The organism is Rhizobium sp. 3T7, assembly GCF_020166565.1.
Lineage (GTDB): Bacteria > Pseudomonadota > Alphaproteobacteria > Rhizobiales > Rhizobiaceae > Rhizobium.
In genome coordinates, this window is record NZ_JAIQXS010000005.1 from 1 (window position 1) to 112,655 (window position 112,655).

Annotated in this window: 109 protein-coding genes, 5 tRNA genes and 2 pseudogenes (1 of these 116 running past the window's edge); 76 read left to right on the forward strand and 40 right to left on the reverse strand. The window is 59.1% G+C overall.

The genetic code is table 11. The features are described from left to right. Positions 1–671: 671 nt before the first annotated feature. The 5 genes from K9B32_RS09110 to K9B32_RS09130 all read left to right on the forward strand — a co-directional run bounded on the left by K9B32_RS09110 (position 672) and on the right by K9B32_RS09130 (position 3,828). On the forward strand, positions 672–1,370 hold the full coding sequence (locus tag K9B32_RS09110; RefSeq protein WP_224561627.1) for a glycosyltransferase: 699 nt from the start codon (positions 672–674) through the stop codon (positions 1,368–1,370). Positions 1,371–1,664: 294 nt separating this feature from the next. Next, positions 1,665–2,504, forward strand: coding sequence for a 3-deoxy-manno-octulosonate cytidylyltransferase (locus K9B32_RS09115; RefSeq protein WP_224561628.1), 840 nt, complete (start codon positions 1,665–1,667; stop codon positions 2,502–2,504). Between the two features lie 401 nt (positions 2,505–2,905). Beyond that, positions 2,906–2,982: transfer RNA gene (locus K9B32_RS09120), tRNA-Pro, on the forward strand. A 239-nt stretch (positions 2,983–3,221) separates the two neighbouring features. Beyond that, positions 3,222–3,437, forward strand: coding sequence for a hypothetical protein (locus K9B32_RS09125; RefSeq protein ID WP_224561629.1), 216 nt, complete (start codon positions 3,222–3,224; stop codon positions 3,435–3,437). 178 nt (positions 3,438–3,615) lie between these two features. Continuing rightward, positions 3,616–3,828: a hypothetical protein gene (locus K9B32_RS09130; RefSeq protein WP_224561630.1), complete on the forward strand. Its 213-nt coding sequence runs from the start codon at positions 3,616–3,618 to the stop codon at positions 3,826–3,828. A gap of 27 nt (positions 3,829–3,855) precedes the next feature. On the opposite strand, the gene K9B32_RS09135 is transcribed toward K9B32_RS09130, so the two are convergent. Genes K9B32_RS09135 through K9B32_RS09155 form a run of 5 tightly spaced genes read right to left on the reverse strand, consistent with a single transcriptional unit; the run spans position 3,856 to position 8,786 of the window. Next, on the reverse strand, positions 3,856–4,149 hold the full coding sequence (locus K9B32_RS09135; RefSeq protein WP_224561631.1) for a helix-turn-helix transcriptional regulator: 294 nt from the start codon (positions 4,147–4,149) through the stop codon (positions 3,856–3,858). A gap of 10 nt (positions 4,150–4,159) precedes the next feature. Beyond that, a complete protein-coding gene (locus tag K9B32_RS09140) occupies positions 4,160–5,422 on the reverse strand; it encodes an O-antigen ligase family protein (RefSeq protein ID WP_224561632.1) in 1,263 nt (420 codons plus the stop codon). Then, positions 5,419–6,978, reverse strand: a complete 1,560-nt coding sequence (locus K9B32_RS09145; protein WP_224561633.1) for an undecaprenyl-phosphate glucose phosphotransferase — start codon at positions 6,976–6,978, stop codon at positions 5,419–5,421. The genes K9B32_RS09140 and K9B32_RS09145 overlap by 4 nt, the downstream gene beginning before the upstream one ends. 56 nt (positions 6,979–7,034) lie before the next feature. Further along, positions 7,035–8,204 carry a glycosyltransferase family 4 protein gene (locus K9B32_RS09150; protein ID WP_224561634.1) on the reverse strand — a complete coding sequence of 390 codons (1,170 nt, stop codon included), beginning with the start codon at positions 8,202–8,204 and terminating at the stop codon, positions 7,035–7,037. Positions 8,205–8,210: 6 nt separating this feature from the next. Further along, complete coding sequence (locus tag K9B32_RS09155; protein WP_224561635.1) at positions 8,211–8,786, reverse strand: polysaccharide biosynthesis/export family protein; 576 nt, start codon at positions 8,784–8,786, stop codon at positions 8,211–8,213. Between the two features lie 191 nt (positions 8,787–8,977). On the opposite strand from K9B32_RS09155, the gene K9B32_RS09160 reads away from it, so the two are divergent. Beyond that, the gene (locus tag K9B32_RS09160; RefSeq protein ID WP_224561636.1) at positions 8,978–11,128 is read left to right on the forward strand and encodes a GumC family protein; all 2,151 of its coding nucleotides are present in this window, start codon (positions 8,978–8,980) and stop codon (positions 11,126–11,128) included. Here K9B32_RS09160 and K9B32_RS09165 read toward each other — a convergent pair whose 3' ends face one another. Further along, positions 11,129–12,370, reverse strand: a complete 1,242-nt coding sequence (locus tag K9B32_RS09165) for a GNAT family N-acetyltransferase (RefSeq protein ID WP_224561637.1) — start codon at positions 12,368–12,370, stop codon at positions 11,129–11,131. Between the two features lie 118 nt (positions 12,371–12,488). Continuing rightward, positions 12,489–12,698: a DUF2842 domain-containing protein gene (locus K9B32_RS09170; RefSeq protein ID WP_007801121.1), complete on the reverse strand. Its 210-nt coding sequence runs from the start codon at positions 12,696–12,698 to the stop codon at positions 12,489–12,491. 112 nt (positions 12,699–12,810) lie between these two features. Here K9B32_RS09170 and K9B32_RS09175 point away from each other — a divergent pair, with 112 nt between their 5' ends. After that, positions 12,811–13,914: a COX15/CtaA family protein gene (locus K9B32_RS09175; protein ID WP_224561638.1), complete on the forward strand. Its 1,104-nt coding sequence runs from the start codon at positions 12,811–12,813 to the stop codon at positions 13,912–13,914. A gap of 26 nt (positions 13,915–13,940) precedes the next feature. On the opposite strand, the gene K9B32_RS09180 is transcribed toward K9B32_RS09175, so the two are convergent. Both K9B32_RS09180 and K9B32_RS09185 read right to left on the reverse strand, forming a co-directional pair. Next, a complete protein-coding gene (locus K9B32_RS09180) occupies positions 13,941–14,339 on the reverse strand; it encodes a cupin domain-containing protein (protein ID WP_224561639.1) in 399 nt (132 codons plus the stop codon). 349 nt (positions 14,340–14,688) lie between these two features. Then, positions 14,689–17,514 carry a ribonuclease E/G gene (locus K9B32_RS09185; protein ID WP_224561640.1) on the reverse strand — a complete coding sequence of 942 codons (2,826 nt, stop codon included), beginning with the start codon at positions 17,512–17,514 and terminating at the stop codon, positions 14,689–14,691. A 719-nt stretch (positions 17,515–18,233) separates the two neighbouring features. Here K9B32_RS09185 and K9B32_RS09190 point away from each other — a divergent pair. The 3 genes from K9B32_RS09190 to prfB all read left to right on the forward strand — a co-directional run bounded on the left by K9B32_RS09190 (position 18,234) and on the right by prfB (position 23,335). Further along, the gene (locus tag K9B32_RS09190; protein WP_224561641.1) at positions 18,234–19,412 is read left to right on the forward strand and encodes an N-acetylmuramoyl-L-alanine amidase; all 1,179 of its coding nucleotides are present in this window, start codon (positions 18,234–18,236) and stop codon (positions 19,410–19,412) included. Positions 19,413–19,655: 243 nt separating this feature from the next. Then, positions 19,656–22,103: a penicillin-binding protein 1A gene (locus tag K9B32_RS09195; protein ID WP_224561642.1), complete on the forward strand. Its 2,448-nt coding sequence runs from the start codon at positions 19,656–19,658 to the stop codon at positions 22,101–22,103. A gap of 100 nt (positions 22,104–22,203) precedes the next feature. Beyond that, a protein-coding gene (gene prfB, locus K9B32_RS09200; protein WP_132592252.1) for a peptide chain release factor 2 occupies positions 22,204–23,335 on the forward strand; the annotation gives its coding sequence in 2 pieces (ribosomal slippage) (positions 22,204–22,272 and positions 22,274–23,335; 1,131 coding nt in all). Positions 23,336–23,443: 108 nt separating this feature from the next. On the opposite strand, the gene K9B32_RS09205 is transcribed toward prfB, so the two are convergent. Next, positions 23,444–23,959, reverse strand: a complete 516-nt coding sequence (locus K9B32_RS09205) for a hypothetical protein (protein WP_224561643.1) — start codon at positions 23,957–23,959, stop codon at positions 23,444–23,446. Between the two features lie 3 nt (positions 23,960–23,962). Continuing rightward, positions 23,963–24,736 carry an NAD kinase gene (locus K9B32_RS09210; RefSeq protein ID WP_224561644.1) on the reverse strand — a complete coding sequence of 258 codons (774 nt, stop codon included), beginning with the start codon at positions 24,734–24,736 and terminating at the stop codon, positions 23,963–23,965. A 619-nt stretch (positions 24,737–25,355) separates the two neighbouring features. On the opposite strand from K9B32_RS09210, the gene K9B32_RS09215 reads away from it, so the two are divergent. The 3 genes from K9B32_RS09215 (at position 25,356) to K9B32_RS09225 (ending at position 28,303) form a co-directional block, all read left to right on the forward strand. After that, positions 25,356–27,062: an arylsulfatase gene (locus K9B32_RS09215; RefSeq protein ID WP_224561645.1), complete on the forward strand. Its 1,707-nt coding sequence runs from the start codon at positions 25,356–25,358 to the stop codon at positions 27,060–27,062. A gap of 98 nt (positions 27,063–27,160) precedes the next feature. Next, positions 27,161–27,820, forward strand: a complete 660-nt coding sequence (locus K9B32_RS09220; RefSeq protein WP_224561646.1) for a hypothetical protein — start codon at positions 27,161–27,163, stop codon at positions 27,818–27,820. Between the two features lie 51 nt (positions 27,821–27,871). After that, entirely contained in the window at positions 27,872–28,303 is a 432-nt protein-coding gene (locus tag K9B32_RS09225; protein WP_224561647.1) for a DUF2721 domain-containing protein, read from the forward strand. Between the two features lie 32 nt (positions 28,304–28,335). Here the strand turns inward: K9B32_RS09225 and K9B32_RS09230 are convergent, their stop codons facing one another. From K9B32_RS09230 to K9B32_RS09245, 4 genes are all read right to left on the reverse strand, one after another. Further along, positions 28,336–29,124, reverse strand: a complete 789-nt coding sequence (locus tag K9B32_RS09230; RefSeq protein ID WP_224561648.1) for a porin family protein — start codon at positions 29,122–29,124, stop codon at positions 28,336–28,338. Positions 29,125–29,209: 85 nt separating this feature from the next. After that, on the reverse strand, positions 29,210–31,486 hold the full coding sequence (locus K9B32_RS09235) for a tetratricopeptide repeat protein (RefSeq protein WP_224561649.1): 2,277 nt from the start codon (positions 31,484–31,486) through the stop codon (positions 29,210–29,212). Positions 31,487–31,558: 72 nt separating this feature from the next. Next, positions 31,559–32,401 (reverse strand): hypothetical protein, encoded by an 843-nt coding sequence (locus K9B32_RS09240; protein ID WP_224561650.1) that lies wholly within the window; start codon positions 32,399–32,401, stop codon positions 31,559–31,561. Between the two features lie 106 nt (positions 32,402–32,507). Continuing rightward, positions 32,508–33,476, reverse strand: a complete 969-nt coding sequence (locus tag K9B32_RS09245; protein WP_411969697.1) for an HAD family hydrolase — start codon at positions 33,474–33,476, stop codon at positions 32,508–32,510. A gap of 236 nt (positions 33,477–33,712) precedes the next feature. On the opposite strand from K9B32_RS09245, the gene K9B32_RS09250 reads away from it, so the two are divergent. From K9B32_RS09250 to K9B32_RS09265, 4 genes are all read left to right on the forward strand, one after another. Next, positions 33,713–35,608 (forward strand): sensor histidine kinase, encoded by a 1,896-nt coding sequence (locus K9B32_RS09250; RefSeq protein ID WP_224561652.1) that lies wholly within the window; start codon positions 33,713–33,715, stop codon positions 35,606–35,608. Beyond that, positions 35,605–36,234 (forward strand): response regulator transcription factor, encoded by a 630-nt coding sequence (locus K9B32_RS09255; protein WP_224561653.1) that lies wholly within the window; start codon positions 35,605–35,607, stop codon positions 36,232–36,234. Before K9B32_RS09250 ends, K9B32_RS09255 begins: the two co-directional genes overlap by 4 nt. 100 nt (positions 36,235–36,334) lie before the next feature. Further along, the gene (locus K9B32_RS09260) at positions 36,335–36,706 is read left to right on the forward strand and encodes a response regulator transcription factor (RefSeq protein ID WP_224561857.1); all 372 of its coding nucleotides are present in this window, start codon (positions 36,335–36,337) and stop codon (positions 36,704–36,706) included. A gap of 80 nt (positions 36,707–36,786) precedes the next feature. Then, positions 36,787–38,295 carry an arylsulfatase gene (locus K9B32_RS09265; RefSeq protein ID WP_224561654.1) on the forward strand — a complete coding sequence of 503 codons (1,509 nt, stop codon included), beginning with the start codon at positions 36,787–36,789 and terminating at the stop codon, positions 38,293–38,295. Positions 38,296–39,048: 753 nt separating this feature from the next. Here the strand turns inward: K9B32_RS09265 and K9B32_RS09270 are convergent. The 4 genes from K9B32_RS09270 to rlmB all read right to left on the reverse strand — a co-directional run bounded on the left by K9B32_RS09270 (position 39,049) and on the right by rlmB (position 41,662). Then, complete coding sequence (locus tag K9B32_RS09270; protein WP_224561655.1) at positions 39,049–39,339, reverse strand: hypothetical protein; 291 nt, start codon at positions 39,337–39,339, stop codon at positions 39,049–39,051. A gap of 536 nt (positions 39,340–39,875) precedes the next feature. Further along, positions 39,876–39,951: transfer RNA gene (locus K9B32_RS09275), tRNA-Thr, on the reverse strand. Between the two features lie 334 nt (positions 39,952–40,285). Then, positions 40,286–40,441: a hypothetical protein gene (locus K9B32_RS09280; protein WP_193385386.1), complete on the reverse strand. Its 156-nt coding sequence runs from the start codon at positions 40,439–40,441 to the stop codon at positions 40,286–40,288. Between the two features lie 330 nt (positions 40,442–40,771). Next, positions 40,772–41,662 (reverse strand): 23S rRNA (guanosine(2251)-2'-O)-methyltransferase RlmB, encoded by an 891-nt coding sequence (gene rlmB, locus K9B32_RS09285; protein ID WP_224561656.1) that lies wholly within the window; start codon positions 41,660–41,662, stop codon positions 40,772–40,774. Between the two features lie 205 nt (positions 41,663–41,867). Here rlmB and K9B32_RS09290 point away from each other — a divergent pair. Both K9B32_RS09290 and K9B32_RS09295 read left to right on the forward strand, forming a co-directional pair. Next, positions 41,868–41,952 (forward strand) — tRNA-Tyr (locus K9B32_RS09290). Positions 41,953–41,978: 26 nt separating this feature from the next. Next, positions 41,979–42,052: transfer RNA gene (locus tag K9B32_RS09295), tRNA-Gly, on the forward strand. Between the two features lie 514 nt (positions 42,053–42,566). On the opposite strand, the gene K9B32_RS09300 is transcribed toward K9B32_RS09295, so the two are convergent. Then, a complete protein-coding gene (locus tag K9B32_RS09300; protein ID WP_224561657.1) occupies positions 42,567–43,076 on the reverse strand; it encodes a hypothetical protein in 510 nt (169 codons plus the stop codon). 268 nt (positions 43,077–43,344) lie between these two features. On the opposite strand from K9B32_RS09300, the gene tuf (K9B32_RS09305) reads away from it, so the two are divergent. From tuf (K9B32_RS09305) to rpoC, 11 genes are all read left to right on the forward strand, one after another. Beyond that, positions 43,345–44,520, forward strand: a complete 1,176-nt coding sequence (gene tuf, locus K9B32_RS09305; RefSeq protein ID WP_018857113.1) for an elongation factor Tu — start codon at positions 43,345–43,347, stop codon at positions 44,518–44,520. 172 nt (positions 44,521–44,692) lie between these two features. After that, on the forward strand, positions 44,693–45,586 hold the full coding sequence (locus K9B32_RS09310) for an NAD-dependent epimerase/dehydratase family protein (RefSeq protein WP_007791986.1): 894 nt from the start codon (positions 44,693–44,695) through the stop codon (positions 45,584–45,586). A 140-nt stretch (positions 45,587–45,726) separates the two neighbouring features. Continuing rightward, a tRNA-Trp gene (locus K9B32_RS09315) sits at positions 45,727–45,802 on the forward strand. A gap of 189 nt (positions 45,803–45,991) precedes the next feature. Then, positions 45,992–46,192 carry a preprotein translocase subunit SecE gene (gene secE, locus K9B32_RS09320; protein ID WP_007531587.1) on the forward strand — a complete coding sequence of 67 codons (201 nt, stop codon included), beginning with the start codon at positions 45,992–45,994 and terminating at the stop codon, positions 46,190–46,192. A 17-nt stretch (positions 46,193–46,209) separates the two neighbouring features. After that, positions 46,210–46,740 carry a transcription termination/antitermination protein NusG gene (nusG, locus tag K9B32_RS09325; protein WP_007791989.1) on the forward strand — a complete coding sequence of 177 codons (531 nt, stop codon included), beginning with the start codon at positions 46,210–46,212 and terminating at the stop codon, positions 46,738–46,740. A 170-nt stretch (positions 46,741–46,910) separates the two neighbouring features. Beyond that, positions 46,911–47,342 carry a 50S ribosomal protein L11 gene (gene rplK, locus K9B32_RS09330; RefSeq protein WP_007791992.1) on the forward strand — a complete coding sequence of 144 codons (432 nt, stop codon included), beginning with the start codon at positions 46,911–46,913 and terminating at the stop codon, positions 47,340–47,342. Between the two features lie 4 nt (positions 47,343–47,346). Continuing rightward, complete coding sequence (gene rplA / locus K9B32_RS09335; protein ID WP_224561658.1) at positions 47,347–48,045, forward strand: 50S ribosomal protein L1; 699 nt, start codon at positions 47,347–47,349, stop codon at positions 48,043–48,045. A gap of 330 nt (positions 48,046–48,375) precedes the next feature. Continuing rightward, a complete protein-coding gene (gene rplJ / locus K9B32_RS09340; RefSeq protein ID WP_007791997.1) occupies positions 48,376–48,894 on the forward strand; it encodes a 50S ribosomal protein L10 in 519 nt (172 codons plus the stop codon). A 58-nt stretch (positions 48,895–48,952) separates the two neighbouring features. Beyond that, on the forward strand, positions 48,953–49,333 hold the full coding sequence (gene rplL, locus K9B32_RS09345) for a 50S ribosomal protein L7/L12 (RefSeq protein WP_007792000.1): 381 nt from the start codon (positions 48,953–48,955) through the stop codon (positions 49,331–49,333). A 257-nt stretch (positions 49,334–49,590) separates the two neighbouring features. Continuing rightward, positions 49,591–53,730 (forward strand): DNA-directed RNA polymerase subunit beta, encoded by a 4,140-nt coding sequence (gene rpoB, locus K9B32_RS09350; RefSeq protein WP_224561659.1) that lies wholly within the window; start codon positions 49,591–49,593, stop codon positions 53,728–53,730. A gap of 186 nt (positions 53,731–53,916) precedes the next feature. Further along, entirely contained in the window at positions 53,917–58,128 is a 4,212-nt protein-coding gene (gene rpoC / locus K9B32_RS09355; protein WP_224561660.1) for a DNA-directed RNA polymerase subunit beta', read from the forward strand. 96 nt (positions 58,129–58,224) lie between these two features. Here rpoC and K9B32_RS09360 read toward each other — a convergent pair whose 3' ends face one another. Further along, on the reverse strand, positions 58,225–58,653 hold the full coding sequence (locus tag K9B32_RS09360; protein WP_224561661.1) for an NUDIX hydrolase: 429 nt from the start codon (positions 58,651–58,653) through the stop codon (positions 58,225–58,227). 7 nt (positions 58,654–58,660) lie between these two features. Further along, on the reverse strand, positions 58,661–58,954 hold the full coding sequence (locus tag K9B32_RS09365) for a hypothetical protein (protein ID WP_007792012.1): 294 nt from the start codon (positions 58,952–58,954) through the stop codon (positions 58,661–58,663). Between the two features lie 485 nt (positions 58,955–59,439). On the opposite strand from K9B32_RS09365, the gene rpsL reads away from it, so the two are divergent. The 31 genes from rpsL to rplQ all read left to right on the forward strand — a co-directional run bounded on the left by rpsL (position 59,440) and on the right by rplQ (position 78,655). Then, on the forward strand, positions 59,440–59,811 hold the full coding sequence (rpsL, locus tag K9B32_RS09370; protein WP_003547537.1) for a 30S ribosomal protein S12: 372 nt from the start codon (positions 59,440–59,442) through the stop codon (positions 59,809–59,811). Between the two features lie 76 nt (positions 59,812–59,887). After that, on the forward strand, positions 59,888–60,358 hold the full coding sequence (gene rpsG / locus K9B32_RS09375; protein ID WP_007531641.1) for a 30S ribosomal protein S7: 471 nt from the start codon (positions 59,888–59,890) through the stop codon (positions 60,356–60,358). A gap of 29 nt (positions 60,359–60,387) precedes the next feature. Beyond that, on the forward strand, positions 60,388–62,487 hold the full coding sequence (gene fusA, locus K9B32_RS09380; protein ID WP_007792018.1) for an elongation factor G: 2,100 nt from the start codon (positions 60,388–60,390) through the stop codon (positions 62,485–62,487). A gap of 69 nt (positions 62,488–62,556) precedes the next feature. Then, positions 62,557–63,732, forward strand: a complete 1,176-nt coding sequence (tuf, locus tag K9B32_RS09385; RefSeq protein WP_018857113.1) for an elongation factor Tu — start codon at positions 62,557–62,559, stop codon at positions 63,730–63,732. Between the two features lie 311 nt (positions 63,733–64,043). Beyond that, positions 64,044–64,352, forward strand: a complete 309-nt coding sequence (gene rpsJ, locus K9B32_RS09390) for a 30S ribosomal protein S10 (RefSeq protein WP_003547547.1) — start codon at positions 64,044–64,046, stop codon at positions 64,350–64,352. 34 nt (positions 64,353–64,386) lie between these two features. Then, entirely contained in the window at positions 64,387–65,028 is a 642-nt protein-coding gene (rplC, locus tag K9B32_RS09395; protein ID WP_007787744.1) for a 50S ribosomal protein L3, read from the forward strand. 13 nt (positions 65,029–65,041) lie between these two features. Continuing rightward, entirely contained in the window at positions 65,042–65,662 is a 621-nt protein-coding gene (gene rplD / locus K9B32_RS09400) for a 50S ribosomal protein L4 (protein ID WP_224561662.1), read from the forward strand. Next, on the forward strand, positions 65,659–65,952 hold the full coding sequence (locus K9B32_RS09405) for a 50S ribosomal protein L23 (RefSeq protein ID WP_007787742.1): 294 nt from the start codon (positions 65,659–65,661) through the stop codon (positions 65,950–65,952). Before rplD ends, K9B32_RS09405 begins: the two co-directional genes overlap by 4 nt. 11 nt (positions 65,953–65,963) lie before the next feature. Then, positions 65,964–66,800: a 50S ribosomal protein L2 gene (gene rplB / locus K9B32_RS09410; protein WP_007787741.1), complete on the forward strand. Its 837-nt coding sequence runs from the start codon at positions 65,964–65,966 to the stop codon at positions 66,798–66,800. Positions 66,801–66,815: 15 nt separating this feature from the next. Then, the gene (gene rpsS, locus K9B32_RS09415) at positions 66,816–67,094 is read left to right on the forward strand and encodes a 30S ribosomal protein S19 (protein ID WP_007531666.1); all 279 of its coding nucleotides are present in this window, start codon (positions 66,816–66,818) and stop codon (positions 67,092–67,094) included. Positions 67,095–67,096: 2 nt separating this feature from the next. Then, positions 67,097–67,486, forward strand: coding sequence for a 50S ribosomal protein L22 (rplV, locus tag K9B32_RS09420; RefSeq protein ID WP_007787740.1), 390 nt, complete (start codon positions 67,097–67,099; stop codon positions 67,484–67,486). After that, on the forward strand, positions 67,486–68,205 hold the full coding sequence (gene rpsC, locus K9B32_RS09425; RefSeq protein ID WP_007531669.1) for a 30S ribosomal protein S3: 720 nt from the start codon (positions 67,486–67,488) through the stop codon (positions 68,203–68,205). Before rplV ends, rpsC begins: the two co-directional genes overlap by 1 nt. Before the next feature lie 36 nt (positions 68,206–68,241). Next, positions 68,242–68,655, forward strand: a complete 414-nt coding sequence (gene rplP, locus K9B32_RS09430) for a 50S ribosomal protein L16 (RefSeq protein WP_003573792.1) — start codon at positions 68,242–68,244, stop codon at positions 68,653–68,655. Between the two features lie 12 nt (positions 68,656–68,667). Beyond that, positions 68,668–68,868 carry a 50S ribosomal protein L29 gene (rpmC, locus tag K9B32_RS09435; RefSeq protein ID WP_007531673.1) on the forward strand — a complete coding sequence of 67 codons (201 nt, stop codon included), beginning with the start codon at positions 68,668–68,670 and terminating at the stop codon, positions 68,866–68,868. An 11-nt stretch (positions 68,869–68,879) separates the two neighbouring features. After that, positions 68,880–69,119, forward strand: coding sequence for a 30S ribosomal protein S17 (gene rpsQ, locus K9B32_RS09440; protein WP_007787739.1), 240 nt, complete (start codon positions 68,880–68,882; stop codon positions 69,117–69,119). Between the two features lie 260 nt (positions 69,120–69,379). Then, positions 69,380–69,748: a 50S ribosomal protein L14 gene (rplN, locus tag K9B32_RS09445; RefSeq protein ID WP_007787738.1), complete on the forward strand. Its 369-nt coding sequence runs from the start codon at positions 69,380–69,382 to the stop codon at positions 69,746–69,748. Between the two features lie 12 nt (positions 69,749–69,760). Continuing rightward, positions 69,761–70,063: a 50S ribosomal protein L24 gene (gene rplX, locus K9B32_RS09450; protein ID WP_224561663.1), complete on the forward strand. Its 303-nt coding sequence runs from the start codon at positions 69,761–69,763 to the stop codon at positions 70,061–70,063. Next, complete coding sequence (gene rplE / locus K9B32_RS09455; protein ID WP_007787736.1) at positions 70,063–70,620, forward strand: 50S ribosomal protein L5; 558 nt, start codon at positions 70,063–70,065, stop codon at positions 70,618–70,620. Before rplX ends, rplE begins: the two co-directional genes overlap by 1 nt. A gap of 32 nt (positions 70,621–70,652) precedes the next feature. Beyond that, positions 70,653–70,958, forward strand: a complete 306-nt coding sequence (rpsN, locus tag K9B32_RS09460; protein ID WP_003573787.1) for a 30S ribosomal protein S14 — start codon at positions 70,653–70,655, stop codon at positions 70,956–70,958. 12 nt (positions 70,959–70,970) lie between these two features. After that, on the forward strand, positions 70,971–71,369 hold the full coding sequence (gene rpsH / locus K9B32_RS09465; RefSeq protein WP_004674934.1) for a 30S ribosomal protein S8: 399 nt from the start codon (positions 70,971–70,973) through the stop codon (positions 71,367–71,369). Between the two features lie 42 nt (positions 71,370–71,411). Beyond that, positions 71,412–71,945, forward strand: a complete 534-nt coding sequence (gene rplF / locus K9B32_RS09470; protein ID WP_224561664.1) for a 50S ribosomal protein L6 — start codon at positions 71,412–71,414, stop codon at positions 71,943–71,945. Positions 71,946–71,957: 12 nt separating this feature from the next. Beyond that, positions 71,958–72,320 carry a 50S ribosomal protein L18 gene (gene rplR, locus K9B32_RS09475; RefSeq protein ID WP_007531679.1) on the forward strand — a complete coding sequence of 121 codons (363 nt, stop codon included), beginning with the start codon at positions 71,958–71,960 and terminating at the stop codon, positions 72,318–72,320. Positions 72,321–72,451: 131 nt separating this feature from the next. Beyond that, positions 72,452–73,021, forward strand: coding sequence for a 30S ribosomal protein S5 (gene rpsE, locus K9B32_RS09480; RefSeq protein ID WP_007531680.1), 570 nt, complete (start codon positions 72,452–72,454; stop codon positions 73,019–73,021). 14 nt (positions 73,022–73,035) lie between these two features. Continuing rightward, positions 73,036–73,245: a 50S ribosomal protein L30 gene (gene rpmD / locus K9B32_RS09485; protein ID WP_007531681.1), complete on the forward strand. Its 210-nt coding sequence runs from the start codon at positions 73,036–73,038 to the stop codon at positions 73,243–73,245. 15 nt (positions 73,246–73,260) lie between these two features. Then, a complete protein-coding gene (gene rplO, locus K9B32_RS09490) occupies positions 73,261–73,734 on the forward strand; it encodes a 50S ribosomal protein L15 (RefSeq protein ID WP_224561665.1) in 474 nt (157 codons plus the stop codon). A gap of 239 nt (positions 73,735–73,973) precedes the next feature. Then, positions 73,974–75,314 (forward strand): preprotein translocase subunit SecY, encoded by a 1,341-nt coding sequence (gene secY, locus K9B32_RS09495; RefSeq protein WP_224561666.1) that lies wholly within the window; start codon positions 73,974–73,976, stop codon positions 75,312–75,314. Then, positions 75,311–75,961 (forward strand): adenylate kinase, encoded by a 651-nt coding sequence (locus K9B32_RS09500; protein WP_007787731.1) that lies wholly within the window; start codon positions 75,311–75,313, stop codon positions 75,959–75,961. The genes secY and K9B32_RS09500 overlap by 4 nt, the downstream gene beginning before the upstream one ends. 220 nt (positions 75,962–76,181) lie before the next feature. Further along, positions 76,182–76,550, forward strand: a complete 369-nt coding sequence (gene rpsM / locus K9B32_RS09505; RefSeq protein WP_024314765.1) for a 30S ribosomal protein S13 — start codon at positions 76,182–76,184, stop codon at positions 76,548–76,550. Positions 76,551–76,684: 134 nt separating this feature from the next. Further along, positions 76,685–77,074, forward strand: coding sequence for a 30S ribosomal protein S11 (gene rpsK, locus K9B32_RS09510; protein WP_003547577.1), 390 nt, complete (start codon positions 76,685–76,687; stop codon positions 77,072–77,074). A 100-nt stretch (positions 77,075–77,174) separates the two neighbouring features. Then, positions 77,175–78,185, forward strand: coding sequence for a DNA-directed RNA polymerase subunit alpha (locus K9B32_RS09515; RefSeq protein WP_007787729.1), 1,011 nt, complete (start codon positions 77,175–77,177; stop codon positions 78,183–78,185). A gap of 44 nt (positions 78,186–78,229) precedes the next feature. After that, entirely contained in the window at positions 78,230–78,655 is a 426-nt protein-coding gene (gene rplQ / locus K9B32_RS09520) for a 50S ribosomal protein L17 (RefSeq protein ID WP_007531696.1), read from the forward strand. 450 nt (positions 78,656–79,105) lie between these two features. On the opposite strand, the gene msrQ is transcribed toward rplQ, so the two are convergent. Together msrQ and msrP are read right to left on the reverse strand one after the other, a co-directional pair. Next, positions 79,106–79,777, reverse strand: a complete 672-nt coding sequence (msrQ, locus tag K9B32_RS09525; protein WP_224561667.1) for a protein-methionine-sulfoxide reductase heme-binding subunit MsrQ — start codon at positions 79,775–79,777, stop codon at positions 79,106–79,108. Then, on the reverse strand, positions 79,777–80,724 hold the full coding sequence (msrP, locus tag K9B32_RS09530) for a protein-methionine-sulfoxide reductase catalytic subunit MsrP (protein ID WP_224561668.1): 948 nt from the start codon (positions 80,722–80,724) through the stop codon (positions 79,777–79,779). The genes msrQ and msrP overlap by 1 nt, the downstream gene beginning before the upstream one ends. Positions 80,725–81,047: 323 nt before the next feature. Between msrP and ilvD the strand changes: the two genes are divergently transcribed. Further along, a complete protein-coding gene (ilvD, locus tag K9B32_RS09535; protein WP_224561669.1) occupies positions 81,048–82,886 on the forward strand; it encodes a dihydroxy-acid dehydratase in 1,839 nt (612 codons plus the stop codon). Between the two features lie 38 nt (positions 82,887–82,924). On the opposite strand, the gene K9B32_RS09540 is transcribed toward ilvD, so the two are convergent. Continuing rightward, the gene (locus K9B32_RS09540) at positions 82,925–83,281 is read right to left on the reverse strand and encodes a lysozyme inhibitor LprI family protein (protein ID WP_224561858.1); all 357 of its coding nucleotides are present in this window, start codon (positions 83,279–83,281) and stop codon (positions 82,925–82,927) included. 312 nt (positions 83,282–83,593) lie between these two features. Here K9B32_RS09540 and K9B32_RS09545 point away from each other — a divergent pair, with 312 nt between their 5' ends. After that, positions 83,594–84,997: a DegQ family serine endoprotease gene (locus tag K9B32_RS09545; protein WP_224561670.1), complete on the forward strand. Its 1,404-nt coding sequence runs from the start codon at positions 83,594–83,596 to the stop codon at positions 84,995–84,997. Beyond that, positions 84,994–86,310: a replication-associated recombination protein A gene (locus tag K9B32_RS09550; RefSeq protein ID WP_224561671.1), complete on the forward strand. Its 1,317-nt coding sequence runs from the start codon at positions 84,994–84,996 to the stop codon at positions 86,308–86,310. The genes K9B32_RS09545 and K9B32_RS09550 overlap by 4 nt, the downstream gene beginning before the upstream one ends. Here K9B32_RS09550 and K9B32_RS09555 read toward each other — a convergent pair whose 3' ends face one another. Then, on the reverse strand, positions 86,311–86,613 hold the full coding sequence (locus K9B32_RS09555; RefSeq protein WP_224561672.1) for a DUF1883 domain-containing protein: 303 nt from the start codon (positions 86,611–86,613) through the stop codon (positions 86,311–86,313). It lies immediately after the preceding gene. A gap of 95 nt (positions 86,614–86,708) precedes the next feature. On the opposite strand from K9B32_RS09555, the gene K9B32_RS29095 reads away from it, so the two are divergent. Continuing rightward, the gene (locus K9B32_RS29095) at positions 86,709–86,933 is read left to right on the forward strand and encodes a hypothetical protein (RefSeq protein WP_411969696.1); all 225 of its coding nucleotides are present in this window, start codon (positions 86,709–86,711) and stop codon (positions 86,931–86,933) included. Positions 86,934–87,110: 177 nt separating this feature from the next. Here the strand turns inward: K9B32_RS29095 and K9B32_RS09565 are convergent, their stop codons facing one another. Further along, positions 87,111–87,956: a dihydrodipicolinate synthase family protein gene (locus K9B32_RS09565; RefSeq protein ID WP_224561674.1), complete on the reverse strand. Its 846-nt coding sequence runs from the start codon at positions 87,954–87,956 to the stop codon at positions 87,111–87,113. Between the two features lie 443 nt (positions 87,957–88,399). Here K9B32_RS09565 and K9B32_RS09570 point away from each other — a divergent pair, with 443 nt between their 5' ends. Both K9B32_RS09570 and K9B32_RS09575 read left to right on the forward strand, forming a co-directional pair. Continuing rightward, positions 88,400–89,290, forward strand: a complete 891-nt coding sequence (locus K9B32_RS09570) for an aminoglycoside phosphotransferase family protein (protein ID WP_224561675.1) — start codon at positions 88,400–88,402, stop codon at positions 89,288–89,290. Between the two features lie 164 nt (positions 89,291–89,454). Beyond that, positions 89,455–89,862, forward strand: coding sequence for a DoxX family protein (locus K9B32_RS09575; RefSeq protein ID WP_224561676.1), 408 nt, complete (start codon positions 89,455–89,457; stop codon positions 89,860–89,862). Positions 89,863–89,928: 66 nt separating this feature from the next. Here the strand turns inward: K9B32_RS09575 and K9B32_RS09580 are convergent. The 7 genes and pseudogenes from K9B32_RS09580 to K9B32_RS09610 all read right to left on the reverse strand — a co-directional run bounded on the left by K9B32_RS09580 (position 89,929) and on the right by K9B32_RS09610 (position 94,812). After that, positions 89,929–90,719 (reverse strand): annotated as a pseudogene (locus K9B32_RS09580) (sulfite exporter TauE/SafE family protein). 15 nt (positions 90,720–90,734) lie between these two features. Continuing rightward, positions 90,735–91,667, reverse strand: a complete 933-nt coding sequence (gene argC / locus K9B32_RS09585; protein ID WP_224561677.1) for an N-acetyl-gamma-glutamyl-phosphate reductase — start codon at positions 91,665–91,667, stop codon at positions 90,735–90,737. 63 nt (positions 91,668–91,730) lie between these two features. Next, complete coding sequence (gene speB / locus K9B32_RS09590; RefSeq protein ID WP_224561678.1) at positions 91,731–92,690, reverse strand: agmatinase; 960 nt, start codon at positions 92,688–92,690, stop codon at positions 91,731–91,733. A 92-nt stretch (positions 92,691–92,782) separates the two neighbouring features. Continuing rightward, complete coding sequence (locus tag K9B32_RS09595) at positions 92,783–93,085, reverse strand: putative quinol monooxygenase (protein ID WP_224561679.1); 303 nt, start codon at positions 93,083–93,085, stop codon at positions 92,783–92,785. A gap of 135 nt (positions 93,086–93,220) precedes the next feature. Then, complete coding sequence (gene rpsI / locus K9B32_RS09600) at positions 93,221–93,688, reverse strand: 30S ribosomal protein S9 (protein WP_007531723.1); 468 nt, start codon at positions 93,686–93,688, stop codon at positions 93,221–93,223. 2 nt (positions 93,689–93,690) lie between these two features. Beyond that, a complete protein-coding gene (rplM, locus tag K9B32_RS09605) occupies positions 93,691–94,155 on the reverse strand; it encodes a 50S ribosomal protein L13 (RefSeq protein ID WP_007531725.1) in 465 nt (154 codons plus the stop codon). 225 nt (positions 94,156–94,380) lie between these two features. After that, complete coding sequence (locus tag K9B32_RS09610) at positions 94,381–94,812, reverse strand: PaaI family thioesterase (protein ID WP_224561680.1); 432 nt, start codon at positions 94,810–94,812, stop codon at positions 94,381–94,383. Positions 94,813–94,885: 73 nt separating this feature from the next. Here K9B32_RS09610 and K9B32_RS09615 point away from each other — a divergent pair, with 73 nt between their 5' ends. Beyond that, positions 94,886–95,719 (forward strand): enoyl-CoA hydratase, encoded by an 834-nt coding sequence (locus tag K9B32_RS09615; RefSeq protein WP_224561681.1) that lies wholly within the window; start codon positions 94,886–94,888, stop codon positions 95,717–95,719. Here the strand turns inward: K9B32_RS09615 and K9B32_RS09620 are convergent, their stop codons facing one another. After that, positions 95,720–96,556 carry an EamA family transporter gene (locus K9B32_RS09620; RefSeq protein WP_224561682.1) on the reverse strand — a complete coding sequence of 279 codons (837 nt, stop codon included), beginning with the start codon at positions 96,554–96,556 and terminating at the stop codon, positions 95,720–95,722. Between the two features lie 411 nt (positions 96,557–96,967). Next, positions 96,968–97,297: a hypothetical protein gene (locus K9B32_RS09625; RefSeq protein WP_224561683.1), complete on the reverse strand. Its 330-nt coding sequence runs from the start codon at positions 97,295–97,297 to the stop codon at positions 96,968–96,970. Between the two features lie 104 nt (positions 97,298–97,401). Here K9B32_RS09625 and K9B32_RS09630 point away from each other — a divergent pair, with 104 nt between their 5' ends. The 5 genes and pseudogenes from K9B32_RS09630 to K9B32_RS09655 all read left to right on the forward strand — a co-directional run bounded on the left by K9B32_RS09630 (position 97,402) and on the right by K9B32_RS09655 (position 103,454). Continuing rightward, positions 97,402–97,830 (forward strand): CoA-binding protein, encoded by a 429-nt coding sequence (locus K9B32_RS09630; RefSeq protein ID WP_007792168.1) that lies wholly within the window; start codon positions 97,402–97,404, stop codon positions 97,828–97,830. 108 nt (positions 97,831–97,938) lie between these two features. Continuing rightward, positions 97,939–99,222, forward strand: a complete 1,284-nt coding sequence (locus tag K9B32_RS09635) for an O-acetylhomoserine aminocarboxypropyltransferase (protein ID WP_224561684.1) — start codon at positions 97,939–97,941, stop codon at positions 99,220–99,222. A 37-nt stretch (positions 99,223–99,259) separates the two neighbouring features. Then, positions 99,260–99,417, forward strand: a pseudogene (locus tag K9B32_RS09640) (IS21 family transposase); the annotation flags it as partial. A gap of 3,069 nt (positions 99,418–102,486) precedes the next feature. After that, complete coding sequence (locus tag K9B32_RS09650) at positions 102,487–102,933, forward strand: hypothetical protein (protein ID WP_224561685.1); 447 nt, start codon at positions 102,487–102,489, stop codon at positions 102,931–102,933. Positions 102,934–103,109: 176 nt separating this feature from the next. After that, positions 103,110–103,454: a cupin domain-containing protein gene (locus tag K9B32_RS09655; protein ID WP_224561686.1), complete on the forward strand. Its 345-nt coding sequence runs from the start codon at positions 103,110–103,112 to the stop codon at positions 103,452–103,454. 83 nt (positions 103,455–103,537) lie between these two features. On the opposite strand, the gene K9B32_RS09660 is transcribed toward K9B32_RS09655, so the two are convergent. After that, positions 103,538–104,902 carry a sigma-54-dependent transcriptional regulator gene (locus K9B32_RS09660; protein WP_224561687.1) on the reverse strand — a complete coding sequence of 455 codons (1,365 nt, stop codon included), beginning with the start codon at positions 104,900–104,902 and terminating at the stop codon, positions 103,538–103,540. Further along, complete coding sequence (locus K9B32_RS09665) at positions 104,899–106,761, reverse strand: ATP-binding protein (RefSeq protein WP_224561688.1); 1,863 nt, start codon at positions 106,759–106,761, stop codon at positions 104,899–104,901. Before K9B32_RS09665 ends, K9B32_RS09660 begins: the two co-directional genes overlap by 4 nt. 241 nt (positions 106,762–107,002) lie before the next feature. Here K9B32_RS09665 and K9B32_RS09670 point away from each other — a divergent pair, with 241 nt between their 5' ends. Continuing rightward, complete coding sequence (locus K9B32_RS09670) at positions 107,003–108,337, forward strand: dicarboxylate/amino acid:cation symporter (RefSeq protein WP_224561689.1); 1,335 nt, start codon at positions 107,003–107,005, stop codon at positions 108,335–108,337. Positions 108,338–108,463: 126 nt separating this feature from the next. Here the strand turns inward: K9B32_RS09670 and K9B32_RS09675 are convergent, their stop codons facing one another. Then, positions 108,464–109,708 (reverse strand): cytochrome P450, encoded by a 1,245-nt coding sequence (locus K9B32_RS09675; RefSeq protein WP_224561690.1) that lies wholly within the window; start codon positions 109,706–109,708, stop codon positions 108,464–108,466. A 43-nt stretch (positions 109,709–109,751) separates the two neighbouring features. Beyond that, complete coding sequence (locus K9B32_RS09680; protein ID WP_263490662.1) at positions 109,752–110,957, reverse strand: GGDEF domain-containing protein; 1,206 nt, start codon at positions 110,955–110,957, stop codon at positions 109,752–109,754. Between the two features lie 425 nt (positions 110,958–111,382). On the opposite strand from K9B32_RS09680, the gene clpP reads away from it, so the two are divergent. Then, complete coding sequence (clpP, locus tag K9B32_RS09685; protein WP_224561692.1) at positions 111,383–112,012, forward strand: ATP-dependent Clp endopeptidase proteolytic subunit ClpP; 630 nt, start codon at positions 111,383–111,385, stop codon at positions 112,010–112,012. Positions 112,013–112,305: 293 nt separating this feature from the next. Next, a protein-coding gene (gene clpX / locus K9B32_RS09690) for an ATP-dependent Clp protease ATP-binding subunit ClpX (protein ID WP_007792128.1) crosses the window boundary here: on the forward strand, positions 112,306–112,655 show its 5' end (the start). 928 nt of this gene lie beyond the right edge of the window; only the first 350 of its 1,278 coding nucleotides appear in the window; its start codon is at positions 112,306–112,308; its stop codon lies off the right edge, out of view.

Genomic DNA, 112,655 nt, shown 5'->3' on the forward strand with positions numbered 1-112,655 from the left:
TAATCAGCCTGCCTGCAGTCGCACGCTGATATCCCCTCCGGCCCTTGCCGGAAAGCACGGCCATCAGGCGCGAGCTACACCACCCATCGGGACACCATCTCGGATTTCCCCATCTTGGCAACGATTAGCCTTTGGCTGGTCTGCCATGGAACAGACACAAGGCAAGCGGTCTTGGCAACCGAGGTACATATCGCGCGAAGGGAGTTGGCCCGGCTGTCCTTTTCCGCAGAGGGCGCCGAGCGCTTGAGATTCCATAGGTTTCGGTAAAAAGTCGAGCCACATTGGGTTGTTCCAGGTCTGTTCGCCGTGGCGTTCGTGAAAGGTGCCAAGCGTCGTTTGCAACAATCCGGGGAAACACTAGGAAACTAGGTCACAAACGGGTCCTCCGTGGGATCGGTCCATGACCGGCGGATTCTACCGTCGATCCCTCGAAGTTGCTGATATGCCAATATCAATCGCGCGTCCGGTCGCGAAGTGTCCACATCTTTCGTTGTTTAAGGTGAGTTTTGCTGTTTACATTTGTTGTTCACATTTGCTCAAATCAGATTTGAGCTTTGAGAAGCCCTTCTCATGCTCGCGTTACGATGCGCGAGCTAGCAATGATCGGCGCTGATAAGAACAGCGCCGAGTGTTCCATCGGCTTCTGATTACTGAAGAAAAGGGGAGTGTGCATGGCAGACTTATCAGTCTACATCGGTTGGGATTCACGCGAAGATATCGCCTATGAAGTTGCGAAGGAATCGCTGCTCGAACATGCCTCGATCGAGGTCGATGTACACCCAATCAAGCTGCAGGATCTAATCGACCGTGGTGTCTACACCCGCGCGGTCGATCCGCTGGCATCAACGGAATTTACCTATTCCCGATTCTTCACGCCATGGCTTGCCGATTACAAGGGCTGGGCTTTGTTTTGCGATTGCGATTTCCTGTTCTTTGGCGACGTCGCTGACTTGCTGCAGTATCGCAATGAAGACCATGCCGTTGCCTGCGTCCATCATGATTACACGCCGAAGGAAGGCGTAAAGATGGATGGGAAGATCCAGACAACGTATCCGCGGAAGAACTGGTCGTCGTTCATGCTCTTCAATTGCGGCCATCCCTCCACCCGCAACCTGACGCCGGAACGCATCAACGCCGAAACTGGCGCGTTTCTTCATCGTCTCCAATGGGCCGATGACAGCGAGATCGGAGAAATTCCGGAAGAGTGGAACTGGCTGGAAGGCTGGAGCTCAAAGCCGTCCGCTGGCTATCCGAAGGGCGTTCACTACACCAACGGAGGCCCTTGGTTCAAGAACTGGCAGGATGTCGAGTATGCCCAAAAGTGGCTCGACAAGGCGCTCGCGATCGATCCGCAGTTCGCCCCGGTGTGACGCCTGAAATTCGGCGTTTGCGTCGAGCTTCGTTTATTGGATCGGCGCGGGAGCCGGGGTGCTTGTGGGCTTCCGTATCGCCCGAGGCGCCATAGAGGGACGAACAGTGTGGTGAAAGGATAACGGTGCCTTTTGGCGTCTATGCGGGAGCGCCGGAGCGCCTGGTGAAAACTGGGGCAGGCGAAGTAGTGAAACGGAGAACGGCGATCGCACAACTGCCTCCACGCGTTCCTTTAGCACGACAACACAAACATGGTTTGAACGATGAGCAGATCTGGCGCTAGCGATCTTGAAATGATGAACGCGACTCCTCCAGTGGAAATCAACTCGGAGGACTGGAGGTCGTTTTTTCTCGGCTACAGCGATATCGTCTTAGTGGCAAACAGCGACGAGGTCGACATCGACGAGCTTGCGTCGCGCTTTCCTGAGGCGACGCTCTTCATCTTCTTCAACAAGGTCTACAAGGTCCTGAGCAAACCGTTTACGCGCAATGCCCTTTTGGTGTCGCGAAGCGGAGCTCTGGGAGCCAACCTTGTCAAAAGCGGCAAAGTATCCAAGGTTCTCCAGTACTTTGATAAAAGCAGCTTCCTTGGGATCATCAATCTGACCATCGGTGACAGCGAAAAGTTCAGCCCAGCTTCCGCATTTGGTGATGTGAAAGTCAGGCATCTGGATCTGACGGATGTGTTCGCTCCGTTTTATCCACCTGCAAGTCTGCCAACCACGGGATTTGCATTGTGCTTTTGGCTCGCCAATCTCCAACTGGGAGTAACGGTCACTCTGGCCGGCTTCTCGTCCAAGAGAAGCGAGCGCTATCAGGTTCTTGACGTTCATGACTGGACGTTCGAACAAGTGGTCTTGCGACTAATGTATCGGCGCGGGAAGATCGACATTATTGGCCGCGAGCGAACCAATTCCTATGCAGAGCTTTCCGCACGCTTTCCAGAATACTCTCCTGCCGAGATCGCTTTCACGGCAAACGAGGTGCTGGCGGAGCGTCTCGTGAATTTGAGCTCATTCGTTGACAAGCTGATGCATGTAACGAGGTTCCTTCGTTTCGTTGAAAGAACCTATAAGCGGCTAAAGCCAAAGACGCGCAAGGAACGGCTATGGGAGGCGATGGAACAAAAATAGGATCCATCGCGTCTGACCGGAATTGGGCTCGCTGCACTACGGCATATCAACCATCGACGGCGCCACGGAAGCCGTTCACAAGTGAAACGAATCCATCAAGGGATCTCAACTGGGAACACTGGCAGCCCTTATCTCCGTCTGCACATTCGGTTGATTGGCTGGCTTTGTGAAAACCACCAGGTGGTGCGCCGCTGAGCGCCTTCCATGTTGCGAACGGCATCTCCAATTGGCCCAGTCGGCGTCGTTGACTTCGGATGAGAATGGAAGCGAGCCGCCCGTCGGATTCCCCCTGGGATTTTCTGTGTTGAAGCGCGCTTCATTCCTTTTTATTCACCGGTGGCGATTTTCCTCTTGCGTGTGGAATCCCAAAAGACTAACAGGATCAGGCCGTTTTGGCAGGTCGGGGCGTAGCGCAGCCCGGTAGCGCACTTGACTGGGGGTCAAGGGGTCGCTGGTTCGAGTCCAGTCGCCCCGACCATTTACAATCAACCTTCGGCACCCCCAGAAGCCCGAAGGCCATCTCGCCTCCTTGATGGTACTTGTCGAAGAATCAATTGTGCGGCGCCGACGCAATCGCGTTGTTCCGGCAGTATTTCCGATGCTGACGGCTACCTGTTGAGGCTCAACGGAAATACCGCTGTCAGAAATTTGTCGTGGTAACTCGAATAATTATTAGTTTTCTGTAATATATGTCCCACAAATGCTGGTGGATGACGCATGGCAGACGGCGAGACGAGCAAAACATGCCGGGAAGCGCTATCGGAGCCCTTTGGGGCTCTGGTCGAGAAGGCCGTGTCGTCGGGTTGGCCGGAGCACGAAGTCGCGCTGGCGCTGACCGAACTGGCCGAGACCTATGTCGTCAAGGTCAGCGCAAGGATCATCATTGAGGGCTCGCTCCAGTCGCAGCTTGCCTCGGAGCAGCTGAAGAACTGAGGCAGCACTCGCCTATCAGCAGGCTTGGCCTACGCCATTCACATAAATGTTTCCGCGAGAAATGTTTGGTTGATAAATCGCCGGCTCGCGCGCATAGTGACCGCATCGTCGGCTATGGATGGGCCGTCGATGACAATGTTGCTGGTATTGATAGCCCTCTGACGGGACCTGTGGCGTCATGCTCAAATCCCCAGTTCTTCCACGTGACCTGCCGCTTTTCTCGGACGATCTCGATCTTTTGTCCGGGGTGCTTGACGATGTCTGTAAGGACAGGGGGCTCGAGCGGAACACCTCGGCCGCCGAGACTATCGGCGCGCTTCTGATACAGCTCTATCGACAGGGCGTCAGAGACCAGGTCAAGCTTTCGGCTCTCGCAAAGGCCTATTTGTAATCTCGGGTCTCCAAGAAGGATATTGGATTAATCGTCGTTCGCAGCGTTGAGGTTTTCCGGGCGGATGCCTTCATCGACCCCTGTGCGCGCCCGTAATCTCACCCCCGGTCCGCCTTCGTCGTGATTGCCGCTGGCAATAAAGATAATGCCCGCCGCTTCAAGTGCTTGCCTGACGGCGAGCAATGCGTGTGGCTCCCCGTCCCGCTCGTCGCGTTCCATTGTTTCGATGGTGGCAGCGGGCAACCCGGATGCGGCTGCCAGTTGCTCGATGCTCATTCCGGTCATGGCGCGGGCGCCGCGCATTTGTGTGGCTGTAATCATAAATCAAAGACTAGCGCGCCGGCGTTCGTTCGCAAGACCGACGTGTTGTAAGACGCCGTTTATGGCGCTGTTCGAGCGCAGCGCAGCCCCAGACGACGCCGAAAAGCAGGTAGACATGTCGCCAGTGGTCGACGTCGATGACGTTGCCGACTGCTGCATGCCCTAACACCCCGATCCATGCGATCATCAGATAGGGCTGCCACGGGCGATCCTTGAGGAGATTCCTGAACCCGAGATAGATCGTCCAGCAAAGCATTGTGACATAGCTGAGAAAGCCGAGCCAACCGTAGCTCGTTAGTGATTTCAGCCAGACATTGTGCTCGTCTTCCGGAAACATTGTGCCGAAGACCAGCGGACCGATTCCGAGCGGCCGTTCCATCATCATCGTGAAGCCAATGCGGTGGCGATCGAAGCGACCGAGGTGCTCGCCGTCATACTGTTGCACGAGCTGGGCGCGTGCCGAAAAGAGCGCGCTGACCTTCGGAAATTGCAATGCAACGACCAGCGATCCGATTAGCAGCATGATCGCGGCAAGCGACAGGATTAGGATCCGCAGGCGAAACGCGCCGCTGCGTTCCTTGAGCAACATGCAGAAGATCAGAAGGACAATGCCGAGAAGAAAAAGACCCCAGGCCGCACGCGAGAATGACAAAAACACGCCAAGTGCCAGGATCAACAGTGCAAGGGCCTTGATCGGCGACGTCCTCAAGTTGCCGACGAGAATGCCGTGGACGAGGTAGAGGGACGGTGGGACCAGGAATGGGCCGAATACGTTAGGGTCCTGGAAGGCGCCCTTGGCACGATCATAGAGCGTGAAGACCTCTGCGCCGGGGAAGGCGTGAAAATAGCCAAGAATCCCGAGCAGCGAGGTGAAAACGGCGGCGAATGCCCAGGCATTGAAAATGAGCGGCAGGCGCCGATGGCTATCCTCGATAATCGCTGCATAGAAGATCGCTGTGAGCGCGAGGAAGGTCGAAACGGCGACATACATCGGTCCGGTCCCGAGATCTTTCATTTGCGTCAGCGAAAGCATGCCACCAATGTTGAAGGCAAGCAGCAGTGCCAGAAGCGGCGCGGTGAAGCGCGAAATCCTAAGCCCCAGAATGAACCAGATGCAGAGAAGCGCGGCCATCCAGAGCTCATAAGGCGCCGGCTCGTCGATAACGAAGCCGGAGAGAAAGACGCCAAGGGCGACCATCGCCGAACCAAGCAGCCGCAACGTTGCTCGTTGCGGCTGGGGAACGCGCCGAGGTGTCGCCTCGACCGCGCTCAATAGGCGTTTTCCGTATTGAACAACCGGAAGGGCGTGAGGAGCAGGATCTTCAGATCGAACCAGAGCGACCAGTTCTCGATGTAGTAGAGGTCGTAGGCCGTCCGGAACTTGATCTTGTCGTCGTGATCGACCTCTCCGCGCCAACCGTTGATCTGCGCCCAGCCGGTCACCCCGGGCTTCACGCGATGGCGAGCGAAATAGCCTTCCACGACGTCACCGAAAGCACGATCCTTCGCCTGCGCAAGAATGGCGTGCGGGCGCGGGCCGACCAGCGAAAGGTCGCCCGTCAGCACGTTGAAAAGCTGCGGCAGTTCATCGATCGAGCTCTTGCGGATAAAGCGTCCGACAGGGGTTACGCGAGGATCACCTTTGGTGACGGCGGCGCGACCGGTCGGATCGCCCTTGTCGGCATACATCGAACGAAACTTGAAGATGTTGATGATCTCGTTGTTGAAACCGTGACGCTTCTGCCTGAAGAAGACCGGTCCCTTCGAGGTCAGCTTGATGGCGACCGCCGTGGCCAGCATGATCGGCCAGAAAAGCGCCAGAGCGAGCAACGTAAAGAAGATGTCGAAACAGCGCTTGGCGACGGAATCCCAGTCCCGGATCGGCTTGTTGAAAATATCGAGCATCGGGACCGAGCCGATGCGCGAGTAGGCGCGCGGACGAAAGCGCAGACGATTTGCATGAGCGGCGAGGCGGATATCGACGGGCAGGACCCAAAGCTTCTTCAACAGCTGCAGAATGCGTGCCTCGGCGCTCAGCGGAAGCGAAATAATCAGCATGTCAATGCGCGTGATACGGACGAACTCGACCAGTTCGGCGACCGTTCCGAGCTTCGGATAACCTGCGACCATGATCGGCGACCGTTTCTCGCCGCGATCATCGAAGATGCCGCAAATCCGGATGTCATTGTCGGGCTGCTGCTCGAGGACCCGGATCAGCTCTTTGGCCGGTGCTCCACCGCCCACGATCACAGCGCGGCGCTCCATGATGCCGTTGCGCGACCAGTTGCGGATGCCGTAGGCGAACAGGAAGCGAGCGGCGAGGAGGAAGATTGCGCCAGCAACGAACCAGGCAAGGTAGGCCGGCACCACGGTCGAGCTGACGTTGCCGGCGAATGCGCTTGCGCTAGCGACGATCAAGAAGACCGATCCCCACACGGCAAAAACGCGTGGCAGCAGGCGCAAACGCATGCGCAAGGCGGGGACGGAGTAAGTGTCGGCCGTCTGTAGCCCGCAGACGAGGAGGGCCGCAACAATTACGGCAGTGATGGTGCGTCCGAAGAGGGTCTCCGCCTCATTCCCCGGCCAGAGAAGGAATACGAGCAGCCCGATCAGAAATTGCGAAGCAAATTCGAACAGGCGAAACTGGCCGATGATGATAGCCGGCGAGCGGTTTCCGGCACTGAATTGCTCGGCGATCCGACGGGCATAGCTGTTGATCGGCTCCGGCTGGGCCTTTTTATCCGCGTCTTCGCTGTGCCGATTGATGTCTGAAACCTGTTTGCGTAGCGCTTCGAGGTCAAATTGATCGCTTTTCTCTGCCTTGTTCATGAGGCTACCGCCGCTGGTTATCGGAACGGCAATAGCAGAAAGCCCCTAAGAAACTTTTACGAAGCAACCGCAAGAGCTTGCCCGGATTGGAGCTCCAGGAGGTCGTGGTACAATTTCAGGACATCATTGGCCATCACCGAGGCGGAGAAAACCGACTTCACCTGCTCCATCGGCGGCATCACGGCGTCATGCCAATCGGGGATGCGGATCGCATCCGCCATGGCGCGCGCAAGATCGTCGGAATCGTCAGGGTTGACAAGGGCCGGGCTATCTCTGCCCAATGCCTCGGGAATTCCGCCAACACGCGTTGCGATGATGGTCTTGCCGGCGCCGAGACCCTCGAGCACGATGTAAGGCATGGCCTCGGCGCGTGACGGCACGACGAGATTCTGAGACATTGCGAAGGCTTGCTGGACGCGCATTGCCGGCAGCATGCTGATCCGCTTGCCCAGGCCGCGTTCGATCATCATGTCCCGGTATCTGTCGCGGTCTGGTCCGTCGCCGACCATCACGGCCGAAAGCGGACGTCCGAGAATACGCTCCGCTTTCGCGAAGGCCTCCACAAAGAGATCGGGACCCTTAAGGTCCCGCAGCATGCCGACATAGATGTAGTGGACTGCATCTGAGCGGGTTGGGATGAGCTCGAAATCACGCTCACCGATCCCGTTGTAGATCAGCCGCGTTTCCGTCCGTGGTCGACCGACCTTCTTCGTATACGCTTCGCGCTCGTACTCGCAGATAAAGACGAGGGCGTCGGTGAAGTATTCCTGCAGACGCTCCATGCGGAGCACGAATTGCCCCATGAGCGATCTGCGGGAATAATGCAGGCTTCCGCCGTGCGCTGTATAGAGGCGGGCTACGCGATACCTGTTCACCCGCAGGGCTGAGCCGGCAAGTCGCGCGAGCACACCGCCTTTGGCGCCGTGACCGTGCAGCACATCCGGCCGCAAACTTTTGATGTTCTTGTACGTGTCCCAGAGCATTCCGAGATCGGAGAGGCTGACGTGCCGCCGCATCGGCATGCGCGTCAAACCCATCGCCAGGAAGGGACGAATATCGTCGAATAGACGGTCTTCATGCTCGCCGCCCGTAGAGCTGTCGCAGAGAATGCCGACCTCGTGCCCCGCCTTGCTGTGCTCTAGCACCAGATCGCGGACATGGCGGAAGACTCCGCCAACCGGTGACCTAAAACAATGGAGAATGCGGAGCGGACGCTGTTCAGTCATCGAGGATCAGAACAGTCGTTCGCGAACATAGATGGTGTCGCCGGCTATGATCGCAGAAGAGATATTGACGCGCCCCGTGATCACTTGCCCGTTAATCTTGCGCGTCACATCGACCGCGCCCTGATTGGCGCGCGAGGTGAAGCCGCCGGCAACGGCAACGGCATTCTGCACCGTCATTCCGGGAACGTAGGCGTATTGGCCGGACTGGCCAACTTCGCCCATAACGAAGATCGAGCGGTAGCGGTCGACGTCGATCGTGACGTCGGGATCGCGCAAGTAGCCCTGCCTGAGTTTCTGCGCGATCTGCCCCGATAGCTGTTGCAGCGTGCGCCCGCGAGCAGGGACCTGACCGACAAGCGGGAAGGCGATGTAGCCGGCCTGGTCGATCGTGTACGTGTTGGTCATGCTTGGCTGATCAAACACGGTAATGCGCAGCCGGTCGCCGCTGTCCAGCGAATAGGGCTGGATCGTCGCCTGGTTGAAGGCCTGGGGCGCGGGCTTGTAGCTATTGCAGCCGCTCAGGACCGCGGTCGTGGCGGCGAGGCTCAGAGCCATCAGGAACTTGGGCTGTGCGAAGGGCATCGCGTCTGCTCATAGGAAAACGAATTCGATCTCAGCCGTTATCAATCCGTTAGGGTTAACGGTCGGTAAAAACCGCCGATTTTTTTGACTTCGACCGGTCGATGTGCCGCCGGAGGGGCGGCGCAAGCATTAACCGTTGGGTTACTATAGTGATTTACCCTCGCGGCCACGTTTGTTCTTGGAGTACAAGCATGTCCGGCGTATCGGGTCATCAGGATGTGGACATAGATCTTGGACAATTGGTCCGCGCCGTTTGGGCACGCCGGCTGAAGGTCCTGGCAATCACCGCGTTGGGGGCAGGGATCGCTTTCACGGGCGCTAAGATGATTTCCCCCAAGTACCGAAGCGAAACCCGCATCCTGATCGAGCCCCGTGCCCCAGCCTTCGCCAATGCGCAGGTAAACGATGCCAATGCGGGACCATTGCTGGACGAGCTCAATATTGCGAGCCAGGTGCAGCTTCTCCAATCCTCGGACCTCATCAAGCAGGTCATCAACGGCCAGAAGCTTTACGATTTGCCGGAGTTCGATGCGGCCGCAAATGGCTCAGCACTCACCGATATCCTGGTGGCGCTCCACCTCAAGAAAAACCCGTATGAGAATCCCCCCGAAGAGCGCGTGATCGACGCCTTCATGGAGAGGCTTCAGGTCTATCAGGTGCCGGGCTCGCGCGTGATCGGCATTACCTTCACCTCGAAGGATCCGAAGCTCGCGGCGACAATCCCCAATGCAATGGCGGGGGTCTACCTTGCCACCCAGAGCGGCGCCAAGCTGGATTCGAATTCCGAGGCGACGCGCTGGCTGGAGCCGGAGATCGAAAATCTCCGCCAGAAGGTCAATGATGCCGAGCAGAAGGTGGCGGAATACCGCGCCGTGCACGGACTGCTGCCGACCAACGGCGGGTCGAATTTCGCCACACAGCAGTTGAACGACATTTCGGCAGAGCTTACCCGGGTCCGGGGGGAGCGCGCCAATGCCGAGGCGCGTGCTCAGTCCGTACGCAATGCTCTCGCCTCCGGTCAGCCATCCGATACATTACAGGACATCATGTCGTCTCAGTCGATCCAGCGGCTGAAGAGCACGGAGTCGGGTCTGCAGTCGCAGATCTCCGACCTGCAGACGTCGTTGCTCAATAACCATCCGCGACTGAAGAGCCTTCGCGCGCAGCTTTCGGACATCAAGGCACAGATTCGCCAGGAGACGCAGAAGATCCTCGCAAGCATCGAAAACGAAGCGAAGGTCTCTGCGGTTCGCCAAAAGGAGCTGGAGCAGCAGGCCGACAAGCTGAAGGCCAACAGCGCCCAGGCTGGGGAAGACGAGGTTGGTCTCAATGCCCTGACGCGCGAAGCTACGGCGCAACGGCAACTCCTGGAAACCTATCTCTCTCGTTACCGCGAGGCGGCGTCGCGCTCCGACAAGAATTCAAGCCCGGCAGACGCACGTATCGTGTCGAAGGCAATACAACCCGTCGATCCCTATTTCCCGAAGGTTCTGCCGATCGTCATCGTCGCTGCCTTCGCAACCTTCACTATGACATCGATTGTGATCATGCTCGCCGAACTCTTCAGCGGTCGGGCACTCCGCCCCGTCGAGCCACCCGAGGAGAAGGTGGTGCGTGAAGAAGCAGAGGAGCCTGAAGCGACGACTGCCGGCTCCGCCAGGCGGGTGGCTACACCGAGCCTGTTGGCTACACCCGCAGACGAGGAGCCGGTTGCCGAGCCAGTCGAGGAGGAAAGAGCCGTCGAAACGAACGAGTTCTCGATAGCATCTGTCTCGGACTACCTTCGCGGCAGCAGAGCGCCTCTGGCCATCGCCATTTCGCCGACCGGCAATGACGGCTCGGCGGCAACCGTGTCGCTTGTGCGCAAGTTGGCCGAGGATGGCTCGCGGATCATACTGGTCGACATGACGGGCTCGGGGCTACCGAGTGACCTCATGGCCGAGGATCGCAACATGCTCGGCATAACCGATTTGCTCTGCGGGGATGCGGCCTTCGGCGATACGATCCATGGCGACAGCCGCTCCGACGCACACTTCATTCCGCAAGGTATCAGCGATCCGCGCCGGGCGATGCGCGGTGCCGATCGGCTGTCTCTGCTGTTGGACGCTTTGGTCTCGGCCTATGATCTCGTGATCGTGGAATGCGGAGCTGCCGACGTGGCCGGCGTTTCGCGCTTGACGCAGAGCAAGGACGTCGAAATCATCCTCTCCATGCCTGAGATCGTCGAGCAGGAGTTCGTGACTGCTATGACCGAGTTCGAAGCGGCCGGCTACGGGCGTGTCGTGCTGATGTCCGATAGCGACGAGCCCCTTGAAAGCCCGATCTCTCGGCATGCCGCGTGATCAAGCGCCGATCACCCGGTGTATGCGCTGGAGAAGCTGGTAGATCTTCTGGCGAGACTTGATGAAAGCTTTGCCTCGTGTGATTGCCCGGTGAACGAGGCCGCCCACTCTGCCGCGTAGCGAAAGCGGCAGAACAACGTCATAGTGCCCGGTTTCTACTGGTGCCCATGAGCGCTTATATCTTTGGTCGCCAAGGCCGAAGTCGAACAGGCCGACGCCCTTGCCATGCTGCCCGGCGATCATCTGCCAGAATAGGAATTCGCCAGGGCTCGCATCCGCCGCCAAGCTTTCATCGATTGCGCTGATTTGGCAGATGATGTGGTCGCCTTTGCGAGAAATACCAGCCAGGGCTGCGATATGACCATCGTGCTCGCCCTTCAGGCGGATCGCGTGCATTTCCAGCCCCACCGTCTTGCTGTCGGGGTCGCGAATGTCGAGTGCGCCGTGCAGGAAAGCCTTGGTCTTCGAGTCTTCAAACGCATCCGGCAGTCCGAGCGCCTTGAATCGTTCACCCTTCTGCTCGAAGAAACGGTCGAGCAACCGATGTTGCTCGTCTGACGTTCCGCTGGAAATGTAGTCGAACCCACCGAGCGCCTCCAGACGTCTCAGCTGCATTCGGAACTTCTTACGCCGCCCCTTTGCGTTCACTTGTTGGAGTGTCGATCCCATGTCTGCCAGGAGCGGAAGATGGTAGGCGTGGTTCTGGTTCTGGACGATCGGCAACAGCGCTAGAGGACTGCGGCGTCCGCGCCATTCCAGCGGTATGTTCTGCAGCAACAGAAGGTCGGCGCTTCCGACCAGAGCGCGACGCAGCAACTCCGCGAATTTTCGGGGCTCGAGATTCTTAGCCAGTTCGATGAAGCGCGCTGTAAAGAGGCCCGTGTTGATGTTGCTGTGATCTGCACCGACAAATCTGGCGGTGCGGAAACCGTGAAACCTGTTTATCTCTATTGGTAGAATAAATGCGGTCTCTTCGCCAAGCCTGCCCCAGACGATCGATAGTGGGTTTCCATGGGCGTTAGTCCACGACATGCACCAGTCGTAACCTTGGTGTAGGGAATTCAGATCGTCGCGATCGAGCTTGCGCCAGAGCTCTTCCAGCGGTTCCAAGCCATCCAGGACGACGATATCGAGCTCCGTCACTGCAAGCTGCGCGGTCAGCGCCCGCAATTCGGAAATGCCCGCGTCGGATTCCCTCGAATGGTGCGCTTTATCTGGAACAGGAAGCTTCTGCGCCTGCACGGTTTTTCTCCGGTCTGACTTGCTAGCGCGGAGAATAGGGTAGCCGAGCATCCATTTCGTTTATGGGCTGCGGCGAAGGGTGCTTTCCGTCGATCACGGTTATCCCGTCGTTAACAGCTCACTGCTGTTTCGGCCCTGCCATCCATTTGATGATAACCATGGCTGGAAGAACCCACAGCAGCCCGGTCAGGAAAAAGTAGAGGAGTTGCCCCCACCATGGAGCGTTGCCGAGCGTCGCGACTGCGATCGTGTTTGCAAGCACCGCGTAGGCGAGTACGAGCACGACGATCAGGATCGTACCGATAAATTTCCGGAGGCGGACAGGCATCAGATATCTTTCGCACTGGTGTTGAACTGCCGCGACGGCATGCCGCAAAGGTCCGGGGCTTGTTTTGCATGAGCCGCTCAGGCAAATCAACTACCGGACGTAAGGAGCAGCCATGGCCATCGCGAACTTGAGCACCGAACAGCAGATATTGCGTGAGATACGCCGGCAGGAGGGCAATCGCCGGGCTGTTCGCATCTGGCTGGGCTTTGTGCTCCTGGCGCTGTTCTGTCTCGTGATCGTCGGCGGCGCCACCAGACTTACGAATTCGGGCCTGTCGATCACCGAGTGGAAGCCGATCCACGGCGTGATTCCGCCTCTGAGCGCCGCGGAATGGGACGAGGAATTCAAGCTCTACCAGCGCATTCCCGAGTATCAGCAAATAAATGACGGAATGACCATCGACGAGTTCAAGGGCATCTTTTGGTGGGAGTGGGCCCACCGTCTGATTGCACGCGGCATTGGTGTCATCTTCGCGTTGCCGTTGCTCTATTTTTGGGTAACAGGAAAGGTGGAGCGACGGCTGCGCTGGCCTCTCTTCGGAATTCTGATGCTGGGTGGACTACAGGGCGCGATCGGCTGGTGGATGGTATCGTCAGGGCTCTCCGTCCGAACTGATGTCAGCCAGTATCGGTTGGCAACGCACCTTGTCATGGCCTGTCTCATCTTCGCGTCCTGCATGTGGATCATGCGAGGGCTTTCCCCTCACTCCGATGATCCGGCGCCCAAGCCGGGCTCGCATGTCTGGGCCGCTGTGATCGCCGTTTTTGCGTTTTTTCAGATCTATCTCGGCGCGCTCGTCGCGGGCCTCGATGCCGGCTTTACCTATAACACCTGGCCGTTGATGGACGCCTCCGTCGTTCCCTCCGACCTATTGATCCAGCAACCGGCCTGGATCAATTTCTTCGAGAACCCCAAGACGGTGCAGTTTGTCCATCGGCTGGGTGCCTACACCCTGTTTGCAGTGACGCTGGTCAACATGATCATTGCCCTTGCTGCAGCGCCGTCCACGACGCATGCTCGGCGCGCCGTCGTCCTGTTTGTGTTGGTGACCGCTCAGGCGGCGATTGGAATCGGCACCTTATTGTTGCAAGTCCCGCTTCATTGGGGGCTGCTGCATCAGGCAGGAGCCCTCGTGGTCCTTGGTTTCGCGATCGCGAACTGGCGGGGGTTTTACGGAGAGTACCCGCACGAGACCGCGATTGCTCGGCAGGATTGAGGTGCGTCGAGCGCATTCACCACGGCTCATTCGTCGGGCTGAACCAGCTCCGACCCCTTCCTGACGACGTAGGTCGCAAGCTCGGATGCCTTGCCGTCGCCCACGTTCTTCGCCACATGCGCCACTCCGCCGGGAATGAACAAGGCCTGGCCGGCCTTGATCGTCAGGGGCTCTCTGCCTTCAAGTTGATATTCAATCACGCCGTCGAGGACATAGGCAATCTCTTCGCCTGGATGCTTGTGTTTGATTGACACCGCGCCAGGCTCAAGATCTACCCGAACCTGCACGGCTTCATGGCCAGGAATGCTTAGATCGCCTTTTACAATATCGGTTCGCTGGAGCTGTGGCTGTTGCGCGTAAGCTTGTTGCTCGGCAAGCGCGCACCCCACCAACAAAGCTGCCGCCATCATCTGTTTCATGTTCATATCGCGTCTCCCGTGCCTGCTGGCCATACCGCGTTGATCACAGGTGTAATTCAACCAGAGACGTGTATCCCAGATGTGTCGACAAGGGTGGCACTTTGTAAGAGTGCGTAGCAGCCTTCGTCAGCGGTCCTTACGGGCCATCATCTGGCTATCAGCGGCAAGCATCCGGGTCGGAAAATCTGCGCCGCGACAAACGCTTGCTCACACATGGTCGTGCTATCCAAGGTGGTTTTGACCTGCGCTCCTTCGCTACGGCGCAGGTGAGGCGTCGATCTCACGAGAGCATAAAAAAATCCGGCTGCGTCGCCGCAGCCGGATCGTATTGCTTACTTATCGCCGAAGATCAGTCTTAGAAAAAACCGCGGCGCTGCCACCAGCCAGCTTTCTTCGGCTTGCCGTCACCGTCGCTTTCCCCGGCATCGCCGCGCGTCGACTTAACCGTCGGTTCAGATGAAGAGATGTTCGACTCCCTGTTGGCGCGGACAGGCTTTGCGTCATCGACGGCCGGCGTTGCGAGGTCTGCGGCTGCAGTCTCGGCTTCAGCTTCCGCGGTCGGTGCCGCTTCCGCCGCGGCCTCTTCCACAACAGGCTCCTCGACCGGCGATGCCTTGCGGCTACGACGTGCGCGTTTCGGCTTCACGTCCTCAGTAACCGAGGCGCCTGTTTCAACAGCTGCCATTGCTGGCTGAGCTTCGACTGCTTCCTCAGCGGCAGCTTCGATCACCTCGGCGGCGGTCACCTCTGTCTCGCCGCTCTCAGCACCGTCACTTGCCACATCCGCCGCAGAAGCTTCTTGCTCGCCGCCTTCCTCGCGGTTGCGGCGGCCGCCGCGCTTGCCACGACGGCGGCGCTTGCGGCGCTGGGTCTCATCACCTTCGTCACGCGTTTCCGAGGTGGTGGCAACGCTCTCGTCGCCTTCATCCTCGTCATCGCTGCCGGTCTGGTCGCCTTCCTCAGCCTCGGCAGAGTTGCTGTCGGCGGCTACTGGCTCGCCGCTGCCGTTACGGCCCCGACGACGGCGGCGGCGCTTGCGCTTGCGGCCCTCGACATCGCCTTCGGTGCGCTGTGCCGGACGTTCAGCAGCGGCCGGCTTGGCCTCCAATTCCTCTTCTTCCTCCTCGTCGACTTCGACCACGATATCGTCGTCGTCATCGGGAATGGCGGCAAAGTTGAACAGGCTTTCGATCTTGACCGGGTTCTCGACCGGCTCGCCGCGGTCGATCGCAAAGTGCTGCGAGCCGACAGAGCCGTCTGCGTCGATAATGATCGCAACGCCGAAGCGGACTTCGTAGTCGACGATCGTCTGGCGCTTGTGATTGAGCAGGTACAGCGCAATATCAGGCGTCGTGCGAACCGCGATGTTGTGCGTCGTGTTCTTGAGCAGATATTCCTCGATGCCGCGCAGCACATGCAGGGCAACCGAGGACTGCGAACGGACGTGGCCGGTGCCGCCACAATGCGAGCAGACCTGCGTCGTCGATTCGAGAACAGAAGCGCGGATGCGCTGGCGCGACATTTCGAGAAGACCGAAATGCGAGATGCGGCCGACCTGGATGCGGGCGCGGTCGTTCTTTAGGCATTCCTTCAGCTTCTTCTCGACGGCGCGGTTGTTGCGCTTCTCTTCCATGTCGATGAAGTCGATGACGATCAGGCCCGCAAGGTCGCGCAGGCGCAGCTGTCGGGCGATCTCTTCGGCCGCCTCGAGGTTCGTCTGGAGCGCCGTATCTTCGATCGAATGTTCGCGGGTCGAACGGCCGGAGTTGACGTCGATCGAAACCAGCGCTTCTGTCTGGTTCATGATGAGGTAGCCGCCCGACTTCAGCGTCACCTGCGGCTGCAGCATGCGGTCGAGCTGCGCCTCGATGCCGGAACGCGAGAAGATCGGGTGGATGTCGCGATAGGGCTGAACCACCTTGGCGTGGCTCGGCATCAGCATTTTCATGAAGTCTTTCGCTTCACGATAGCCTTCCTCGCCGGCGACGATGATCTCCCCGATATCCTTGTTGTAGAGGTCGCGGATCGAGCGCTTGATAAGTGAGCCTTCCTCATAGACGAGGCAGGGAGCGGTCGACTGCAACGTCAGCGTGCGGACGTTCTCCCAAAGACGCATCAGATATTCGAAGTCGCGCTTGACCTCGACCTTGGTGCGATTTGCGCCCGCAGTGCGCAGGATGACGCCCATGCCCTGCGGCACTTCGAGCATGCGCGCGATCTCCTTCAGGCGCTTGCGGTCCTGCGGGTTGGTGATCTTGCGGGAAATGCCGCCGCCACGCGCCGTGTTCGGCATCAGAACCGAATAGCGGCCTGCCAGCGACAGGTAGGTGGTGAGCGCAGCACCTTTGTTGCCGCGTTCTTCCTTGGCGACCTGAACGAGCAGGATCTGGCGGCGTTTGATCACCTCCTGGATGCGATACTGCTTGCGCGGCTTGCGCTGGACGCGATCGGGAACTTCCTCCATGGCATCTTCGGCGCCGACTGATTCGATCACTTCCTCTTCGTGGTCGTGATCGTCGTCATCGTCGTCATCGCTGCGGCGGCGCGCGTCGACCTCTTCGGAGATCGAGTCCGTCTCGACCATTGCAGCCATCTCGTTGCCCGAGGAGCCTTCGTCATCGTTGTCAACAGCGGCTTCGCTGGCAGCCTCATCGCTTGCCGGCACTTCGGCAGCCGGTGCTGCCTTCTTGCGGCTGCGGCGGGGCTTTGCCTTCTTGGCCGGTGCTTCCTCGGCAACTTCCGCAACGACCTCGACCGTCTCGATTGCGGCAGCAGTTTCTACCTCTGGCGCGGCTTCCGCTGGAGGCGCTTCGACACCGACGTCCGGCTGCGCTTGAGTGGAGAGATCGACCGGTGCCGTCTCGACATGTTCGACGTCGTCGTCACGGCGATGCTCTTCGGCTTCGGCGCGAAGCAGGGCCTGACGATCGGCAAGCGGGATCTGATAGTAGTCGGGGTGAATTTCGGCAAAGGCCAGGAAGCCGTGCCGGTTGCCGCCGTAGTCAACGAAGGCGGCCTGCAGCGAAGGTTCGACCCTCGTTACCTTTGCGAGATAGATATTGCCGCGAATCTGCTTCTTGTGCTGCGACTCGAAGTCAAATTCTTCTATGCGGTTTCCGCGAACGACAACAACGCGCGTCTCTTCCTCGTGAGACGCGTCGATAAGCATCTTGTCTGCCATGTAAGCTGTGCTCCTCGGCGCGGTCGAACGTCAGCATCCGCTTGTGTCGATGAGACAGAAGAGGTGCGGCTCGTCATTGCAGCGCCGGATAATGAAAGTCGCGATTGGTGCGGTGTGGAAGGCAGCAGCCAGACAGCAGCGGGGGAGATGTTCTCCCGGGGCCTGTAGACTTCAGATAAAACCTGCTGCGACACCATCAAAGACCAAGCGAGATCGACAAAACTAAGACCTTGTTCAGGTCCGATGAGTTTGCTCTCTCTGTAAAGAGCGGTTGGTGGCTATCCACCGATGAAGTTCCCGCATACGCCGGAAAATTCAGGATCCAATTTCGAGTGGAAACACATATGACGGCGGACGATTGCCGGTTGTGGCGCCAGTTCCTTATCGGTTTGGCTGCCGTGCAGGCGACTCTATCCCGTCAGCACTTCTACCCTGAAAATCCTTGTATGTTTTCTCTGTCACAATAGCAAGGGAAAAGCCAAATGTGCCATAATATTGATGGATTTTGGAAGGCATACAAAATCGGGGATTAAGGGCGCCGATTCGGCTCCGCGGCCGCGAAGGACGCCGACACGGGCAATTTCGCGTTTACCGGGAGAACTTGATCGGAATGTTATTCAAGGTGTGGCGGTCGATTGTTTAAGAGGGTACGACCCGCGACGGTGATATCCGGATGGCGGAGGACGAAGGTTGCGGGTGCGTTCGTCGCTGTGGCGGCGATGGTTTTTGTATGTCTTCCGGACGTGAGAGCAAATGACGCAGCCAAGGTTGAGCCTTTGCTCGCCTACGGTGCCCGCATCATCGGCGACGATGGACGCACCCGTATTGTCATCGATTTCGATCGGGCCCCGGACTTTTCGGTCCATTACATCGCCAATCCCGAACGCGTCGTGATCGATTTGCCCGCGACGGCCTTCGGGTTCCCTGCCGGCGACCTCGAGGCGAGGGGGCTATTCAAGGACATTCGTTACGGCAAGATGGATGGGGACAGCGCGCGCATCGTGCTAACGGCCAAAAAGCCGGTGAAGATGGAAGTGGCCAAGGTTCAGGCGGATGAGGACGGCAAGGGGCATCGTCTCGTCCTCGATGCTGCAATGACGGACAAGGACAAGTTCGCCGAACTGGTCAAGGCCCAGTCATGGAGCGATCCTTCGTCTCGACAGACGACCAGTGCGATTCCTGCGCCGGAGAAGCCGGCCAACGGCGATTTCATCATCGCTGTCGATGCCGGTCACGGTGGGATCGACACGGGCGCGATCGGCGTCGATACCAAGACGCAGGAGAAGGACGTAACGCTCGCATTCGCCAAGGCGCTGGCCGATCGCCTCAACCGCGAGTCCGGCATCAAGGCGTTTCTGACGCGAAAGGACGACTCGTTCCTGTCGCTGTCCGAGCGTGTGGAGATCGCCCGTCAGAACCATGCAGGCCTCTTTATTTCGATGCATGCCGACACCCTGAAGCAGAAGGATATTCGCGGCGCGACAGTCTACACGATTTCCGACCGGGCTTCAGACAAGCTCGCCGCCGATCTGGCCGACCGCGAAAACCTTTCCGATCAGATTGCCGGCAAGGAGACCGTCGCCGAGCCTCCCGAAGTCGCCGATATTCTGCTCGACCTGACACGCCGCGAAACGCAGGCTTTCTCGATTTCTCTGGCAGAGAGCGTGCTCGCGTCTTTCAAGGATCAGGTGGGGACAATCAACAATCCGCATCGCCATGCCGGCTTCCGCGTTCTGCAGGCGCCAGATGTGCCGTCTATCCTGTTGGAACTAGGCTTCCTTTCGAACAGGGAAGACGAAAAACTGCTCCTTGATGACGGATGGCGGGGAAGGATGGCGGACCTGCTGACGGAGGCGGTAAAGCACTATCGCACGGCGATGGTTGCAAATGGTGGCTGAGTTCAGCCGTGGCGCAGATGCGACACTTGCTCGGGTAACGCAATTGCAATGTGGGAATAGCGCTTCAAGGCCCTATTTTACTCACATTCACGCCGTTACTCAGGCTTGTGTTTCCATAGGTGAAACGGAATCGGCTTGTGGCGAAAACGCTCATGGAGTAAGTCGCCCAATACGCAAGATGCCCCGATCCATGCGATGGTTATGCTCGCGCCGATCGATGATTGAGATACCGGTAGCTTAAATATGATTAGACTTCTTGGATATTTCTTCGGAGTGGCTTGCGTCCTGTTCCTGGGCGTGGCGGCTGTTGTTGCCGTTTACCTGGCAACCGTCACGAAGGACCTTCCGGACTACGCAGTGCTGAGCAGCTACGAGCCGCCGGTGACGACCCGCGTGCATGCAGGCAACGGTGCGCTGATGGCGGAGTACGCCAAGGAGCGCAGACTTTTCCTGCCGATCCAGGCGGTTCCCGATCGCGTCAAGGCTGCGTTCCTGTCTGCGGAAGACAAAAACTTCTATCAGCATCCCGGCATCGACGTTACTGGCTTTGCGCGCGCAGTCGTTGCCTACCTGACCGGCGGCCCGACGCAGGGTGGTTCGACGATCACGCAGCAGGTCGCCAAGAACTTCCTGCTTTCCAGCGAACAGACGATGGAGCGCAAGGCGAAGGAAGCGATCCTCTCCTTCCGTATCGAGCAGGCCTACAGCAAGGACAAGATCCTTGAGCTGTACCTGAACGAGATCTTCTTCGGCCTGAACTCCTACGGTATTGCGAGCGCCTCGCTCACCTATTTCAACAAGTCGGTAAACGAACTGACGATCGCCGACGCAGCCTATCTTGCCTCCCTGCCGAAGGGCCCGGCCAACTATCATCCATTCCGCCATCCCGAAGCAGCGGTCACCCGTCGTAATTGGGTCATCGATCGCATGGTCGAAAATGGCTATGTCAGCCAGTCTGACGGTGCCGAGGCCAAGAAGCAGCCGCTTGGTGTTACCGGTCGCAGCAGCGGCCCTTCGCTCTTTGCATCCGGCTATTTCGCCGAGGCGGTCCGCCGCCAGTTGATCGAGCAGTACGGTGAGAAGATGCTGTACGAAGGCGGACTGTCCGTTCGTACCTCCTTTGATCCTGCGCTGCAGGTCTTCGCGCGCAAGGCGCTGCAGGACGGCTTGACGACCTATGACGAGCGCCGTGGCTTCCACGGCCCAATCAAGCAGATCGACACGACGGCTGACTGGGGCAAGGCGCTGGCCGATATTCCGGCGCTGACCGACGTGTCCGAATGGCAATTGGCTGTCGTACTGGCCGTTTCCGGCGACGGCGTCGACATCGGACTGCAGCCGCCGAAAGACGGCGCCGGCAAGATTCCCGCCGAGCGCGAGCGCGGTGTCATCGAGGCCAAGAACATGCAATGGGCGTATCGCTCGGCTGCCGGCCGGAAGACGGCAAAGTCGCCGGAGGGCGTCCTGTCCGCCGGTGATGTCGTCTACGTCGAGCGGTTGGGCGACGACGGTTCCAATTCCTACCGGCTTCGCCAGCCGCCGAAGGTCGAGGGCGGTCTGGTCGCAATGGATCCGAAGACCGGTCGCGTGCTTGCGATGGTCGGCGGCTTCTCCTACGCGCAGTCGGAATTCAACCGTGCGACCCAGGCGATGCGCCAGCCGGGATCGTCCTTCAAGCCGTTCGTCTACGCGGCGGCCATGGACAATGGCTATACGCCCGCTTCCGTTGTCAGCGACGACCCGCTCTCGATCCAGACCGGTAATGGCCAGGTATGGGCGCCGGACAATTATGAAGGCGAGGGCGGTGGCGCCAATACCCTTCGCTTCGCCATCGAGCACTCGCGCAACCGCATGACGGTGCGTCTTGCGAACGACCTCGGCATGAACGTTGTTGCCGAATATGCCGAGCGCTTCGGTATCTACGATCACATGATGCCGGTTCTCGCCATGTCTTTGGGCTCCGGCGAGACCACGGTCCTTCGCATGGTGTCGGCCTATTCGGTCATCGCCAACGGCGGCAAGCAGATCAAACCGACGCTGATCGACCGGATCCAGGATCGCTACGGCCGCACGATCTTCAAGCACGAGGAGCGCGTCTGCGAGGGCTGCAATGCCAGCGAATGGCAGAACCAGGACGAGCCCAACGTCGTCGACAATCGCGAAACTGTTCTTGACCCTATGACCTCCTACCAGATTACCTCGATGCTGCAGGGCGTCGTGCAGCGTGGTACCGCTGCTGGCAAGATCGATCTCGGTGAGCGTGACGTTGCTGGCAAGACCGGTACGACGAACGACGAGAAGGACGCATGGTTCGTTGGCTTCACGCCGGATCTCGTCGCCGGTCTTTATATCGGCTTCGACTCGCCTTCGACGCTCGGCCGCGGTGGCACGGGTGGCTCGCTGTCGGCGCCGGTCTTCAACGAATTCATGCAGGCAGCCGTTAAGGACATGCCGGCGTCCAAGTTTGTCATTCCCGCCGGGATGAACCTCATTCCGATCGACCGCAAGACCGGAATGGCTGCGGCGCAGGGCGATCCGAACACGATCATCGAAGCTTTCAAGCCGGGCACTGGTCCTGCCGACAGCTTCTCGGTTATCGGCATGGACAACACCATGGCGCCCGAGGAGATTTTGAAGACCTCGCCGCAGGCCAATCAGGCCGTGCAGTCCGGCGCTGGCGGACTTTACTAAACCTTCCCCCGAACAGTTGTGGCGGCTGCGGCTCTTTACATCCGCAGCCGCCACAATTATTTGACGGGCAACTTTCGAAGCAACGCAAAGAAGCAGGAAAATGCGAGCGGAAATCCAGAACATGGTCGATGAAACCAAGCAGGCTATCACCCTGCTGAGGAGGCATCTTTGACTGGGACCAGGCGGTAAGACGACTGGACTGGTTGAACAACAAGGCAGAGGATCCGAACCTCTGGAACGATGCGCAGGAAGCACAGAAGCTGATGCGCGAGCGCCAGCAGTTGGATGACGGCATCAATGGTGTGAGGCAGCTCGAGCAAGAGCTAACCGACAATATCGAGCTCATCGAGATGGGCGAGGAAGAGGGCGACGAGAGCGTCGTCAAGGACGCGGAAGACGCCCTCAAGGGATTGAAGGCTGAGGCTGCCCGCCGTCAGGTGGAAGCGATGCTTTCGGGCGAAGCCGATAGCAACGACACCTATCTCGAAGTTCACTCCGGCGCCGGCGGCACGGAAAGCCAGGACTGGGCCAACATGCTTCTGCGCATGTATACCCGCTGGGCTGAGCGTCAACGCTTCAAGGTAGAGCTTCTCGAAGTTCACGATGGCGAGGAAGCAGGAATCAAGTCCGCGACACTGCTCGTCAAGGGGCACAATGCCTATGGCTGGCTGAAGACCGAGTCGGGTGTCCATCGCCTCGTTCGAATTTCGCCCTATGACAGCAACGCGCGCCGTCACACGTCCTTCTCGTCGATCTGGGTTTATCCCGTCGTTGACGACTCGATCAACATCGAGATCAACGAAAGCGATTGCCGCATCGACACGTACCGTTCGTCGGGCGCGGGTGGCCAGCACGTCAACACGACCGACTCGGCCGTGCGAATCACGCATATTCCGACCGGTATCGTGGTTGCCTGCCAGCAGGAACGCTCGCAGCACAAGAACCGTGCCAAGGCCTGGGACATGCTGCGTGCCCGCATGTACGAGGCGGAATTGAAGAAGCGCGAAGAAGCAGCGAACGCGGAAGCGGCGTCCAAGACCGACATCGGCTGGGGACACCAGATCCGCTCTTACGTTCTGCAGCCTTATCAGCTGGTCAAGGACCTGCGCACCGGTGTGGCAAGCACGGCGCCGGGCGATGTCCTGGACGGTGAACTCAACGAGTTCATGGAAGCGGCGCTCGCCCACCGCATCAGCGGCAAGCCGGACGCGGTCGTCGACGACGTCGACTGATCACTCCCAAGTGTGAATTTGAAGAAGGTCCCGAAAGGGGCCTTTTTTGATTCAATCATAAAAGCCTGCTTGTTGGGGATTCTCGTGCGGAAGAGCAGCAGCAACGCTTTAGTTGCTTGCCTTGCCAACGGTAACCTCACCGAATTCATCGATGACAACTGTCCACGTTTCCGATTCCGCATCAGGGTCGGTCTTTAGATAGACCATTGCGAAAAGGCCAGGCTCCTTGAGCATGCCGGATGAGCTTTCAGGCCGGATGTCGGTGACATATGGCTTTAGATCGTTGAGTTCATGCAATTCCACGGTCGAGGCAATCGCAGGCCCACCATCGCCCTGTTCGATCTGTTGTAGATAGATTCTGGCCGTCCGGTCTGTTTGCCTGACAGCAAACAGTTTGTAGTAGCCGTGGCGCGGTTTTGCCGGAGCGGCAGCTGCCGCCGCGGTCTGAGGAGCTGAAGGTGCCCGTTGGACGACAGGCGTCGTGCCGTCGTCCTCCCAGTAACCCGTGCTTGTCGCGAATATGATCGAAGCCGGCAGGATTACGTCTTCGGCCGCAGCGGTTCGAGCGCAGAGTGCGGTCGCGGCGAGCAGCAATGCGCAAAGCGTCGTTCGTCGCAGACTCATCTCTCAGTCCTCAAACTGCTCGGCAAGAATACGATCGGACCATGATCGATCCGGATCGGAAAGAATGCGCGCCGTGGTATGTTCCGACTGAGCGATGCGAATGTGAAGCACCGATTTCACTTCCGTGTTGTCGGCAACCGCGTTGACCGGACGCTTCTCTGCCTCGAGGATGTGAATATCGACCGTCACCTTGTTTGGCAGAAGCGCGCCGCGCCAACGCCGCGGCCGGAACGCGCTGACCGGAGTCATCGCCAGAAGAGGTGCGTCAAGCGGCAGGATCGGCCCATGGGCCGAGAGGTTATAGGCCGTCGAACCCGCGGGCGTTGCCACCATCAGACCGTCGCAGATGAGTTCGTCGAGCCGGACGACGCCGTCCACCTCGACCCGCAGCTTGGCGGCCTGGTAGGATTGCCGGAACAACGACACCTCGTTAATGGCAAGTGCTGTCAAGTTCGTGCCGTCCGAATTCGCAGTGGTCATTTGCAACGGGTGAAAAGCGTTTTCGACGGCTGCGCAGATCCGATCCTGGAGGTTCTCCGTTCGGTAGTCGTTCATCAGAAAGCCGATGGAGCCGCGGTTCATGCCGTAGACAAGCTTGCCGGAATTCATTGTGCTGTGCAGGGTCTGCAGCATGAAGCCGTCGCCGCCAAGGGCGACGATCACGTCGGCATCATCGGGGGGCACGTCGCCATAGATGCGAATCAGCTCTTCCCGCGCCGCCAGCGCCTCGGTTGCCGAGGAGGCAAGGAAGGAAAGCGTCTGAAATGAACGGCCCATGTAATTCCTTTGTCGTATTCAATGAACGATAACATAGTCTTGGCGTCTAGGCGCCAACAAAAGCCGATTTTGTCAAGTGCATCTGCGGCGCCGGATGAAGCCAACGTCAACTTGAAGTGTCGCGTTCACGCCCGCCCAACGCCTTGTGGCCACGCTCTTTCACGCCGGCACTGCGGTTCACGGCCTGCCTGCCGGACAAGCCCATCAAGCCCTGGCTGGTGGCTGAGGGGCGCTTGAATAGGAGGGCGAGCAAGTCGCTTTCGCCGCTTTTCACTGCAGGGACAGTACTAACCTGTTGCGACGAGAGGCTCCTGGAGGAAGGACACCCCAGCCCGATTTCGGCCTCACACTCGTCTGGGCGGAGCAACTGCCAAGCCGAATTCGGATTCCCTAAAGGGCAATATCTGCACCCACTGATACGATGTAGAAAACATGTGGAAGAGTGGACATGCCCTCTTTCGGCAAGTCGAGGGGCAACAATGCGCGCCGTGAAGCGCTATTTCGCTCCATTCTGCTGAGTTGCAACTTGGAGCTCTCCGAATTGTCTCTCCTCTGCTTTGACACGTCTTTACAACCAACGTGGCCATCCACGCGAAGGCCCTTGAGGGAGGCATCAGAAATGAGACGAACGGCAAAGATATGCACAGCGGCGGCTGCCGTTGCGGGCAGCCTGTTGGCGAGCACGGCGACAATACATGCGCAGGAGACCAGGAAGCCCAACATCCTGTTCATCATGGGTGACGACATCGGCTGGATGCAGCCGAGCATCTATCACCAAGGTCTGGCGGTCGGTGAAACGCCCAATATCGACCGTATCGGCCGGGAAGGGGCGAAGTTCATGACCTACTATGCCGAGCAGAGCTGCACGGCAGGGCGGACCGCGTTCATCACCGGCATGCAGCCGGTGCGCGTTGGCATGGTTCTGCCGGAGATTCCCGGAAGCCCGTCCTACCTGCGGGCCGGCACGCCCCACCTCGCCAAGTTCCTGTATGATCTCGGCTACTCGACAGGTGAGTTCGGCAAGAACCATCTCGGAGATACCACCGAATCCCTGCCGACGGCACACGGGTTCCAGGAATTTTGGGGCTACCTCTATCACCTCGACGCCATGCAGGGGGTGAGCTTCCCCGACATCAACAAGACCGCAACCGAGCAGGGGATCGCACCAGCTTGCAGGAACACGCCGATTCCTGGGATAGCGGAAGACCCGGCGGCGGTGGACCCAAAAACCACGACCTGCCTGACACCGCCGCGTCCGATGCTCGCGTGCAAATCGTCCGATGGATCCCCGGCCAACCAAAGCTGCAAGGATGAGGGCCCTCTGACGCTTGAGCGCTCCAAGACGATTGACGAGGAGATCTCGGCCAAGGTCATCGATTTCCTCGACCGCAATGACCCGAAGAAGACCAACAAGCCGTTCTTCGTCTGGTACAACCCCGCACGCATGCACATCACCACCGTGCTGCCCGACAAGTACCTGAACATGGTCGGCGAGCCCGGCGGCAAGGACTGGGGCGTCAACGAAGCCGGCATGAAGCAGATGGACGACAACATCGGCTACGTTTTGAAGAGGCTCGAGGAGATGGGGGAACTCGACAACACCATCGTCGTCTTCACGACCGATAACGGCGCCGAGACGATCACCTTCCCAGATGGCGGCACCACCCCGTTCAAGGGCGGAAAGCTCAGCACCTGGGAAGGCGGCATGCGTGCGCCGCTTGTGGTTCGCTGGCCGGGGCACATCGAGCCCGGTACGGTCAAGAACGACATGTTCTCGGCGCTCGACTGGCTGCCGACGTTTGTGAATATCGCCGGTGGTCCGAAGGGCGACGGCCTGAAGAAAGAGATCGAGGCGGGCAAGTATCCGGGGGTCGTCAAGACCACGCTCGACGGGATCGATCAGCGCGACTTCCTGGAAGGCAAGTCTCCATCGGCGCGCGACAGTTTCTTGTACTATTCCGGCAAGGAGCCGTCGGCTGTCCGCTACAAGAACTGGAAGATGTACTTCGCCATGGTCTCCGACGATCCGGCTGGCTTCATTACCGGGGTGATGCCGTACGCCTGGACGCAGGTCGTCAACATCAAGCGCGACCCATTCGAGACCTCGGTCGGACAACAGTTGAAGACGCTCTTCGGTACGGGCGGCGCCATCGCGTCACCGTCCACCGCCTATGTCTATGACTGGAACATCCTGCCCATCGGCCAGCAGTTGTGGCTGAAGCATCTCGAGAGCTACATCGACTTCCCGCCGCTTCAGAGCCCTGCAAGCTACAATCTGGAGCAAGTGATGCAGCAGGTCCGGGAGATGAAGACAGGTCACGATTGACGCGCGCATAGCGTAACGACGATGGAGCGGACGTCCTTCGGGGCGTCCGCTCCATGCTTCACCTGTCAGGTCCTTTGGGGCCGACTGAGGGCGTAACGATGAGCGATGTCATCCAAGCAGGTCGTGACGAACCACGCTGGCCTCCGGTGGTGGCGATCCTGGCGGTGTTCGCCCTTCTGGAAGTGCTGCCGCATCACGTCTATGCCATGCCGCGATGGATATCATACGCGGCCCTGGTATCAGCTGTCGTTCCAATGGTCCTGGTTACACTGTCGACTGACAACGCTGTGTGGCTACGTTTCGAGCACGTCGCCATCATGCTCCTTGCCAGCGTCTACGCAGGGAATACGGCGGCAGAACTCGGAGATATGGTTGGGATCATCACCGTGCACCCGCCCGCGACGCGATCAGTGTCGCTGTTGACGTCGTCATTTACGATCTGGATCACCAACGTTCTCACCTTCTCGCTGCTTTATTGGCAGATCGACGCAGGTGGCCCGTCGCGCATCGCGCGTGGCATGGCGGGAAAACCCGACTGGCTATTTCCCCAGGCGTCGGTTCCCGAACTGGCGCCCCCGGACTGGCGGCCGCTCTACCTCGATTATCTTTCCCTCGCATTCAATACGGCGACCGCTTTCAGTCCCACCGACGTGCTGCCGCTCACCCGACGTGCGAAGGGCTTGATGATGCTCGAAAGTGCCATTTCACTGCTGACACTCGTCCTTGTGGCAGCGCGTGCAGTCAATGTGATTCCGTAGCGCCTCCACGGCGCGGTCGTCCATTCGTCCGTACAGATTGAAGGTGCCTGTATGTCAGTCGAAGCTGATCAGCTTTCAACAATGATCAATCACGCGGTCGCGCCGGCGTTCATGCTCAATGGCGTCGCGGCGATGGTGGCGGTGCTAGTCAATCGGATTTCCGGCGTAACCGAGCGGATCAGAAACCTCCGCGAGATCGATGAAGGTGATGTCTCTCGAGTGTGGCTGAAGCAGGAAATCGGGGAGCTTCGGCGGCGGGAACTGCTCTTGACCAGTGCGTTGCACATGGCCGTCCTTGCCGGGATCGGCGTGACGCTTCTCCTCCTCTTCGGATTCGTCATCGCCTTTTTGGGATACCGCCACGAACCGGGTGCCGCCGTACTATTCATTGCGGCACTTTGCTTCCTGGCGGGTTCGCTCGTCCGATTGCTGCAGGACATCCGGCTATCGCAAAGAGAGCACGACGACCGTCAGCTACGATGATCGCCGAACTGCTCAAGGCGCTCTCGCCCTCATTAGAAGTGGAACGAAACCCCGATGATCGGCCCTTGCTGGACGACATCGAAGACAAATCCATCGTTATCGTAATTGACGCCCACTGCGCGATATCCGGCCACCGCCGAGATAGTGTCGTTGAACTTGTAACCGAGGCCGAGGCCCACGTCCCAGTCGACGTCGGCACCGCCGCCGCCCACCAGTCCCCATCCCGTGACATAGATTTCCCGGGTGAAGAAGTAGTTTCCGCGCAGGCCGACGACGGCGTCCACCCACGTGGCACTGTCATCCCGCTCCACACCGGCCAGAAGTCCGCCGTTGAAGGAGATGTCCGTCTCGACCGACCAGACTTTCATACCGCCGAACACGTCAAGGTGGCCATTCTGATCTTCAAGGACGGCGTAACCCACGCCGAGAAGTCCGGCAAAGGTCTCCGACGTCACATCGACGCTGTCGGCAAGGATGCCACGCGGCGTGTGCGCATCGGCCCCCAGTTTGACGTAGATCACGTCGCCGACGATGCTGTAGCGATCATATCGTGCTTCGCCTGTCGCCATGAAGGCGAAGTCGAGATTGTCGAGAATGTCGCCGAAATCGGCGTCGATGTTGACTTCGGGAAGCCCGAATTGCCGTACGTCTCCGGAAATTCCGGCTGCCCAGAAGTATGGCGCGACAGTGAACTCCCAGCCGCTCCTGGTCTCGACCGTCTTCGCCTCCGGCGCGAGAGGCGTCATATCGGCGGCGTTGCCGATCGATGCGGCTGTGACGCCGGCCAGCAAGACAATCGCATGCAAGTGAATGGCCTTCATGAGAATCCCCCGATCTCGTTTGAACCCAGCACTGATCCCGAGTCGAGACTGTGCAACAGGAGGTGAATTTCCGCAAGCTGGACGCCTATTTTTGGTTGACTGCTTGGCGCAACTGCCTGAGCAGATCCAAGATCTGCTGGTCTTGGGGTCTCAGTTGGGCCATTCGTTCGGCAAATTGCAACGCTTCCGGCAGCCTCTGAAGCTTGAAACTATATTGCAGCGCGAGGCCGATGATGGCTGCGTCTCCCGTCGCCGCCCAGCGATCGAGACGGTTCAGGGCGTCCTCGGTTCTGCCGACGGAATCGAGGGCGACTGCTAGCGTCGTCTGGTAGCGGGAGTTTCCAGCGTCAAGCCGGACCGCTTCCTCGAGTTCTGCGATCGCGTCGGTCAGCGCCTTTTCGCGAACCAGCGAGAGACCATGTCCGTAGCGCAAATCTGCGCGTTCGGGCGAAATTGAAATTGCTTCGGCATAGGTTTGCTCGGATTTGTCGTTCCGTCCGATGGCACGGTAAAACTCCGCGAGATTGACACGCGAACCTTCTAGGGCAGGGTCGAGAGAAATCGCTCGCTGGAAGGCGGCTTCCGCCTCTGGAATACGCTGCTGGCCGAACAGGAAGACGCCATAGTTGCTTTGCGTTTCCGCAACGTCTGCATTTGTATCGACGTAGGCGCGCAGGTCTTCGACCGCTTTCTCGAAGCTGCCTCGCTGGTTGCCGAAGAGGTCGGCAGGAGTGCTGCCGAGAGCGGTGACGGCCGCGACACGCACAGCGCGGGTGTCATCGCTGAGCAGGTCGCCGATCGCCTCTAGCCTGTGTTCTGGCGGGAGGCTGCTTGCTGCTTCTGCGGCGCCAAGCCTTACAAGGGGATCTCCATCTGTTGACGCGGCCCGAATGTCCGCGGTTGTATCCACTCCGCCGATCCGGCTCATTCTAGCGATTGCGCTACCCCTGACGATCCCCGCCTGTTCCTGATCCTTGACAAGCTTGCGCAACGCCTCCACGGCTGTCCGATCGCCGTTCGCGGCTCCGGCGAAAGCATGGGTGATCGTGGGGCGTTGACGCCATTCGGTTCCATACCATTTGTCCATGTTCTCAGCTGCCCAGACATTGTCCTTGCCAGCATGGCACGTTGTGCATGCATTCGGCGTTCCGAAGGTCGTCGACAGATCTGGCCGAGGGATGATGAACGAGTGGTCGCGTCTCGGATCGACCTTCATGTATATGCGCTCGGGCATGTGGCAGTTGGCACATTGAGCTCCCGCCGAGCCGACCGGGTGGTGGGTGTGAACAGGCGCGTCGAACAGGCCACTTGGATCCTGCTTGACGAAGCGCTCAGGTTTGGTTTCCGCGTGGCATTGCGTGCAGAGCGCATTGCCCTCGGCCTTCAAGCCGGCATCGTGTGGCCGATGGCAGTCCATACATGTCACCCCCGCTCTTGCCATTTTGCTTTGTTGAAAGGAGCCATACTCGAAGACCTCGTCGAGTATCTGCCCATCTGAAAAATAGAGATCCTGTCGGAGTAGTGCAGGGGAGAAGTAGTCGAGAAAAGGCTTCCCGGCATCGTAGCCGCTCAAGAGTTTGGTCCGTCTTGCATGGCAGGCAAAACAGATGCTTGCATCGGCCTTCGGCAAGCCCAGGTCGGGCTTGTCGGCTGACGAGGCGTCGCTGGACTGCGCCCATGCGACGTGCTCGGCACCCGGACCGTGACAGGACTGACAGCCGATGCTGGTGGCAACATAGGTCGACTTGTATTCGTTCGCGGTCGGTTGAAAGTTCGCTTGAGGATCGGTCGAATGACAGTCGATGCAGGTGCGGTTCCAGCGGTAGAAAGAGCCTGTCCAATGATATGTCGAACCGGGCTTGGCCGGGGCGTCGTTGCCGAGCCAGAACCACTGTCGTCTGGCCGTGTCCCAGGCTATGTCGAGAGCCTGCAGCCGTCCTCCTCCTATATCTGCGAGGTACTGCTGAAGCGGTTCGTAGGCGAAAGTGTATTTGACTTCGAACTCGCCTTCCTTGCCGTCCGGGCCTTCCGTTTTGACGAAAAAACGCTCTTCGCGACGAGAGAAAGTCGTGACAATGCCGTCGTGTTCAAATCGGCTATTGTTGAAATCACCGCGGACGGTGCTGTCGTCTGCCAGCGCCATGGCCTTCGCATGGTGGGATTTTGCGAAAGCGGCCGCCTGATCGCCATGGCAGGAGGCGCAGGTCTTTTCGTCGACGACACGCTCGTGAATCGATATCCGGGGATCGAGGCGGGGTGCTGTGACCTTGTCGGCAGCAAGGCTCCCCCCGGCGGAGGCGAGCAATAGGAAAAGGAGGAAGACTATTCCTCCAACCGTTGCTGCCCGATCAGACGCTATCACTCAACCGCTCCATGTAGACGTTTGGGGGTAAAATCACGCCGCCTTGGCGGCGTGACTGGGAACAGCAGTCTGCTAGCAAGGCGGGTAGGGATAGTAGCCGCATTGCGGATCGTTGTAGTAGGAATTGTAGTAGGGATAATATGGGCGGGCTGCCGCCGCTCCGATGGCAGCACCGGCGACCACGCCCGCGGCAACGGGAGCGCCGCGATACCAAGCCCCATGGTAGACGGGCGCATGCCAGTAGGTGCCTCCCACACGGTTGATATTCGTGTCGCCGATATGCACGTCGTCTCCACGGAAGCCGCCACGGAAATCGCCTCCCGCGAAGTCTCCGCCACGGAAACCGCCGCCGGCGAAGCTGCCGCCGGCCAAACCACCTCCATGGAAGCCACCGAAACCACCTCCTCCGAAACTACCGCCGAAGTGATCGATGAAGACGGCCGCGGGTCCAGTCGCACCGCTTAAGCTTCCCTCCAGAATGGCGATATCGAATGTCAGTGTCGTGCCGTCGAGTTTCGGGCCCTTCAGCGTGACGACGGCGTCGCTGACGTCCGATCCGTCGCCACCCAGCACCGACACAGTCGCATTTGGAGGATCGACGGCGAAGTTGTCCTTGCCGTCGTCCCATTGCATGATGAATTGTTCGGTCATCACATGGCCGGCGGCGCGCACCGGCCGGTCGGCAAAGACGATCGAGTTGGCCGAGACGCCGGTCAGAACAAGCTTTCCGTTTTCGATTTTGGCGCCAGCCGAATTGATCACTGCCAATGACGGCACCGGACCTGTTGGCGTGACTTGGCCAATTGCCTTTTCGAGCGGTACGTGCGGCTTCTTCGGCGCATCCTGTGCGAAGGCAGCGGTCGTCAGCGCAAAACCTCCGGCAAAGATCAGCGTGATGAAACGGTCGGTTTTCATGGCATCTATCCTCCCAGTTGGAACGGGCAGGAAGCCCGTCACCTTTGGTGAACGTCGTTGAACTCTGATGTCTCAAACATTTGGCACGCCGCCCAGGCGCACGGTCCTAGTCCTTGAAGATCTGCTTCCAGTCGGCCTTCATGTCGATGACGGTCCAGCCGGTGATCGCGGCGGCATCAAGCGCCTTGTCGAGGCGGCCGAATTCGGTATCACGGTCATAGGCGTATTCGCGCTGCGCATCGGTATGGTGGACGAGCATGCCGAGACGCGCAGGCGCGCCCGCCATCGTCGTCCACTGCAGCATTTCGAGATCGCCGTCGGAATTGCCGAACGCTGCAATCGGTCGACGGCCGATCTGTTGGTTGATTCCGACCGGCTTGCCCGCCTTGTCGTCGATGAAGTTGACTTCCGGCAGACGGTACAGGGTCGGCGTATCGTCCTGCATCTTGAACTCGGTCTTGATCGAGGAACCGAGGACCTGCTCCGGCGGCACGCCGTAAACCTTCTCCGTCCATGGCCGCATGAACTCAACGCCACCACCCGACACGATGTAGGTCTTGAAGCCGTTGGCGCGCAAATAGGAAAGCAGTTCCACCATCGGCTGGTAGACGAGTTCGGTGTAGGGCCGCTTGAATTTTGGGTCGCGTGCCGTTGAAAGCCAATCGGTGACGACCTTCTGGAAATCGTCGTTCGTCAGTCCCGCGTGAGTGACCATGATGAGTTCCAGGAGGCCTTTTTCGCCCGATGCCGCAAGCGTTTTCATATCGCCTTCGAGCACCGCCTTGAACGGCTGTACATTTTTCCATTCCGGATGCTGCGGAGCGAGCGTCTTCACGCGGTCCAGGGCGAAGGCAAGCTGGGTGTACATCGGATGCTCGACCCACAGCGTGCCGTCATTGTCGAACACGGCGATCCGTTCCGGCTCCGGGACGAAATCGGGCGATCCCTGCTTGGTTACCCTCTCGACGAAGGAGACAATAGCTGCCTTGGGCGGGGTATCGTTCCAGGAGGACAGGGGATCGCTCTGCGCGGAGGCGGACGCCGCCAGGAAAAGTGTGGCGGCGAGCACGAGCATCACGCCGCGTGCTGTTTTGCGGTGGTCGGGGCTGGCTAGCATAGGATGTACTCCAAGATGAGTGCGCCCGCCGAGTTGTACTCTATCCGGCGCCGCCCAACTCTACCGAATACGGTTCTCCCCCGATATTGCCCTTTGGGGCATCTGCGGACCTCGGAACAATCCGGAGTAGCAATTGTCCGGATGACACCACAGCGTGAAGCTGTTATGTTCGCCGAGCATCTGGGGGAAGTCTGATGGGCTGGGGATGCAGTTGTTCCGCTAGATTTCAAGGAGCTGCCATTCTGGCGATCGCTGTCTCAGCGGTTGTTTGCGGGTGCTACGCCGTTGCCTCGGAAACGTCGCTTGCACTCCTCGATCGGCCGCCGCGGGTTCTCATACTTTATCCCTATGATGAGCGGATCGCGGCAACGGCCGCTGCCGGAGAAGCGTTGCGCAGCCGCCTGCTGGAAGCGACTGATGGCAAGATTGATCTGTTTTCAGAGTTTCTTGATCTGTCGAGGTTTCCGGAAGCCGACCATGTCGCACGCGTGGGCCGATATCTGGCGGAGAAGTATGCCGCTCGTCGCCCGGACGTGGTCGTCGCACTTGGCAAGGAGTCTGCCAGCTTCATATCGACGAACCGAGCAAGGATCGCTCCCGGCGCGAAGATAGTCGCCGCAGGCTTCGGCAACTCCACCGCGGAGAACATCGATCTACCGGATGACGTGATCGGCGCGTTCACCACATTCGATATTTTGAAGACGGCCGAAATGGCCCGCAACTTGCAGCCCAATGCCCGTTACCTGTATATCATCGGGGGATCGTCGGACTTCGATCGGGGATGGCTGGCGACGGCGCGCGCCGATCTTGACGAGTTCTCCAAATCATACGAAACGACGTACCTTGAAGATCTGACGATCGAGGAATTTGTCGAACGTGCATCGCATGTCCCGTCCGACAGCATTATCCTGGCGTTGACGGTCTTTAAGGATCGGGCAGGGCGGAATTTCATTCCGCGCGAGGCGATCAAGCTGATCGCGGCAACGGCCAGCGCGCCTGTCTATGGCCCCTATCAGACCTACATCGACCATGGCATCGTCGGCGGCAATACCGTCACCTTTGACACTTTGGGCCGGACCGTCGGAAATCTTGTCGTCGATGTCATAGCCGGCCGGCCGGTCTCCGATATCCAGGCACCCCAGACAAACATCGTAGATTCTCGACAGCTCCGACGTTGGGGGCTTGCGGAGGGGAACCTTCCTCCGGGTACCGTCCAGATGCATAAGGAGAAGAGCCTGTGGGAAGAACACTGGCTGGCGGTAACAGTGGCGCTCGGCGTCGTTCTAATGCAGGCCGGCGTTATCGCTGCATTGCTACTCGAGCGACGTCGTCGCCAGGATGCGGAGAGTATGTCTCGTCTTCACCTGCTCGAAGCTGTCCACCTCAACCAGTCCGCAACGGCCGGCGCCTTGTCTTCGTCGATCGCCCACGAACTAAATCAGCCCCTGTCGGCAATTCGAAACAATGCCGAGGCGGCGTCCCAGCTCCTTCGAAGTGGCAACCCCGATCTGGAGTTGATTCAGCAGATCCTTCTCGACATACAGGAGGACGATCAGCGTGCGGGCGACATCATCGGTCGGATGAGAGGATTGCTCAAGAAGAGACGCGAGATCGATTGGCAGGAGTTCGACCTGAATGACGTCACGTCGAGCGCGATCCACATCATTCATGGCGAGGCCGAACGCAGAGGGATTACGCTTAATGCGAATCAGCCGGCGACCGAGCTGCCCGTGCGGGCAGACAAGGTTCATGTTCAACAGGTCGTCCTCAATCTGGCGACGAACGCGATGGACGCCATGATAGACGCCGATTCCGCCAGAAGAACCCTGACGTTCGCGACAGGAATTGCAAAGGAGAGGGCCGAGCTCTGTGTGGTCGACACAGGCAACGGTATTCCCGAAGAACGCCTGTCCAGCATCTTCGAGCCGTTCTATACGACTAAGAAGGCAGGGACAGGGTTGGGTCTTTCCATAGCGCGCGCCATCGTCGAGACATATGGCGGCACGATCTCGGCGCACAACCGGCCTGAAGGCGGCGCCATCTTCCGGGTGGTCCTGCCTCTGGCCCGACGGGAGGAGCGAGGCTCATGAAACCGGTCGTCCATATCGTCGATGACGACGAATCCTACCGAACGGCGACTGCACGGCTGCTCTCCGCCTACGGCGTGAAGGTCGAGGCCTATGAATCCGGAGATCAGTTTCTCGCCGGCCTTCCAAGCTGCGAGCCGGGCTGCGTTCTCCTTGACCTGCAGATGCCCGGCCAGTCTGGCCTGCAGATACAGCGCCGGTTGTGCGAGCTGGCGCCGCTGCTGCCAATCGTATTCCTCACCGGCGAAGGAGACATAAAGGCCGGCGTCGACGCGATGAAGGCGGGCGCACAGGACTTCCTGGAGAAGCCGAGCTCGGTCGCCGTCCTGATGGAAACGATCGAGCGCGCGTTGGCTCAATATGAAAGGCGGCGGGCCGAGCACGAGCGTCTGCAGGAGCTGAGGACATTGATGGCGAGCTTGAGCGCGCGCGAAGCGGAGGTCTTCGGGATGATCATCCGTGGCCAGCTCAACAAGCAGATCGCCTATGCCCTTGGCATTTCGGAGCGGACGGTGAAGGTGCACCGCCATCAGGTTATGGAGAAGCTCGGAGCAAAGTCTTTGGCGGAGGTCGTTTCGATCGCCGCCGACATCGGCCTCGACCGCGGACGCAGTGCTTTCTCGGCGTGATCGGGCGACCATCCCCTTAGGGCAATATGAAGCAACCGCCGACGCACCTACAATGACGGCAACTGCGTATCTCGCGTATTGTCACGAATGGGGGCATGAGGTGGGAAAGCTGCGCCGCACTGTCGCAGTCGTCGATGATGATGCGAGCCTACGTCGAAGCGTCGGGCGGCTCCTCAATGCCTACGGGTTTCTGACGATGGAATATGCATCGGCGGAAGCATTTCTCGGCCGTGATCCCGAGACGCCTATCGGCTGCCTCGTGCTGGACATCGACCTGGGCGGCATGTCCGGCATCGAACTACAGCGGAGGGTGAAAGTGGCTGGATTGAAGCTGCCGGTGATCTTCATTACCGCCCTCGAAGACGCTCGCCTGAAAATCGAGGCAGAGCAGGCAGGGTGCATCGCATATTTGCGAAAGCCGTTCGCGGCGGCCGTACTTGTCGACGCGGTCAAAAGGGCGCTCGGATCGTGAATTCTGGATCGAGGAGAGACCGCCACGACCGCTGGTCAAAAGGCGGACCAGTCATTTCAACCCTGGCAGGGAGGCTGAACATGGAATCGCTCAGACACTGGCGGCCGATGGCAGAAGCACTGGCGATCGCATCATGCCTCAGTGTGCATCCGTTTCCGGTTGGAACGGCATCTGCGCAGCAAGCGAAGCCGAATATTGTGTTCATTCTCGGCGACAATATCGGCTACGGCGACATCGGGGTTTATGGAGGCGGGGAGTTGCGCGGATCGCCGACGCCGCGCATCGACCAACTCGCCTTGGAGGGTCTGCGGTTGACGCAGTTTCTGGTCGAGCCCTCCTGTACGCCCTCGCGCGCCGCCTTGATGACGGGGCGCTATTCCATCCGTTCCGGGCTGTCGCTCATCGCGGTCGCTGGCACAGACATCTCACTGCCGGCGAACGAGATCACCATGGCGGAGATGCTGCACGATGCCGGATACGCCACGGCGATCTTCGGCAAGTGGCACCTAGGCGCGCAAACCTACAGTCAACCTCAAAACCAGGGTTTCGATGAATTTTACGGAATTCCGCCCGGTGACACCTGGGACGCGTTTGGAATGATCCGCCAGGGCAAGCAGACCGACACGCTCGATATCCCTCTCGACAAGGGGCCGCAAATCGTCGAGGCGAACAGGGGCGAGCCGCTCAAATCCGTGAAACCATACACCGAGGAAGTGCGGCGCGGCATTGATTGGGAACTGGTGGATCACGGCGTCGCTTTCATGAAGCGCCAGAAGGCCGCGGGCAAACCGTTCTTCCTGTACTTGCCGATCTCCCGGACCCACTATCCGAACTTGCCGTCGAAGCGGTTTGAAGGCGCGTCCCGGATCGGCCAGTTCGGCGACTCCTTGATGGAGGGCGATGCCATAGTCGGCACGATGCTTGATGCCGTGAAGGAACTGGGCGCAGAGGAGAATACCATCGTCGTTGTCGCCTCCGACAATGGTCCCGACGGTCCTGGCGTGATCCGGTTCGGCGCCGACATGCCAGACATGGGAGCCTCCGGGCCGTATCGCGGCGCGCTTGGTGAAGTCAGCGAAGGCGCAATTCGCACTGCCGCCATCATCCGCTGGCCGCATCGGATCAAGCCGCGATCCTCATACGCGATGTTCTCGATCATGGACTTCTTCCCGACCTTCGCACACATTGCGGGTGGCAAGGTTCCGGACGACCGGCCGATCGACGGCGTCGACCAGAGCAAATTCCTGCTCGGCGAAGATGACACCGGGGCGCGCCAGCATCTGCTAACCTTCGTCGGATCGGAACTGGTCGCAGCCCGCTGGAAGCAGTTCCGGGCCTATTTCGCCGACGTTGCGCCGGGCCGCAGCGGTGCGGGCGGGGCAACCCTGATGGGCGGCGTGGGCGCGAGCGCTGCACCCATGAACGGTTATCCCCAGGTGTTCAACATCGAAGCCGACCCGCAGGAGGAGCACAATATCGGCGCGATGTACGACTGGGTTCTCGGGCCGATACTGAAGACGGTCGAGGAATACAAAGAGACACTCGTCCGATCACCCAATCCACCTGCGGCAAACATGACGAAGTTCTGACTTGGATCGGCAAGCGGGTATGACGAGGTAGGGAGTCGTTCCTCGGGGTAGAGGCCGATTTCGCTGGTCAACTCAGTGATCGATGGCGTCCGCGTTGGCCATCGTAGACGGATCCAAGTACGTGAAACCGCGAATCCGAAAAGGTATCGTCGATGAAAGGCGCGTTTTGGAGCCGTTTTTCAAACTCTGTGGATCGTCCGTGGAGCACTCGAGCGGGTACTGCCTTGTAGCCGGGCAACGCGATCCTGTTCGCATCGAGAATGTCGAAGGGCGCATACGTCTGACCTATACGGCGGTACCGCCCGAGGGGCGGTCTGAAGATCCGCCGGCGGGACCCCTCGATATCGAGGAAGAAACCGCTAGACAGATCGTCGCGTCCATTGCACGCAAGTGGACCAAGCCTCGCATCAGCCGTGAGACTACGAAGGAACAGCAGTGGTATTCTGGGAAGCCTGCAACTCCCCGGGAGTGGATTTGACCAATCCATATAGGCTGGTGAAGGCGCCGGGATTCAGCGCTATTCCCTAGCTTATCGTGACGGCATTGCTTGCAGAAAAAGTCCGTTGTCGTGCCCAATGAGCAGGAAGCCAAGCGGTGCTGGGCGAGATAGACCGCTTTGTCGACGGCGGCCTTCTCGCTGGCTACGAGGCGCGTCAAACGGGTTCACCGGATGCCCGGTCTCTAAAGATCAAAGGTCTGGAGGAGGTTGGAGGTGAACGTTCGGGGGGCGCTTGCCTCTGAGGCACGGCCCCCCTAGTTCCTGCTCCAGGCCAAAAATGGCCGATAGTGTCGCTGGGCGATAAGCAGAGTTCGATCCGGTTGGATGATATAGATCTCCTCGACCTCGCGCCCCGTCTGATCCGTGAACGTGTGGGGGAACGAAGAGCCGATCGGCGACTTCGTGATCTTCGTTCGAGGCTGGCCGCCGTAGGTGATGCTGCCGGGAATCGGCGCGTAGCCTTCCGACGGATAGGAGCCTGAAACGGCCGTGCAGCTTGCAACAAACATCGCGGTCACGACCGACGCTACTATTTTTTGAAACATCCCCTGGCCTCCCAGTTCATCGGTTAGATTCCGCGCGCGTGGTCACTCTCACGCAAGCAAGTGAACCCAGAACCTTTACCGCGGAAAGGTCAGGCAACGATGGGAGCTTTCGGTCCCTCGGCGAGCCCGTCATCCGACTGCGATGGCTCCGTTGGTAGAGTCTACCAGTTTAGAGGACACGCGCTACCACTTTGAACGGATCCTGTCTTGCTTTCAGAGATTGGGACAACCACGGCTGCAATAGGAGATGAAGGTTGGCCCAAATCCGTAAAATGCAAACCCTGAAATCGCTCCGTTTTTGCGGTTCGAAAGCCCCGACTTGGTGAAGCGACGACCCCATAGCCGTGAAGATACAAAGTCTTTGTCTCCATCGGCGTAAAGTGGATCTCTTGTCGGTTCTCCCGGCAGTGCGGTCGAGACATTGATCGCTTCTCGCCCGCAACGAAAAAAGCCACGGAACGAAATCCGTGGCTTTGTCTTCGAGACGACCGAGGAGATCACGACATCCGGAATAGGATGCCGGTCCCCTCAAGAGATGGTGCCCCCGGCAGGGTTCGAACCCGCGACCCCCTGATTACAAATCAGGTGCTCTACCAACTGAGCTACAAGGGCGATGCCTGCCAAGTACCAGATTCTGCCGTCCTGTAAAGAAGAAATCGGCGCGATCTTGATTTCATTGGTGCCACCTGACCGCCGAAGCTTGGCGAACGGAACGAGATAGACGGCGTCGGTTTCGCAAGCCCAATTCTGAGCAGTTTGCCGCACGCTTGCTTGCAACGCGTCTCTAGGGCCTGTCTCACTGGCTCCTGATGGCTACATGATTACGATGCTCAGCACCGAGGCAACCATGAAACAATGACGGCTATCATCACCGCACGTTTCTCTCCCTGAAAATCGTGCGTGGCAAACTCGGGGGCGTCGGTTCCCCCAACCACAACTCGACGATCTATTGGGTGGGCGTTGGAATGGGGCGTTCAGGCGCGGGCGCTAGCGGAGCGGGTTCGTGCGTTGGCTGCGACTTGTCGATCCAGGCGATGCTGAGAATGATGGCGACGAATACAGCGACGAAGAGAGTGCCGACAATGAGGGAGCGGATGGCCATATGGGATACGTTCCTCCTGTTCGAGTACCGGACAGCTATAGAAAACGGCAGAGTCAAAACCGAGGCGAGTCAGCTTTTTTTCTGATCATCAGCAATGGTTTGCCGCCTTCCTCCTTGCATTTCCCCAAGACGCGGTGGTCCCCCATGATGAAAGGGATGTTCTGTCGGCGCTCATCGGTACGAGCCGGAAGCCCTCAATGTGGAAGATCAAGGATCGAGCCTTGCAATGGCTGTCACGCAGTCTCCGGCCGGTGACAGGGCGAGATTGCTATTCGCGTTTGCCTCGTCGCTCAGCGCGCAAATTGGCAAGAAAGAGCGCCGCCGATTGCATCATACTTTCAAATGCAGCCTTGCCGCATAGAGAGCAATCGCTGCCGCGTTGGACACATTCAAGGACTTGATGGCGCCCGGCATGTCGAGCCTTGCAAGTGCGCTGACGGTTTCGCGCGTCTTCTGCCGCAGCCCTTTGCCCTCGGAGCCCAGCACCAGCGCCACCTTGTCACCTGAGAATGTACCTTCGAGAGGGGCGGGACCTTCCGAATCAAGGCCGATCGTGAAGAAGCCGAGCTTGTGCAGTTCGCCAAGCGCGTCCGCAAGGTTCGTGATCTGGATATACGGGATGAGTTCCAGCGCACCGGAGGCTGATTTCGCCAGCACGCCTGATTCGGTCGGGCTGTGGCGTTGCGTGGTAATGACGGCACCGGCATTGAAGGCCACCGCGGAACGCATGATGGCGCCAACATTGTGCGGATCGGTCACTTGGTCGAGCACGAGAAGCAGCGGACTGTCCTTCAGCGCTTCGAGCCGGCGAACGGGAAGGGGCCGCGTTTCCAGCATGACGCCCTGATGGATTGCGTCAGGACCGAGAAGCTTGTCGATATCGTGCGGAGCGACGATCTCGAACGGAATGCCGAGCTGATCGGCATCGATCTCGAGACGGGCAAGCGCGTTCTGGGTCACCGACAATTTGACGTTCTTGCGCTCTTTGTTGTCGAGCGCTGCACGAACCGTGTGGAGGCCGTAGAGATAGACCTGCTCGGGCGCAAGTGTCGGCGGCTTCCAGTCCTCGGCGCCGCGCCGGCGCTTCTGCGGCGGAGGCGTCGGAATCTCGCCGCGTTCGCGCTTGCTGTCGCGATGCGCACGGCGCAGGGTTGCGTAATGTGTGTCCTTGGCGGACTTGTCGTTGGTGGGCTTGCCACCGCTTTTGTTGTCTTTGCTCATGCGGCTTTATAGCGAGGGCACTTCTTTCCGCATAGGATTTCTTTCAAGAGCCCGGCTTTCCATGTTCGATGAAATTTTTCACATTTTTTCCATCGTCATCGTGTTGACATGCGGAAATCGTCCGGTCATATACGCGGCGCAGACCGAGGGGCGGCAACGTTTCGAAAGTCTGACGAGCTTGGTCTCGCGATCCGGACGAAAGACTGGAGAGATGCCCGAGTGGTTAAAGGGGACGGACTGTAAATCCGTTGGCTCAGCCTACGTTGGTTCAAATCCAACTCTCTCCACCATTCGTCATTGGATCGGATACCACCCCGCGGGTATAGCTCAATGGTAGAGCAGCAGCCTTCCAAGCTGAATACGCGGGTTCGATTCCCGCTACCCGCTCCAATCTTTAGTGGTTTTGCGAAATCATTGGCGCTGTGATAGAGAGCGATTAGCGATCTGAGCGCTGCCGTCAAACTAGATCGGCATGTCTCTCTGACGAGACCAGCGAACAACTCAACCGTCAGCGCGATTGTTAAACCCTCTCCAAATAAAGCGGCTCACCTTAAATGCTGCGGTCATTTTATAGAGCGCCGAAGAGTCCAGCGCCTTTTTACTGAAAATCAAATAGCGCCACACCCGGCAGATAGAACAAGAGTCATACTGTGAGAACCGCGCGGGCTCCTTCGAAGGCATAGCAAGCGACCGCTGCGGTAAGCATAAGACCGATTCTATGAACGGCGATCTGAAGCGCCGTCGCGCGACCGGAAATTGCGGCAATTCCCATCGCCGCAAAGACTGCTGTTGCACCGGGAATAAATAGGTAGAGAACGAGCATCTTATTCTCGGCTGTCCGCCTTTTTGATTTCATTCCGAATAACGAGTGCTGTCGCGGCACCTGCGCGCGTGATTTGCGTTGCTAGCCCCACAGAAGCACAAAAGGCGAGGCGAGCGCGATGATGCCGGCGATCATCCATCGCCTCTGCCCGTGAGCGCTTAGGTCTTCCCTTGAAAGCCAGATGCGAACGGCAATGAACCCGATCGCAATCAGTGCGCTGTAGATCACGGCGCGCAGCAGGATCGACCAGCCGCCGCCGAAGAGGCCGATGGCGATACCGAAACCGCTAAGCGCGCCGAGAATGCCGTATCCGACGTCGAACATCAGCATTGTCGTGGTCGAAAGCGGCGTCAGCATCTTCGGAAAGGCGATCGCGAAGGCCGCCGTAAGCAGCCATATCGCTACGATCGCCTGCAGCGTCGAGGAACTGACGATCGAGGTCGCCAAAGCTGGAAGCCGCTCAGGCGAGGAGAGGCGTACAACCTGCGCGACCCAGTCGATCGCAGCTGCAAGAATCCACAATATGAATGCGCAGGCGGCAAAGATCAGAAAGTTGCCCGCGGATCGCTTTGCAATTTCCTTTGGTTCCATTGCGTTGTCTCCAGACAGTGCTTCCCCGTGAGAGCAGTAAATGAAATAGTATCATATCCTTGGTCCCGGTTGCGCCCGTTCTTCGCGAATATATCTTCGCTGCCATCTGCGGTGGATATTTGCCGATCCGGCACTTCCTTCCCATATGCGCCCGCAGGCTAGGAATACGGTCCGCAATTAGGTCTTGCGCAATTTCCACGAAAGCCTTAAACGGCGGCACTAAACCGGTTCGCCGGGGTCATCCATTTCGTTCACAGGAAGCATTCAAATGGCAAAGAGTAAGTTTGAGCGCAACAAGCCGCACGTTAACATCGGCACGATCGGCCACGTTGACCACGGCAAGACGTCTCTGACGGCAGCGATCACGAAGTACTTCGGCGAGTTCAAGGCGTACGACCAGATCGACGCGGCTCCGGAAGAAAAGGCCCGCGGCATCACCATCTCGACGGCGCACGTCGAATATGAGACGCCGAACCGTCACTATGCCCACGTTGACTGCCCCGGCCACGCCGACTACGTCAAGAACATGATCACCGGTGCCGCTCAGATGGACGGCGCGATCCTGGTGTGCTCGGCAGCTGACGGCCCGATGCCGCAGACCCGCGAGCACATCCTGCTGGCTCGCCAGGTTGGCGTTCCGGCGATCGTCGTGTTCCTCAACAAGGTTGACCAGGTTGACGACGCCGAGCTTCTCGAGCTCGTCGAGCTGGAAGTGCGCGAGCTTCTGTCGTCCTACGACTTCCCGGGCGACGACATTCCGGTCATCAAGGGTTCGGCTCTTGCTGCTCTGGAAGACTCCGACAAGAAGATCGGCGAAGACGCGATCCGCGAGCTGATGGCGGCTGTTGACGCCTACATTCCGACGCCTGAGCGCCCGATCGACCAGCCGTTCCTGATGCCGATCGAAGACGTGTTCTCGATCTCCGGCCGTGGTACGGTCGTGACCGGCCGCGTCGAGCGTGGCATTGTCAAGGTTGGTGAAGAAGTCGAAATCGTCGGCATCCGCCCGACCTCGAAGACGACGGTTACCGGCGTTGAAATGTTCCGCAAGCTGCTCGACCAGGGCCAGGCTGGCGACAACATCGGTGCACTGGTTCGCGGTGTGAACCGTGACGGCGTCGAGCGTGGTCAGATCCTGTGCAAGCCGGGCTCTGTCAAGCCGCACAAGAAGTTCAAGGCTGAGGCCTACATCCTGACGAAGGAAGAAGGCGGCCGTCATACGCCGTTCTTCACCAACTACCGTCCGCAGTTCTACTTCCGCACGACGGACGTGACCGGCATCGTCACCCTGCCGGAAGGCACGGAAATGGTTATGCCTGGCGACAACGTCACGGTTGACGTCGAGCTGATCGTTCCGATCGCGATGGAAGAAAAGCTGCGCTTCGCTATCCGCGAAGGCGGCCGTACCGTCGGCGCAGGCATCGTCGCCTCCATCGTCGAGTAATCTTCGGATTATCTGGATTTAAGAAGGCCCCGCTGGAAACAGCGGGGCTTTTCCTTTGCCTGCTCTTGTGAATGGGGAAGTCGCCCATGGTGACAACGCAATGCGAGCAGTGGTCTTGCGCTTGGGTGCAAAGCCTTTATCTATCCCTCCGATTTCATATGCGGAGGACACTATGAAAAAGCGTATTCTCTTCACAGGCGGTTCGGGCAAGGCGGGGCGCCATTCGGTGCCGTGGCTGGTTAACGCCGGCTATGAGGTTCACAACGTCGACTTGGTGCCGCTTGATAGCCCCGGTGTGACCAATCTGATTGCCGACATCACCGACAGCGGCCAGGTCTTCAACGCGCTCTCGATGCATCGCGATTTTCCGGACATGGATGCAGGGAAGGGCGTCCAGCCTTTCGACGCAGTAGTGCATTTCGCGGCGATCCCGCGGATCCTCATCAAGCCTGACAACGAGACCTTCCGCATCAACACGATGGGCACCTACAACGTCATCGAAGCGGCGGTGAAGCTCGGCATCCGCAAGATCATCGTCGCCTCGAGCGAGACGACCTACGGCGTCTGCTTTGCGGAAGGCCATCGCGACTTCCACCAGTTTCCGTTGGAGGAGGACTACGACGTCAATCCGATGGATTCCTATGGTCTCTCCAAGGTGCTGAACGAGACTACGGCCCGCGCCTTTGCCGAACGCTCCGGTTTCGACATCTACGCGCTGCGCATCGGCAACGTCATCGAGCCGCACGAGTACGAGAGGTTCCCGACCTATTTCGCCAATCCTGAAATGCGCAAGCGTATCGCCTGGAGCTATATCGACGCCCGCGACCTCGGGCAGATCTGCCATCTCTGCATTGAGAAGGACGGCTTGGGTTTCCAGGTCTTCAACGCCGCGAATGACACGGTCTCGGCCAATACGCCATCGAGGGAACTTGCTAAGCGATTCTATCCGAACGTGCCGTTCACGCGCGAAATCGGCGAATACGAGGGGCTGCTCTCCAACCGCAAGATCCGCGAAGTGCTTGGCTTCAAGGAAGAGCACGACTGGCGCAAATACGTGAAAGTCTGATCGCAGGCCTTTCCCGCGACGCAGGATTGGAAAAATAGAAAAACGCACTTGCCAATCCTGCGCTGCCGCCTTAAAGGGAGCGCCATGCTTGCAGTTGCGCTTCGCGGCCGGTCGGTCAAGAAGCTGAATGTAAAGCGTAAAGGGGTATAGCTCAGCTGGTAGAGCGGCGGTCTCCAAAACCGCAGGTCGGGGGTTCGAGCCCCTCTGCCCCTGCCATCTTTCTTGAACGAGTGGCGCGGATATCTCGCAGCGGTTCGGACAGAAAGGCGACGTATGGCTAAGTTCGTTAAACTTCGGTTTCCCTCTTGTGCAATTGGGAATCGATGGTTATGTAGGGTTCAACAGACACGCGGTGCGTGGGGCTGATATGTTCAGCTTTACGCGCCGTAATTGCGTGGGCAGTCGATGGCATCCAAATCCAATCCGTTTACGTTTCTACAGCAGGTTCGCTCCGAAACGTCTAAAGTTACCTGGCCGTCGCGCCGCGAGACGATGATCTCGACGGTCATGGTGCTTGTAATGGTGATCTTTGCCGCGCTGTTCTTTTTTGCCGCTGACCAGCTCATTGGCTGGCTGTTGAGCTTCGTGCTTAACGTCGGCAATTGATCGGGTGGAGTAGTAACATGGCGGCACGTTGGTACATTGTCCACGCGTATTCGAATTTTGAGAAGAAGGTCGCGGAAGACATCGAAAATAAGGCTCGGCAGAAGGGCCTCGAGCATTTGTTCGAAAAAATTCTCGTTCCGACCGAGAAGGTGGTTGAAGTGCGTCGCGGCCGTAAGGTTGATTCCGAGCGCAAGTTCTTCCCGGGTTATGTTCTTGTTCGTGCCAATCTTACGGATGAAGCCTACCACCTGATCAAGAATACGCCGAAGGTCACTGGTTTCCTCGGCTCCGACAATAAGCCCGTTCCGATTCCGGACTATGAAGCTGAGCGTATCCTCGGTCAGGTTCAGGAAGGTGTCGAGCGGCCGAAGGCATCCGTTACCTTCGAGATCGGCGAGCAGGTTCGTGTCTCGGATGGTCCGTTCGCTTCGTTCAACGGCACGGTTCAGGATGTGGACGAAGAGCGTTCGCGCCTGAAGGTTGAAGTGTCGATCTTCGGCCGCGCTACGCCGGTCGAACTGGAATACGCTCAGGTCGAAAAGGTCTGAGCTCGGAAGTAAGCCAACGCTGACTTGCTTCCTTGCGGCGAAAGCCGCGAATCGCGTGGAAGGTGAGGGGTCTTAGCCGGACCCTGTGATCCGCACCACGCAACCGCAGCCGCCGGAGACATCCGGCATCACTGGCCGGGCAACCGGTCATCAATGAAAGGCAGAGAGATATGGCTAAGAAAGTTGCAGGCCAGCTCAAGCTTCAGGTCAAGGCAGGATCGGCAAACCCGTCCCCGCCAATCGGCCCGGCGCTTGGTCAGCGTGGCATTAACATCATGGAATTCTGCAAGGCGTTCAATGCCGCTACGCAGGAAATGGAAAAGGGTATGCCGATCCCGGTCGTCATCACCTACTACCAGGACAAGTCCTTCACCTTCGCGATGAAGCAGCCGCCGGTCAGCTACTGGCTGAAGAAAGAAGCGAAGATCACGTCTGGTTCGAAGACGCCTGGCAAGGGCGCCGTCGCCGGCAAGCTCACCAAGGCTCAGATCAAGTCGATCGCAGAAGCCAAGATGAAGGATCTGAATGCAGCGGATATCGAAGGTGCAATGGCGATGATCGAGGGCTCTGCCCGCGCCATGGGCCTGGAAGTGGTAGGATAAGACCATGGCTGGCAAGCGCACCAAGAAGATCAACGAAGGTGTTGATCCCACAAAGCTCTACGCTCTGACCCTTGCAATCGGCATGGTCAAGGAGCGCGCGGTTGCGAAGTTCGATGAAACCATCGAAGTCGCTATGAACCTCGGCGTTGATCCGCGTCACGCAGACCAGATGGTCCGCGGCGTTGTCAACCTGCCGAACGGCACGGGCCGCGACGTTCGCGTTGCTGTCTTCGCTCGTGGCGCCAAGGCTGATGAAGCCAAGGCAGCTGGCGCAGATATCGTCGGCGCTGAAGAGCTCGTTGAAATCGTCCAGGGCGGCAAGATCGATTTCGATCGCTGCATCGCGACCCCGGATATGATGCCGCTCGTCGGCCGCCTCGGTAAGGTTCTCGGCCCGCGTGGCATGATGCCGAACCCGAAGGTTGGTACGGTTACGATGGACGTTGCTGGTGCCGTCAAGGCATCCAAGGGCGGCGCTGTCGAGTTCCGCGTCGAAAAGGCTGGTATCGTTCATGCTGGCGTTGGCAAGGCATCCTTCGATGCCAAGGCTCTGGAAGAGAACATCCGTGCCTTCGCTGATGCAGTCATCAAGGCAAAGCCGGCCGGTGCGAAGGGCAACTACGTCAAGCGCGTAGCGATCTCCTCGACCATGGGCCCGGGCGTCAAGATCGACCCGTCGTCCGTTACGGCTCCGGCCGCTTAACAAATTCGCCGGGCTTCTGCCCGGCTATAAAGAATTCCGGTCCCGCAAGGGGCCGGAGTATTCCGGAGAAATCCGGAATCCTGTCCGAGATTGCAGGTGGTTTTCCCTTAATCACCTTGCCTGCATGAGACGGGTAAGACCCGAATTGCATGAAGTACTGCTTCTAGGAATTTGGTTCGAGCCTTGGATGCCTTGTGCCTTCGGCCTTTCTTTGGCGCGAAGCGCGAGGGGACAGGATCCTCAAGCGTCGCTTGGGATCTCCTCTGATCCCAGGAGGCAAAGGCAACCCGGTAGGCCCCGTCAAAAGGTCCTGCCAACTGGAGATAGGCAGTGGAAAGAGCGGAAAAACGCGAATTCGTCACGGAACTGAACGAAGTCTTCAAGGCTTCGGGCTCGGTTGTTGTGGCCCACTATGCTGGTGCTACAGTCGCGCAGATGAACGACTTCCGTTCGAAGATGCGCGCAGCTGGCGGTACCGTCAAAGTCGCGAAGAACCGCCTGGCCAAGATCGCCCTTCAGGGTACGGAAGCGGAAGGGATTTCCAATCTCTTCACCGGTCAGACGCTAATTGCATACAGCACTGATCCGATCACCGCTCCGAAAGTCGTCGTGGATTTCGCCAAGGGCAACGACAAGATCGTTGTACTCGGCGGCGCCATGGGAACAACCACGCTCAACGCCGATGCAGTCAAGTCGCTTGCGACCCTGCCGTCGTTGGACGAACTGCGTGCGAAGCTGCTGGGCATGATCCAGACACCGGCTACCCGCATTGCAGGCGTTGTTGCAGCACCGGCAAGCCAGCTTGCTCGCGTGTTCTCGGCTTACGCCAAGAAGGACGAAGCCGCATAAGGCGGTTTTTTGCTGTTTATAAAACACCGGTTCGAACCGAACAAAAGGAACTGATAACATGGCTGATCTCGCAAAGATCGTAGACGACCTCTCCTCGCTTACCGTTCTGGAAGCAGCAGAGCTTTCTAAGCTTCTCGAAGAAAAGTGGGGCGTTTCCGCCGCTGCTCCGGTAGCTGTTGCTGCCGCTGCTGGTGGTGCAGGTGCTGCTGCTGCCGTTGAAGAAGAAAAGACTGAGTTCGACGTTATCCTGGCTGACGCCGGCGCTAACAAGATCAACGTCATCAAGGAAGTCCGCGCCATCACGGGTCTCGGCCTGAAGGAAGCTAAGGACCTCGTTGAGGCCGCTCCTAAGGCTGTCAAGGAAGGCGTTTCCAAGGCTGAAGCCGCTGACATCAAGAAGAAGCTTGAAGACGCCGGCGCTAAGGCTGACGTTAAGTAATCTTGAACTGCATTTGGGAGGTGGGATTTCCCGCCTCCCATTTGCCGTTTTCTGGAACGAATTACCCAAAAGCCGCTTGAAAACGGCTTTTGGGTAATGGGTTCTTCAAGAGGATGGTCTCGAACCGAAACGCGCAGGCAATCCGGCCTCGCAGTTCGGGAAGTGAGACGAGATTGAATTACTCATTGATTGACGGGGTCGACTGGCCATCGGTTCCCGTCCGTTGCAGGCCCGGATGCAATTTTGAAGGAGCGACGATGGCTCAGACCCTTTCGTTCAATGGTCGTAGGCGCGTACGCAAGTTTTTCGGTAAGATCCCAGAAGTCGCAGAAATGCCAAACCTCATCGAGGTTCAAAAGGCATCGTATGATCAATTCCTGATGGTTGAAGAGCCCAAGGGCGGTCGCCCTGATGAGGGCCTTCAGGCTGTCTTCAAGTCCGTTTTCCCGATCACGGATTTCTCCGGCGCTTCCATGCTGGAATTCGTGTCCTACGAGTTCGAACCGCCGAAGTTCGACGTCGATGAATGCCGCCAGCGCGACCTGACCTACGCCGCGCCGCTGAAGGTTACTCTCCGTCTGATCGTGTTCGATATCGATGAAGATACGGGCGCGAAGTCCATCAAGGACATCAAGGAACAGTCGGTCTACATGGGCGACATGCCGCTCATGACCAACAACGGTACGTTCATCGTCAACGGCACCGAGCGCGTTATCGTGTCTCAGATGCACCGTTCGCCGGGCGTCTTCTTCGATCACGACAAGGGCAAGAGCCATTCGTCCGGCAAGCTGCTCTTCGCTGCCCGCGTGATTCCGTATCGCGGTTCCTGGCTCGACATCGAGTTCGACGCCAAGGACATCGTCTATGCCCGTATCGACCGCCGCCGCAAGATCCCCGTGACATCGCTGTTGATGGCGCTTGGCATGGACGGCGAAGAAATCCTGTCGACCTTCTACACGAAGTCCGACTATCAGCGCGACGGCAACGGCTGGCGCATTCCGTTCAAGCCGGAGACCCTCAAGGGTGCCAAGGCGATCACCGAAATGGTTGACGCCGACACCGGTGAAGTCGTTGTCGAAGCCGGCAAGAAGCTGACGCCGCGTCTGCTCCGCCAGCTCGCCGACAAGGGCCTCAAGGCTCTGAAGGCAACCGACGAAGACCTCTACGGCAACTACCTCGCCGAGGACATCGTCAACTACTCGACAGGTGAAATCTACCTCGAGGCAGGTGACGAGATCGACGAGAAGACGCTGCCGATCATCCTACAGAACGGTTTCGACGAGATCCCGGTTCTCGGCATCGACCACATCAACGTCGGCGCCTACATCCGCAACACGCTGACTGCAGACAAGAACGAGAACCGTCAGGACGCTCTGTTCGACATCTACCGCGTCATGCGTCCGGGTGAACCGCCGACGATGGAATCGGCCGAAGCCATGTTCAACTCGCTGTTCTTCGATGCGGAGCGCTACGATCTCTCCGCCGTTGGTCGCGTGAAGATGAATATGCGTCTCGACCTCGACGTCGAAGACACTGTGCGCATCCTGCGCAAGGACGACATCCTGGCTGTGGTCAAGATGCTGGTCGAACTGCGCGACGGCAAGGGCGAAATCGACGACATCGACAACCTCGGCAACCGTCGCGTTCGCTCCGTCGGCGAGCTGATGGAAAACCAGTACCGTCTCGGCCTGCTGCGTATGGAGCGCGCGATCAAGGAACGCATGTCCTCGATCGAAATCGACACGGTCATGCCGCAGGACCTGATCAACGCGAAGCCGGCAGCTGCTGCCGTTCGCGAATTCTTCGGTTCCTCGCAGCTCTCGCAGTTCATGGACCAGGTGAACCCGCTTTCGGAAATCACCCACAAGCGCCGTCTTTCGGCACTTGGCCCGGGTGGTCTGACCCGCGAGCGCGCAGGCTTCGAAGTCCGCGACGTTCATCCGACCCACTACGGCCGTATTTGCCCGATCGAAACGCCGGAAGGCCCGAACATCGGTCTGATCAACTCGCTGGCTACCTTCGCACGCGTCAACAAGTACGGTTTCATCGAAAGCCCGTACCGTCGCATCGTTGACGGCAAGGTGACGAACGACGTTCTTTACCTCTCCGCAATGGAAGAAGCGAAGTACTACGTCGCACAGGCCAACGCCGAACTGTCTGCCGACGGCTCGTTCGTCGACGAATTCGTCGTTTGCCGTCACGCCGGCGAAGTTATGCTCGCTCCGCGCGACAGCATGAACCTGATGGACGTTTCGCCGAAGCAGGTCGTTTCGGTTGCTGCGGCTCTCATCCCGTTCCTGGAAAACGACGACGCCAACCGCGCGCTCATGGGCTCGAACATGCAGCGTCAGGCCGTTCCGCTGCTGCGTGCTGAAGCTCCGTTTGTCGGTACCGGCATGGAGCCGGTTGTTGCCCGCGACTCCGGTGCTGCTATCGGCGCCCGCCGCGGCGGCGTGGTCGACCAGGTCGACGCGACGCGTATCGTTATCCGTGCGACGGAAGACCTCGAAGCTGGCAAGTCCGGCGTCGACATTTACCGTCTGCAGAAGTTCCAGCGTTCGAACCAAAACACCTGCGTCAACCAGCGCCCGCTGGTCACCGTCGGGGACGTTGTCAACCGTGGCGACATCCTCGCCGACGGTCCGTCGACGGACCTGGGCGATCTCGCCCTCGGCCGTAACGCGCTCGTCGCGTTCATGCCGTGGAACGGCTACAACTACGAAGACTCGATCCTGCTCTCCGAGCGCATCGTTGCTGACGACGTGTTCACCTCCATCCACATCGAAGAGTTCGAAGTGATGGCCCGTGATACCAAGCTTGGTCCGGAAGAAATCACGCGCGACATTCCGAACGTTTCGGAAGAGGCGCTGAAGAACCTCGACGAAGCCGGTATCGTCTACATCGGCGCCGAAGTTCAGCCGGGCGATATCCTCGTCGGCAAGATCACGCCGAAGGGCGAAAGCCCGATGACGCCGGAAGAAAAGCTTCTGCGCGCCATCTTCGGTGAAAAGGCTTCGGACGTCCGCGACACCTCCATGCGTATGCCGCCCGGCACCTACGGCACGATCGTCGAAGTGCGCGTCTTCAATCGCCACGGCGTGGAGAAGGACGAGCGCGCGATGGCGATCGAGCGCGAAGAGATCGAGCGTCTTGCAAAGGACCGCGATGACGAGCAGGCGATCCTCGACCGTAACGTCTACGGCCGTCTAGTCGACATGCTGCGCGGCCAGGTCGCGATTGCTGGCCCGAAAGGCTTCAAGAAGGGCACCGAACTGGCGAATAACGTCGTTTCCGAATATCCGCGCTCGCAGTGGTGGATGTTTGCTGTTGAAGACGAAAAGGTCCAGGGCGAACTCGAAGCTCTCCGTGGCCAGTACGACGAATCCAAGTCGCGCCTTGAACAGCGCTTCATGGACAAGGTCGAGAAGGTCCAGCGCGGCGACGAAATGCCTCCGGGCGTCATGAAGATGGTTAAGGTCTTCGTTGCTGTTAAGCGCAAGATCCAGCCAGGCGACAAGATGGCAGGCCGTCACGGCAACAAGGGTGTCGTGTCGCGTATCGTTCCGGTCGAAGACATGCCGTTCCTGGAAGACGGTACGCACGTCGACGTCGTTCTGAACCCGCTGGGCGTGCCTTCTCGCATGAACGTCGGTCAGATCCTCGAGACGCACCTTGGCTGGGCTTGTGCCGGCATGGGCCGCCAGATCGGTGACATGCTGGAAGCCTACAAGGCCAGCGGCAATATCGAGCCGCTGCGCAAGACGATCGGCGACGTTGTCGGCGACGGTCCGAAGGCCGAACAGGTCAAGGACTTCGACGATGACTCGGTCCTTCGTCTGGCTGACCAGTGGAAGCGTGGCGTTTCGATTGCAACGCCGGTCTTCGACGGCGCTCATGAAGGTGACGTCAATGCGATGCTGGCTCTGGCTGGTCTCAAGGAAAGCGGTCAGTCGACGCTGTACGACGGCCGCACCGGTGAGCAGTTCGACCGCCAGGTGACGGTCGGCTACATCTACATGCTGAAGCTGAACCACTTGGTCGACGACAAGATCCACGCTCGCTCGATCGGTCCTTACTCGCTCGTTACCCAGCAGCCGCTGGGCGGCAAGGCGCAGTTCGGCGGTCAGCGCTTCGGCGAAATGGAAGTCTGGGCTCTGGAAGCATATGGTGCAGCCTACACGCTGCAGGAAATGCTGACGGTGAAGTCGGATGACGTCGCCGGCCGTACCAAGGTCTACGAAGCCATCGTCCGTGGCGACGATACGTTCGAAGCCGGTATTCCGGAAAGCTTCAACGTTCTCGTCAAGGAAATGCGCTCGCTTGGTCTCTCTGTCGAACTCGAGAATTCGAAGGTCGATGAGCAGCAGGCCAGCCAGTTGCCGGACGCCGCCGAGTAACCACTGATAGGGTGTGCGCTGCAACGCAGCGCGCACCGTTCCCGCTCTGGCCCCGTATGTGTCGGCCGAGCAGGGACGATTTCGCCGCATTCTGCGGTTATTGTCGTTTTGAGCGTTGGCGCGGCTCCCGGGATTTGCCGCCGTCCATGCAAGCTAAGGGCGCATCCGCCCATGAAGGAGACAGGCATGAACCAAGAGGTCATGAATCTTTTCAATCCGCAGGTGCCTGCACAGAACTTCGATTCCATCCGGATTTCGATTGCTTCTCCGGAGAAGATTCTTTCCTGGTCTTACGGTGAGATCAAGAAGCCGGAAACCATCAACTACCGCACGTTCAAGCCGGAACGCGACGGTCTCTTCTGCGCGCGCATCTTCGGACCGATCAAGGACTACGAGTGCCTGTGCGGCAAGTACAAGCGCATGAAGTACAAGGGCATCATCTGCGAAAAGTGCGGCGTTGAAGTTACGCTGTCGCGCGTTCGCCGTGAGCGCATGGGCCATATCGAGCTCGCCGCTCCGGTCGCCCACATCTGGTTCCTGAAGTCGCTGCCATCACGCATCTCGACGCTGCTCGACATGACGCTGAAGGATGTCGAGCGCGTTCTCTATTTCGAAAACTACATTGTCACCGAGCCGGGCCTCACCGCCCTCAAGGAGCACCAGCTCCTCTCGGAAGAAGAGTACATGCTGGCCGTCGACGAATACGGCGAAGACCAGTTCACGGCCATGATCGGCGCTGAGGCTATCTACGAGATGCTGGCCTCGATGAACCTCGAAAAGATCGCGGGCGATCTGCGCTCGGAGCTTGCCGACACGACGTCGGATCTCAAGCAGAAGAAGCTGATGAAGCGCCTGAAGATCGTTGAGAACTTCATGGAGTCGGGCAACCGTCCGGAATGGATGATCATGAAGGTCGTTCCGGTGATCCCGCCGGATCTGCGTCCGCTGGTTCCGCTCGACGGTGGTCGTTTCGCGACGTCGGACCTCAACGATCTGTACCGCCGCGTCATCAACCGTAACAACCGTCTGAAGCGCCTGATCGAACTGCGCGCTCCGGGCATCATCATCCGCAACGAAAAGCGCATGCTGCAGGAATCTGTAGACGCGCTGTTCGACAACGGCCGTCGTGGCCGCGTCATCACCGGCGCCAACAAGCGTCCGCTGAAGTCGCTGTCCGACATGCTGAAGGGTAAGCAGGGCCGCTTCCGTCAGAACCTGCTCGGCAAGCGCGTCGACTACTCCGGCCGTTCCGTCATCGTGACCGGTCCGGAACTCAAGCTGCACCAGTGCGGTCTTCCGAAGAAGATGGCGCTCGAGCTCTTCAAGCCGTTCATCTATGCCCGCCTCGACGCCAAGGGTTATTCCTCGACCGTCAAGCAGGCAAAGAAGCTGGTGGAAAAGGAAAAGCCTGAGGTTTGGGATATCCTCGACGAGGTCATCCGCGAGCATCCGGTTCTCCTCAACCGCGCACCGACGCTGCACCGCCTGGGCATCCAGGCCTTCGAACCTACCCTGGTCGAAGGCAAGGCGATCCAGTTGCATCCTCTCGTCTGCACGGCCTTCAACGCCGACTTCGACGGCGACCAGATGGCGGTTCACGTGCCGCTATCGCTCGAAGCTCAGCTCGAAGCCCGCGTTCTGATGATGTCGACGAACAACATCCTGCACCCTGCAAACGGTGCACCGATCATCGTTCCGTCACAGGACATGGTTCTCGGCCTCTACTATCTCTCGATCATGAACCAGAACGAGCCGGGCGAAGGCATGGCCTTCTCCGACCTCGGCGAACTGCATCATGCGCTTGAGACCAAGGTCGTCACGCTGCACACCAAGATCCGCGGCCGCTTCAAGTCGATCGGTGAGGACGGCAAGCCGTACTCGAAGATCTACGAAACGACTCCGGGCCGTCTGCTTATCGGCGAACTCCTGCCGAAGAACGGCAAGGTGACCTTCGACGTCTGCAACCAGGAAATGACCAAGAAGAACATCTCCAAGATGATCGACGCGGTCTACCGCCATTGCGGCCAGAAGGACACAGTCATTTTCTGCGACCGCATCATGCAGCTCGGCTTCAGCCATGCCTGCCGCGCCGGCATTTCGTTCGGCAAGGACGACATGGTCATTCCGGACACCAAGGCGAAGATCGTCGGTGACACCGAAAACCTGGTCAAGGAATACGAGCAGCAGTACAACGACGGTCTCATCACCCAGGGCGAAAAGTACAACAAGGTTGTCGACGCCTGGGGCAAGGCCACCGAGAAGGTCGCCGAAGACATGATGGCCCGCATCAAGGCCGTCGAATTCGACGAAAAGACCGGTCGCCAGAAGCCGATGAACGCCATTTACATGATGTCGCACTCGGGTGCCCGTGGTTCTCCGAACCAGATGCGCCAGCTGGGCGGCATGCGCGGCCTCATGGCCAAGCCGTCGGGCGAAATCATCGAAACGCCGATCACCTCGAACTTCAAGGAAGGCCTGACCGTCAACGAGTACTTCAACTCGACGCACGGCGCCCGTAAGGGTCTCGCAGATACTGCCTTGAAGACCGCGAACTCTGGTTACCTGACCCGTCGTCTCGTCGACGTCGCACAGGATTGCATCGTCAACTCTGTGGATTGCGGCACCGACAAGGGCCTCACCATGACCGCCATCGTCGATGCCGGTCAGGTCGTGGCCTCGCTCGGCGCTCGTATCCTCGGCCGTACCGCGCTGGATGATATCGATCATCCCGTCACCGGCGAGCGTATCGTCGATGCCGGCAAGATGATCCTCGAGCCCGATGTCATCGAGATAGAAAAGGCTGGTATCCAGTCGATCCGCATCCGATCGGCCCTGACCTGCGAAATCCAGACGGGTGTTTGCTCTGTCTGCTATGGTCGTGACCTTGCACGCGGTACGCCTGTCAACATGGGCGAAGCGGTCGGTGTTATCGCTGCTCAGTCGATCGGCGAGCCGGGCACGCAGCTCACCATGCGTACGTTCCACCTTGGTGGCACGGCAACCGTGGTCGACCAGTCGTTCCTGGAAGCTTCGTATGAAGGTACGGTTCAGATCAAGAACCGTAACCTGCTGCGCAACTCGGATGGCAACCTCGTTGCCATGGGCCGCAACATGACCGTCCAGATCTTGGACGAGCGTGGCGTCGAGCGCTCCTCGCAGCGCGTTGCCTATGGTTCGAAGCTGCATGTCGACGATGGCGACAAGGTCAAGCGTGGTCAGCGTCTGGCAGAGTGGGACCCCTACACCCGTCCGATGATGACGGAAGTGGCCGGTACCGTTCAGTTCGAAGACGTGGTCGACGGTCTCTCGGTGCTCGAAGCGACCGACGAATCCACGGGTATCACCAAGCGTCAGGTTATCGACTGGCGTTCGACCCCGCGTGGTTCGGACCTCAAGCCGGCAATCGTCATCAAGGATGCCAGTGGTAATGTCATGAAGCTGTCCCGCGGTGGTGACGCCCGCTTCCTGCTGTCGGTCGACGCGATCCTGTCGGTCGAGCCGGGCACGAAGGTGTCGCAGGGTGACGTGCTTGCACGTTCGCCGCTCGAAAGCGCCAAGACCAAGGACATCACCGGTGGTCTGCCGCGTGTTGCCGAACTGTTCGAAGCTCGTCGTCCGAAGGACCACGCCATCATTGCTGAGATCGATGGTACGATCCGCCTCGGCCGCGACTACAAGAACAAGCGCCGCGTCATCATCGAGCCGGCAGAAGACGGTGTTGAGCCTGTTGAATACCTGATCCCGAAGGGCAAGCCCTTCCACCTTCAGGAAGGCGACTATATCGAAAAGGGTGACTACATCCTCGACGGTAACCCGGCTCCGCACGACATCCTGGCGATCAAGGGCGTCGAAGCTCTGGCTTCGTACCTCGTCAACGAAATCCAGGAAGTCTATCGCTTGCAGGGCGTTGTCATCAACGACAAGCACATCGAAGTGATTGTCCGTCAGATGCTGCAGAAGGTGGAAATCACCGATGCGGGTGACTCGACCTATATCGTCGGCGACAACGTCGACCGTATCGAGCTCGAAGACGTCAACGATACGCTGATCGAACAGGGCAAGAAGCCTGCTTACGGCGATCCGGTTCTGCTGGGTATTACCAAGGCGTCGCTGCAGACCCCGTCGTTCATCTCGGCTGCTTCGTTCCAGGAGACCACAAAGGTTCTCACGGAAGCTGCGATCGCCGGCAAGACCGACGGCCTGCAGGGTCTGAAGGAAAACGTCATTGTTGGTCGCCTGATCCCGGCCGGTACGGGTGGCACGATGACGCAGATCCGCCGCATCGCTACGTCGCGCGACGAGATGATCCTCGAAGAACGCCGCAAGGGCACGGGCGCCGATGTCGCCACCCCGATGCTGCAGGATCTCGCGGGCGAGAGCGCACCGGCTGCCGAATAATCGGTAGCTTGGTTCTCGGAATTGAATTAAAAAGCCGCCCGGAGTGATCCGGGCGGCTTTGTTTTCGCGTTTTTTGTCAGAGTGAGTACAAGAGGCTCAGCCAAGTAGCGGTAAGGGGTGCTCCATGCCGTAGCCCAGCCGTGTGCGGGCGTCGTCGAAGCCAAGCCAGAAGAAGCGGAAGAGGATCGGACTTCCGCCGCTGAACGGCGTCATTTCGCGATGCAGCCAGCTGGCAGGTTGCTCACCTTCGAGAGAAATGTGGAAGCAGTGCCGCCGGTGAAAAAATTCGGTTCCGTCCTTGGAAAAGCGACAGTCATGAACGATGAGCGGGGCGAAGGGAGTTTCGGGCAGGATCCCGGTCTCTTCCGAGAACTCGCGAAGTGCCGCGGCGGCGATATCTTCGCCAGTCTCCACCGTGCCGCCCGGAACCTGAAGCGCGACCTGCGGGAAGTCGGGCTCATCGAAAACCAGCAACCGGTCGCGCCAGGTGGCATAGATCAGCACCTTGAGCGCATCCGGCTTCATCGGGGTCTCAGCTGAAGCGGATGATCGCGACTTCGCCGTCGACCGCGCCCTGGTAGGCGGAGGCATGCGGCTCCTCTTCCGGGACTTCGGTCAGCATGCCGATCTGGTCGAGGTCCGCCTCGATGAAGCCTTCTTCGGCGAGAGCGTTCAGGGCTTCGCGCACGGCGCTGTCGTCATCGGCCGCCTTGAGCATGATGTGGAGGTCGACGCCGTCGCTGTCATCGGACTGATAGCCCTTGCCGATGATGATGAAGACCATCGGTCCTTCGGAATTGTTGTCATTGTCGGGGGCGGTAATCATCGGATGTCCTTCGATTCGAGATTTGAATCTGATTTCATGCGCTTAGCGGCTGCAATCAGTGATTCCATAGCTGCTTTTTGCTCCGATGCTCAAGTTTATCTTGGCTGTCGGTGGCGAATTCGCTTAGAAGCCCCAAAAGAGCGCGCAATGGCCCGGTTTCAAGGCGTTCCGCCGAAGTTTATTTCTTAACGGCCTTGACGAGACGACGGGAAACCAGTAGTACCCGCGCCATCCGGACCCATGTGAGGCATGGCCATTCGGGGCGACGCGCCCCGGAGATCACCTCAAACAAGGTTCGAAACGCACGTTGAAGATATGATGCCTGCACGCATGACGCATGTCTTTTGCGTCCTCTGCTCTCAGTGGTCCATCTGCGAAAGCGGATCGGGCCACGTTTTGCGCATTGAGACAAGCGTGTGATCTTGCCGGAGACGGCGCGAGTTACGCCCGCAAGGGATTGAGATATAAACGTAAGGGATGGTTGAATGCCTACCGTAAACCAGCTTATCCGCAAGCCGCGTCAGGCGAACGTAAAGCGTAATAAGGTTCCTGCCCTGCAGGAAAACCCTCAGAAGCGCGGCGTTTGCACCCGCGTCTACACGACGACGCCGAAGAAGCCGAACTCGGCTCTCCGTAAGGTCGCAAAGATCCGTCTGACCAACGGCTTCGAAGTCATTGGTTACATTCCCGGTGAAGGTCACAACCTTCAGGAACACTCTGTCGTCATGATCCGTGGCGGCCGCGTTAAGGACCTTCCGGGTGTCCGTTACCACATCATTCGCGGCGTTCTCGATACCCAGGGTGTCAAGAACCGCAAGCAGCGCCGTTCGAAGTACGGTGCGAAGCGTCCGAAGTAATTCGGTTTTGAAATCCCGGCGCTGCGCGAGGTCCTCCGCGTGGTAGAGCGCCTAAACAATTGAAGAGACGAGAAGTATGTCCCGACGTCACAGAGCAGAAAAGCGCGAGATCAACCCGGATCCGAAGTTCGGCGATCTGGTTGTTACCAAGTTCATGAATGCAATCATGCTTGACGGCAAGAAGTCTGTCGCAGAGAGCATTGTATACGGCGCATTCGACGCCGTGCAGGGCAAGTCCAAGCAGGAGCCGCTCGGCGTGTTCCATCAGGCTCTGGACAACGTTGCTCCGCACGTTGAAGTCCGGTCGCGCCGCGTTGGTGGTGCAACCTATCAGGTTCCGGTTGATGTTCGTCCGGAGCGCCGTCAGGCCCTGGCGATCCGCTGGCTGATTGCTGCTGCGCGCAAGCGCAACGAAACGACCATGGTCGACCGACTGTCGGGCGAGCTTCTCGATGCATCCAACAACCGTGGTTCCGCGGTCAAGAAGCGCGAAGACACGCACAAGATGGCTGATGCCAACCGTGCGTTCTCGCATTATCGCTGGTAATCCCGAACGGGTTCGAAAGGCAGTCCACAATGGCTCGCGAATATAAAATCGAAGACTACCGTAATTTCGGTATCATGGCGCACATCGACGCCGGCAAGACGACGACGACCGAGCGTATCCTTTACTACACCGGCAAGTCGCACAAGATCGGCGAAGTGCACGATGGCGCGGCCACGATGGACTGGATGGAGCAGGAGCAGGAGCGTGGCATCACGATCACCTCCGCTGCCACCACGACCTTCTGGAAGGGCCGTGACGGCAAGATGCGCCGCTTCAACATCATCGACACCCCCGGCCACGTCGACTTCACCATCGAAGTCGAGCGTTCGCTGCGCGTTCTCGACGGTGCTATTGCTCTTCTTGATGCCAACGCAGGTGTTGAGCCGCAGACGGAAACCGTCTGGCGTCAGGCTGAGAAGTACAACGTTCCGCGTATGATCTTCTGCAACAAGATGGACAAGACCGGTGCGGACTTCTACCGCTCGGTCGAGATGATCAAGACACGTCTCGGCGCAACGGCTGTCGTCATGCAGCTGCCGATCGGCGCAGAAAGCGACTTCAAGGGCGTCGTCGACCTGATCGAGATGAACGCTCTCGTATGGCGCGATGAATCGCTCGGCGCTCAGTGGGACGTCGTCGAAATCCCGGAAGACCTGAAGGCTAAGGCCGAAGAATATCGCGAAAAGCTGATCGAGACCGTTGTCGAGATCGACGAAGCCGCGATGGAAGCCTACCTCGAAGGCAACATGCCTGACAACGATCAGATCCGCGCGCTCGTCCGTCGCGGTACGATCGACGTCAAGTTCCATCCGATGTTCTGCGGCACTGCTTTCAAGAACAAGGGCGTTCAGCCGCTGCTCGACGCGGTTGTCGACTACCTGCCGTCGCCGCTCGACATTCCGGCGATCAAGGGCATCGACTTCAAGACTGAAGCCGAAATCGAACGCCATGCTGACGACTCCGAGCCGCTTTCGATGCTCGCGTTCAAGATCATGAACGACCCCTTCGTCGGTTCGCTGACTTTCGCACGCATCTACTCCGGCAAGCTCGAAAAGGGTTCGTCGGTTTTGAACACGGTCAAGGACAAGCGCGAGCGTGTCGGCCGTATGCTGCAGATGCACTCGAATTCGCGTGAAGACATTGATGAGGCTTTCGCAGGCGACATCGTTGCTCTCGCCGGTCTCAAGGAAACCACCACGGGTGACACCCTCTGCGATCCGCTGAAGCCTGTTATTCTCGAGCGCATGGAATTCCCCGAGCCGGTCATCCAGATCGCGATCGAGCCGAAGTCCAAGGGCGACCAGGAAAAGATGGGCCTCGCGCTCAACCGCCTGGCTGCTGAAGACCCGTCCTTCCGTGTCAAGACCGACCAGGAATCCGGCCAGACGATCATCGCCGGCATGGGCGAACTTCACCTCGACATCATCGTCGACCGTATGCGTCGCGAGTTCAAGGTGGAAGCAAACGTCGGTGCGCCGCAAGTTGCTTACCGTGAAACCATCACACGCCAGCACGAAGAAGACTACACGCACAAGAAGCAGTCCGGTGGTACCGGTCAGTTCGCGCGCGTCAAGATCGTCTTCGAACCGAACCCGGAAGGCGACGACTTCAAGTTCGAATCCAAGATCGTCGGCGGTGCTGTTCCGAAGGAATACATTCCGGGCGTTCAGAAGGGTATCGAAAGCGTTCTGTCCTCCGGTCCGCTGGCGGGCTTCCCGATGCTCGGCGTCAAGGCGACGCTCATCGACGGTGCCTTCCACGATGTTGACTCGTCTGTCCTCGCGTTCGAAATCGCTTCTCGCGCCTGCTTCCGTGAAGCAGCCAAGAAGGCCGGCGCTCAGCTGCTCGAGCCGATGATGAAGGTCGAAGTTGTCACGCCGGAAGATTACGTCGGCGACGTGATCGGCGACCTGAATTCTCGCCGTGGCCAGATCCAAGGTCAGGAAAGCCGTGGCGTCGCGGTTGTTATCAACGCGAACGTCCCGCTGGCGAACATGTTCAAGTACGTCGACAACCTGCGCTCCATGTCTCAGGGCCGCGCGCAGTACACGATGACGTTTGATCACTATTCACCGGTCCCCTCGAACGTCGCGACCGAAATCCAGGCGAAGTATTCCGGTCAGAAGTGACCGGAATACCAATTGACCGATAACAAGAATTAGATCCCTCAGGGGACCTTAAAAGAGTGGAGAGCCCACATGGCAAAGAGTAAGTTTGAGCGCAACAAGCCGCACGTTAACATCGGCACGATCGGCCACGTTGACCACGGCAAGACGTCTCTGACGGCAGCGATCACGAAGTACTTCGGCGAGTTCAAGGCGTACGACCAGATCGACGCGGCTCCGGAAGAAAAGGCCCGCGGCATCACCATCTCGACGGCGCACGTCGAATATGAGACGCCGAACCGTCACTATGCCCACGTTGACTGCCCCGGCCACGCCGACTACGTCAAGAACATGATCACCGGTGCCGCTCAGATGGACGGCGCGATCCTGGTGTGCTCGGCAGCTGACGGCCCGATGCCGCAGACCCGCGAGCACATCCTGCTGGCTCGCCAGGTTGGCGTTCCGGCGATCGTCGTGTTCCTCAACAAGGTTGACCAGGTTGACGACGCCGAGCTTCTCGAGCTCGTCGAGCTGGAAGTGCGCGAGCTTCTGTCGTCCTACGACTTCCCGGGCGACGACATTCCGGTCATCAAGGGTTCGGCTCTTGCTGCTCTGGAAGACTCCGACAAGAAGATCGGCGAAGACGCGATCCGCGAGCTGATGGCGGCTGTTGACGCCTACATTCCGACGCCTGAGCGCCCGATCGACCAGCCGTTCCTGATGCCGATCGAAGACGTGTTCTCGATCTCCGGCCGTGGTACGGTCGTGACCGGCCGCGTCGAGCGTGGCATTGTCAAGGTTGGTGAAGAAGTCGAAATCGTCGGCATCCGCCCGACCTCGAAGACGACGGTTACCGGCGTTGAAATGTTCCGCAAGCTGCTCGACCAGGGCCAGGCTGGCGACAACATCGGTGCACTGGTTCGCGGTGTGAACCGTGACGGCGTCGAGCGTGGTCAGATCCTGTGCAAGCCGGGCTCTGTCAAGCCGCACAAGAAGTTCAAGGCTGAGGCCTACATCCTGACGAAGGAAGAAGGCGGCCGTCATACGCCGTTCTTCACCAACTACCGTCCGCAGTTCTACTTCCGCACGACGGACGTGACCGGCATCGTCACCCTGCCGGAAGGCACGGAAATGGTTATGCCTGGCGACAACGTCACGGTTGACGTCGAGCTGATCGTTCCGATCGCGATGGAAGAAAAGCTGCGCTTCGCTATCCGCGAAGGCGGCCGTACCGTCGGCGCAGGCATCGTCGCCTCCATCGTCGAGTAATCGAAAGCCGGCCACTTCGTCTGAGGCGGCCGATTCGATGACATTATTATGATGCAAGCGGCTCTAGCCGCTTGCTTATTACAGCGAAATGTTGCAAATGGCGCGCGAGCGCGATTTGCGCCCTGCTTCGTTCGTCGAAGCGGGTGACTACAGCAAACAATAAGGTGGGCTGGAAGGCCTGAAGACTGGATAGGGACACCGTAACCCGGCGCCTCTCTCGATCTTTGAAACCGGTGGTCCGCCTTAGGAATAAAAACAGACCGTGCCTATCCGAAAGGTGCACGGGATAACAAACACAAGGATAACGTCGAATGAACGGCCAAAATATCCGCATTCGCCTGAAGGCGTTCGATCACCGCATTCTCGACGCTTCGACGCGCGAGATCGTGTCGACGGCGAAGCGCACCGGAGCTAGCGTCCGGGGCCCCGTTCCGCTTCCGACTCGCATCGAGAAGTTTACGGTCAACCGGTCCCCCCACATCGACAAGAAGAGCCGCGAGCAGTTCGAGATGCGCACGCATAAGCGCCTTCTCGACATCGTTGACCCGACACCGCAGACGGTGGACGCGCTGATGAAGCTCGATCTCGCCGCTGGTGTCGATGTTGAGATCAAGCTCTGAGCCTAGCTCGAGCTGAGTTGGAAGGATTGAACCGATGCGTTCAGGTGTGATTGCACAGAAGGTCGGCATGACCCGCGTCTATAACGACGCCGGCGAACATGTTCCGGTAACAGTACTGCGTATGGAAGGCTGCCAGGTTGTAGCCCAGCGCACAGTGGAAAAGAACGGCTACGCCGCAGTTCAGCTCGGTGCTGGCACGGCGAAGGTCAAGAATACGTCGAAGGCGATGCGCGGCAACTTCGCTGTTGCCAACGTCGAGCCGAAGGCCAAGCTCGCGGAATTCCGCGTCACGGAAGACAACCTCCTCGAGGTTGGCACCGAGCTCAAGGCTGGTCACTTCGCAGCTGGTCAGCTCGTCGATGTGACGGGTACGACGATCGGTAAGGGCTTTGCGGGCGCCATGAAGCGTCACGGTTTCGGCGGTCTTCGCGCCACGCACGGTGTGTCTGTTTCGCACCGCTCGCATGGTTCGACGGGTTCACGTCAGGATCCGGGCAAGGTTTTCAAGAACAAGAAGATGGCTGGTCACATGGGCCAGACGCGCGTTACGACTCAGAACCTTGAAGTGGTTTCGACCGATGAAGATCGCGGTCTGATCCTGATCAAGGGTGCAGTACCCGGTTCCAAGGGTGCCTGGATCATTGTGCGCGACGCCGTCAAGTCGGCCGCGAAGTAAGGGAGCCAGACCAATGGAATTCAACGTCAAGACCCTCGAGGGAAAAGACGCAGGGAAGGTTTCTCTTTCTGACGCGATTTTCGGCCTTGAGCCCCGCGAAGACATTCTTGCCCGCGTGATCCGCTGGCAGCTTGCCAAGAAGCAGCAGGGCACGCACCAGGCAAAGGGCCGCGCGGACGTTTCGCGCACCGGCGCCAAGATGTACAAGCAGAAGGGTACGGGCCGCGCTCGTCACCATTCTGCTCGCGCTCCGCAGTTCCGCGGCGGTGGTAAGGCCCACGGCCCGGTCGCTCGCAGCCACGAACACGATCTTCCCAAGAAGGTTCGTGCTCTCGGTTTGCGGCACGCCCTCTCGGCCAAGCTGAAGTCCGATGATGTCATCATCATCGATAGCCTGGTTGCTGCAGAAGCAAAGACCAAGGCACTGGCTTCCGTTTTCGAGACGCTCGGCCTGACCAACGCTCTCTTCATCGGTGGCGCTGAACTTGATGGCAACTTCAAGCTCGCAGCCAAGAACATCCCGAATATCGATGTTCTGCCGATCCAGGGCATCAACGTTTATGACATCGTGCGCCGCGGTAAGCTCGTGCTTTCCAAGGCTGCCGTTGAAGCTCTAGAGGAGCGTTTCAAGTGACCGATCTTCGCCACTATGATGTGATCGTCTCGCCGGCGATCACCGAAAAGTCCACTCTGGTATCGGAAAACAACCAGGTTGTTTTCAACGTCGCCAAGACGGCGTCGAAGCCGGAAATCAAGGCTGCAGTCGAGGCGCTCTTCGGCGTCAAGGTCACGGCCGTCAACACTCTGCTCCGCAAGGGCAAGACCAGGCGTTTTCGCGGTATTGCCGGCAAGCAGAAGGACGTGAAGAAGGCAATCGTGACTTTGGCTGAAGGCCAGACGATCGACGTCTCCACCGGTCTCTGAGGAATAAAAAAATGGCATTGAAAACATTCAATCCGACGACCCCGAGCCAGCGTCAGCTGGTCATCGTTGATCGCTCCTCGCTCTACAAGGGCAAGCCGGTCAAGGCGCTGACGGAAGGTCTGACCAAGAGCGGCGGTCGTAACAACCTCGGCCGCATCACCGCCCGCTTCATCGGCGGTGGTCACAAGCGCACTTATCGTCTGGTCGACTTCAAGCGTCGCAAGTTCGACGTCGAAGGCACCGTCGAGCGTATCGAATACGATCCGAACCGTACCGCGTTCATCGCGCTGGTGACCTATGCTGACGGCGAAAAGGCCTACATCATCGCTCCGCAGCGCCTTGCTGCCGGCGACAAGGTCATCGCTTCGGAGAAGGCCGTCGACGTGAAGCCCGGCAACACCATGCCGCTGCAGTTCATCCCGGTCGGCTCCATCATCCACAACGTGGAAATGAAGCCGGGCAAGGGTGGTCAGATCGCTCGCTCTGCTGGTTCCTACGCACAGCTCGTCGGCCGCGACCAGGGCATGGCGATCCTTCGCCTGAACTCTGGCGAGCAGCGCCTCGTGCACGGCACCTGCCTTGCTTCGATCGGTGCGGTTTCGAACCCTGATCACGCCAACATCAACGACGGCAAGGCCGGTCGTACGGTGTGGCGCGGCAAGCGTCCGCATAACCGCGGTGTTGTCATGAACCCTGTCGACCACCCGCACGGCGGTGGTGAAGGCCGCACCTCTGGTGGTCGTCACCCGGTTACTCCGTGGGGTAAGCCGACCAAGGGCAAGCGCACCCGGTCGAACAAGTCGACTGACAAGATGATCATGCGCTCGCGTCATCAGCGTAAGAAGTAAGAGAGGAAGTCTCCAATGGCTCGTTCAGTATGGAAAGGTCCGTTCGTTGACGGCTATCTTCTCAAGAAGGCTGAGAAGGTTCGTGAAGGCGGACGTGCAGAAGTAATCAAGATCTGGAGCCGTCGCTCCACGATCCTGCCGCAGTTCGTCGGTCTCACCTTCGGCGTCTATAACGGCAGCAAGCATGTTCCGGTCAGTGTCAATGAAGACATGGTCGGTCACAAATTCGGTGAATTCTCTCCGACCCGGACCTACTACGGTCACGGTGCGGACAAGAAGGCAAAGAGGAAGTAATCATGGGCAAGGCAAAAGCCGAACGCCGGCTGAAGGACAACGAGGCGCAAGCAGTCGCCCGTACGCTCCGCGTCAGCCCACAGAAGCTCAACCTCGTTGCTGCGGCTATCCGCGGCAAGAAGGTCGATCGTGCACTCGCTGAGCTGGAATTCTCCCGCAAGCGTATCGCAGGCGCCGTCAAGAAGACGCTCGAATCTGCGATCGCAAACGCCGAGAACAACCACGATCTCGACGTTGACACGCTGGTTGTCGCAGAAGCCTACGTAGGCAAGTCGATCGTCATGAAGCGTTTCCACGCTCGTGGCCGTGGCCGTGCATCTCGAGTCGAGAAGCCGTTCGCGCACCTCACGATCGTTGTCCGCGAAGTGCAGGCACAAGAGGAGGCCGCATAATGGGTCAGAAAATTAATCCAATCGGTTTCCGTCTTGGCATCAACCGTACCTGGGATAGCCGCTGGTTTGCGGACAATGCCGAGTACGGCCAGCTGCTGCACGAAGACCTGAAGATGCGCAAGTTCGTGATGAGCGAACTGAAGCAGGCCGGTATCGCCAAGGTGGTCATCGAGCGTCCGCACAAAAAGTGCCGCGTCACGATCCACTCGGCTCGTCCGGGCCTGATCATCGGCAAGAAGGGCGCAGACATCGACAAGCTCCGCAAGAAGCTGTCGGAGATGACGAATTCCGAAACGCACCTCAACATCGTTGAAGTTCGCAAGCCGGAAGTCGACGCAACGCTCGTCGCACAGTCGATCGCTCAGCAGCTTGAGCGTCGTGTTGCTTTCCGTCGCGCCATGAAGCGTGCCGTTCAGTCTGCGATGCGTCTTGGCGCCGAAGGCATCAAGATCACCTGCGCAGGCCGTCTCGGCGGTGCTGAAATCGCTCGTACGGAGTGGTACCGCGAAGGTCGCGTTCCGCTGCACACGCTGCGCGCTGACATCGACTACGGTACGGCTGAAGCGGAAACCGCTTTTGGCATCTGCGGCATCAAGGTTTGGATCTTCAAGGGCGAAATCCTTGAGCACGATCCGATGGCCTCCGAGCGCCGCGCACTCGAGGGTGACGCTCAGGGTCCGGCAAGCCGTGATCGCGATCGTCGCCGCGACAACGCTTGATAGCGTTGGTGGCAGATAAGTTCGGAGAATAAGAAAATGTTGCAGCCAAAGCGTACCAAGTACCGCAAGCAATTTAAGGGCCGCATCAAGGGCGTCGCCAAGGGTGGTTCAGACCTGGCCTTCGGCGAATTCGGCCTTAAGGCTCAAGAGCCGAACCGCGTGAATGCGCGCGAGATCGAAGCGGCCCGCCGCGCGATCACGCGTTACATGAAGCGCGCCGGCCGTGTATGGATCCGCGTGTTCCCGGATGTTCCGGTAACCGCAAAGCCGACCGAAGTCCGTATGGGTAAGGGTAAGGGCTCTGTTGAGTATTGGGCATGCAAGGTCAAGCCAGGCCGTATGATGTTCGAAATCGACGGTGTCAGCGAAGAAATTGCTCGCGAAGCGCTTCGCCTCGGCTCTGCCAAGCTCTCGGTCAAGACGCGCTTCGTTCAGCGCATTGCAGAGTAAGGAGCAAGGCAGATGAAAGCCGAAGAAGTACGCGGCCTCACGGCCGACCAGCTCAAGGACAAGCTCGCCGACCTGAAGAAGGAGCAGTTCAACCTGCGCTTCCAGAAGGCAACCGGCCAGCTGGAAAAGTCCTCGCGCATCAACGAAGTTCGCAAGGACATCGCCCGCGTGAAAACCATTGCCCGCCAAAAGGCGGCAGAAGCAAAGGCGTAAAGGAAAAGATCATGCCGAAGCGCATTCTGCAGGGCGTTGTCGTTGGCGACAAGAACGAGAAGACTGTCGTAGTTCGCGTTGAGCGTCGTTTCGCTCACCCGCTGCTCCAGAAGACCGTTCGTCGTTCCAAGAAGTACAAGGCTCACGACGAAAACAACCAGTACAAGATCGGCGATACCGTATCCATCGAGGAATGCGCGCCGATCTCGAAGGATAAGCGTTGGACGGTCGTTTCCGCCCAGGCCAAGTAAGATTTTTGCGCGAGGCCTTGCGTCTCGCGGAAATATCTGTATGAAGCAGCGTCAGAACGCTCGTCCGTCGGGCGTTCTTTTGCTTTGAGCGCACGGAAGGTCCCGTTGGGAAACCACCCTGGCACGATCGATCCCGCGCTATTCAAGCTATGCCGTGTTTTCGCCTGCTCTCGTAGCAAGCGGCCGGCTGACAATTTTCATAAGCCGGGAAAGGGGGCTCGCAGCCCAACCATTCCGGTAAACCAAGAAGGCGACCTGATATGATTCAGATGCAAACAAACCTCGACGTGGCGGATAATTCCGGCGCACGTCGTGTCATGTGCATCAAGGTGCTGGGCGGCTCGAAGCGCAAGTATGCCGGGATCGGCGACGTTATCGTCGTTTCGATCAAGGAAGCGATCCCGCGTGGCCGCGTGAAGAAGGGTGACGTGATGAAGGCGGTGGTCGTTCGTACCGCCAAGGAAATCCGTCGCGTTGATGGCAGCATCATCCGCTTCGACACGAATGCAGCAGTCCTCATCGACAACAAGAAAGAGCCGATCGGCACCCGTATCTTCGGACCGGTTCCGCGCGAACTTCGCGCCAAGAACCATATGAAGATCATCTCGCTGGCTCCCGAAGTACTGTAAGGAGCGCGAACGATGCAAAAGATTCGTAAGGGCGACAAGGTCGTCATGCTCGCAGGCAAGGACAAGGGCCGTACCGGCGAAGTCCTTCAGGTTCTGCCCAAGGAAGATCGCGCCGTTGTTCGTGGCGTCAACGTCGTAAAGCGCCACCAGCGCCAGACGCAGACCCAGGAAGCCGGCATCATCAGCAAGGAAGCCTCGGTTCACTTGTCCAACGTTGCAATCATCGACAAGGACGGCAAGCCGACCCGCGTTGGTTTCAAGGTTGTTGACGGCAAGAAGGTCCGTGTGGCCAAGCGTTCCGGTGAGGTGATCTGATGGCTGAGGCAAAGTATGAGCCGCGGCTCAAGAAGGAATACGTCGAGCGCATCCGTGCGGCTATGCAGGAGAAGTTCTCCTACGCCAACGAGATGATGATCCCGAAGCTCGACAAGATCGTAATCAACATGGGTGTTGGCGAAGCGACGGCTGATTCGAAGAAGCCAACTGTTGCTGCAGCTGACCTGGCCGCTATCGCTGGTCAGAAGCCGGTCATCACCCGTGCGCGCAACTCCATCGCTGGCTTTAAGGTCCGCGAGCAGATGCCGATCGGCGCAAAGGTCACCCTGCGCGGCGCTCGCATGTACGAGTTCCTGGACCGTCTCGTGAACATCGCGCTTCCGCGCGTTCGCGACTTCCGCGGCCTGAACCCGAAAAGCTTTGACGGCCGTGGCAACTTCGCCATGGGCATCAAGGAGCACATTGTGTTCCCTGAGATCAATTACGACAAGGTTGATCAGATGTGGGGCATGGACATCATCGTTTGCACGACGGCAACGAAGGACGACGAAGCGCGGGCTCTGCTGACAGAGTTCAACTTCCCGTTCCGTCAGTAACCGTAACGACGAGCGTAGAAAAGGAACCGCACATGGCGAAGACAAGCGCAGTTGAAAAGAACAAGCGCCGCCGTACTACGGTCGCCAACCAGGCTGCCAAGCGCGCAGCTCTAAAGGCGATCATCATGAACCAGGCTCTTCCGATCGAAGAGCGGTTCAAGGCCTCGATCAAGCTGGCATCCCTGCCGCGCGATGGATCCAAGACCCGCATTCGCAACCGTTGCGAAGTATCGGGCCGTCCGCGCGCATACTACCGCAAACTGCGCATGTCGCGTATCGCGCTGCGTGAACTCGGCAATCTCGGCAAGGTGCCGGGTATCGTCAAGTCGAGCTGGTAAGGAGCAGGTTAGATGACAATGACTGATCCGTTGGGCGATATGCTCACTCGCATCCGCAACGGCGCTTCTCGCCGCAAGTCGTCGGTCTCGACGCCTGCTTCGAAGCTCCGTGCACGCGTTCTCGATGTTCTGCAGTCTGAAGGCTACATCCGTGGCTATTCCGTTGTCGATTTCGGCAATGGCAAGTCGGAGCTCAACATCGAACTCAAGTACTATGAAGGCGCATCGGTGATCCGTGAGATCGGCCGTGTGTCCAAGCCGGGCCGCCGGGTTTATGTCTCGGTCAAGTCCATTCCGCAGGTCGCGAACGGCCTCGGCATCACCATCCTTTCGACCCCGAAGGGCGTGATGGCCGATCACCAGGCTCGCGAACAGAACGTTGGTGGCGAGGTTCTTTGCTCGGTCTTCTAAGACTGGGCAAGGATCTCCATGGCGAACAGACAGGATTGAAACATGTCTCGTATCGGTAAAAAGCCCGTTCAGGTACCTGCTGGGATCACGGCTACGGTCGATGGCCAGAAGGTTACCGCTAAGGGCCCGAAGGGCGAGCTGTTCTTCGTCGCAAACGACGAAGTCGGCGTGAAGCTCGAAAACAATGCGGTTGTCGTGACGCCGCTCAGCCAGACGAAGGATGCTCGTGCAAAGTGGGGCATGTCCCGCACGATGATCGAGAACATCTTCAAGGGCGTTAAGGATGGCTACGAGCGCAAGCTCGAAATCAACGGCGTTGGTTACCGCGCATCTCTGCAGGGCAAGAACCTGCAGCTGGCGCTCGGCTTCAGCCATGACGTTGTTTATGAGCCGCCGCAGGGCATCTCGATCGCTGTGCCGAAGCCGACGGAAATCGTCGTTTCCGGCATCAACAAGCAGCAGGTCGGCCAGGTTGCCGCTGAAATCCGCGAATACCGCGGTCCTGAGCCTTACAAGGGCAAGGGCGTCAAGTATGCCGAAGAGCGGATCGTCCGCAAAGAAGGCAAGAAGAAGTAAGGATCACGCGAAATGGCTAGCAGGAAAGAAGCACTTGCACGTCGTGCCAACCGCGTGCGTCGTCACCTCAAGTCGGTGGCCAATGGCCGTCCGCGCCTGTCGGTTCATCGCTCGTCGAAGAACATCTATGCTCAGATCATTGACGATGTCGCCGGTAAGACGCTCGCGTCTGCCTCGACCCTCGACAAGGATCTGCGCGGTTCTCTGAAGACCGGTGCTGACACGGCAGCAGCTGCCCTCGTAGGCAAGCTCGTTGCTGAGCGCGCCTCGAAGGCCGGCGTCAAGGACGTCGTATTCGACCGCGGCGCCTTCATCTACCACGGCCGCATCAAGGCCCTGGCAGAAGCAGCCCGCGAAGGCGGTCTGTCCTTCTAATAAAGTTTCCGGCCGGCATCCTAAAGGCACCGGCCGGATATCACCGGACCGCAGGCGTCCCGAAAGGGGAGGCCGATGCGGTCCTCGTTTTGTTTGCCGATTGCACCCGGAAAAGAAAAAGGAAGAGGACAATGGCACAGGAAAGAAGGCCGCAGCGGGAAGACCGCCAGGCCCGTGAAGAGCGCGATAGCGAATTCGTCGACAAGCTGGTCGCGATCAACCGCGTTGCTAAGGTTGTTAAGGGTGGCCGCCGTTTCGGTTTCGCCGCTCTCGTCGTCGTTGGTGACCAGAAGGGCCGCGTTGGCTTCGGTCACGGCAAGGCACGCGAAGTGCCGGAAGCAATCCGCAAGGCGACTGAAGCTGCCAAGCGCGAACTGATCTTTGTACCGTTGCGTGACGGCCGTACGCTGCATCACGACGTTCATGGCCGCCATGGCGCCGGCAAGGTTCTGCTTCGTTCGGCCAAGGTCGGTACCGGTATCATTGCCGGTGGTCCGATGCGCGCCGTTTTCGAAACGCTCGGCGTTCACGACGTTGTCGCCAAGTCGACCGGTTCCTCGAACCCATACAACATGGTTCGCGCTACCTTCGACGCTCTGAAGCACCAGGTTCACCCGAAGGACATCGCAGCTCAGCGCGGCATCAAGTATGCAACGCTCCAGGCTCGCCGTGCCGCTTCTGGCAATGCCTCTGAAGAATAAGAGGAGTCTGACAGATGGCTAAGGCTACCAAGAAGACTGAAGCGAAGACGGTTACTGTCGAACAGATCGGCAGCCCGATTCGTCGTCCGGACGTCCAGCAACGCACGCTGATCGGCCTCGGACTCAACAAGATGCACCGTCGCCGCACGCTGGAAGATACCCCTTCCGTTCGTGGCATGATCCGTGCTGTCCAGCATCTCGTTCGCGTCGTCGACGAGAAGTAAGCCGGGAGATTCGCTATGAAACTCAATGAAATCAAAGACAACGATGGTTCGACCCACAGCCGCAAGCGCCTCGGCCGCGGTATTGGTTCGGGCTCGGGTAAGACCGGTGGTCGCGGTGTGAAGGGTCAGAAGTCCCGTTCCGGCGTCGCCATCAACGGTTTTGAAGGCGGCCAGATGCCAATCTACCGTCGCCTGCCGAAGCGCGGCTTCAACAACATCTTCAAGGCCGACTTCGTCGTCGTGTCGCTTGAGCGTGTTCAGGCTGCCATCGATGCCGGCAAGCTCGACGCCAAGGCAACTGTCGACGCAGCAGCTCTCAAGGCTGCCGGCGTGATCCGTCGCGTCAAGGACGGTGTTCGCGTTCTCGCCGACGGCGAGCTGAAGGCAAAGGTCAAGTTCGAAGTTGCTGGCGCTTCCAAGCCGGCGATCGAAAAGATCGAAAAGGCTGGCGGTTCCGTCACGCTTCTTTCTGCCGCAGCTGCAGAATAATTAATATTATGATAAGTCGCCCGGGGTGCTTCACACCGGGCGATTTTGCTCCCATATGTGAGCCTCACAAAAACCGGCTGGACGCACGTGCGTCATAAACGGTAGGAACGAACACAAGGGTGAGGCATAGGTTGCGTCCGCAATCCGTCCGAAGCCCGCTTTTGAATAATTCAGAATGCTGATTCCGGGTCCTGCACCTCGCTTGGCTTGAGCCCGAAATTGGTAGCGCGGAGAATCGCATGGCGTCTGCAGCGGAACAGTTGGCTTCCAACCTCAATTTCTCGACCTTCGCCAAAGCCGAGGATCTCAAGAAGCGCCTGTGGTTCACACTGGCAGCTCTCCTCGTGTACCGGCTCGGTACCCACATTCCGCTCCCGGGCCTTAATCCAGAAGCTTATGCCCAGGCCTTCCGCGGCCAGGCTGGCGGGATTCTCGGCCTTTTCAACATGTTCTCGGGCGGCGCCGTACAGCGCATGGCAATCTTTGCGCTCGGCATCATGCCTTACATTTCCGCTTCGATCATTGTGCAGCTGATGACGTCGGTCGTCCCGGCGCTTGAGAACCTGAAGAAGGAAGGCGAGCAGGGCCGCAAGATTATCAACCAGTACACGCGCTACGGCACGGTGCTTCTTGGAGCGCTTCAGGCCTACGGCATCTCCGTCGGTCTTGAGAGCGGCAACGGCCTGGTTGTCGATCCCGGCATCTTCTTTCGCGTTTCCACGGTTGTTACGCTGCTTGGCGGCACGATGTTCCTGATGTGGCTCGGCGAACAGATCACCTCACGCGGCATTGGTAACGGCATTTCTCTGATCATCTTCGCAGGTATCGCAGCCGGCCTTCCGCAGGCTCTCGCGGGCACCCTCGAGCTCGGCCGGACCGGCGCCCTGTCGACGACGCTGATTCTCGCGGTTATCGTCATTGCGATTGCCATCATCGGCATCATCGTTTTCGTTGAGCGTGCGCAGCGCCGCCTCCTGATCCAGTATCCGAAGCGTCAGGTGGGCAACCGCATGTTCCAGGGTGACACTTCACACCTGCCGCTGAAGCTCAACACCTCGGGTGTTATCCCGGCGATCTTCGCGTCTTCGCTGCTGTTGCTGCCGGCGACGCTCGCGGGCTTCGCGAACACCACATCCTTGCCGGCATGGGCAACCGCGGTTGTGGCAGCGCTCGGCCATGGCCAGCCGCTCTATATGCTGCTCTACGGTATGCTGATCGCTTTCTTCGCCTTCTTCTACACGGCTATCGTCTTCAATCCGAAGGACACCGCCGACAATCTGAAGAAGCATGGCGGCTTCATCCCCGGTATCCGTCCGGGCGAGCGGACTGCAGAATATATCGACTATGTGCTGACCCGCATTACGGTGATTGGCGCGATCTACCTCGTTTTCGTGTGCATTCTGCCTGAAATTCTTGTGTCGCAAACGGGCATTCCGTTGTCCCTGGGTGGCACTTCGCTCTTGATCGTGGTTAGCGTAACTCTCGATACGGTGGCACAGATTCAAGGTCATCTGATCGCACAGCAGTACGAAGGCTTGATCAAGAAATCGAAGTTGCGCGGAGGAAAGAGGGGGCGATGAGACTCATACTGTTAGGGCCGCCGGGCGCGGGTAAGGGGACCCAGGCTCAGCGGATCGTGGAGAAGTACGGAATTCCGCAACTTTCCACGGGTGACATGCTTCGTGCTGCCGTTGCGGCTGGCACGGAGGTAGGCAGGCGGGCCAAGGCCGTCATGGACGCCGGCAAGCTTGTCTCCGATGAGATCGTCAATGCCATCGTGTCCGAGCGTCTGGATGCCCCGGATTGCGCCAGAGGGTTCATCCTCGACGGATTTCCACGCACGCTGGTTCAGGCCGACGCGACGGAGACCATGCTGAAGAGCAAGGGCCTCGAACTCTCGACCGTGATCGAGATTCAGGTGGACGACAACGTCCTCGCGGACCGTGTCTCGGGGCGCTACACCTGCGCGAACTGCGGTGCAGGCTACCACGACACCAACGTCAAGCCGAAGGAAGAAGGTGTCTGTGACCGTTGCGGCTCGACTCACTTCAAGCGCCGGCCTGACGACAATCGGGAAACGGTCGTGACGCGCCTGCAGGCCTACTACAAGGAAACATCTCCGCTGATCGGCTACTACTATGCCAAAGGCAAGCTAAAGTCGGTTGATGGCATGGCGGACATCGATCACGTCACCGGTGAGATCGATAAGATACTTTCGAAGCTTTAGTCTTTGAAAATAAACTTGGCGGAAGCGGTTGCTTTTCAGCACCGATTCCGCTAAACACCGCGCCAACTCGCGACATTTATGCGATCGGCGCGGATTTCCAAAGGAAGTCCGGGTTCGGTCGTTTTGACATGTACGAACCCAAATTTGAACGAGCGGCCGGTTCGGTCGCATAACGAAAAGCCTCTTGCCGGATGGCAACGGGAACGCAAGGAGAATAGGCGTGGCACGTATCGCTGGCGTCAACATCCCGACTGCGAAGCGCGTCGTTATCGCGCTGACCTATATTCACGGGATCGGTTCAAAATTCGCGCAGGAAATCATGGAAAAGGTTGGCCTGCCGGCTGACAAGCGCGTCCATCAGCTGACGGACTCCGAAGTTTTGCAGATCCGCGAAACCATCGACCGTGATTATCAGGTCGAAGGTGACCTGCGTCGCGAAACCTCGATGAACATCAAGCGTCTGATGGACCTCGGTTGCTACCGTGGCCTGCGTCATCGTCGTGGCCTTCCGGTCCGCGGTCAGCGCACGCACACCAATGCTCGTACTCGCAAGGGTCCGGCAAAGGCCATCGCTGGTAAGAAGAAGTAATTTCCGGGAAACCGGAGGTGAGGGGGCTGGCGGTCTGCGCCGGCCTCTTTTGAGTTTGGGGCAGGGCCGTAAGGTCTCGTTCCGGTGTAGCCGCTGGCATTACGGCGGTGCAGAGATCCAAGAAAGGGATTTAAATGGCCAAGGAAGCCGTCCGCGTTCGTCGTCGCGAACGTAAGAACATTTCGTCGGGTGTTGCCCACGTCAATTCGACCTTCAACAACACGATGATCACCATCACCGACGCGCAGGGCAACGCGATTGCCTGGTCGTCGGCTGGCGCTAAGGGCTTCAAGGGCTCGCGCAAGTCGACCCCGTTCGCTGCTCAGATTGCTGCTGAAGACTGCGCCAAGAAGGCCCAGGAACATGGCATGAAGTCGCTGGAAGTCGAAGTTTGCGGTCCGGGTTCGGGTCGTGAATCCGCTTTGCGCGCGCTCCAGGCTGCTGGTTTCATGATCACGTCCATCCGCGACGTGACGCCGATCCCGCACAATGGTTGCCGCCCGCGCAAGAAGCGCCGCGTCTGATCATCGCCATTCACAACACCGGTGAGCGGATTTTCGCTCCCGGTGCTTCTCAAGCTCGGTTGCCACGATTGGATGGTGGCAACGAACGGAAGGCAAAAATATGATTCAGAAAAACTGGCAGGAATTGATCAAGCCGAACAAGGTCGAGTTCTCTTCGAGCTCGCGCACCAAGGCGACGCTAGTAGCTGAGCCACTGGAGCGCGGTTTCGGCCTCACCCTGGGCAACGCGCTTCGCCGCGTTTTGCTGTCCTCGCTGCGCGGTGCTGCAGTGACGGCCGTGCAGATCGACGGCGTGCTGCATGAGTTCTCGTCGATCCCGGGCGTCCGCGAAGACGTTACGGACATCGTCCTCAACATCAAGGAAATCGCCATCAAGATGGATGGCGATGACGCAAAGCGCATGGTCGTGCGTAAGCAGGGCCCGGGCGTTGTAACGGCTGGCGACATCCAGACGGTCGGCGACATTGAGATCCTCAATCCCGAGCATGTGATCTGCACGCTCGACGAGGGCGCCGAAATCCGCATGGAATTCACCGTCAACAACGGCAAGGGCTACGTTCCGGCCGATCGCAATCGTGCGGAAGACGCTCCGATCGGTCTCATCCCGGTCGACAGCCTTTATTCGCCGGTCAAGAAGGTGTCCTACAAGGTGGAAAACACCCGTGAAGGACAGGTTCTCGACTACGACAAGCTGAATATGACGATCGAAACCGATGGTTCGATCTCCGGCGAAGATGCCGTCGCTTTCGCGGCTCGCATCCTCCAGGATCAGCTTGGCGTGTTCGTCAACTTCGACGAGCCGCAGAAGGAAACCGAAGAGGAAGCAGTCACCGAACTCGCTTTCAACCCGGCACTCCTCAAGAAGGTAGACGAACTCGAACTGTCTGTTCGCTCGGCAAACTGCCTGAAGAACGACAACATCGTCTACATCGGCGACCTCATTCAGAAGACCGAAGCAGAAATGCTCCGCACGCCGAATTTTGGTCGCAAGTCGCTGAACGAAATCAAGGAAGTTCTCGCTTCCATGGGCCTGCACCTCGGCATGGAAGTGCCGGCATGGCCGCCTGAGAACATCGAAGATCTCGCCAAGCGTTACGAAGACCAGTACTAACATTCAAACGGCAGGCGGATGCCTGCAAGTGAAGGAGAATAGCCATGCGCCACGGTAAAGCCGGCCGCAAGCTGAATAGAACCGCTAGCCACCGCAAGGCAATGTTTGCCAACATGGCGGCTTCGCTCATCACCCATGAGCAGATCGTGACCACCCTGCCGAAGGCAAAGGAAATCCGTCCGATCGTTGAAAAGCTCGTCACGCTCGGCAAGCGCGGCGACCTGCACGCTCGTCGTCAGGCGATCTCGCAGATCCGCGACGCCGCTGTCGTTTCAAAGCTCTTCGACACGATCGCTTCGCGCTACGCAACCCGCAACGGCGGCTACCTGCGTATCATGAAGGCTGGCTTCCGCCAGGGCGACAACGCTGCTCTTGCTGTCATCGAATTCGTTGACCGCGACACCTACGCCAAGGGCGCAGCCGACAAGGCTCGCGTTGAAGCCGAAGCTGCTGCAGCTGAAGCCGCTTAATCCTTTCCGGTTCGCCGGAAGCAAAACAGCCGGGCGGCCAAGCCCGGCTGTTTTCGTTTAGGGATCAGCCTTTCGGCTCGCTACGCTTCGGCCGTTCGCGTTGCTTGTTGAAATGGATCAGACGGGCAGGTGGCGGCTCCGCGACGATAGCGATCTCACCGACACTTCGCATTGCGGCTCTAAAGCGTGCTGTGTTCCGTCTCCCCTATACGCCAAGGAAATACTGGCCCGTGTCCTCCTCCTTGAAGACGACCGCTCCCCCGAACGCGGCACTGACCGCCTTCACCAACAAGACCTCCGCCGCCATAGACGGAAATGACCTCTTTAAGCGGTGCTGCGGCAGCAAAGGTGTCGCCGCACGCCGAAAAATTCGGGTCGCGGTAGAGATAGACTGGGCAGGGTGTTTCCGTCCGCACATGGTGGCGGATTTTGCCGCCGATGACAATTCGGTCAACCGGCCACCCGCTGGCGCACGGCCGCCTGCTGTGCCTGCGTTCCACGCCCATTCTTGGCCTTCCTGCTGCGCGCGATGGGCCGGTAGGAGCGGTAGAGGATCAGGAGGATCAGCAGGCTGATATAGACGGATTGCTCGAGGCCGAGAACTTTCGTCGATAGCGCAAAGTGCACGGCACCAGCGGCAGCGACGATATAGACGAGGCGGTGCAGCCGCACCCAGTTCGGCCCGAGGCGGCGGATTGAGAAGTTGTTGGAAGTCAGCGCAAGTGGGATGAGCAGCGCGAACCCGGCCATGCCGAACATGATGAAGGGCCGCTTCACGACGTCATCGACGACGGCTTGAATGATCAATGCCTGATCGAGCACCATGTAGACCGTGAAATGCATCAGGGCATAGTAAAAGGTCAGAAGGCCGAGCGCGCGGCGATAGCGAAGATAATTCCAGCCGAAGAGATCGCGGGCGGGGGAGATGGCCAGCGTCAGAATGAGGAAGCGGATCGTCCAGAGGCCGAGAAACAGCTCGAAGGTCTTTACGGGGTCGGCGCCGAGCTGATCCGTGGCGCCGAGATAAAAGGTCCAAGCAGCGGGCAGCAGCCCGACGGCATAGAGAGCCCAAACGGAGGCCGACTGCCAGCGTTTCGGGAGACTGAACGAGAGGGCCGTCATCAGAAATTCTTCCGGAGATCCATGCCGCTGTAGAGGCTGGCCACCTCGTCGGCATAGCCGTTGAACGGCAGGGTGGGATGGCGGCTGGCGCCGAAGAAACCGCTTTCGCCGATGCGCCGTTCCGTCGCCTGGCTCCAACGCGGGTGATCGACCTCCGGATTGACATTTGCGTAGAAGCCGTATTCCTGCGGATTGGTGACCTGCCAGGTGTTCTTCGGCTCCTGGTCGGTCAGAGTGATCCGCACAATCGACTTGATGCCCTTGAAGCCATATTTCCAGGGCACGACCAGCCGGATCGGCGCACCGTTTTGATTCGGCAAGGTTTCGCCATAGAGACCGACGGCAAGCAGCGTCAGTGGATGGCGCGCTTCGTCGAGCCGAAGGCCTTCGACATAGGGCCAGTCGAGCGATTGGAAGATACCTTTCTGCCCCGGCATCTGGTCCGGCCGTACCACCGTTTCGAAGGCGACGTACTTGGCGCTGCCAAGTGGCTCCACCTTGTTGAGGAGGGAGGCAAGCGGGAAGCCGTCCCACGGAATGACCATCGACCACGCCTCGACACAGCGCATGCGGTAGGTGCGGTTTTCGATCGGGAATCCCTTCATCAGCGCTTCGACATCGAACGTGCCGGGCTTGTTGACCATGCCGTCGACCTTGATCGTCCAGGGGAGCGGCTTGAAATCGCCGGAGAGTGCCGCAGGATCGCCCTTATCCAGACCGAATTCGTAGAAATTATTGTAGGTGGTGACATCCTTCAGGGGCGTCGTCTTCTCGTCGACAGTATATTTGCTTTCGATGACCGACAGTGCCGCGGCGCTGGCTTTGCTGGCTCCGTACAGCGCCATGGCGCCTAGCGTCGCGGCGCCGAGGAATTCGCGGCGCCTGAGATAGAGCTGTTGCGGCGTGATCTCCGAAGATGCGATCTTGGGGGGACGATAGGCTGGCATCGGAAACCTCCTGAGCATTGGAGCTTGGCATAAACCTTCAACGCATCAAGTGCGTCCTTGGATCATTGTTTATGCCCACCGGCACGGCTGCGGAAAGCCAACTTTTTGTGTACGCTGTTTGATGGAATAGTTTGTAACAAAATGACCGCTGCGACCGTATATGGTCGATGCGCCCGTCGGCGCAGGCGTACCGGTTTCGGGCTTCCCGGTAGTGACAGTACAGGTCGTTTGGATTAGGACAATTCCAAAAGCGATAGCCCGGCCGAACAATCCTGTTGCCGCCCCGCATCGCCGACGATTTCCGACACGTGAGGAATACACCAATGCCAGCTTATCGTTCCAGAACCACGACCCACGGCCGCAACATGGCGGGTGCGCGCGGCCTTTGGCGCGCCACGGGCATGAAGGATTCGGATTTCGGCAAGCCGATCATTGCGGTGGTGAATTCCTTCACCCAGTTCGTGCCCGGCCACGTCCACCTCAAGGACCTCGGCCAGCTCGTCGCCCGCGAAATCGAAGCCGCCGGTGGCGTCGCCAAGGAGTTCAACACCATTGCCGTCGACGACGGTATTGCCATGGGCCATGACGGCATGCTCTATTCGCTGCCGTCTCGCGAACTGATCGCCGACAGCGTCGAATACATGGTCAATGCCCATTGCGCCGACGCCATGGTCTGCATCTCGAACTGCGACAAGATCACCCCCGGCATGCTGATGGCCTCGCTCCGCCTCAACATCCCCACGGTTTTCGTTTCCGGCGGCCCGATGGAAGCCGGCAAGGTTGTCCTGCACGGCAAGACCCACGCGCTCGATCTCGTCGACGCTATGGTCGCGGCCGCCGATGACAAGATCAGCGACGAAGACGTCAAGGTGATCGAGCGGTCTGCCTGTCCGACCTGTGGCTCTTGCTCGGGCATGTTCACCGCCAATTCCATGAACTGCCTGACCGAAGCGCTTGGCCTGTCGCTGCCCGGCAACGGCTCGACGCTCGCAACGCATGCCGACCGCAAGCGCCTATTCGTCGAGGCTGGTCACCTGATCGTCGATCTCGCCCGCCGCTACTACGAGCAGGACGACGTCAAGGCTCTGCCGCGCACGATTGCCTCCAAGCAGGCCTTCGAGAACGCGATGGCGCTCGATATCGCGATGGGCGGCTCGACGAATACGGTTCTGCACATCCTGGCGGCCGCGCACGAAGGCGAGATCGATTTCACGATGGCCGACATCGACGCGCTGTCGCGCCGCGTTCCCTGCCTCTCCAAGGTCGCGCCGGCAAAGAACGACGTCCACATGGAAGACGTTCACCGTGCCGGCGGCATCATGTCGATCCTGGGCGAACTGGATAAGGGTGGCCTGCTCAACCGCGAATGCCCGACGGTCCATGCCGAAACGCTCGGCGATGCGATCGATCGTTGGGACATCACCCGCACCAGCAGCGAGACCGTCCGCAAGTTCTATCGCGCAGCACCCGGCGGTGTCCCGACCCAGGTAGCCTTCAGCCAGGAGGCACGCTGGGACGAACTCGACACGGACCGTGAAAAGGGCGTTATCCGTTCTGTGGAGCATCCGTTCTCGAAGGATGGCGGCCTTGCGGTTCTTAAGGGTAACCTCGCGCTAGACGGCTGCATCGTGAAGACGGCGGGTGTCGATGAATCGATCCTGAAGTTCTCCGGTCCGGCCAAGGTTTACGAAAGCCAGGACGCGGCGGTGAAGGCCATCCTCTCGAACGAAGTCGTCGCCGGCGATGTCGTGGTTATCCGCTACGAAGGCCCGAAGGGCGGTCCCGGCATGCAGGAAATGCTCTATCCGACGAGCTACCTGAAGTCGAAGGGTCTCGGCAAGGCCTGCGCGCTGATCACCGACGGCCGCTTCTCTGGCGGCACCTCCGGCCTTTCCATCGGTCACGTCTCGCCGGAAGCCGCAAACGGCGGCACGATCGGCCTGGTTCGCGAGGGCGACATGATCGACATCGACATCCCGAACCGCATCATCAGCCTGCGCGTCGATGACAAGGAGCTGGCGAACCGCCGCGCCGAGCAGGAGGAGAGGGGCTGGCATCCGGCTGAACATCGCAAGCGCAACGTCACGACCGCGCTGAAGGCCTATGCGGCCTTCGCAACCAGCGCCGACCGCGGCGCGGTGCGCGACCTTGGCAGCCGCTAAGTCTCCGTATCAAAAGCGAATGTAAAATGGACCGGTCGCTAAAGCGGCCGGTTTATTTTTTTGTAGGTTTCGTCCAGCTGTTTCAGGCGTTCGTCATAGGCGGCCTTGATGCAGGCAGCGTCTGCGGCGCATTCCTGGCGCTTCTTCAGCCAGGCCGTTTGCTCGTCCTGCAAGGTGCCGCGCGAGCCCATGGCCATCAGCCCGGACAGCAGATCGAAGGTCGTCACCATCTTCACATCGGCGTCGTTCAGTGCGCGGGTCTCGCAGATCACCTTTTCGTCCGGCTTCAACTCTTTGGCTGCGCAGTCGAAGCTCGCGGCATGGGAAGCGCTGGCTAGGCCCGCGCAAAGGATAAATGTCGCGAAAGGGAGAAGTGTGCCGCGGAAACGTCCCATGCATGAGTTCCTGTCCATTGGCTGTTGGACCTGCGATGGGTAGATGATGCACACCATGGCTTCGGCAAGAACGGAGCCATCCGAGAAGGGCTGGTCGTAAGCTGCCATCCGTAGAGTCAGGATGTCTCCCATGGGTGACTATGATCTTCCTTTGCCTTTAGATATCAGTCGCATGGAACTCCTTCCTGAATCAGTTTGAGAGGCGTGATCAGCAGTTCGTGAGCTGCCTTATTCTTCCATGCTTCCGCCCTCTTTCCTTTCTAGCGTCCGGCGCTACAACGTGTTCACAAGAGAATTTCAGAAGGACTCCCCATGCATGACCTGTTGAAGCGCGCCGCCCTGCCTCTCATGGCTGTAGTGCTCGCGCTGCCGGTTTCCGCCAACGCTCAGACGGCCAAGACTGTGCCGCAGAGCCAGATGGAAATGCAGCTTTCCTTTGCGCCGCTGGTCAAACAAACGTCCGGCGCTGTCGTGAACGTCTATGCGGAGAAGACAGTCCGCAGGCAGTCTCCCTTTGCTGGCGATCCCTTCTTCGAGGAGTTCTTCGGTCAGCAGATGCCGAACCGTAACGAGAAGCAATCGTCGTTGGGATCCGGCGTCATCGTTGAAGCGAACGGAACGATCGTCACCAACAATCACGTCGTGGAAGGCGCCGATGATATCAAGGTTGCGCTCTCCGACGGGCGGGAATTTCCGTGCAAGGTCGTCTTGAGGGATGACCGTGTCGATCTCGCGGTTCTCAAGGTCGATACGAAGGAAGGTTTCCCGACACTTCCGCTCGGCAATTCCGATGCCGTCGAAGTCGGCGATCTCGTGCTGGCGATCGGCAATCCCTTCGGTGTTGGCCAAACGGTCACGAGCGGCATCGTCTCGGCGCTGGCGCGCAATCAGGTTGTCAAGAACGAGTTCGGTTTCTTCATCCAGACCGACGCGTCGATTAACCCCGGCAATTCCGGCGGTGCGCTGATGAACATGAAGGGTGAGTTGATCGGCATCAACACGGCGATCTTTTCGCGCGGCGGCGGCTCGAACGGCATCGGGTTTGCAATCCCGGCCAATCTGGTCAAGGTGTTCCTTGCCTCGGCCGATGCCGGCGTAAAATCCTTCGAGCGCCCTTATGTCGGCGCCACGTTCGATGCGGTGACATCCGAGGTTGCCGAAGCGCTCGGGCTTAACAAGGCGCGGGGCGCTCTCGTCGTCAAGGTGACCGATAGCAGCCCGGCCGCAAAATCCGGATTGAAGGCAGGTCAAATCGTGACCGCCGTCGATGGCATTGCGGTCGAGCACCCGGATGCGCTTCTCTATCGCCTGACAACGGCAGGGCTTGGCAAATCGGTCCAATTGACCGTGCTTGAGAACGGCCACGAGCAGCAGATCCCGCTGGCGCTCGCCAGAGCGCCCGAGACGGCACCACGCGATCAACGCACGATTGGAGGCCGCACGCCCTTTACCGGCGCCGTGGTCGAAAACCTGTCGCCTCGCGTCGCCGATGAGCTTCGTATGCCGTCCGAATCCACCGGCGTCGTTGTTTCCGAGGTGAAAGAGGATTCCCTTGCCGCTCGCCTCGGCTTTGAGCCGAAGGACATCATCATTTCGATTAACGGCACGGAAGTGAAAACCACGAAGGAGCTTGCCGGGATCGCCGACGAGGATCCGAGCTTCTGGCGCGTCGAGATCGAGCGCGCCGGCCAACGCATTAGACAGTTCTTCCGATGAGTGACGATCTATTTGCACCGCGTATTCCCGAGGAGGTCGCCAATCGGCGGCCTCTTGCCGATCGCCTCCGGCCACGCACGCTTTCGGAAGTGACCGGGCAGGAGCATCTGACCGGCGAGGATGGCGTATTGCGGCGCATGATCGAGAGCGGATCGCTCGGCTCGATGATTTTCTGGGGGCCGCCCGGGACCGGCAAGACGACCGTTGCCCGATTGCTGTCGGGCGAAGCTGGCCTGGCGTTCGAGCAGATCTCGGCCATCTTTTCCGGTGTGGCGGATCTCAAGAAGGTATTCGAAGCTGCGCGCCTGCGGCGGATGGACGGCCGGCAGACGCTACTCTTTGTCGACGAAATCCATCGGTTCAACAGGGCACAGCAAGATAGCTTCCTCCCTGTCATGGAAGACGGCACCGTCATCCTTGTCGGCGCCACCACGGAAAACCCGTCGTTCGAACTCAACGCGGCTTTGCTGTCGCGTGCACGCGTGCTGACCTTCAAATCGCACGACGATGAAAGCCTTGAGGAGTTGCTGAAGCGTGCCGAAGCGGCGGAGGGCAAAGCGCTGCCGCTGACGGACGATGCGCGTGCAAGTCTGTTACGAATGGCGGACGGTGACGGACGCGCCGTACTAACACTTGCGGAGGAAGTTTGGCGCGCTGCGCGCGAGAAAGAGACCTTCGACACGGAAGGCCTGACGCGCATTGTGCAGCGCCGCGCTCCCGTCTATGACAAGGCCCAGGACGGGCATTACAATCTCATCTCCGCACTGCATAAATCCGTTCGCGGTTCCGATCCCGATGCCGCGCTTTACTATCTCGCCCGCATGTTCGACGCCGGCGAGGATCCGCTCTATCTCGGTCGGCGCCTGGTTCGTATGGCTGTCGAAGACATAGGCCTCGCCGATCCGCAGGCGCTGGTAATCTGCAATGCCGCGAAGGATGCCTATGACTACCTCGGTTCGCCTGAGGGCGAACTGGCGTTGGCACAGGCCTGCGTCTATCTGGCTACCGCACCGAAGTCGAACGCCGTCTATACAGCCTTCAAGGCCGCGACGATGGCCGCCAAGCAGAATGGCTCTCTGCTGCCGCCGAAGCACATCCTGAATGCGCCGACGAAGCTGATGAAGGGTGAGGGCTACGGCGATGGCTATCGCTACGATCACGACGAGCCGGATGCCTTCTCCGGCCAGGACTATTTCCCTGAAAAGATGGGCCGGCAGACCTTCTACGATCCGCCGGAGCGTGGTTTCGAGCGGGATATCCGCAAGCGTCTTGAATGGTGGGCAAAGCTCAGGAAAGAGCGCAACCAGCGTTGATCAGGATGCGCGCATCTGCCCTGCAGGGCCGACGAGCTTGACGGCAGATTCCGCAAGACCGTGATGGCCTTCCATATCTACGACGAGATGCCAATGGCCGCTCTCGGGAATGGAAAGACGGATGGGAGATTTCCGCGCGACGCCGCCGACATATTTGAAGTCGAGGACTTCAGTAAAGCGCTGATAGTTCGGCGACGTCATGAGACGTACATTCGCGACCGCGTTCAACGTCACCTCGATGATCGTCCCGGCGCGCTGCTCGTTGAGATCGTAGTGGGTAAAACGAAAATTCGGTTTCGGCATCGGTCTTCGGCGTGGCTGGTCTCGTGCCCGCACCATAGGCGCATTCCAGTTAAGGAAGCGTTCGCCATTGGCGGCGGGAAGCGAGCCAGCCGCCAATGGCGTCGACGTCAGTGGATTTCGCTATCGCTCCGGTCGAGCGCGCCGAACTGCAGGACGATGCCATCGGCCGCGCGGCAAATCTGCTCGGGATGATGGTCACACTCGTCGGCTGCGAAATGGCGTGCGGCGTGCTCGCTGATGAATACGCCTCCGACAAGCCCCCTTTGATCCTGCACGACCCAGCGACCATTTCGATCCTGACCGATGATAAAGCGTGCTGAACTCCGGCGTTGGAAGGGTTCGATTGCGGAAGCAGATTGAAGAGAGGGCATCGATTTTCCTTTCGAATTGTCTTCTGCCCCAACAGGGCAGTGCCACAGGCATGAAATTAATGGCGCTCGCATGCGTCTTCCATTGGTTTGAGCTCGAGAAAATATAAAAATATCATATGGATAAAGCTACTTCGCGGGCGTCGGAGGCGCGCGCCAGCGCTTGCGATACCGACAGCTTTTCATCGGCATCGAGGCGTGTTTGATCGCTGCGGGGTCACCCTCGGCACCCAAGGCCGCTGTTTGCGGAGCGAGCCGATCCTGAAGCAAGCGCGCAGCCGAGAGGTTGCCGCCGCGGGCCGCTTGTTGCAGCGATGCATACAAACGCGGGCACACGTTCGCACCGGCCGAGATGATACCGCTGCCACCGGTGTTCAGAAACGAGAGGGCCGTTGCGTCGCGATCGGAAAGAAGCAAGAGGCGCTGACGCAAGTCCGGCTGCAAGGCGTGTGCAGCGGCGCTGCCGTCGGCCAGGAGCAAGCCGACGACTGATGGGATATCGGCGAGCGCAGCAAACGTCGGCGAGGTCATATCGATTGCCGTGCGCAGCGGGTTGTTTTCCACGATCAAGGGAAAGGTCGTTGCTGCCACAAGCTGAGTAAAGTGGCCGACACTCCCCTCTTGTCCCGGCTTCGAATAGTAGGGCAGTGTCACAAGGGCCGCGCTTGCTCCCAGTTCTTCAGCGTCGCGCGTCAAGGCGATCGTGCTTGCCGTCGCATTCGTGCCGGTTGCGGCAATCACTGGGACACGGCCGCCGGCGACGCGGACGCAAGCAAGGATAACTGCGGCGCGCTCGCTTCTGGTGAGCGTCGATCCTTTCGCGGTCAGTGTGCAGACAGCAAGTCCGTCAACGCCACCGTGGATCTGTCGCTCTGCAAGTCGTTCCAGCGCGGAAAGGTCGAGCGCTCCGTCACGAAACGGCGTAACAAGCGCCGTCGTTGTGGCGCCGAGGCGCAATACCTTGTCTGCCGGCATGTTCTGCTCAAAGGCCGCCTAGGATGACGTAGAGTTCGACTACGGCAAGCATGATGCCGAATAGGATCAGCGCCTGGACGTACGTCGCTCGCGCATCTGTCGTTTCAGTGCACGGCGGCGCGGGCGGGGGATCGGGGCATTCCGTAGCATGAAGTCTCGCATGGCTTTCAACCTTCGCATTTCACGGGAACGCTAACGCCGTTCACGGTAGGAATTCCATTCGTGGGCAAGTGCGCAGATATAGAAATCGCATAAAGGAGCGACCCGCCGAAGGCATTCACTCCGGAGAAAATTTCTGAAATTGCAGATGGTTATTGGAAAATCCCGAATCATCTTCTTAGGAACTTGATTCAACGTCCGAGGCGCCGAAGGCGAACCCAGGGTTGATCTCGCCGCCGAAACGCGAACAATATATCCCCTTATCCGGGAGGAATGTCAGGACAATGGATGGCCCAGTTATCGATGCCGCACTCGTGCGGCGGCTGATTGCCACGCAATTTCCCGAGTGGTCGGTTCTGCCGATCAGACCCGTTGAGTTCGGCGGATGGGACAACAGGACATTCCACCTCGGCGCCGGGATGACGGTTCGGCTGCCGAGCGCTGCTCACTATGCCGATCAGGTGGCCAAGGAGCACCGGTGGCTGCCAATCCTTGCACCGCAACTGCCTCTGCCGATACCCGTGCCTCTGGCGATGGGAAGGCCGGACGAGACCTATCCCTGGCCGTGGTCCATCTACGAGTGGCGTGACGGTGAGACGGCGCTGGTGGGACGCATCGACGATCTCAGCGAGTTCGCCACCACGCTGGCTGGCTTCCTCGATGCCCTGCAGGCAGCCGACGCCACGGGAGGACCTCCGCCCGGCTCGCACAACTTCTTTCGCGGCGGATCGCTGGATGTATATGACGCGCAAACGCGCGAGGCGCTTGTGCTGCTGGATGGCCGGATCGACACGCAACTGGCAACGGAGGTTTGGCAAGCCGCGCTTTCAACATCTTGGCAAAGTGCGCCTGTCTGGTTCCATGGCGACGTGGCCTATGGCAACCTTCTGGTAAGGAACGGTCAGCTCGATGCCGTCATCGATTTCGGGACGTCGGGCGTTGGCGACCCTGCCTGCGATCTCGCGATCGCCTGGCACCTGTTCGAGGGGCGAAGCCGTGAAGTGTTTCGCAAGGCACGCCCTCTGGATGCGGGGACGTGGGCGCGCGGCCGCGGATGGACGTTATGGAAGGCCCTGATAGTCGTCGCCGACATGGCCGGCGCAAATCCCGTAGACGTCGAGAAGTCGTGGCAGGTTATCGATGATGTGCTGGCCGATCACCTGGCTTGGACCTGATGCGCTTCACGATCGTTCAGTTGAAAGAATAGCGGCTGCTTGTCGGGAGGGAACATCTTGCGGCGTCCTTTGGGGGAAGGCTGACGGAATCTGCAAGTGCAGATGCAGGAAGCCGGAAATCTGGACAATGATGCTGAACGGCTTTGGGCCGAGGGAGAGATAACATGAGCAAGACAATTGCAATTCTGCTGGCGCGACTGATCTTCGGAGCCGTGTTCGCGATGGCCATGAGCTTCAAGTTCATGGAGATGCAGTCCACGGCAAGCTATATCGCCGCGGCAGGCTTTCCCTTCCCACTCTTTCTGGCGTGGGTAGCGGCTTTCTTCGAGCTTGGCTTGACGCTGGCATTCCTGACAGGAGCCTTCTTCTCGGAAGCCTCGGTTCTGGCCGGCATCTACGTGGTCTTTCTGGCTTTCGCGTTCCATGGCCCAAGCCACTGGAGCGGCAATCAAGCCGAGTTCGGATTCTTTATCGATCACTTCACCTTCCTTGCCGGCTTGCTTTTTGCCGCCGTGCACGGTCCAGGAGACACGCTGGTCGTGAAGGCGCGCTCGCCCCTGATGGCTCGCTAGGTGCGGATGCTCCTATCCGGAGGCCGGCGGTGTCGCGCGTCACTCCGCTGTTTTGAGAGGCTGGACCTACCGGAGGAGCCCGTCGAGCGCCGGCATTCCCAAGATGGCGGAGGTTGCGATCAGCAGATAGCAGATCGTTCGGAACGTGCTTTCCTTGGCGAGCCCGAACAGCTTCCAGCCGGCATAAAGGCCGACGGCATAACTCGGCAGGATCACGATCGTCAGAGCGAAGACGGCCTGAACAAAGAGCCCGCCGAAATAGTAGCTGATGACGCTGAAGCAAGTTGAAATCGCGAAATATAGAATGATGTTCGCCCGCACCCGGGAAAAATTGGCCTTGCCGGCCAGCCAATAGGCGACGACCGGCGGCCCGCCGAGCTGAGCGGCGCCGCTGAAGAGGCCGGCAACGAGACCCGTGATGGAGGTCAGCGATGTCCGTGGTTCGCATGGTATCGCCACCCGGAAATAAGCAATGCAAGTAGGCAAATCGCAAGCGCCGTGATCGCCCAGCGCAATGTCAGGGGATCCACCCACGCCAGAGCTGCCGTACCGGCGGGCACGCCCAGCAGCGCGCCCGCAGCCATGGTGAAGACTTCGCGCCGGTTGGCGCTGCGCCAGGCTGGAGGGACCATACCCAGCGTCGCAAGGCCGTCCATGACAAGCAGGACCGGCGAAATCAGCTTCGGACCGATGATTGCGCCGCCAAGCGGAATGAAGATCAGCGCCGCCCCGAACCCCGAGAAGCCGCGCGCCAGTCCCGCAATGAAAGCGATGACGACAAGTGATAGGATGCCGTGATCCGGCAACGAGGCGACAAACCACGCGCTCGAGTTCGCCTGCAGCGTATCAAGCGACATCGATCAGTTCCGGGATTACGAGGCGAGCATCAGGTCCATGTTCTGGACAGCTGCTCCCGACGCACCCTTGCCGAGGTTGTCGAGCAACGCTACGAGATTGACCTGCGAAGCGCCCGGCGTGCCGAACACGAAGAGCTTCATCGTGTCCTTGCCGGCAAGCTCGACGGCATCGATACGGGGGAGCTTGCGGCTCTCTTCTAGCGGCACAACAGTCACGATGTCCTGACCCGCGTAGTGGGCCACGAGAGCAGCATGGATGGTTTCGAGCGTCGTGCCTTCGGCCAGATCGCCGAGATGCAGCGGCACCTGAACGATCATGCCCTGCGGGAACTTGCCGACCGACGGCGAGAAGATCGGCTCGCGATCGAGTAGGCCGTGGATCTTCATCTCAGGTACGTGCTTGTGCGTCAGCGTCAGGCCATAAAGGAAATGTGGCGCGGGGATCGCGTCGTCGCGGCTCTGATCCTCCATCTGCGCAATCATCTGCTTGCCGCCGCCAGTGTAGCCAGAGACTGCATTGACCGTGACCGGGTAGCCATCAGGCAGGATACTTGCAGCGCGCAGCGGCCGAATGAGGCCGATCGCACCGGTCGGGTAGCAGCCCGGATTGGCGACGAAGCGCGCGGACTTGATCTTCTCTGCCTGCTCCTTATCCATTTCCGCAAAGCCGTAGGCCCAGGAAGGATTGACGCGGAACGCCGTGGAGGTGTCGATGACGCGGACATTGTTGTTGCCCGAGACCATCTGCACGGCTTCCTTCGAAGCGTCGTCCGGTAGGCAGAGAATGGCGATGTCGGCGTCGTTCAGCATATCCTCGCGCATCGCGGCATTGCGACGCTCCGTTTCAGGGATCGACAAAAGCTCGACATCGCGACGACCGGCCATGCGGGTGCGGATCTGCAAGCCCGTCGTGCCGTGTTCGCCATCGATGAAGATCTTCGGTGCCATTGTCTTGCTCACACTTTCAATAGGTTAGAAAGAAGTCCAGAATCACTTTGTAAGAAGGATGAGTCAGCCGTGTGACGCGCTCGCGCGGCGCTCGGCATGCAGCCCCAGCATATACATCGCGGCCGTCGCCCCCGCAATGGCAGTGATATCCGCATGGTCGTAGGGCGGCGAGACCTCGACGACGTCGGCCCCCCTGATGTCCAGTTGGTGGAGGCGCTGCAATATTGAGAGGATTTTGGCGCTCGAGGGACCGCCGGACACCGGCGTTCCCGTGCCGGGCGCATAGGCGGGATCGAGGCAATCGATATCGAAGGTCAGATAAGATGGCGCCCCACGGGTATGCGAGATGATCGTCGAGGCGATGTCTCCCGCGCTCATCTCCTCTAGTTGGTGACCATAGAGAATATGAATGCCGAAATCCTCGGGCGCATGGGTGCGGATACCGATCTGGATAGAACGATCCGGATCGATGATGCCGTCTCGCGCAGCCCGCGCGACAAACGAGCCGTGGTCGATCCGTCTGTTGTCGTCAAACCAGGTGTCCTGATGCGCGTCGAACTGGACGAGAGCCAGCGGCCCGTGCTTGGCGGCATGCGCTTTGAGGATCGGCCAGGTGACGAAATGGTCGCCGCCGAGGGTCAGCATGAATGCGCCGCTATCAATGATCGTCTTGGCCTGCCGCTCGATCGCGGCCGGCGTCTCGTGGTGGTTGCCGTAGTCGAGCAGGCAGTCGCCGTAGTCGATCACGGCCATATCGGCAAAGAGATCCCGCTTGAAGGGATACTGCGGGTCGTTATCGAAGATCGCCGACGCGCGCCGTATCGCCTGCGGCCCGAATCGCGTCCCCGGCCGATTGGAGGTCGCGGCATCGAAGGGAATACCCCAGACCACGGCGTCCACGCCGGCCAGGTCCTTGGTAAAACGGCGGCGCATGAACGATAGCGCGCCGGCAAAGGTCGGGTCGCTGGCTGCCGAGGTCAGGTTCGTAGCCGTAAAGGCATGATCGATCGACTTGTTGGCCAAGAGATTCTCCTCGAGAGTGTTGTGTCCGCTATGCCTACCAGAAACGAATCTGAAACCGAATGGGCAAAGCCGGTCGCTTGGCCAAGGCTGGTCTAGCCCGGCAACTTGTCCACCAGCACTTCGGGAGTCCTCAACTGCGGAGCCTCGGCCAGCAGCTCCTCTGCCCGGGCCATGAGCGCCGCAGCCACCTTGCCATTCAAATGCGCCTGTCTGTCTGCCTCGTCATCGAAGGCATCGAAGATGGCGAACGTGCTCTGGTCGTAGCGAACGGCAAACCATGCCACCGTGCCCGGCTCCTGCGCGACAAGAGCCTGTGCGCTTGTCAAGAACGCAGCCACTTCTTCTTCCTTGCCGGACCTTGCTTTCAGTTCGACATAGATTGCTTGCTTGGTCATTCCTGCCTCCCTTGGACTGCGCGTGAAGCGCATGGAATGCAGTAGAACTGGCAAGGGAACGAGCCGCTTCAAGCGGCCGCCAAAAGAAAAGGCCGGGCAAGAGCCCGGCCTTCGCATTCCCGTATTCCGAAGCGATTAACGCTTGGAGAACTGGAACGAACGGCGGGCCTTGGCCTTACCGTACTTCTTACGTTCAACAACGCGGCTGTCGCGGGTCAGGAAGCCACCCTTCTTCAGGACCGAGCGCAGGCCCGGCTCGAAGTAGGTGAGAGCCTTGGAAAGACCGTGACGAACGGCACCGGCCTGGCCGGAGAGGCCGCCGCCAGCAACCGTTGCAACGATGTCGAACTGGCCGTCACGGGCAGCCGCGACGATCGGCTGACGCAGAATCATCTGCAGAACCGGGCGCGCGAAGTATTCCGTGAATTCCTTGCCGTTGACGACGATCTTGCCGGAGCCCGGCTTGACCCATACACGAGCAACAGCGTTCTTGCGCTTGCCGGTCGCGTAGGAACGGCCAAGCGAGTCGACCTTGCGGACGTGAACCGGAGCAGCAGCTGCTTCGGACGTTCCGAGATCCTTCAGGGAGGAGAGGTCAGCCATTCTTAGGCGCTCCTTACGTTCTTCTTGTTCAGCTTTGCGACGTCGAGAACGACAGGCTGCTGTGCTTCATGAGGATGATTGGAACCAGCGTAAACGCGGAGGTTCTTCATCTGACGACGGCCGAGCGGGCCGCGCGGAACCATGCGCTCAACAGCCTTCTCGAGAACGCGCTCCGGGAAGCGGCCTTCGATGATCTGGCGAGCGGTACGCTCCTTGATGCCGCCGGCATAACCGGTGTGCCAGTAGTAAACCTTGTCGGAATACTTCTTGCCGGTGAAAACGACCTTGTCGGCGTTGATGACGATAACGTTGTCGCCGTCGTCAACGTGAGGCGTGAAGGTTGCCTTGTGCTTGCCGCGCAGGCGCATAGCGATGATGGAAGCGAGACGACCAACGACGAGCCCTTCGGCGTCGATGATAACCCACTTCTTCTCCACCTCTGCAGGCTTCTGGGAGAAGGTTGCCATAGTTGTTACTCTCTTTTGGATCCCTCGGCCCGAAGGCGAGAGGGCGTTTCTTGTTGCTTGGTTTGGCTGTTCGAGGACGCGCCAAAAAGAAAGCAGCCCGGAAAAGGCTGCATTTCTGGCGGTGTGTATAGAGGCAAAGCGGACTGCGGTCAATATTGTCAGATTTGCGTACCTTAAAAATAAATTAGTAAAATCAATGTGTTAATTATGTGGTATTTTGATACCTCAAATTTCACGTGGCGGAATAGAGTAAGTCGCAGTCGCGTGAGCGATTAGCTCATCTGCATTCTCCTGGAAAACGGAAGCGTCGATGACGGCGAGCCGCTTGCCAAGCTTGAGAATCCTGCAGGTGCATGTCGTTGGAACAAGCTTCGGCAGGCGCAGGAAATTGATGTTGAGATTGGTCGTAACCGCCAGCGCAACCGGCCCGATATGCGCGAGCACTGCCGCATAGGCCGTTACATCCGCTAGGGTGAAGAGGGCAGGGCCAGAGACAGTGCCGCCAGGACGCAAATGCCTCTCGCTTGGGTCGAGCCGCATCGAGACGATGCCAGGTTTGATGTCGGTAATCGTAAACACGCGCCCATCCGTGTGGATCTGCGGAAAGTCCGTATCCAGAAAACGGTGGAGCTCGTCGATCGTCATGATTGGTTGCATGACTTTGCCTCGAAATTGCTTGTCGCCTGTGGCAGAACAATTAGCATGAAAAAGCAATGCAGGGAGTTAGACCATGGCCGAAGTCGTATCCTTCCGGAAGGACCCGAGCAAAGCCGGCGAGGGCGCGCTGGTCATTCCGCAGTTGAGCGACGGCACCCTGCGGCTGACGCTCAGCAATCCGCCTGCGAATGCACTCTCGATCGCCGTCATGGAAACCCTGATCGGTGAACTCCAGAGCGCTGCGAACGACGCTGCTGTTCGCGTGGTCATCATCGCGTCGACGGGCAATGTCTTTTCCGCAGGTCACGACCTCAAGGAATTAACCGCGCATCGGGCCGATGAGGACGGCGGTGAGGCATTCTTCGAAGAAACCTTCGCGCTGGCAGCCGACCTCATGCTCGAGATCACGCGCCTGCCGAAGCCCGTTATTGCCGAGATCGACGGGCTCGCCACCGCCGCCGGCTGCCAGCTTGCCGCCTCCTGCGACCTTGCGATCTGCACCGATACGGCGACCTTCTGCACGCCGGGTGTCAATATCGGTCTCTTCTGCTCGACGCCGATGGTGGCGGTCTCGCGGGCAGCGCATCGCAAGCAGGCGATGGAAATGTTGCTCACCGGCGAGACGATCGACGCCTCGACCGCCAAGGATTTCGGTCTCGTGAACCGCATCGTGCCGAAGCAGTACCTGACGCAGGTCGTCACTAAGTACGCCTCCGTCATTGCGAGCAAATCGCCGCTGACGTTGAAGATCGGCAAGGAAGCCTTCTACCGCCAGCTCGAAATGCCGATCGAGGAAGCCTACAGCTACGCCGCTCAGGTCATGGTCGACAACATGCTGACGGCCGATGCCGAAGAGGGGGTTGGAGCCTTTCTTTCCAAGCGCATGCCGCAGTGGACGGGCGAATAGCTAACCGAGTTTAAGGATCAGCCCGCCGAGCGCGATGATTGCGCCGGCGAGATAGCGCCACGGGCTGGCTTTTTCCTTCAGCACGATCACTGAGATCAGCAGGGCGAAGAGGATCGACGTCTCGCGCAGCGCCGCAACAGTTGCCATTGGCGCCTTGGTCATCGCCCAAAGTGCGAGGCCGTAGGATGCAATCGATCCACCACCACCGATCAGGCCGCGCCACCAGTTGTAGCGGACATGGACGGCGACTGCGACAGTACCCCGCTTGGAGATCGCCCAGGCGAAGAGCAATACCGGCGGCAGCAGCGACATCCACAGTGTATACGACACCGCATTGCCGGAGATGCGGGCGCCGATGCCGTCCACATAGGTGTAGGTCGCGATGACACATGCATTGGCGAGCGCCAGTCGGATCGCTTGTCCGCCGCCCTTTCGCGCCTCGAAGGCCAGTGTCAGAATACCGGCGCAGATCGTCATCGTACCGATGAGCGCGCCTGTCGACAGCCTCTCATCCAGGATGAAACCGCTGGTGGCTGCAATCAGGAGCGGTGCGCACCCGCGCATCAGCGGGTAGACGAGGCCGATGTCGCCTGCGCGATAAGCGCCGGCGACAAGCTGGAAATACACGAACTGGAGGACGGCCGAAGCGCCGATGAAGGGCCATGCCGGCGAATTCGGCAATGGCAGGAACATCAGGAAGGGAAGGGCGCAAACGGCGCCGCCTCCCGATATGAGGCTGGCATCCAGCGACTTGTCCGTGCCCGCCTTGATCATGGCGTTCCATGTCGCGTGCAGCAGCGCACCAAACAGAACGAGCAGAATGACGTGGATCGGCAAAAAAGACCACCGGACGGTGTGAAAACAGCAATTGTGAAATGCTTGTTACGCCGCTGCCGACAAAAAGCAATCCCGATTGACGACGTGACGGAGCGCAATCACGCCCCGTCATATATCAGGCAACCTGAAGATGCTGGTTCGCAATGTCCGGAAAAGAGGAACGTACACCAGAAGTGTTTATTCGGTTATCTCTTATTCAACTATGAGGCGTTGCTAACATACACTGGAACATATGTGGACATATACAGGATATACATAGAACGCTGACCGTGGTGCCGGCTCTTCCGTGTCGAATTTTGCAGGAGTGTGACAAGGCCATCACGGAATCCGCCGCTCAGCCGGATCCCGCAGCGCGCACGGTGGTGCGGCAAGGCCCCGCGCGTCACGATTTGGTATGGCGGGAGTGCGCTTTTACAGCGAGTAATATGGGATGATAAACATCCCGTTCAGGTTGTCGATATTCTGACAATTCAGAACACGGCACCTCGGATTGTCCTTGGTCGGGACGGTCGTCCATTCCGCGTATTTGTTGACGTCGCAATAATTGCTGTTGCGAATGTAGCGGTCGAACAGTGTCATGCCGGGCACCCGCTTCGACGGATACCGCAAAATCACGGCGCCCTCGTTGCGGATCGCTGCACGTGCGGCCTGACAGCTTATCGTGAGCGAATTGTATCGCGAAATGGCCAGCGCCGGGGAGGCGGCCATAACGAAGGCGATCACGGCAACCAATCTTTTCATGGGAACATCCTCCTTCGGCGTCCTAATTCCTATATACGCCGAAACTAACTGCTGGTTTCAGCGAACCGCGAAATAAACGCGATTGTTATCGGAGGCCGAAGCCCTTGAATCACGATGAATATGAGGATGACTACATCCTCGACATTCTGCGTTCCGTGAAGACGATTGCCCTGACCGGCGCGTCGCCGAATCCCGCTCGACCCAGCAATGGCGTGATGGGCTATCTGCTGTCACGGGGATACAACGTCATCCCTGTGAACCCAGGCCAGGCCGGCAAGCAGATCCAAGGCCAAACGGTTTACGCCCGGCTCGCCGATGTCCCTGTGCCGGTGGACATGGTCGAGGTCTTTCGGGCCTCGGAATATCTATCAGGTGTTGTCGATGAGGCATTGGCCATGAACCCGCGACCGAAGGTAATATGGGCGCAGCTTGGCGTGCGTGATGATGCGGCAGCGGCAAGGGCCGAGGCGGCCGGCATCAAAATCGTCATGGATCGATGCCCCGCTATCGAGTATCCACGGCTCGCCCGCTGACGGGTTGGATTTTTCAAATAACGTGCCTGGGTTGAAATGGAACGCGATTAACTTTTCGCGGCCGTCGGCTATGCTCGCCGCCACTCGATCACTGAATGGGAGGGCTTCATGGCCAAGAACGGTCCGGGTTTCAATACGTTGGCAGTCCATGCGGGAGCACAGCCGGACCCCGCGACCGGCGCACGCGCGACGCCGATTTATCAGACGACGGCTTATGTCTTCAACGACTCCGATCATGCGGCAGCTCTTTTCGGTCTGCAGCAATTCGGCAATATCTATACGCGCATCATGAACCCGACCCAGGGCGTGCTCGAAGAGCGCGTCGCGGCACTCGAGGGCGGCACTGCGGCGCTCGCCGTTGCGTCCGGCCATGCGGCGCAGATGATCGTCTTCCACACGCTCATGCGCCCCGGCGAAAACTTCGTGGCCGCGAAGCGGCTCTACGGAGGCTCGATCAACCAGTTCGGCCATGCCTTCGATAATTTCGGCTGGCAGGTTCGCTGGGCGGATTCCGCCGACCCGGCAAGCTTCGAAAGCCAGATCGATGACAAGACGCGGGCGATCTTCATCGAAAGCCTCGCCAATCCGGGCGGCACCTTCGTCGACATTGCCGCGATCGCGGCGGTCGCGCACAAGCATGGCCTGCCGCTCATCGTCGACAACACCATGGCCAGCCCTTACCTCATTCGGCCGATCGAACACGGCGCCGATATCGTCGTGCACTCGCTGACGAAGTTCCTCGGCGGCCATGGCAATTCGATGGGCGGCATCATCGTCGATGGCGGAACCTTCGATTGGTCGAAGTCCGGCAATTACCCGATGCTGTCCACCCCGCGGCCGGAATATAATGGCGTGGTCTTGCACTCGACCTTCGGCAATTTCGCGTTCGCCATCGCCTGCCGCGTGCTCGGTCTGCGCGATCTCGGCCCCGCCATCTCGCCCTTCAATGCGTTCTTGATCCTGACGGGCATCGAGACGCTGCCGCTGCGCATGCAGCGCCACAGCGATAATGCAATAGCTGTCGCAAAGTGGTTGAAGGCACACAGCAAGATCGCCTGGGTGAGCTATGCCGGCCTCGAAGACGATCCGAACTACCCCCTACAGCAGCGCTATTCGCCGAAGGGCGCCGGTTCGGTCTTCACTTTCGGCGTGAAGGGCGGCTACGAGGCCGGCAAAATGCTGGTCGAGGGATTGGAGCTGTTCTCGCATCTCGCCAACATCGGCGATACGCGCTCGCTCGTGATCCATCCGGCGTCGACCACGCACCGTCAGTTGACGGATGAGCAAAGGATCGCCGCCGCTGCCGGTCCCGACGTCGTTCGCCTTTCGATCGGCATCGAAGACGTAAAGGATATCATCGCTGATCTCGAGCAGTCGCTGGCAAAGATCTGAGTGTCCTTCGCAGCAAACGTTTGTATTTTCGCGAACTGCGGATCTGCCGAGCCTGGGCTATGACGGTTCCTATTGCAGTGTTGCCGCCTTTGCTCGGGTTCGGCGGGCCGATCGGCAGAGGGAGCTTCAGACGTCGGGACGCGGAACATTGTGCCTTTGGCATTCGAACCTGGTGAAGCGTTCCAGTTCGACTTCGGATGGACCCGCGTGGCCTTCCTTATCCATTTCCGCAGGAGGTTGACATTCGCCCCGTGTTCAAGCGCAAGCCGCGATACCGACACCCCTGGTTCAAGGCCGCAACAATGCGGTTGACCGAAACGGGATCATATCGACGACGCCTGTCGCTACCCACAAGCCTCACACCCAGTCTCTGTTCATCTTCTTCCATGATTTGGTGTCCACCTATTTTTTGGTGACACCCCATGCATTAGAGCATTCATTGGCAAAAGGTGCAGGGAAATTCGCGGTTACCCTCAACCCATCCTCCGTCCGCTCACGTAAATTGCGACACAGACTTCCGGGGCGAGTGTATGCCGTTCTCGTCACCATTTGAGACACTCAACGCAGCCCCTCTTTGGGTGACAACACTGCAAGGGAGACTTCCAGGCAACGCCCACCCGTGACAGCTTTGACCTACGGGGATGCTTGGGGTGTCCCGCTTGGCTCGGTGTGCACACCTGGGACCTAAGTCCAACTGGAAACCCCTCATCAATCCTGTACTTTGTCGCTGTCCTGTCCATGAGGCAGACAAAGGGGGGAACCTTCGCCCCATAGGAACAGGTGCAAACCGATCCCCAACGGAGGTTCTCCTCTCATCCGACCCTTTGGGAAAGGAATGCTGCGTCATGGGCGTTCAGGTGTGTCTCCAACAGTTCCTCGTCGCCTTACATTCCCTTTATGGGAGACGACAAAGCAACTCGCAGCTATCAAGTAGAGAAGAGCGCCACCTTCGAAGGCAGATGGGCTGTCGTTGACAGGTTCACGGGCTGGCCTGTCTTTATACGTGGCATCCCTCTCGACGCATTGCCAGGTCATGAGGTGGGCGATCTGGTCGATGAATTAAGATGGGCGGGACTTGAAGGCCAGACAGCGGCGTAAGCCCGGATCGATTAGTTTGTCAGGTCCGACTTCGGCTGATTTCGTAGGCACTGGCCCGCTGCGAAACGATCCGACTTTTGTCTATAGCACGATGACTTAAACCGCGTAGGCTGCGTTGTGTCAATCCGTTGACGGTGAATTTCCGTAGTAATAAGAATGACTTGCAAATAATCTTTGCAAATGGAAATGAGTCGCAAGTCCAACTCACGCAAATTTCTGAGAGCCCGGTTCCATTGCCCATTACTGGCATGCAAGTGATGGGCAATGAAGTTCATCGCCGTTTTTCAGCGCCTCCTTTACGTCCCTGCAATTGCGCGGGGTCATCGTTGGCCCGGTGAGCGTTGGCGTGGCGGAGAGCGCAATGGCGTCGTCCGGCCGAGCGATGGCAAAACATGCAAATGCCGTCGCAAACCGCCGAAACCCATGCCATGAGCGGCGATAGGGGATGCTGCCCGAACGAACAGCCACAGCCGATCGATTGTTCGAAAAACTGTCCTCTTGCGCTGATTTGCGCATCGATGCCTTTGTGCCGGCACCGGAGAATGGCGAGCCTGGCCGCTTCGTATTCAGCGGCACGTTCCTTCGCGATCGGTCACGACGCCAACCTAGCCTCCGCCTTGGTCGATCCACCGGCGCGACCTCCACGCGTCTAATTCACACACCTCTCCGTTTGCAATCTCGCTCTTTTGCGGGTTCGGCTAACCTATGCTGGCGTGGCAACTGCCCGCCTGAAGAGAATGTGAATCATGAACATCACGAAAAAGTCTGCGCGAGCGAGAATCGCTGCGATTGCCATCCTGTCTGCCTAGACAACGATCTCCTATCGCTTCCAGCTCGGCTCCGACGCTCGGCCCGGACACGACCGGGGTCGATCGCGTCCCGTGCGGTGACCTACGAGGCCTATCGCGCGTGGGCGGACGCGCCAGCCGATAAGCGAGTGACCTTCCCCGACTACAACTGATGACGGCATCGGACCAGACGCGGTAGAAGGCGGCGACTTCGCCCAGCGAGGAGGTACGCGGCCGGGCCAAGCTGAAGCGGGAAAAGCCGCTCGCTTTACACGCCCGCCGTTCGCTCAACCATGTTGGTTCATCAGATGCGCGACAGCATCCGCTGGGCTGCGGGCGTCACGTGAAAGGCCAGGGTGATTTACGGGCCTATTCCTTGCCCGTTTCCCGCTGCTGTATCGCCATAACCGAGGTAGTACGTGACCGCGACCGCCACCCCGGCTGTTAGGAGATATAGAACGTCAAGCCAGTTGAGTGGATTGCCAGAGCCCGCGCTTTGCCTTGCTGGCGTCTTTTGTCGTGCGCGTCATCCGGCGTTAGGTGATTTGGTCGCTTCAAGGTTTACCGGTGCAGCCGGTCCAACTGGCCTTGTGAGACCGTCAACCGGATTGTGAACCCCATAACCCATTGCCAGCGCCCCAAAAAAGATTGCAGCAAGTACCAAGTACGCTAATGCCCCTTCTAGTGTCTGCCGTGTGCCGTGTGCCATTGCCTTAACCCCAATGCCGTCGTTTATCCGCCCACGTCGTGCATAGCATTAGAGCGGCCTTGCGGAATGCCCTTTTGTTCACTCTTTGCTAGTCCAGCAATCACTGTGCTGTGTCAGCCACAGGTTGCAACCATGGTTGTGCCATCACTCGCCTTTAAGTATCGCCGGCTCACTTGTGACAGTGATCGGCTTACCACTTTCCTTTCCACTCGAGCGACTGTTCGTTGGCCGGTTACTCATGATCGCCATACCGCCGTTTCTCGGAATGATGTTCGGGAAAGCGCTGGCCGCAGTAGCTCTTATGGTTCGAGCTGACCGTTCACTTTAGAATGGGCCGAAGGATTTCGACTAGAGTCGGCATAGTGTTTCCGCTCAACGGCGATCCCGCCAGGCTATCTGGTCAATACGCCGTAATCCATGGGGCAATCCGGTATCATGACTGGTATTGGCGCGAAGCCGTCGATGATTCTCTCTGCGTCCAACGCGAACATAGGCGCACACGACGCGAATGATAGCCGACGCGTATGTCGTCATAGACCCCACTGCAATCTTATGACTTGGAAACCGTATGAAAGAGAAATTTAAATAGCTCCACACTGAGTGGATTCTTTTTAAACTGAGCAAATGGCAGGCTCTATCCTGTCAGCAGGTTGATGACCAGGCGACCGAATGAGCAGCGAAATTAGGCGAAACGGCTACATATTGAATTGGCTCGGCGGGTCCGTGCCGGTCCAGGGCGAGGGCACGATTGATGGCCGACGTTTGGATCTTCGCGCACGGAGTGCTGAATGGAGCCTTGAGATCGGCGGAAATGAGAATGGCAGCACGCCCCCGGTTTGGTGGTACGTTGAAGACTGGGGCACATGGCCCGACGCAGGCTACATGCCGGAAGACGAGGCCCTTGCCATGGTCGATAGAGGCGTTACGCTCTATCGCGAGCAGCAACCGGGAGAGATCGGCCCCGGGCACCCTGGCTATGACGATTTCATCGTGCGGGCTTGGAGTGAGGCCATGCTAGGTACCGCGAACGCAGCGCAGGCTATGGACATTGGCACGGGCCAGACCGCCGCATCATGTCACCAGCTTGGCACCAGTCGGAGAGAGTATCGTTGCTAACCTCATCGTAATGTAGCGAATGGTTGTAAATTTGAACAAGGGTATGCTGCGAAAGCTCAACAGCCGAACAAGGGTATGCTGCTAAGGTGTCGAACGGATATTGCGAACGCGCTCGAAAAAGCTCACGATTTGAATAGCTGCTTATGCAAACGTTTGCTGCGAAGGACGCTGAGACAATGGCAAACTACCTGACCTTTGACATTAGCGGCGTCGAACCGGCGTTCGGCGCCCCGGACGCCGACCGTGTGCTTGTTGGGGATCCGCAGTTCAAGACCTGGAGTCTGGAGGAGGCCGCTGGCGGCCTTTATTCCGGCGTATGGGAAGCATCCCCCGGCAAGTGGCGCATCGTCTATGATGAGTGGGAGTATTTCAGCGTGCTCTCGGGTTACTCCATCGTGACGGAGGATGGGGGCGATGTCGTGCACCTGCGAGCGGGCGATCGGATGATCCTCAAGCCGGGCTTCAAGGGAACCTGGGAAGTCGTTGAAACGACTCGCAAGGACTATGTCATCAGACTCTGATTTCAGCGCAGCAACAGGCTGAGCGAAGGGGGTCGAGGGATAGTCCGTCGACGCGTTTCCGTCTTGTCCTCCACGGGCTAGACCTAGCTCCTGTCGGAAGAAGACGCGAAATCGCTGCGGACGATGCCGTGGCGTTGCAGCTTGTCGTAGAACGTCTTCCTGGGAATGCCGAGTTCCGCAATCGTACGACGCACGTCGCCGTCGTTGGCGTTCAGAGCTTCGCGAATGATGTGAGCCTCGTAGCGTTCGAGCCGGTCCGGCAGCGACAGGGTTTCGTCCGCCTCCGGCGCTGCTGCCGGCATACGGCTAGAGATGTGTCCGACTCCCAGGACAAACCGCTCGGCAAAATGCGATAGCTCGCGCACGTTGCCCGGCCAGACGTGTTCCCGCAGATGGCGGTGGATCGACGGCGGGATCGCAGGCACGTCCCGCTTGAAGCGGCTCGCGGCGCGCTCGGCGAAGTAGCCGAAAAGAAGTGGAATATCGTCTCGGCGCTCCTTGAGCGGCGGGATGGAGATCGTCACAACGTTGAGCCGATAATAGAGATCTTCTCGAAAATCGCCGCGTTGGCGGGGGTCGCCGAGATCGATCTTGGAGGCAGCAACGACACGCAGATCGACCGGCCGGACCTCGTTAGTGCCGAGCGGTGTAACCTCGCGCATTTCGAGCACGCGTAACATCTGCACCTGCGTTGCCGGTGGCATGCTCTCGATCTCGTCGAGGAAGAGGGTTCCGCCGCTCGCATGTTCGATGCGCCCGATGCGTTTCTTCTGCGCGCCGGTGAAGGCGCCCGGCTCGTGACCGAACAGCTCGCTTTCAACCACACTCTCCGGCAGCGCCCCGCAGTTAAGCGCGACGAAATTGCCGGATGCGCGCCGGCTCCAGCGGTGGAGCAGGCTTGCAACCACCTCCTTGCCGCTGCCGGTTTCTCCCATAAGGAGCACGTCGACATCAGTATCGGCAATCTGCCGCAAGGTGTGGCGCAGCCGCTCCATCGCCGGTGTCTGGCCGATCAGCGGCAGGTCGTCGCGCGCGTCTTCGGTGGCTTTCCGCAAAGATCTGTTTTCCATGACGAGGCGGCGCTTTTCGGCAGCGCGCCGCACGCTTTGGATGAGTCGGTCTGTCGCGAAAGGCTTTGTGATGAAGTCGTAGACGCCGTCCTGCATGGCTTTAACCGCCATCGGAATGTCGCCGTGGCCGGTGACCAGGATGACCGGGAGGTCCTCGTCCTGCTGTCGCACGCGGCCGAAGAGTTGCAAGCCATCGATCTCAGGCATTCGGATATCAGAAACGAGAACGCCTGCGAAATCCGGGTTCAGTGCGGCCAGCGCTTCGCCAGCGTCCGAAAAGGCGGAAACGGCAAAGCCGGCGAGTTCAAGCGTCTGCTTGGTTGCCCGCAGCAGGTCCTTGTCGTCATCTACGAGGAAGATCGGTGTTGCATCGCTCATGCTCTGGCCTTCCGCAAATGCACCGTGAAGCAGGTTCCGGTTTCATCGCTTGTTACGTCGATGCGGCCGCCGTAGTCGGCTACGATGTCCTTGGAAATGACGAGACCAAGACCCAGACCTCTCTCCTTGGACGTGTTGAATGGTGTGAAAAGCGACTTCAGGATGGCAGGCGAAATGCCCGGACCATTGTCGGCGACTTCGATTGCAACCTCGTCGTCTGTCTCGGTTACGAAGACGTCGACCTTCGCATCGGCTCGCCCATCAAGCGCTTCCAAGGCGTTCTGGAACAGGTTGATCAGAATCTGCTCAAGCCGGATCCGGTTGCCCAGCACGCGTAGCCCTGTTGGCGGCGGCCGGATGTGCAGCGCCTCCAACTGACCGGCAAATCGGCTTTTCAGCAGAACCACCGCCCCGTCGATAACGCCGCGCAATTCAACAGGCTCTGCCGCCGCACGACCTTTTCGCGCGAAGGCCTTCAATTCGTCGGTAATCGCGCCGATCCGCTCGGTGAGGCCCGCAATCGCTTCGAGGTTTTCGTCGACGGGACTCGTTTGCTTGCGCTCCAGGAAGACGCGGGCATTGTCCGCGTAAGCGCGTATGGTTGCCACCGGTTGATTGATCTCATGCGCAACGCCCGCCGCGACTTGGCCGAGGATCGCGAGCCGGTTCGCCTGCACCAGCTCCTGCTGCACGATCTGCAGTCTTGCTTCCGTTTCCCGATGATCGGAGATTTCGGCTTGCAGACGGTCGCGTGCCCGACTGAGATCATCTGTTCGGGCGATGACCCGCCGTTCCAGCTCCTCGCGCATCGCTTGTTCTTCCGCGATCTTCGTCGCAGCCGCTTGGCGCCTCCACAGAAGAAATGCCGCGATGGCGAGCAGCGGTAGAAGCACGGCCAGAGACAGCAGCCGCATTTCGCGAACCGACGCCGCGACCGGCGCGTCGGTGGGCACAAGATATTCCAGATGCCAGGGCGTGGTGGGGACGGGTGTCGTGAGGTGCAGATACTGACCTTCCCCACCACCGGGAAGAACAGCGGAAACAAGCGATGCCTCGGTGTCGATGGGCTGTGGGCGCATGATCGGCAATGTCGCCAGCGGCGCATCGCCGAACTGCAGACTGTTGCGAATGGCGGCAAGGTCGGCCTCCGGCACAGGCCTGTTCATCATAAAACGCCAGGAGGGGATGCTGGTGATCAGGACAACGCCGCGATCATCGGTAACGTAGACGGGGCGATGCGTGTCGCGCCAGTCGCTCTCGAGTCGGTCGAACTCAAGCTTGACGACCACGACGCCAAGCGGTGCTGTGGCACTGCCCACACGACGGGAAATGTAGAGGCCAGGGCGCTTGCTGACACTGCCCAGGGCAAAGTGCTCGGCGGTTCCTTCTTCCATCGCCTTTCGGAAGTAGTCGCGAAAGGTGTAGTCATTGCCGACGAAGCTGATCGGTTCCCGCCAATTGCTCGAGGACACGGCGATGCCGTTGGGGCCGATGACGTAGAGCACGGCTGCCTGTGTTCCCGTGACGAGCCGCTCAAGCTTCCGATTCAATATGTCGATCGCATCGTTGCCTTCGGAGGAGAGACCATCGAGAACCTGTTGGTCTTCGGCAAGAAGCAGCGGTAGCGCGCGGGGCCTCTCCAGGACCGCGTTGAGGAGTGCGACCTTGAGGTTGGCGTCGGTTCGACTTTGACCCTCAATCGCATCGATGGCGGAGCCGCGCCCATACACGTCCGCGGCAAAGAGTGCAACAAGGACCAGTACTGCCGAAACGGAGGCAAACACGATCCACACGCGCCGCACCCGCCGGCGGGTGCGGTCGAAAGAGCCGAAACCTGACATCGAAGTCGACTGAAGCATTATTCACCTTGTGTGCAATTCCGCACTCACGTCAAATCAATTTGTGCGAAAATACGCTCACGTCTTCCGGTCGACCCTACGGTCTCTACAGAAAATTATTTCTGCATCAATGATTTAGTCCTGTAATCTATGACTTGGCACGCATGTTGCAAATCCTCCGCAAACAGCCGCGTGGGCTGTTGACTTGGTAACGCAATCGCCCCGGGAGGCCGCTTTGGTTTTGGGGCACATGGAGGACATCATGGGTGCAGCACTTCCAGTCGCGCAGCCGCGCGGCAAGGTTCCCTTCTATCGACTTCTCTACGTGCAGGTTCTTGCCGCCATCTGTGCCGGCATCCTGCTTGGTCATTTCTATCCCGACATCGGCTCCTCGCTGAAGCCGCTCGGTGACGCCTTCATCAAGCTCGTCAAGATGATCATCGCCCCCGTCATCTTCTTGACGGTTGCGACGGGCATTGCCGGCATGTCCGATCTGCAGAAGGTTGGACGCGTCGCCGGTAAGGCGATGCTATACTTCCTCGTCTTTTCAACGCTGGCACTGGCGGTCGGCCTAGTGGTCGCCAATGTCATACAGCCGGGCGCCGGCATGCATATCGATCCGGCGACGCTGGATGCCAAGGCCGTGGCAAGTTACGCGGCGAAAGCTCATGACACGACCATCACGGGCTTCCTGATGAACATTATTCCGAACACCATCGTTGGTGCCTTTGCCGACGGCGATATTCTTCAGGTGCTTTTCTTCTCCGTCCTGTTCGGCATCGCGCTTGCCATGGTCGGCGATCGCGGCCGTCCGGTCGTCGACTTCCTGCAGGCACTGACCGCGCCGGTCTTCAAGCTGGTGGCAGTCCTGATGAAGGCCGCTCCAATCGGCGCTTTCGGCGCCATGGCCTTCACGATCGGAAAATACGGCATCGGTTCCATTGCAAATCTGGCAATGCTGATCGGTACCTTCTACCTGACGTCGCTGCTCTTCGTGCTCGTCGTCCTCGGCGCGGTCGCGCGCTACAACGGCTTCTCGATCCTGGCCTTGATCCGCTACATCAAGGAAGAGCTCCTACTCGTGCTCGGCACCTCCTCTTCGGAAGCGGCACTTCCGGGCCTCATGGCCAAGATGGAGCAGGCAGGCTGCAAACGCTCTGTTGTCGGTCTCGTCATTCCGACGGGCTATTCCTTCAATCTCGACGGCACGAACATCTATATGACGCTCGCAGCCCTCTTCATCGCTCAGGCGACGGACACGCCGCTGACCCTGGCGGATCAGATCCTGCTCCTGCTGGTTGCGATGCTGAGCTCCAAGGGCGCTGCCGGCATCACCGGCGCCGGCTTCATTACGCTCGCTGCAACGCTCTCCGTTGTGCCCTCGGTTCCAGTTGCCGGCATGGCGTTGATCCTCGGCATCGATCGCTTCATGTCGGAATGCCGCGCCTTGACGAACTTTGTCGGCAACGCGGTTGCAACGGTCGTCGTCGCCCGCTGGGAAAATGAGCTTGACCAGACGAAGTTTGCTGCTGCCTTAGCCGGCAAGTTGCCGCCGGAACCGGTAGACGGAGTGCCGGCTCTGCAGGCTGCGGAATAACGCCTCGCCGCAAGGCACCAGAAAGAAACGGAAAGCCCGCGTTCTCTGAACTGACCCCCGAAGGTTGTTGTCCAACTTTATGGGGTCAGTTCATCTTTCCCGAGCGCGGGCTTTCTTGTTTGTGGCCTACCAAGCCAGATCCAGGCGGTCCAATCCATGGAAATGATAGACGTCTTTCACGACGGGCGTCCGGGCGAGCCTGAGCCCAGGCAGCCGCTTGAAGAGAATTGGCAGGACGATGTTCAGTTCCAGTCTTGCCAGCGGCGCCCCGATGCAGAAATGGATGCCCGCGCCAAAGGAGAGGTTGGCAGCCTCGTTGCGGTCAGGTTTGAAGGTCAGCGGATCACTGAATTTTGTTGGGTCGAGGTTGGCAGCGGCCAGAATGAGGCTCACCTTGTCGCCTCGCTTGAATGAAATGCCGTCGATCTCGACGGGTTCGAGAGCCCAGCGCTGGAAAATGTGAACCGGCGCGCAGATGCGCAGGGACTCTTCCACGGTTTGTTCGGTCGTTGCCTCGTCCTTGAAGAGTTCGGTCGGATCGCTTCCGCTTTCCAAGATGATGCGAACTGAGTTACCGATCTGGTGGACCGTCGCCTCGTGACCGGCATTGAGCAGTACGATCGTCGTCGAGACGAGCTCGTCCTCGGTCAGATACTGGCCCTTGTGTTCGGTATGAATCATATGCGTCAGCAGGTCGTCCTGCGGGCTGGCGCGGCGCTCGGCGATGACCGTCTTTATATAGTCCGAAAATTCCTTGGCGGCCCGCTCGGCGCCATCTTCGTCCTCGCGGGTGCGACCGAAGAGATACATGCGAATGTAGGCGTGGGACCACTTCAGGAGCTGCGGTCCCATTTCCTCCGGAATGCCGATCATGCGGGCAATCATCGTTACCGGAATAATATCGGCAAATGCTGAAAGCAGCTCGACTCCGTTGTCCTTCTCGAAACCATCAATGAGCCTATTGGCGAGCTGGGCAAGCTCCGGCTTCATCTTCTCGACGTGGCGAGAGACGAAAGCGCGGTTAACGAGCGTTCGCAAACGGGTATGCTCGGGTGGCTCCAGCTCTAGCAACGAGTATCGTTCGGCGAGATCGAAATTCGCCACGTGCTGATCCGGTTCGGGAAGACCAAGCTCATCACGCGAGGCTATGTGAAGGATCTGGCGGCCGAAGCGGCGATCGCGAAGCAGGCTGTTGACGTGGTCGTAGCCGGTGAAGAACCACTGCTTCTGCTGCTCCCAATAGAATGTGGGGCAGTGCGCGTGCAGAGCGGCGTAGACGGTGTTCGGATCGCTATAGAAGGCGGGATTGCTTGCGTCGAGGAAGACGTGGCGTGTGGCGGGATCGATGGAAAGGAATGGTGGGATCATCATGCTTCGAGGCTTAGCGGATTTGCCAAGCCTCGAAAAGATGGGCTCAACCTCTGGACAGTGATCCGACACGGCGAAGCGCATGAATCTGGTCGTCAAGTGTTGGGACAAGTTCGCCACCTGTTTGATCCGGCTGCGGAGGCGGCGGAGCCGCCGCTTCGGCTTCACCAAAGATGACAGTGCAGTTGCGGCCGGCTGCCTTGGCGGCATATAGCGCGCGATCGGCCGCCGAAACCAGCTTGTCCCTATTGGCCTCGATGGCCGAGGCGAGGGCGACGCCAGTGCTGACCGTTGCGGGAATGATCGCGTCGCCGGTGCTCACCGGGACCCGGCAGAATTCGGCACGGATCGATTCCGCGAGCGCTTCCGCCTCGGTCTGGTCGGCCACCGTCGCGAACGCGGCAAACTCCTCGCCGCCCATGCGGCCGAAGGCGCCGGCAGGGACGAACTGGCGGGCCATGCGTGCAAAGACCGTCAGCACGATGTCGCCAGCCTGGTGTCCGAACCGATCGTTGACGCGTTTGAAGTGGTCGAGGTCGAAGAGCAGTACGGCGACCTGGCGGTTGTTGTAAAACGCGCTCTCCTGAATGTCATCGAACCGGCCGAAAAGGCCGCGTCGGTTCAAGACGCCCGTCAGCGAATCGGTCAGGCTGAGCACACGAAGGTGTTTCTCCGAACGTTCCATGATGACGACGCAGGTTAGCGCGCACGCTAGGGTCAGCAGGAAGCCCGTCGCCATAGCCGCGGCGCCCGCGAAGTTGGCGGCTTCCGCGTCGGTGGGGCCGATGACCGCCATTGCCGTCGCCGTACCGAAGCACAGGAGGCTCTGGATCACAAAGATAGCCCCCAGTTTGCTTCTTGAGCCCTCGCTGCGCTGGCCGGTCATGCAGACTGCCATTGCTAGTGCCGTCGCGCCGGTGGCCGAGGCCAGGTTGTAGAGAATGACGCGATTGGTGTAGTCGTCATTGACCCACGGCAGGAAGACGCCACCCAACCAAACGAGCGGTGGCAGCAATGCCCACCATTCGAGCTTGCGACGGTCAAGCGCCAGGTACCCGGCAACCCACGCGCTCTGCCCACATAGCGCGATCGTGTTGCCGATCTCGATGGAGAGAATGTCAGGTATCTGCCCGCGCAGCGCAACCATTGCGAAACCCACGCCGCTAAGAAGAAAACCCATTCCCCAATAGAAATAGGTCTTGTTCCGGACATTGTGGCGCCAGGCCATGAACGCTACCAGCGCGAGCGTCATGGCTTCCGAGCACCAAATGGCTAATCCAGTCGTAACATTGAACACGGCAATACCCCTTGCATTGCGCGTATTCTCTCGGAGGAAACTGGCAACTTCATTAATTACGCCTGGCCCGTCGGCGCATTTTTGTGCCGAGTTGTGGTTAGGCTTTCTGGTCTGTAAACGCAGCATAGTCGCAAGTGGATTCAGAATTCGTTCATCCTGGCACCGACAAAAGCTGTGCGACCGCGCGATCGCCGCTCGCTCTTCGAAGCTATTTGCAGGAATGAGCGCACATCGGGCGAAAAGTTGTTCGCCTTACGCCTGCCCCTCTTAACGTTATCCATCGGCGCGTCTTGAAGAGGAGGGCAGGGAAGCTCTATGTAGGGATAAGGCAATTTCTTTGATTCCCGGCTGTAGCCGGCAGACGTTGACAAAGGACGCACATGAGAAACCCAGTCGATACCGCTATGGCCCTCGTGCCAATGGTCGTGGAACAGACCAATCGCGGTGAACGCTCCTACGACATCTATTCGCGCCTGCTCAAGGAACGCATCATCTTCCTGACTGGGCCGGTCGAGGATCACATGGCCACGCTCGTCTGCGCCCAGCTCCTGTTCCTCGAGGCCGAAAACCCGAAGAAGGAAATTGCGCTCTACATCAACTCGCCGGGCGGCGTTGTTACTGCCGGCATGGCGATCTACGACACGATGCAGTTCATCAAACCTGCTGTCTCGACGCTCTGCATCGGCCAGGCCGCCTCCATGGGCTCGCTGCTGCTTGCTGCCGGCCACAAGGACATGCGCTTTGCCACCCCGAATTCCCGCATCATGGTGCATCAGCCATCGGGCGGCTTCCAGGGCCAGGCATCGGACATCGAGCGTCACGCCCGCGATATTCTGAAGATGAAGCGCCGCCTCAACGAAGTTTACGTCAAGCACACCGGTCGCACCTACGAGGAAGTCGAAAAGACCCTCGACCGCGACCACTTCATGGATGCGGACGAGGCTCAGACCTGGGGCGTCATCGACAAGGTTCTGACGTCTCGCGTCGAGATGGAAGGCGATACCGCCTAGTGAGAAGTAGGGATGGTGTTGTATCCGCCACAGTTCTATCTCATTTGTGATCGAACAAGGGAAGAAACCCGGTGGCGGGTGCGGCAATCTCAAGTATTAATGCTATGTTGGATTTTTATGACATAGCATCGGCAGTCGAAGGGGAATTCGTTGCCGCCGGAGCCAGGACAGCATAGTTTGGACCGGTTCGTACCCCTTAACGGCCTTGGCCGGCTGGGGCTCCAAGCGTGGAGCAGGCCAATGAGTGGACCGTAATTTCACCTTGAAATGCGGCGTGCTGGAAGGAAAGTGATATGAGCAAGGTCAGCGGCAGCAACGGCGGCGACTCTAAAAACACCCTGTACTGCTCCTTCTGCGGAAAGAGCCAGCACGAAGTCCGGAAGCTGATTGCCGGACCGACGGTTTTCATTTGCGATGAATGCGTCGAACTGTGCATGGACATCATTCGCGAAGAGAACAAGTCCTCGATGGTCAAGTCCCGTGACGGCGTTCCCACGCCCCAGGACATCATCAAGGTTCTCGACGAATACGTCATCGGCCAGCGCCAGGCGAAGAAGATCCTGTCCGTCGCCGTTCACAACCATTACAAGCGCCTGGCGCATGCCACGAAGAACAGCGAAGTCGAGCTGGCGAAGTCGAACAT

What these genes read in the sequence shown, in the direction of transcription:
- K9B32_RS09110 (WP_224561627.1), top strand. Translation starts at nt 672, where the DNA reads ATGGCAGACTTATCAGTCTACATCGGTTGGGATTCACGCGAAGATATC.
- K9B32_RS09115 (WP_224561628.1), top strand. Translation starts at nt 1,665, where the DNA reads ATGATGAACGCGACTCCTCCAGTGGAAATCAACTCGGAGGACTGGAGG.
- K9B32_RS09125 (WP_224561629.1), top strand. Translation starts at nt 3,222, where the DNA reads ATGGCAGACGGCGAGACGAGCAAAACATGCCGGGAAGCGCTATCGGAG.
- K9B32_RS09130 (WP_224561630.1), top strand. Translation starts at nt 3,616, where the DNA reads ATGCTCAAATCCCCAGTTCTTCCACGTGACCTGCCGCTTTTCTCGGAC.
- K9B32_RS09135 (WP_224561631.1), bottom strand. Translation starts at nt 4,149, where the DNA reads ATGATTACAGCCACACAAATGCGCGGCGCCCGCGCCATGACCGGAATG.
- K9B32_RS09145 (WP_224561633.1), bottom strand. Translation starts at nt 6,978, where the DNA reads ATGAACAAGGCAGAGAAAAGCGATCAATTTGACCTCGAAGCGCTACGC.
- K9B32_RS09150 (WP_224561634.1), bottom strand. Translation starts at nt 8,204, where the DNA reads ATGACTGAACAGCGTCCGCTCCGCATTCTCCATTGTTTTAGGTCACCG.
- K9B32_RS09155 (WP_224561635.1), bottom strand. Translation starts at nt 8,786, where the DNA reads ATGCCCTTCGCACAGCCCAAGTTCCTGATGGCTCTGAGCCTCGCCGCC.
- K9B32_RS09160 (WP_224561636.1), top strand. Translation starts at nt 8,978, where the DNA reads ATGTCCGGCGTATCGGGTCATCAGGATGTGGACATAGATCTTGGACAA.
- K9B32_RS09170 (WP_007801121.1), bottom strand. Translation starts at nt 12,698, where the DNA reads ATGCCTGTCCGCCTCCGGAAATTTATCGGTACGATCCTGATCGTCGTG.
- K9B32_RS09175 (WP_224561638.1), top strand. Translation starts at nt 12,811, where the DNA reads ATGGCCATCGCGAACTTGAGCACCGAACAGCAGATATTGCGTGAGATA.
- K9B32_RS09180 (WP_224561639.1), bottom strand. Translation starts at nt 14,339, where the DNA reads ATGAACATGAAACAGATGATGGCGGCAGCTTTGTTGGTGGGGTGCGCG.
- K9B32_RS09185 (WP_224561640.1), bottom strand. Translation starts at nt 17,514, where the DNA reads ATGGCAGACAAGATGCTTATCGACGCGTCTCACGAGGAAGAGACGCGC.
- K9B32_RS09190 (WP_224561641.1), top strand. Translation starts at nt 18,234, where the DNA reads ATGGTTTTTGTATGTCTTCCGGACGTGAGAGCAAATGACGCAGCCAAG.
- K9B32_RS09195 (WP_224561642.1), top strand. Translation starts at nt 19,656, where the DNA reads ATGATTAGACTTCTTGGATATTTCTTCGGAGTGGCTTGCGTCCTGTTC.
- K9B32_RS09205 (WP_224561643.1), bottom strand. Translation starts at nt 23,959, where the DNA reads ATGAGTCTGCGACGAACGACGCTTTGCGCATTGCTGCTCGCCGCGACC.
- K9B32_RS09210 (WP_224561644.1), bottom strand. Translation starts at nt 24,736, where the DNA reads ATGGGCCGTTCATTTCAGACGCTTTCCTTCCTTGCCTCCTCGGCAACC.
- K9B32_RS09215 (WP_224561645.1), top strand. Translation starts at nt 25,356, where the DNA reads ATGAGACGAACGGCAAAGATATGCACAGCGGCGGCTGCCGTTGCGGGC.
- K9B32_RS09220 (WP_224561646.1), top strand. Translation starts at nt 27,161, where the DNA reads ATGAGCGATGTCATCCAAGCAGGTCGTGACGAACCACGCTGGCCTCCG.
- K9B32_RS09225 (WP_224561647.1), top strand. Translation starts at nt 27,872, where the DNA reads ATGTCAGTCGAAGCTGATCAGCTTTCAACAATGATCAATCACGCGGTC.
- K9B32_RS09230 (WP_224561648.1), bottom strand. Translation starts at nt 29,124, where the DNA reads ATGAAGGCCATTCACTTGCATGCGATTGTCTTGCTGGCCGGCGTCACA.
- K9B32_RS09240 (WP_224561650.1), bottom strand. Translation starts at nt 32,401, where the DNA reads ATGAAAACCGACCGTTTCATCACGCTGATCTTTGCCGGAGGTTTTGCG.
- K9B32_RS09245 (WP_411969697.1), bottom strand. Translation starts at nt 33,476, where the DNA reads ATGCTCGTGCTCGCCGCCACACTTTTCCTGGCGGCGTCCGCCTCCGCG.
- K9B32_RS09250 (WP_224561652.1), top strand. Translation starts at nt 33,713, where the DNA reads ATGGGCTGGGGATGCAGTTGTTCCGCTAGATTTCAAGGAGCTGCCATT.
- K9B32_RS09255 (WP_224561653.1), top strand. Translation starts at nt 35,605, where the DNA reads ATGAAACCGGTCGTCCATATCGTCGATGACGACGAATCCTACCGAACG.
- K9B32_RS09265 (WP_224561654.1), top strand. Translation starts at nt 36,787, where the DNA reads ATGGAATCGCTCAGACACTGGCGGCCGATGGCAGAAGCACTGGCGATC.
- K9B32_RS09270 (WP_224561655.1), bottom strand. Translation starts at nt 39,339, where the DNA reads ATGTTTCAAAAAATAGTAGCGTCGGTCGTGACCGCGATGTTTGTTGCA.
- K9B32_RS09280 (WP_193385386.1), bottom strand. Translation starts at nt 40,441, where the DNA reads ATGGCCATCCGCTCCCTCATTGTCGGCACTCTCTTCGTCGCTGTATTC.
- rlmB (WP_224561656.1), bottom strand. Translation starts at nt 41,662, where the DNA reads ATGAGCAAAGACAACAAAAGCGGTGGCAAGCCCACCAACGACAAGTCC.
- K9B32_RS09300 (WP_224561657.1), bottom strand. Translation starts at nt 43,076, where the DNA reads ATGGAACCAAAGGAAATTGCAAAGCGATCCGCGGGCAACTTTCTGATC.
- tuf (WP_018857113.1), top strand. Translation starts at nt 43,345, where the DNA reads ATGGCAAAGAGTAAGTTTGAGCGCAACAAGCCGCACGTTAACATCGGC.
- K9B32_RS09310 (WP_007791986.1), top strand. Translation starts at nt 44,693, where the DNA reads ATGAAAAAGCGTATTCTCTTCACAGGCGGTTCGGGCAAGGCGGGGCGC.
- secE (WP_007531587.1), top strand. Translation starts at nt 45,992, where the DNA reads ATGGCATCCAAATCCAATCCGTTTACGTTTCTACAGCAGGTTCGCTCC.
- nusG (WP_007791989.1), top strand. Translation starts at nt 46,210, where the DNA reads ATGGCGGCACGTTGGTACATTGTCCACGCGTATTCGAATTTTGAGAAG.
- rplK (WP_007791992.1), top strand. Translation starts at nt 46,911, where the DNA reads ATGGCTAAGAAAGTTGCAGGCCAGCTCAAGCTTCAGGTCAAGGCAGGA.
- rplA (WP_224561658.1), top strand. Translation starts at nt 47,347, where the DNA reads ATGGCTGGCAAGCGCACCAAGAAGATCAACGAAGGTGTTGATCCCACA.
- rplL (WP_007792000.1), top strand. Translation starts at nt 48,953, where the DNA reads ATGGCTGATCTCGCAAAGATCGTAGACGACCTCTCCTCGCTTACCGTT.
- rpoB (WP_224561659.1), top strand. Translation starts at nt 49,591, where the DNA reads ATGGCTCAGACCCTTTCGTTCAATGGTCGTAGGCGCGTACGCAAGTTT.
- rpoC (WP_224561660.1), top strand. Translation starts at nt 53,917, where the DNA reads ATGAACCAAGAGGTCATGAATCTTTTCAATCCGCAGGTGCCTGCACAG.
- K9B32_RS09360 (WP_224561661.1), bottom strand. Translation starts at nt 58,653, where the DNA reads ATGAAGCCGGATGCGCTCAAGGTGCTGATCTATGCCACCTGGCGCGAC.
- K9B32_RS09365 (WP_007792012.1), bottom strand. Translation starts at nt 58,954, where the DNA reads ATGATTACCGCCCCCGACAATGACAACAATTCCGAAGGACCGATGGTC.
- rpsL (WP_003547537.1), top strand. Translation starts at nt 59,440, where the DNA reads ATGCCTACCGTAAACCAGCTTATCCGCAAGCCGCGTCAGGCGAACGTA.
- rpsG (WP_007531641.1), top strand. Translation starts at nt 59,888, where the DNA reads ATGTCCCGACGTCACAGAGCAGAAAAGCGCGAGATCAACCCGGATCCG.
- fusA (WP_007792018.1), top strand. Translation starts at nt 60,388, where the DNA reads ATGGCTCGCGAATATAAAATCGAAGACTACCGTAATTTCGGTATCATG.
- tuf (WP_018857113.1), top strand. Translation starts at nt 62,557, where the DNA reads ATGGCAAAGAGTAAGTTTGAGCGCAACAAGCCGCACGTTAACATCGGC.
- rpsJ (WP_003547547.1), top strand. Translation starts at nt 64,044, where the DNA reads ATGAACGGCCAAAATATCCGCATTCGCCTGAAGGCGTTCGATCACCGC.
- rplC (WP_007787744.1), top strand. Translation starts at nt 64,387, where the DNA reads ATGCGTTCAGGTGTGATTGCACAGAAGGTCGGCATGACCCGCGTCTAT.
- rplD (WP_224561662.1), top strand. Translation starts at nt 65,042, where the DNA reads ATGGAATTCAACGTCAAGACCCTCGAGGGAAAAGACGCAGGGAAGGTT.
- rplB (WP_007787741.1), top strand. Translation starts at nt 65,964, where the DNA reads ATGGCATTGAAAACATTCAATCCGACGACCCCGAGCCAGCGTCAGCTG.
- rpsS (WP_007531666.1), top strand. Translation starts at nt 66,816, where the DNA reads ATGGCTCGTTCAGTATGGAAAGGTCCGTTCGTTGACGGCTATCTTCTC.
- rplV (WP_007787740.1), top strand. Translation starts at nt 67,097, where the DNA reads ATGGGCAAGGCAAAAGCCGAACGCCGGCTGAAGGACAACGAGGCGCAA.
- rpsC (WP_007531669.1), top strand. Translation starts at nt 67,486, where the DNA reads ATGGGTCAGAAAATTAATCCAATCGGTTTCCGTCTTGGCATCAACCGT.
- rplP (WP_003573792.1), top strand. Translation starts at nt 68,242, where the DNA reads ATGTTGCAGCCAAAGCGTACCAAGTACCGCAAGCAATTTAAGGGCCGC.
- rpmC (WP_007531673.1), top strand. Translation starts at nt 68,668, where the DNA reads ATGAAAGCCGAAGAAGTACGCGGCCTCACGGCCGACCAGCTCAAGGAC.
- rpsQ (WP_007787739.1), top strand. Translation starts at nt 68,880, where the DNA reads ATGCCGAAGCGCATTCTGCAGGGCGTTGTCGTTGGCGACAAGAACGAG.
- rplN (WP_007787738.1), top strand. Translation starts at nt 69,380, where the DNA reads ATGATTCAGATGCAAACAAACCTCGACGTGGCGGATAATTCCGGCGCA.
- rplX (WP_224561663.1), top strand. Translation starts at nt 69,761, where the DNA reads ATGCAAAAGATTCGTAAGGGCGACAAGGTCGTCATGCTCGCAGGCAAG.
- rplE (WP_007787736.1), top strand. Translation starts at nt 70,063, where the DNA reads ATGGCTGAGGCAAAGTATGAGCCGCGGCTCAAGAAGGAATACGTCGAG.
- rpsN (WP_003573787.1), top strand. Translation starts at nt 70,653, where the DNA reads ATGGCGAAGACAAGCGCAGTTGAAAAGAACAAGCGCCGCCGTACTACG.
- rpsH (WP_004674934.1), top strand. Translation starts at nt 70,971, where the DNA reads ATGACAATGACTGATCCGTTGGGCGATATGCTCACTCGCATCCGCAAC.
- rplF (WP_224561664.1), top strand. Translation starts at nt 71,412, where the DNA reads ATGTCTCGTATCGGTAAAAAGCCCGTTCAGGTACCTGCTGGGATCACG.
- rplR (WP_007531679.1), top strand. Translation starts at nt 71,958, where the DNA reads ATGGCTAGCAGGAAAGAAGCACTTGCACGTCGTGCCAACCGCGTGCGT.
- rpsE (WP_007531680.1), top strand. Translation starts at nt 72,452, where the DNA reads ATGGCACAGGAAAGAAGGCCGCAGCGGGAAGACCGCCAGGCCCGTGAA.
- rpmD (WP_007531681.1), top strand. Translation starts at nt 73,036, where the DNA reads ATGGCTAAGGCTACCAAGAAGACTGAAGCGAAGACGGTTACTGTCGAA.
- rplO (WP_224561665.1), top strand. Translation starts at nt 73,261, where the DNA reads ATGAAACTCAATGAAATCAAAGACAACGATGGTTCGACCCACAGCCGC.
- secY (WP_224561666.1), top strand. Translation starts at nt 73,974, where the DNA reads ATGGCGTCTGCAGCGGAACAGTTGGCTTCCAACCTCAATTTCTCGACC.
- K9B32_RS09500 (WP_007787731.1), top strand. Translation starts at nt 75,311, where the DNA reads ATGAGACTCATACTGTTAGGGCCGCCGGGCGCGGGTAAGGGGACCCAG.
- rpsK (WP_003547577.1), top strand. Translation starts at nt 76,685, where the DNA reads ATGGCCAAGGAAGCCGTCCGCGTTCGTCGTCGCGAACGTAAGAACATT.
- K9B32_RS09515 (WP_007787729.1), top strand. Translation starts at nt 77,175, where the DNA reads ATGATTCAGAAAAACTGGCAGGAATTGATCAAGCCGAACAAGGTCGAG.
- rplQ (WP_007531696.1), top strand. Translation starts at nt 78,230, where the DNA reads ATGCGCCACGGTAAAGCCGGCCGCAAGCTGAATAGAACCGCTAGCCAC.
- msrQ (WP_224561667.1), bottom strand. Translation starts at nt 79,777, where the DNA reads ATGACGGCCCTCTCGTTCAGTCTCCCGAAACGCTGGCAGTCGGCCTCC.
- msrP (WP_224561668.1), bottom strand. Translation starts at nt 80,724, where the DNA reads ATGCCAGCCTATCGTCCCCCCAAGATCGCATCTTCGGAGATCACGCCG.
- ilvD (WP_224561669.1), top strand. Translation starts at nt 81,048, where the DNA reads ATGCCAGCTTATCGTTCCAGAACCACGACCCACGGCCGCAACATGGCG.
- K9B32_RS09540 (WP_224561858.1), bottom strand. Translation starts at nt 83,281, where the DNA reads ATGGGACGTTTCCGCGGCACACTTCTCCCTTTCGCGACATTTATCCTT.
- K9B32_RS09545 (WP_224561670.1), top strand. Translation starts at nt 83,594, where the DNA reads ATGCATGACCTGTTGAAGCGCGCCGCCCTGCCTCTCATGGCTGTAGTG.
- K9B32_RS09550 (WP_224561671.1), top strand. Translation starts at nt 84,994, where the DNA reads ATGAGTGACGATCTATTTGCACCGCGTATTCCCGAGGAGGTCGCCAAT.
- K9B32_RS09555 (WP_224561672.1), bottom strand. Translation starts at nt 86,613, where the DNA reads ATGCCGAAACCGAATTTTCGTTTTACCCACTACGATCTCAACGAGCAG.
- K9B32_RS29095 (WP_411969696.1), top strand. Translation starts at nt 86,709, where the DNA reads ATGGCGTCGACGTCAGTGGATTTCGCTATCGCTCCGGTCGAGCGCGCC.
- K9B32_RS09565 (WP_224561674.1), bottom strand. Translation starts at nt 87,956, where the DNA reads ATGCCGGCAGACAAGGTATTGCGCCTCGGCGCCACAACGACGGCGCTT.
- K9B32_RS09570 (WP_224561675.1), top strand. Translation starts at nt 88,400, where the DNA reads ATGGATGGCCCAGTTATCGATGCCGCACTCGTGCGGCGGCTGATTGCC.
- K9B32_RS09575 (WP_224561676.1), top strand. Translation starts at nt 89,455, where the DNA reads ATGAGCAAGACAATTGCAATTCTGCTGGCGCGACTGATCTTCGGAGCC.
- argC (WP_224561677.1), bottom strand. Translation starts at nt 91,667, where the DNA reads ATGGCACCGAAGATCTTCATCGATGGCGAACACGGCACGACGGGCTTG.
- K9B32_RS09595 (WP_224561679.1), bottom strand. Translation starts at nt 93,085, where the DNA reads ATGACCAAGCAAGCAATCTATGTCGAACTGAAAGCAAGGTCCGGCAAG.
- rpsI (WP_007531723.1), bottom strand. Translation starts at nt 93,688, where the DNA reads ATGGCTGACCTCTCCTCCCTGAAGGATCTCGGAACGTCCGAAGCAGCT.
- rplM (WP_007531725.1), bottom strand. Translation starts at nt 94,155, where the DNA reads ATGGCAACCTTCTCCCAGAAGCCTGCAGAGGTGGAGAAGAAGTGGGTT.
- K9B32_RS09610 (WP_224561680.1), bottom strand. Translation starts at nt 94,812, where the DNA reads ATGCAACCAATCATGACGATCGACGAGCTCCACCGTTTTCTGGATACG.
- K9B32_RS09615 (WP_224561681.1), top strand. Translation starts at nt 94,886, where the DNA reads ATGGCCGAAGTCGTATCCTTCCGGAAGGACCCGAGCAAAGCCGGCGAG.
- K9B32_RS09625 (WP_224561683.1), bottom strand. Translation starts at nt 97,297, where the DNA reads ATGAAAAGATTGGTTGCCGTGATCGCCTTCGTTATGGCCGCCTCCCCG.
- K9B32_RS09635 (WP_224561684.1), top strand. Translation starts at nt 97,939, where the DNA reads ATGGCCAAGAACGGTCCGGGTTTCAATACGTTGGCAGTCCATGCGGGA.
- K9B32_RS09650 (WP_224561685.1), top strand. Translation starts at nt 102,487, where the DNA reads ATGAGCAGCGAAATTAGGCGAAACGGCTACATATTGAATTGGCTCGGC.
- K9B32_RS09655 (WP_224561686.1), top strand. Translation starts at nt 103,110, where the DNA reads ATGGCAAACTACCTGACCTTTGACATTAGCGGCGTCGAACCGGCGTTC.
- K9B32_RS09660 (WP_224561687.1), bottom strand. Translation starts at nt 104,902, where the DNA reads ATGAGCGATGCAACACCGATCTTCCTCGTAGATGACGACAAGGACCTG.
- K9B32_RS09665 (WP_224561688.1), bottom strand. Translation starts at nt 106,761, where the DNA reads ATGCTTCAGTCGACTTCGATGTCAGGTTTCGGCTCTTTCGACCGCACC.
- K9B32_RS09670 (WP_224561689.1), top strand. Translation starts at nt 107,003, where the DNA reads ATGGGTGCAGCACTTCCAGTCGCGCAGCCGCGCGGCAAGGTTCCCTTC.
- K9B32_RS09675 (WP_224561690.1), bottom strand. Translation starts at nt 109,708, where the DNA reads ATGATGATCCCACCATTCCTTTCCATCGATCCCGCCACACGCCACGTC.
- K9B32_RS09680 (WP_263490662.1), bottom strand. Translation starts at nt 110,957, where the DNA reads ATGACGCTCGCGCTGGTAGCGTTCATGGCCTGGCGCCACAATGTCCGG.
- clpP (WP_224561692.1), top strand. Translation starts at nt 111,383, where the DNA reads ATGAGAAACCCAGTCGATACCGCTATGGCCCTCGTGCCAATGGTCGTG.